General features: G+C 50.5%; 96 protein-coding genes and 5 tRNA genes (2 of these 101 cut by a window edge). 43 read left to right on the top strand and 58 right to left on the bottom strand.

Features of this window, described 5'->3' with window-relative positions:
- On the bottom strand, positions 1-739 hold the 5' portion of the coding sequence (locus JNJ77_00755) for a 2-dehydro-3-deoxyglucarate aldolase (GenBank protein MBL8821085.1). It extends 53 nt beyond the left edge of the window; the window shows 739 of its 792 coding nt (coding positions 1-739); the start codon lies at positions 737-739; its stop codon lies beyond the left edge, outside the window.
- Between the two features lie 64 nt (positions 740-803).
- On the opposite strand from JNJ77_00755, the gene JNJ77_00750 reads away from it, so the two are divergent.
- The 4 genes from JNJ77_00750 to JNJ77_00735 are packed head-to-tail and all read left to right on the top strand — an operon-like array spanning position 804 to position 5,338.
- On the top strand, positions 804-2,855 hold the full coding sequence (locus tag JNJ77_00750) for a S9 family peptidase (protein ID MBL8821084.1): 2,052 nt from the start codon (positions 804-806) through the stop codon (positions 2,853-2,855).
- Positions 2,856-2,914: 59 nt separating this feature from the next.
- Entirely contained in the window at positions 2,915-3,145 is a 231-nt protein-coding gene (locus tag JNJ77_00745; protein MBL8821083.1) for a type II toxin-antitoxin system prevent-host-death family antitoxin, read from the top strand.
- Complete coding sequence (locus tag JNJ77_00740; GenBank protein ID MBL8821082.1) at positions 3,142-3,528, top strand: type II toxin-antitoxin system VapC family toxin; 387 nt, start codon at positions 3,142-3,144, stop codon at positions 3,526-3,528. The genes JNJ77_00745 and JNJ77_00740 overlap by 4 nt, the downstream gene beginning before the upstream one ends.
- A gap of 22 nt (positions 3,529-3,550) precedes the next feature.
- Positions 3,551-5,338 (top strand): DNA mismatch repair protein MutS, encoded by a 1,788-nt coding sequence (locus JNJ77_00735; protein ID MBL8821081.1) that lies wholly within the window; start codon positions 3,551-3,553, stop codon positions 5,336-5,338.
- 1 nt (position 5,339) lies between these two features.
- Here the strand turns inward: JNJ77_00735 and mqnE are convergent, their stop codons facing one another.
- The 3 genes from mqnE to JNJ77_00720 all read right to left on the bottom strand — a co-directional run bounded on the left by mqnE (position 5,340) and on the right by JNJ77_00720 (position 9,205).
- Entirely contained in the window at positions 5,340-6,485 is a 1,146-nt protein-coding gene (gene mqnE, locus JNJ77_00730; GenBank protein ID MBL8821080.1) for an aminofutalosine synthase MqnE, read from the bottom strand.
- Positions 6,486-6,604: 119 nt separating this feature from the next.
- Positions 6,605-7,762: a DUF1559 domain-containing protein gene (locus tag JNJ77_00725; protein ID MBL8821079.1), complete on the bottom strand. Its 1,158-nt coding sequence runs from the start codon at positions 7,760-7,762 to the stop codon at positions 6,605-6,607.
- Between the two features lie 189 nt (positions 7,763-7,951).
- Positions 7,952-9,205, bottom strand: a complete 1,254-nt coding sequence (locus JNJ77_00720; protein MBL8821078.1) for a hypothetical protein — start codon at positions 9,203-9,205, stop codon at positions 7,952-7,954.
- 133 nt (positions 9,206-9,338) lie between these two features.
- On the opposite strand from JNJ77_00720, the gene JNJ77_00715 reads away from it, so the two are divergent.
- The 5 genes from JNJ77_00715 (at position 9,339) to JNJ77_00695 (ending at position 12,537) form a co-directional block, all read left to right on the top strand.
- Positions 9,339-9,896, top strand: coding sequence for a DUF2760 domain-containing protein (locus JNJ77_00715; GenBank protein MBL8821077.1), 558 nt, complete (start codon positions 9,339-9,341; stop codon positions 9,894-9,896).
- 26 nt (positions 9,897-9,922) lie between these two features.
- Positions 9,923-10,276 carry a carboxymuconolactone decarboxylase family protein gene (locus tag JNJ77_00710; protein MBL8821076.1) on the top strand — a complete coding sequence of 118 codons (354 nt, stop codon included), beginning with the start codon at positions 9,923-9,925 and terminating at the stop codon, positions 10,274-10,276.
- On the top strand, positions 10,273-10,728 hold the full coding sequence (locus JNJ77_00705) for a hypothetical protein (GenBank protein ID MBL8821075.1): 456 nt from the start codon (positions 10,273-10,275) through the stop codon (positions 10,726-10,728). Before JNJ77_00710 ends, JNJ77_00705 begins: the two co-directional genes overlap by 4 nt.
- An 85-nt stretch (positions 10,729-10,813) precedes the next feature.
- On the top strand, positions 10,814-11,086 hold the full coding sequence (gene rpsT, locus JNJ77_00700) for a 30S ribosomal protein S20 (protein ID MBL8821074.1): 273 nt from the start codon (positions 10,814-10,816) through the stop codon (positions 11,084-11,086).
- A gap of 122 nt (positions 11,087-11,208) precedes the next feature.
- The gene (locus tag JNJ77_00695) at positions 11,209-12,537 is read left to right on the top strand and encodes an MFS transporter (protein ID MBL8821073.1); all 1,329 of its coding nucleotides are present in this window, start codon (positions 11,209-11,211) and stop codon (positions 12,535-12,537) included.
- A 200-nt stretch (positions 12,538-12,737) separates the two neighbouring features.
- On the opposite strand, the gene aceE is transcribed toward JNJ77_00695, so the two are convergent.
- On the bottom strand, positions 12,738-15,482 hold the full coding sequence (gene aceE, locus JNJ77_00690) for a pyruvate dehydrogenase (acetyl-transferring), homodimeric type (GenBank protein ID MBL8821072.1): 2,745 nt from the start codon (positions 15,480-15,482) through the stop codon (positions 12,738-12,740).
- 384 nt (positions 15,483-15,866) lie between these two features.
- On the opposite strand from aceE, the gene JNJ77_00685 reads away from it, so the two are divergent.
- Together JNJ77_00685 and JNJ77_00680 are read left to right on the top strand one after the other, a co-directional pair.
- Entirely contained in the window at positions 15,867-18,485 is a 2,619-nt protein-coding gene (locus JNJ77_00685; protein ID MBL8821071.1) for a tandem-95 repeat protein, read from the top strand.
- Positions 18,485-18,973, top strand: a complete 489-nt coding sequence (locus JNJ77_00680; protein ID MBL8821070.1) for a VanZ family protein — start codon at positions 18,485-18,487, stop codon at positions 18,971-18,973. Before JNJ77_00685 ends, JNJ77_00680 begins: the two co-directional genes overlap by 1 nt.
- Here the strand turns inward: JNJ77_00680 and JNJ77_00675 are convergent.
- The 6 genes from JNJ77_00675 to JNJ77_00650 all read right to left on the bottom strand — a co-directional run bounded on the left by JNJ77_00675 (position 18,970) and on the right by JNJ77_00650 (position 23,824).
- Positions 18,970-19,182, bottom strand: coding sequence for a hypothetical protein (locus JNJ77_00675; protein MBL8821069.1), 213 nt, complete (start codon positions 19,180-19,182; stop codon positions 18,970-18,972). The genes JNJ77_00680 and JNJ77_00675 overlap by 4 nt on opposite strands.
- Before the next feature lies 1 nt (position 19,183).
- On the bottom strand, positions 19,184-19,660 hold the full coding sequence (locus tag JNJ77_00670) for a hypothetical protein (protein MBL8821068.1): 477 nt from the start codon (positions 19,658-19,660) through the stop codon (positions 19,184-19,186).
- A gap of 4 nt (positions 19,661-19,664) precedes the next feature.
- Positions 19,665-21,341, bottom strand: a complete 1,677-nt coding sequence (locus tag JNJ77_00665) for a hypothetical protein (GenBank protein MBL8821067.1) — start codon at positions 21,339-21,341, stop codon at positions 19,665-19,667.
- Between the two features lie 49 nt (positions 21,342-21,390).
- Positions 21,391-21,927, bottom strand: coding sequence for a DUF1573 domain-containing protein (locus JNJ77_00660; protein ID MBL8821066.1), 537 nt, complete (start codon positions 21,925-21,927; stop codon positions 21,391-21,393).
- A gap of 78 nt (positions 21,928-22,005) precedes the next feature.
- A complete protein-coding gene (locus JNJ77_00655; protein MBL8821065.1) occupies positions 22,006-22,908 on the bottom strand; it encodes a hypothetical protein in 903 nt (300 codons plus the stop codon).
- Positions 22,909-23,023: 115 nt separating this feature from the next.
- Positions 23,024-23,824 carry a PEP-CTERM sorting domain-containing protein gene (locus JNJ77_00650; protein MBL8821064.1) on the bottom strand — a complete coding sequence of 267 codons (801 nt, stop codon included), beginning with the start codon at positions 23,822-23,824 and terminating at the stop codon, positions 23,024-23,026.
- Between the two features lie 327 nt (positions 23,825-24,151).
- On the opposite strand from JNJ77_00650, the gene JNJ77_00645 reads away from it, so the two are divergent.
- Positions 24,152-26,023, top strand: a complete 1,872-nt coding sequence (locus JNJ77_00645; GenBank protein ID MBL8821063.1) for a TIGR03960 family B12-binding radical SAM protein — start codon at positions 24,152-24,154, stop codon at positions 26,021-26,023.
- Positions 26,024-26,078: 55 nt separating this feature from the next.
- Here the strand turns inward: JNJ77_00645 and JNJ77_00640 are convergent, their stop codons facing one another.
- The 3 genes from JNJ77_00640 to JNJ77_00630 form a co-directional block, all read right to left on the bottom strand.
- Positions 26,079-26,399 carry a type II toxin-antitoxin system RelE/ParE family toxin gene (locus JNJ77_00640; GenBank protein MBL8821062.1) on the bottom strand — a complete coding sequence of 107 codons (321 nt, stop codon included), beginning with the start codon at positions 26,397-26,399 and terminating at the stop codon, positions 26,079-26,081.
- A gap of 8 nt (positions 26,400-26,407) precedes the next feature.
- Positions 26,408-26,641: a hypothetical protein gene (locus JNJ77_00635; protein ID MBL8821061.1), complete on the bottom strand. Its 234-nt coding sequence runs from the start codon at positions 26,639-26,641 to the stop codon at positions 26,408-26,410.
- A 94-nt stretch (positions 26,642-26,735) separates the two neighbouring features.
- Complete coding sequence (locus JNJ77_00630) at positions 26,736-27,095, bottom strand: TIGR03066 family protein (GenBank protein MBL8821060.1); 360 nt, start codon at positions 27,093-27,095, stop codon at positions 26,736-26,738.
- An 84-nt stretch (positions 27,096-27,179) separates the two neighbouring features.
- Between JNJ77_00630 and JNJ77_00625 the strand changes: the two genes are divergently transcribed.
- From JNJ77_00625 to JNJ77_00615, 3 genes are all read left to right on the top strand, one after another.
- Positions 27,180-28,538 carry a hypothetical protein gene (locus JNJ77_00625; GenBank protein MBL8821059.1) on the top strand — a complete coding sequence of 453 codons (1,359 nt, stop codon included), beginning with the start codon at positions 27,180-27,182 and terminating at the stop codon, positions 28,536-28,538.
- 91 nt (positions 28,539-28,629) lie between these two features.
- A complete protein-coding gene (locus JNJ77_00620; protein ID MBL8821058.1) occupies positions 28,630-28,860 on the top strand; it encodes a DUF433 domain-containing protein in 231 nt (76 codons plus the stop codon).
- The gene (locus JNJ77_00615; GenBank protein MBL8821057.1) at positions 28,857-29,246 is read left to right on the top strand and encodes a DUF5615 family PIN-like protein; all 390 of its coding nucleotides are present in this window, start codon (positions 28,857-28,859) and stop codon (positions 29,244-29,246) included. The genes JNJ77_00620 and JNJ77_00615 overlap by 4 nt, the downstream gene beginning before the upstream one ends.
- A gap of 9 nt (positions 29,247-29,255) precedes the next feature.
- On the opposite strand, the gene JNJ77_00610 is transcribed toward JNJ77_00615, so the two are convergent.
- Positions 29,256-31,640, bottom strand: coding sequence for a DUF4159 domain-containing protein (locus JNJ77_00610; protein ID MBL8821056.1), 2,385 nt, complete (start codon positions 31,638-31,640; stop codon positions 29,256-29,258).
- 422 nt (positions 31,641-32,062) lie between these two features.
- Between JNJ77_00610 and JNJ77_00605 the strand changes: the two genes are divergently transcribed.
- Positions 32,063-35,107 (top strand): M36 family metallopeptidase, encoded by a 3,045-nt coding sequence (locus JNJ77_00605; protein ID MBL8821055.1) that lies wholly within the window; start codon positions 32,063-32,065, stop codon positions 35,105-35,107.
- Between the two features lie 68 nt (positions 35,108-35,175).
- Here JNJ77_00605 and JNJ77_00600 read toward each other — a convergent pair whose 3' ends face one another.
- Positions 35,176-35,556, bottom strand: coding sequence for a hypothetical protein (locus tag JNJ77_00600; protein MBL8821054.1), 381 nt, complete (start codon positions 35,554-35,556; stop codon positions 35,176-35,178).
- Positions 35,557-35,838: 282 nt separating this feature from the next.
- Here JNJ77_00600 and JNJ77_00595 point away from each other — a divergent pair, with 282 nt between their 5' ends.
- The 10 genes from JNJ77_00595 (at position 35,839) to JNJ77_00550 (ending at position 48,724) form a co-directional block, all read left to right on the top strand.
- Entirely contained in the window at positions 35,839-37,869 is a 2,031-nt protein-coding gene (locus tag JNJ77_00595) for an efflux RND transporter periplasmic adaptor subunit (GenBank protein ID MBL8821053.1), read from the top strand.
- Positions 37,870-37,919: 50 nt separating this feature from the next.
- On the top strand, positions 37,920-39,977 hold the full coding sequence (locus tag JNJ77_00590) for an HlyD family efflux transporter periplasmic adaptor subunit (GenBank protein ID MBL8821052.1): 2,058 nt from the start codon (positions 37,920-37,922) through the stop codon (positions 39,975-39,977).
- A gap of 18 nt (positions 39,978-39,995) precedes the next feature.
- The gene (locus tag JNJ77_00585) at positions 39,996-42,218 is read left to right on the top strand and encodes an efflux RND transporter periplasmic adaptor subunit (protein ID MBL8821051.1); all 2,223 of its coding nucleotides are present in this window, start codon (positions 39,996-39,998) and stop codon (positions 42,216-42,218) included.
- A 108-nt stretch (positions 42,219-42,326) separates the two neighbouring features.
- Positions 42,327-43,025 carry a response regulator gene (locus JNJ77_00580; protein ID MBL8821050.1) on the top strand — a complete coding sequence of 233 codons (699 nt, stop codon included), beginning with the start codon at positions 42,327-42,329 and terminating at the stop codon, positions 43,023-43,025.
- Between the two features lie 3 nt (positions 43,026-43,028).
- Complete coding sequence (locus JNJ77_00575) at positions 43,029-43,478, top strand: hypothetical protein (GenBank protein ID MBL8821049.1); 450 nt, start codon at positions 43,029-43,031, stop codon at positions 43,476-43,478.
- Positions 43,479-43,623: 145 nt separating this feature from the next.
- A complete protein-coding gene (gene smpB, locus JNJ77_00570; GenBank protein MBL8821048.1) occupies positions 43,624-44,103 on the top strand; it encodes an SsrA-binding protein SmpB in 480 nt (159 codons plus the stop codon).
- Positions 44,104-44,135: 32 nt separating this feature from the next.
- Positions 44,136-45,170 carry a glycosyltransferase family 4 protein gene (locus JNJ77_00565; protein ID MBL8821047.1) on the top strand — a complete coding sequence of 345 codons (1,035 nt, stop codon included), beginning with the start codon at positions 44,136-44,138 and terminating at the stop codon, positions 45,168-45,170.
- Positions 45,167-46,816, top strand: a complete 1,650-nt coding sequence (locus JNJ77_00560) for a hypothetical protein (protein ID MBL8821046.1) — start codon at positions 45,167-45,169, stop codon at positions 46,814-46,816. The genes JNJ77_00565 and JNJ77_00560 overlap by 4 nt, the downstream gene beginning before the upstream one ends.
- Before the next feature lie 76 nt (positions 46,817-46,892).
- Positions 46,893-48,233, top strand: coding sequence for an MFS transporter (locus JNJ77_00555; protein MBL8821045.1), 1,341 nt, complete (start codon positions 46,893-46,895; stop codon positions 48,231-48,233).
- Between the two features lie 11 nt (positions 48,234-48,244).
- Positions 48,245-48,724, top strand: coding sequence for a GNAT family N-acetyltransferase (locus tag JNJ77_00550; GenBank protein ID MBL8821044.1), 480 nt, complete (start codon positions 48,245-48,247; stop codon positions 48,722-48,724).
- 38 nt (positions 48,725-48,762) lie between these two features.
- Here the strand turns inward: JNJ77_00550 and JNJ77_00545 are convergent, their stop codons facing one another.
- Positions 48,763-50,961 carry a trypsin-like peptidase domain-containing protein gene (locus JNJ77_00545; protein ID MBL8821043.1) on the bottom strand — a complete coding sequence of 733 codons (2,199 nt, stop codon included), beginning with the start codon at positions 50,959-50,961 and terminating at the stop codon, positions 48,763-48,765.
- 353 nt (positions 50,962-51,314) lie between these two features.
- Between JNJ77_00545 and pepE the strand changes: the two genes are divergently transcribed.
- Entirely contained in the window at positions 51,315-52,037 is a 723-nt protein-coding gene (gene pepE / locus JNJ77_00540; GenBank protein MBL8821042.1) for a dipeptidase PepE, read from the top strand.
- 30 nt (positions 52,038-52,067) lie between these two features.
- Here pepE and fusA (JNJ77_00535) read toward each other — a convergent pair whose 3' ends face one another.
- The 9 genes from fusA (JNJ77_00535) to rplK all read right to left on the bottom strand — a co-directional run bounded on the left by fusA (JNJ77_00535) (position 52,068) and on the right by rplK (position 66,952).
- Positions 52,068-54,164 (bottom strand): elongation factor G, encoded by a 2,097-nt coding sequence (fusA, locus tag JNJ77_00535; protein ID MBL8821041.1) that lies wholly within the window; start codon positions 54,162-54,164, stop codon positions 52,068-52,070.
- Between the two features lie 166 nt (positions 54,165-54,330).
- Positions 54,331-54,807, bottom strand: a complete 477-nt coding sequence (gene rpsG, locus JNJ77_00530; protein MBL8821040.1) for a 30S ribosomal protein S7 — start codon at positions 54,805-54,807, stop codon at positions 54,331-54,333.
- Between the two features lie 312 nt (positions 54,808-55,119).
- Positions 55,120-55,494 (bottom strand): 30S ribosomal protein S12, encoded by a 375-nt coding sequence (locus JNJ77_00525; GenBank protein ID MBL8821039.1) that lies wholly within the window; start codon positions 55,492-55,494, stop codon positions 55,120-55,122.
- A 191-nt stretch (positions 55,495-55,685) separates the two neighbouring features.
- Positions 55,686-60,017: a DNA-directed RNA polymerase subunit beta' gene (gene rpoC, locus JNJ77_00520; GenBank protein MBL8821038.1), complete on the bottom strand. Its 4,332-nt coding sequence runs from the start codon at positions 60,015-60,017 to the stop codon at positions 55,686-55,688.
- Positions 60,018-60,113: 96 nt separating this feature from the next.
- Positions 60,114-63,830 carry a DNA-directed RNA polymerase subunit beta gene (gene rpoB / locus JNJ77_00515; protein ID MBL8821037.1) on the bottom strand — a complete coding sequence of 1,239 codons (3,717 nt, stop codon included), beginning with the start codon at positions 63,828-63,830 and terminating at the stop codon, positions 60,114-60,116.
- 480 nt (positions 63,831-64,310) lie between these two features.
- Positions 64,311-64,700 (bottom strand): 50S ribosomal protein L7/L12, encoded by a 390-nt coding sequence (gene rplL / locus JNJ77_00510; GenBank protein ID MBL8821036.1) that lies wholly within the window; start codon positions 64,698-64,700, stop codon positions 64,311-64,313.
- A gap of 214 nt (positions 64,701-64,914) precedes the next feature.
- Entirely contained in the window at positions 64,915-65,439 is a 525-nt protein-coding gene (rplJ, locus tag JNJ77_00505) for a 50S ribosomal protein L10 (GenBank protein MBL8821035.1), read from the bottom strand.
- A 56-nt stretch (positions 65,440-65,495) separates the two neighbouring features.
- Entirely contained in the window at positions 65,496-66,452 is a 957-nt protein-coding gene (locus JNJ77_00500; protein ID MBL8821034.1) for a 50S ribosomal protein L1, read from the bottom strand.
- A 44-nt stretch (positions 66,453-66,496) separates the two neighbouring features.
- Entirely contained in the window at positions 66,497-66,952 is a 456-nt protein-coding gene (rplK, locus tag JNJ77_00495; protein ID MBL8821033.1) for a 50S ribosomal protein L11, read from the bottom strand.
- A 182-nt stretch (positions 66,953-67,134) separates the two neighbouring features.
- Between rplK and JNJ77_00490 the strand changes: the two genes are divergently transcribed.
- Complete coding sequence (locus tag JNJ77_00490; protein MBL8821032.1) at positions 67,135-67,635, top strand: hypothetical protein; 501 nt, start codon at positions 67,135-67,137, stop codon at positions 67,633-67,635.
- A gap of 66 nt (positions 67,636-67,701) precedes the next feature.
- On the top strand, positions 67,702-68,280 hold the full coding sequence (locus JNJ77_00485) for a Uma2 family endonuclease (GenBank protein MBL8821031.1): 579 nt from the start codon (positions 67,702-67,704) through the stop codon (positions 68,278-68,280).
- 89 nt (positions 68,281-68,369) lie between these two features.
- Here JNJ77_00485 and nusG read toward each other — a convergent pair whose 3' ends face one another.
- From nusG to JNJ77_00430, 11 genes are all read right to left on the bottom strand, one after another.
- The gene (gene nusG / locus JNJ77_00480) at positions 68,370-68,963 is read right to left on the bottom strand and encodes a transcription termination/antitermination factor NusG (protein ID MBL8821030.1); all 594 of its coding nucleotides are present in this window, start codon (positions 68,961-68,963) and stop codon (positions 68,370-68,372) included.
- A 40-nt stretch (positions 68,964-69,003) separates the two neighbouring features.
- Positions 69,004-69,960 carry a preprotein translocase subunit SecE gene (secE, locus tag JNJ77_00475; GenBank protein ID MBL8821029.1) on the bottom strand — a complete coding sequence of 319 codons (957 nt, stop codon included), beginning with the start codon at positions 69,958-69,960 and terminating at the stop codon, positions 69,004-69,006.
- 42 nt (positions 69,961-70,002) lie between these two features.
- A tRNA-Trp gene (locus JNJ77_00470) sits at positions 70,003-70,075 on the bottom strand.
- A 186-nt stretch (positions 70,076-70,261) separates the two neighbouring features.
- Positions 70,262-71,485, bottom strand: coding sequence for an elongation factor Tu (tuf, locus tag JNJ77_00465; protein MBL8821028.1), 1,224 nt, complete (start codon positions 71,483-71,485; stop codon positions 70,262-70,264).
- A 183-nt stretch (positions 71,486-71,668) separates the two neighbouring features.
- Positions 71,669-71,740: transfer RNA gene (locus JNJ77_00460), tRNA-Thr, on the bottom strand.
- 171 nt (positions 71,741-71,911) lie between these two features.
- Positions 71,912-71,982: transfer RNA gene (locus JNJ77_00455), tRNA-Gly, on the bottom strand.
- Between the two features lie 71 nt (positions 71,983-72,053).
- A tRNA-Tyr gene (locus JNJ77_00450) sits at positions 72,054-72,136 on the bottom strand.
- A 663-nt stretch (positions 72,137-72,799) separates the two neighbouring features.
- Entirely contained in the window at positions 72,800-75,292 is a 2,493-nt protein-coding gene (locus JNJ77_00445) for a serine/threonine protein kinase (GenBank protein ID MBL8821027.1), read from the bottom strand.
- Positions 75,293-75,389: 97 nt separating this feature from the next.
- Entirely contained in the window at positions 75,390-75,932 is a 543-nt protein-coding gene (locus tag JNJ77_00440; protein MBL8821026.1) for a hypothetical protein, read from the bottom strand.
- 24 nt (positions 75,933-75,956) lie between these two features.
- A tRNA-Thr gene (locus tag JNJ77_00435) sits at positions 75,957-76,028 on the bottom strand.
- 61 nt (positions 76,029-76,089) lie between these two features.
- Positions 76,090-76,923, bottom strand: coding sequence for an SDR family oxidoreductase (locus JNJ77_00430; protein MBL8821025.1), 834 nt, complete (start codon positions 76,921-76,923; stop codon positions 76,090-76,092).
- Between the two features lie 61 nt (positions 76,924-76,984).
- Between JNJ77_00430 and JNJ77_00425 the strand changes: the two genes are divergently transcribed.
- Positions 76,985-78,268, top strand: a complete 1,284-nt coding sequence (locus JNJ77_00425; GenBank protein ID MBL8821024.1) for an acetyl-CoA hydrolase/transferase family protein — start codon at positions 76,985-76,987, stop codon at positions 78,266-78,268.
- Between the two features lie 171 nt (positions 78,269-78,439).
- On the opposite strand, the gene JNJ77_00420 is transcribed toward JNJ77_00425, so the two are convergent.
- The 4 genes from JNJ77_00420 to JNJ77_00405 all read right to left on the bottom strand — a co-directional run bounded on the left by JNJ77_00420 (position 78,440) and on the right by JNJ77_00405 (position 81,459).
- On the bottom strand, positions 78,440-79,846 hold the full coding sequence (locus tag JNJ77_00420; protein MBL8821023.1) for a fatty acid desaturase: 1,407 nt from the start codon (positions 79,844-79,846) through the stop codon (positions 78,440-78,442).
- Positions 79,847-80,018: 172 nt separating this feature from the next.
- On the bottom strand, positions 80,019-80,219 hold the full coding sequence (rpsU, locus tag JNJ77_00415) for a 30S ribosomal protein S21 (protein ID MBL8821022.1): 201 nt from the start codon (positions 80,217-80,219) through the stop codon (positions 80,019-80,021).
- Between the two features lie 192 nt (positions 80,220-80,411).
- Positions 80,412-80,963, bottom strand: a complete 552-nt coding sequence (locus JNJ77_00410) for a DUF1801 domain-containing protein (protein ID MBL8821021.1) — start codon at positions 80,961-80,963, stop codon at positions 80,412-80,414.
- A gap of 67 nt (positions 80,964-81,030) precedes the next feature.
- Complete coding sequence (locus JNJ77_00405) at positions 81,031-81,459, bottom strand: amino acid-binding ACT (protein MBL8821020.1); 429 nt, start codon at positions 81,457-81,459, stop codon at positions 81,031-81,033.
- A 284-nt stretch (positions 81,460-81,743) separates the two neighbouring features.
- Between JNJ77_00405 and JNJ77_00400 the strand changes: the two genes are divergently transcribed.
- Positions 81,744-82,622: a PEP-CTERM sorting domain-containing protein gene (locus tag JNJ77_00400; GenBank protein ID MBL8821019.1), complete on the top strand. Its 879-nt coding sequence runs from the start codon at positions 81,744-81,746 to the stop codon at positions 82,620-82,622.
- An 11-nt stretch (positions 82,623-82,633) separates the two neighbouring features.
- On the opposite strand, the gene JNJ77_00395 is transcribed toward JNJ77_00400, so the two are convergent.
- Positions 82,634-82,840, bottom strand: a complete 207-nt coding sequence (locus JNJ77_00395) for a zinc ribbon domain-containing protein (GenBank protein ID MBL8821018.1) — start codon at positions 82,838-82,840, stop codon at positions 82,634-82,636.
- A gap of 402 nt (positions 82,841-83,242) precedes the next feature.
- On the opposite strand from JNJ77_00395, the gene fusA (JNJ77_00390) reads away from it, so the two are divergent.
- The gene (gene fusA, locus JNJ77_00390; GenBank protein MBL8821017.1) at positions 83,243-85,378 is read left to right on the top strand and encodes an elongation factor G; all 2,136 of its coding nucleotides are present in this window, start codon (positions 83,243-83,245) and stop codon (positions 85,376-85,378) included.
- A gap of 154 nt (positions 85,379-85,532) precedes the next feature.
- Here fusA (JNJ77_00390) and JNJ77_00385 read toward each other — a convergent pair whose 3' ends face one another.
- The gene (locus JNJ77_00385; protein ID MBL8821016.1) at positions 85,533-86,216 is read right to left on the bottom strand and encodes a hypothetical protein; all 684 of its coding nucleotides are present in this window, start codon (positions 86,214-86,216) and stop codon (positions 85,533-85,535) included.
- A gap of 65 nt (positions 86,217-86,281) precedes the next feature.
- Entirely contained in the window at positions 86,282-87,364 is a 1,083-nt protein-coding gene (locus JNJ77_00380) for a nucleotidyltransferase domain-containing protein (protein ID MBL8821015.1), read from the bottom strand.
- Between the two features lie 195 nt (positions 87,365-87,559).
- On the opposite strand from JNJ77_00380, the gene JNJ77_00375 reads away from it, so the two are divergent.
- Complete coding sequence (locus JNJ77_00375; GenBank protein ID MBL8821014.1) at positions 87,560-88,141, top strand: hypothetical protein; 582 nt, start codon at positions 87,560-87,562, stop codon at positions 88,139-88,141.
- Between the two features lie 66 nt (positions 88,142-88,207).
- On the opposite strand, the gene JNJ77_00370 is transcribed toward JNJ77_00375, so the two are convergent.
- Complete coding sequence (locus tag JNJ77_00370; GenBank protein MBL8821013.1) at positions 88,208-89,458, bottom strand: hypothetical protein; 1,251 nt, start codon at positions 89,456-89,458, stop codon at positions 88,208-88,210.
- A gap of 293 nt (positions 89,459-89,751) precedes the next feature.
- Here JNJ77_00370 and JNJ77_00365 point away from each other — a divergent pair, with 293 nt between their 5' ends.
- Positions 89,752-91,065, top strand: a complete 1,314-nt coding sequence (locus JNJ77_00365; protein MBL8821012.1) for a neutral/alkaline non-lysosomal ceramidase N-terminal domain-containing protein — start codon at positions 89,752-89,754, stop codon at positions 91,063-91,065.
- Positions 91,066-91,335: 270 nt separating this feature from the next.
- Here the strand turns inward: JNJ77_00365 and JNJ77_00360 are convergent, their stop codons facing one another.
- The 6 genes from JNJ77_00360 to JNJ77_00335 all read right to left on the bottom strand — a co-directional run bounded on the left by JNJ77_00360 (position 91,336) and on the right by JNJ77_00335 (position 98,734).
- Positions 91,336-92,985, bottom strand: coding sequence for a LysM peptidoglycan-binding domain-containing protein (locus JNJ77_00360; GenBank protein MBL8821011.1), 1,650 nt, complete (start codon positions 92,983-92,985; stop codon positions 91,336-91,338).
- A gap of 105 nt (positions 92,986-93,090) precedes the next feature.
- Positions 93,091-93,426: a hypothetical protein gene (locus tag JNJ77_00355; GenBank protein ID MBL8821010.1), complete on the bottom strand. Its 336-nt coding sequence runs from the start codon at positions 93,424-93,426 to the stop codon at positions 93,091-93,093.
- An 82-nt stretch (positions 93,427-93,508) separates the two neighbouring features.
- Positions 93,509-95,080 (bottom strand): HAMP domain-containing histidine kinase, encoded by a 1,572-nt coding sequence (locus JNJ77_00350; GenBank protein ID MBL8821009.1) that lies wholly within the window; start codon positions 95,078-95,080, stop codon positions 93,509-93,511.
- Positions 95,081-95,195: 115 nt separating this feature from the next.
- Positions 95,196-95,780: a response regulator gene (locus tag JNJ77_00345; GenBank protein ID MBL8821008.1), complete on the bottom strand. Its 585-nt coding sequence runs from the start codon at positions 95,778-95,780 to the stop codon at positions 95,196-95,198.
- A gap of 422 nt (positions 95,781-96,202) precedes the next feature.
- Positions 96,203-96,868, bottom strand: coding sequence for a Uma2 family endonuclease (locus JNJ77_00340; GenBank protein MBL8821007.1), 666 nt, complete (start codon positions 96,866-96,868; stop codon positions 96,203-96,205).
- 93 nt (positions 96,869-96,961) lie between these two features.
- Positions 96,962-98,734 carry a proline--tRNA ligase gene (locus JNJ77_00335; GenBank protein MBL8821006.1) on the bottom strand — a complete coding sequence of 591 codons (1,773 nt, stop codon included), beginning with the start codon at positions 98,732-98,734 and terminating at the stop codon, positions 96,962-96,964.
- A gap of 280 nt (positions 98,735-99,014) precedes the next feature.
- On the opposite strand from JNJ77_00335, the gene JNJ77_00330 reads away from it, so the two are divergent.
- From JNJ77_00330 to JNJ77_00320, 3 genes are read left to right on the top strand one after another with little or no spacing between them, the layout of a single operon-like run.
- Entirely contained in the window at positions 99,015-99,950 is a 936-nt protein-coding gene (locus JNJ77_00330) for an SPFH domain-containing protein (GenBank protein ID MBL8821005.1), read from the top strand.
- Positions 99,951-99,993: 43 nt separating this feature from the next.
- Positions 99,994-100,206 (top strand): hypothetical protein, encoded by a 213-nt coding sequence (locus JNJ77_00325; GenBank protein MBL8821004.1) that lies wholly within the window; start codon positions 99,994-99,996, stop codon positions 100,204-100,206.
- Between the two features lie 22 nt (positions 100,207-100,228).
- Entirely contained in the window at positions 100,229-102,067 is a 1,839-nt protein-coding gene (locus JNJ77_00320) for a hypothetical protein (GenBank protein MBL8821003.1), read from the top strand.
- A 7-nt stretch (positions 102,068-102,074) separates the two neighbouring features.
- Here JNJ77_00320 and JNJ77_00315 read toward each other — a convergent pair whose 3' ends face one another.
- The 5 genes from JNJ77_00315 to JNJ77_00295 form a co-directional block, all read right to left on the bottom strand.
- Positions 102,075-102,890: a hypothetical protein gene (locus JNJ77_00315; GenBank protein MBL8821002.1), complete on the bottom strand. Its 816-nt coding sequence runs from the start codon at positions 102,888-102,890 to the stop codon at positions 102,075-102,077.
- Between the two features lie 52 nt (positions 102,891-102,942).
- Positions 102,943-103,830: an FAD-binding protein gene (locus JNJ77_00310; protein MBL8821001.1), complete on the bottom strand. Its 888-nt coding sequence runs from the start codon at positions 103,828-103,830 to the stop codon at positions 102,943-102,945.
- 64 nt (positions 103,831-103,894) lie between these two features.
- Positions 103,895-104,260, bottom strand: coding sequence for a response regulator (locus JNJ77_00305; GenBank protein MBL8821000.1), 366 nt, complete (start codon positions 104,258-104,260; stop codon positions 103,895-103,897).
- Positions 104,261-104,338: 78 nt separating this feature from the next.
- Positions 104,339-105,394, bottom strand: coding sequence for a serine/threonine protein kinase (locus tag JNJ77_00300; GenBank protein MBL8820999.1), 1,056 nt, complete (start codon positions 105,392-105,394; stop codon positions 104,339-104,341).
- 355 nt (positions 105,395-105,749) lie between these two features.
- Positions 105,750-106,883 carry a DUF1559 domain-containing protein gene (locus JNJ77_00295; protein MBL8820998.1) on the bottom strand — a complete coding sequence of 378 codons (1,134 nt, stop codon included), beginning with the start codon at positions 106,881-106,883 and terminating at the stop codon, positions 105,750-105,752.
- A gap of 306 nt (positions 106,884-107,189) precedes the next feature.
- Here JNJ77_00295 and rpmF point away from each other — a divergent pair, with 306 nt between their 5' ends.
- Both rpmF and plsX read left to right on the top strand, forming a co-directional pair.
- Complete coding sequence (rpmF, locus tag JNJ77_00290) at positions 107,190-107,402, top strand: 50S ribosomal protein L32 (GenBank protein ID MBL8820997.1); 213 nt, start codon at positions 107,190-107,192, stop codon at positions 107,400-107,402.
- Positions 107,403-107,405: 3 nt separating this feature from the next.
- Positions 107,406-108,440, top strand: a complete 1,035-nt coding sequence (plsX, locus tag JNJ77_00285; GenBank protein ID MBL8820996.1) for a phosphate acyltransferase PlsX — start codon at positions 107,406-107,408, stop codon at positions 108,438-108,440.
- Between the two features lie 71 nt (positions 108,441-108,511).
- Here plsX and JNJ77_00280 read toward each other — a convergent pair whose 3' ends face one another.
- Positions 108,512-110,701: a hypothetical protein gene (locus JNJ77_00280; GenBank protein ID MBL8820995.1), complete on the bottom strand. Its 2,190-nt coding sequence runs from the start codon at positions 110,699-110,701 to the stop codon at positions 108,512-108,514.
- A gap of 149 nt (positions 110,702-110,850) precedes the next feature.
- Between JNJ77_00280 and JNJ77_00275 the strand changes: the two genes are divergently transcribed.
- The 4 genes from JNJ77_00275 to JNJ77_00260 all read left to right on the top strand — a co-directional run bounded on the left by JNJ77_00275 (position 110,851) and on the right by JNJ77_00260 (position 114,938).
- Positions 110,851-111,894: an amidohydrolase gene (locus JNJ77_00275; protein MBL8820994.1), complete on the top strand. Its 1,044-nt coding sequence runs from the start codon at positions 110,851-110,853 to the stop codon at positions 111,892-111,894.
- A 276-nt stretch (positions 111,895-112,170) separates the two neighbouring features.
- Positions 112,171-113,949, top strand: a complete 1,779-nt coding sequence (locus JNJ77_00270; GenBank protein ID MBL8820993.1) for a 30S ribosomal protein S1 — start codon at positions 112,171-112,173, stop codon at positions 113,947-113,949.
- Between the two features lie 141 nt (positions 113,950-114,090).
- Positions 114,091-114,471 carry a hypothetical protein gene (locus JNJ77_00265; GenBank protein ID MBL8820992.1) on the top strand — a complete coding sequence of 127 codons (381 nt, stop codon included), beginning with the start codon at positions 114,091-114,093 and terminating at the stop codon, positions 114,469-114,471.
- 11 nt (positions 114,472-114,482) lie between these two features.
- Positions 114,483-114,938, top strand: a complete 456-nt coding sequence (locus JNJ77_00260) for a response regulator (protein MBL8820991.1) — start codon at positions 114,483-114,485, stop codon at positions 114,936-114,938.
- Here the strand turns inward: JNJ77_00260 and JNJ77_00255 are convergent.
- Positions 114,935-115,343 carry the 3' portion of an acyl-CoA thioesterase gene (locus JNJ77_00255; GenBank protein ID MBL8820990.1) on the bottom strand. The gene runs 26 nt beyond the window's last position, so only the last 409 of its 435 coding nucleotides appear in the window; its start codon lies off the right edge, out of view — the gene reads right to left on this strand; it ends in the stop codon at positions 114,935-114,937. The two genes, JNJ77_00260 and JNJ77_00255, sit on opposite strands and share 4 nt — an antisense overlap.

Genomic DNA, 115,343 nt, shown 5'->3' with positions numbered 1-115,343 from the left:
CAGCACCATCCATCATAAATCGCAATTCACTGTTGATGGCAACGAACTGCCAGCCTTCTTTGACCCGACGGGCAGCATCTTCTGGTGTGAAAGTATGAATGCCAACAGGAACACGAATTCTTTTGCCAGCCTGCAGTATCCGTTGGATCGCTACTTCCTGTTGATTCGCTGAAGGTGGTTTACCTTCTGCCGTATACTGGCTTCGAGCCAGATCATTGGGGCCAACAAACACTGCATCGATGCCGGGCACTGAGAATATTTCTTCAAAGGAATCAACCGCATCAATGTGTTCGCATTGCAACACTACCAGCAGTTCATCGTTGGCCTTGGCATAATACTCGGTCGAAGTAGTTGCAAAATTCAATGTAAATGCTCCACCACCCACGCTTCGGTTTCCTTCCGGAGGATACTTCGCTGCACGCACGGCCTTCTCCGCTTCAGCACGCGACATCACCATAGGCACTACGATGCCATAGGCCCCTGCATCCAATGCCCGCTTGATATGATCGTGATCACTGCAGGGAACCCTGACAAGTGGAACGCCACCAGCATCTGCAATGACTGCAAACAAGGTCGAAGCCTGTTCCCAATCAATGGCTCCGTGTTCCATGTCAACCGTCAGCCAATCGAACCCCGCACGGGCCATGAAACGGGTGGCCAGAACATGCCCCAGTGAAATCCAGGTGCCTACCGCTGGTTTGCCTTCATGAAGCAATTGCTTGACCGTATTTTTTCTCATGGTTGTTCCTCTTAGAGCGGCATCTTATCATGATCTGAAGCGAATGACACACCGGAGTTTTGCAATGGTTCTTTACCGTTTAACTGCAGTTCTATTCTATCTTTTTACAGTTTCCCTCTCGGCCCAGGAAGCACTACGACCCATCAAGGCCGAAGACCTCTGGAACGTCAAACGTTTGGGTTCTCCCTCCACCTCACCCGATGGACAATGGGCCGTGGTTGATGTCGGTACGGTAGATATCGCAAAAAATGATACCTCTTCCGAACTCTGGCTGCTCAGCACCGATGGTAAAACGCAAAAGCAGTTGACTCGCAGTGGCGGCAAGAACTCTTCGCCCAAGTGGTCGCCTGATGGCAAATGGATCGCATTTCTCAGTCAACGAGCCGGCGATGAGGTGACACAGATATATGTCATCGCAACCGAAGGGGGCGAAGCACGACGTGTCAGCCGCATGCCCATGGCTCCCTTTGGCATCAAATGGTCGAATGATAACAAAACGATTTATTGCACCGCCTGGACCTGGCATGATACTCCCGATGATGAGGCATTCAAAAAGCGATCACGGGAACTCAAAGACAACAAGGTGCAGGCTTACATCATCGAGGAAGGCACTTTCCGCTATTGGGATCGCTGGATTGCTGATGGCAAACGCCCCGTTGTCTGGGCTGTCGATGTTGAATCAGGCAATCACCGCAATCTGCTGGCTCACTGCAAACGGCATCTGCCTCCTTACGAAGCTTCTGAACGTGATTACTCCGTTTCCCCGGATGGCAAAACTCTCGCCTTTGTCAGCGAAAATGTCAAAGTCCTTGGCCTCGATACTAACCACGATATCTACACGCTTGATCTCACCAAGCTCGATGCTGAACCAGTCAACATCACCAAAGACAACGAAGCCAACGACACCAACCCTGTCTACAGCCCAGATGGCAAACACCTTGCATTTCTACGACAGACCACCAAGTTTTTTTATGCTGACCGTTTCCGCTTGATGCTTGCTGATACTAGCAACTATCAGGCAAAAGAACTGACCGCATCTCTGGATCGATCCTGTGGCAACCCCGTCTGGCTGCCCGATTCTCAGCGCATTGCAGTGGAAATTGAGGATTCAGGATACACGAACATCGGCTTCGTTTCACTCGATGGCAAACTCATGCGACCCAAAGAGCCGGTCAGCGAACGGGCGATTAGTTTTGCTCAGACAAAGCGAGTTGGCGTCTACAAGGTATCCTCTTTCAATAAGCCACCAACTATCTATGCTCACGGGCCAGGTAGTGCACCCATCCAGTTAGAACACTTTAACGATGATCTCGTCAAACAGTGGAAACTCGGGAAGGTCGAAAATATCACCTACCAAGGCGCTGACGAAAAAGACATCCAGATGTTTCTGGTCTATCCACCCGTTTTCGATGAAAACAGAAAATGGCCATTAGTGCAGATGGTGCATGGCGGGCCGCACAATGCCTTCACCAACGATTTCAGTTTCCGGTGGAACCCCCAGGTCTGGGCGGCGCAAGGCTGGGTCATTGCCATCGTCAATTTCCATGGGTCTAGCGGTTTTGGGCAAGACTTTACCGACAGCATCACCGGCGATATGGGCACGAAACCCATGACCGACATCATGAAAGCTACCGAATTCCTCTGCGCCAAACCCTGGATCGACAAGACTCGGGTAGCAGCAGCAGGCGCCAGTTACGGCGGCTACATGATGGCGTGGCTGAATGGACACACTGACTTTTTCAAAACGATGGTCTGCCATGCCGGAGTCTACAACTGGCATAGCATGGTCGCCAGCGATCTCGTCCGTGGCCGGGAACGATCACTCGGCGCACCACCCTGGGGCGATCTGACCAAAGTTGATAAGCAGAATGCCCAGCGCTATGCCGCCAATTTCAAAACGCCTACCCTAGTGATTCATGGCGAAAAAGACTACCGTGTGCCAGTCACTCAGGGCATGGAATACTACAACACGCTTCGACAAAAAGGGGTTCCCACCCGGTTCCTCTACTTCCCCGATGAAAACCACTGGGTACTGAAACCACAAAACTCGTTGCTCTGGCATAAGGAAGTCTTCGCCTGGATCAGCAAGTACATTGGCAACGGACCTTCGAAGTAGTGGTGACACGTTAACATAATGATGTGGAATGTGTAAAATGCACCAAGAAGGAGATTGAGATGTCTACCGTCACTATTGAAGAAGCTCAAAAAGAATTATCCTCATTGATCGACAGTTTGCAGGATGGCGAAGAAGTCCTGATAACCAGGAATACCAAACCGGTCGCACGTCTGGTTGCCGAACACAAGCCTCATCGAATGGCACGTAAAGCAGGTAACTGCCAGGGCATGGCGAAGATCATTGCTGACGACGAGGAGCACCTCGAAGATTTCAAGGAATACATGGAATGAAAGTACTCCTTGATACACACACATTCCTCTGGTTCGTCTTAAACAGCAGCCAACTTTCTCAAAATGCACGACAAGTATTAGAAGATTCCAATACGGATGTCTTCATAAGCCCAGCCAGTTATTGGGAAATGGCAATCAAAGTAAGAAAAGGGAATCTGGAACTACTCTGTAGTTACGATGAGTTCATGAAAAAAGGAATCGTTGGTAATGATTTTGAAATACTGCCCGTTTCAGTAAGTCATACAAGCCAACTAACAACCCAACCGGAACATCATCGTGATCCTTTCGATCGTTTGATTATCGCCCAGGCAATCGTTGAAAGCCTTCCCCTTGTGGGAAACGATGCAGCATTCGATGATTATGGCGTGAATCGTATTTGGTAATACTCCTCAAACAAGCTCGAACATGAATAACCTCCCGGCAGAATACTACCGAGATCGCCTGGCTCATTACACTCATGAACTGAACAACCAGCAGCAACGGGTGAATCGACTCTCCAATGCACGTCTGATTGTTTTCGGCATCGGCGTACTCCTGTCGTTACTGGCAGCGGCCTGGTCTGGATATGCCAGCCTGGTGGTCGTGGTAGTCTCACTGGTTCTTTTCAGTTGGCTGGTGGCTCGGTATCGCCAAGCATATTCCCAAGCTGAAGCCAGCAGAGCCTTGGTTCAGTTTTTTGACCGCGGTCTGCAACGCATTGAAGATCGCTGGGCAGGTTCCGGTGTCGTAACCACTACGCCTTATGAACCAGGAGTGGAACATCCGTATGCTGCTGATCTGGACCTGTTTGGAACTGGCTCGCTCTTTGAACTGCTTCGCCTGGGCTGGTCGCCCATGGGCGATCAATCACTTTCCAACTGGCTCTTGCACCCTGCTGATCGAGTCACAGCACTTGATCGTCAGGATGCTGTGAAAGAGTTGTCGCCAAGAACCGATGAGCGCGAAAAGGCAGCGGTGCTGGCCATCGGACTGTCTGATTTTCAGGACCAGCATCTGCGGGAATGGGTGAATCAACCCCCACCAGTTTGGCTTTCATGGGAACGATTCGCCACCGACATTATCGTCGTTCTAAACGCAGTCTGCCTGGCAGCCTGGCTCGGTGGCTATATCCCCGGCTACGCCCCACTGGTTTCGCTGGTTGCCATGATCTGGTGGAGTAACCGTTTAAACCCACGTACTTCGGATACTTTACGCGGCCTGGATCGCCAGTCCGAACGTCTGCAAACTCTGGCTGAGTTACTCCGTTTCTTCGAGCAACAAACGTATCAGTCCCCTTTATTACGCAAACTACTGGGAGACTTGAAATCAGGCACGCAGGCTTCAACTGCCATAGCTGAACTGGCGGGGCTGGCACAGAAACTCGATTGGCCTCGCAATGCTTTCTTCATTCCCATCGCTTTGCTGCTACTGTGGTGGACCAGGCTTGCATTCAAAGTATCAGACTGGAGAAACTTTGCCGGTGCTCATGTCAACCATTGGCTCGAAGCCCTGGGACAGCTTGAAACACTACACAGCCTGGCTGCATTTTCTTTTGAACATCCTGACTACACATTCCCTGATATCATTGCGGAAGGCCGGGTGTTTGAAGCTGAGCAGTTGGGCCACCCATTGCTGAAAGCAGAACAATGCCGCTGCAACGATGTCTCTTTCGGCCAAGAACCGCAGATGCTCCTCATCAGTGGTTCCAACATGTCAGGCAAGAGCACACTGCTGCGAACGGTTGGCATCAGTGTCGTGTTATCACTGGCCGGCGCTCCGGTGAAAGCAAAAGCACTCAGGCTGTCCGTTCTTTATCCCGGTGCAACCCTGCGTGTTCAGGATTCACTTCAATCAGGCATTAGCCGTTTTTATGCCGAGATTTTGCGGCTCAGGCAACTGCTCGACCTGGCCCAGGAAAAACCCCTGCTCTTTCTGGTCGATGAAATTCTTGCAGGCACCAACTCGGCAGAACGCCAAAAGGGCGCTGCAGGCATCCTGCAGGCACTACTCGATCGTGGTGCTATCGGTCTGGCGACCACTCACGATCTGGCACTCACCGAAATTGCCGCAGGCTGGCAACCACGTGCCCGCAACATGCACTTTGCTGACACCTGGAAAGACGAGAAAATCAGTTTCGATTACCAGTTATACCCCGGCGTAGTAAGCCACGGCAACGCTTTGGCCCTCATGCGGGCAGTCGGCCTGCAGGTTTGATTTATGCCTTCACCGTCAAAGTCGCCTGCAGCGCTTCACCCAGTTTCCAGCTATCCTGATCACGCTTCACTTCGCGATAGAGCGTATCACGTTCTATCGGAATGCGACCCGTTTCTTCGATCAACGCTCGTAGTTCCGCGACCGTCATTTCCTGGGGTACCGTCGAACCGGCATCATGATAAATCTTTTCGTGCACCACCGTGCCGTCGATATCATCTGCACCGTAATGAAGTGAAATCTGTGCCGTCTTGATACCCAGCATGACCCAGTATGCCTTGATGTGCGGGAAGTTATCGAGCATCAATCGGCTGATGGCCATCGTTTTCAAATCCATCAGAACGCTGGGCTTGGACAGGTTTCTGAGCGCTGCCAGCTTGGTGTTATCCGGATGGAATGCAAGTGGAATAAACGTCTGGAATCCGCCGGTTTCATCCTGCAGGTTCCGAAGTCTCAGCAGATGATCAATGCGATGCTCCGCCCGTTCAATGTGGCCATAGAGCATGGTGGCGTTGGATTTCAGCCCCATCTGATGTGCGGTTCGGTGTAGATTGATCCACTCTTCCGCATCAGCTTTGTGTTCACAAATCTGGTTGCGAATTTCAGGATGGAATATCTCCGCCCCGCCACCAGGCAGCGAACCCAGGCCATTCGCCTTGAACTCAGCCAGAATATCGGCCAGGCTTCGCTTGGTGAGCCGCTGAAACCAATCCCATTCGACTGCAGTGTAGGCTTTCAGGTGCAACCTGGGGTAAGCCTGGTGAATGATGCGGACCACATTGAGATACCATTCGTAAGGCATCTTGTGATGCAACCCGCCGACAATGTGCATCTCGGTGGCGCCACGCCTGTCCGCTTCGGCAGCTCGATGCAGTATTTCCTCATCACTCATGAGGTAGCCACGCGGGTCTTTCAGATCAGACCGGAAGGCACAGAAGTTACAGCGATACACGCATACATTGGTCGGATTGATATGTACGTTCACATTGTAGTAGGCATTCTTGCCATGCTTGCGTTCACGCACGATGTTGGCTAACTCACCCAAGGTGGTCAGGTCAGCGGAAGCCTCAAGAGTCAGTCCATCTTCCAGGCTGAGCCTCTCGTTTGCCAGGACTTTATCGCGAATAGGCAAGAGCTTGCTATCTAACATAAAGGGTACTCAAAGTGGAATATTGCTATTTTCAATGTTGTCTGAAAGTTGGCAACGTTGGGTTTACGAAAAAAGCCTGCGATCAAAATCACAGGCTTCGAGTGATTCACTTTTCAAGATTATTGATCTAACTCGGTCGAGTTAATGGTACTAGCATCGTTGCGTGCACATAATCGTTGAAAAAGTGTAAGAGATTGAGGTGGAGTTAACGAACCATCAGGCAATCTCAGATTGTAGTTACCTGTTGGCGCTGGATTGATAGCAAAGCTAAAGGTCTTAACTGAACCATCACACATTAGTGCATTAATTCCACCAATATGTGCCGAACCAAATCCTTGATACAAGTTATGTGGTGGTGCTGTCAGTGCTGGCAATCTAGGTGTACTTGGACTTCTAGGTCCATCTCGAAGAGGAGTGTTAGCTCCAACACGAGTAGTTTCAAATTTATCGAAACCCGCTGTAAATCCGAAACAATCACCATATTGTTGAACACCGTTGGTTGATCGATGTGCAATATCATCAGAATCGATTGCCTTTTCGCTTACAAGTATGGTATTACCAACTCCATCGGAAATATCTGATATTTTAACAGCAAATCCAGGTACGAATCCAGCAACTGCAGAATTGTACTGCATGGATGGGTTGGCAACGCCAAAATACTCGACAACAGTTGTGCCTACGAAAAAAGTAGTCCCACCTGGTCCAAAATTGACTGCATAATCACATGCACCAAGCTGTGCATTCGTTCCAGTCAATCCATCAAACAAAGACTGAGGGCTTCGGCGGCTTGGACAGAAGTAACTTGGAATCACTGTCGCTCTAATCTGTTGTTCAGCAAGTAAATTCTGTGCAGCTGTGGTACCTGACATCTTCCAAGCGTTATCGTTTTCAAGATTTGGAAGAATCTGATAGAAGAATCCCCAAGGTTGGTTATACTTGGTCATTGGCACAAAATTGTTTAACCCGTTGACACCAGAAGGAAATCCTGGGTTATTTCTGCTCATCAATGTAAGAGGAGTTCCAACAACGTCAAATGGTGTAAAAGGAATCGCACCATTTACATGTGTACCTGCTGATGGAAGCGATTTATCAGCTGCAAAAGCAATTACCGCTTGGCCAATACTCCTCAGATTATTAGTGCAACTCAGACTGTTCGCAGCTTCACGAGCCCGCTGAATGGCAGGCAACAACAAAGCAACCAGTAACACAATAATCGTGATTACCACCAGTAACTCGACCAGGGTAAATGCTCGACGGCGGATAACAAAGCGGGGCATGTGCTTTCCTTGTTTCATAATCAATTTCCCGCAGATGGTATGGATTCAATCCAACGGATTGATGTATGCAAAACCAATGCCGTGTTGGCTGGTTTTACGGAATTACTGAAGAACCTCTCACTTATACAGGCTAACCCGAACCCCTGACAGCGTCAATTGTTTAATGGCAGATTCTGCAAAGATTCACCCTTATGGTTTGATGGGTGGTGCCTGTACCGGCGAGAGCGATACGCCACACACATCCGACAGATAGGTTGCCATGGCTAAGACACACTCGGAAGTATCCTGCAGACGGATTACGCCTTCTGTCGGTGAGCTGCGAAATGCCCCTAAAACCTTGGTTTGATAGCTCTCTGCAAAGTGTTCCACACCACTTCCAGTAAACTGTTGAGCTGCTATGAACTGCACACCACCGGCAGCAGCCAATCGATATTTTTCAATTCTTGCCTGATCGCCCACCTGCCTGGCAACGCGATACGCATCGCATAGTGCACTAACACAGCGGGCAGTTTCGCCAGTTCCTGGTGAAACCATCGATCCATTTCCTTCCAAACAAAAACCTCCTGCCCAGGCGATTTTCCCCGCTTCAGCCTGTCTCTGTACGTTGCAAAGTGCATCAGCCATGTTGAATACTGCGACAGCACAGGCCTGATCCTTGGTGCGGAAATAGGTTTCCGCAAAACAGGTCATGAAATGAGGGAAACTGGTCATGGGCAACTGCTTGCGTTCCTGTTCATAGGCCTTGACTGCCTTTTGCAATACTTCTGCTTTCCAAGGTGCCGGGCTGTAATTCATGCTGATGGCTAACCCCTCCAGAGCCAGTGCCTCATGAAGCCGCATGGTGTTTTCCGGCAATTTGCTGGCACTCGCCTGAACCACCCCGGAACCAGCTTGATCCAGCAGGCCCGAAGTTGATTGCATGGTCTTCACAAACTGAGCCAGGCCATCTGCCTCCTTCAATCGTACCTCCACAGGCACCGGCATCTCATGCACAGCTCGCATGAGCAGCCCGGCACTTCCCAATCGATTTACAATCGATTCAGGAAATGCAGTGTAGCGAATCTTTCCATCTTGCGGATCAACCTTGGTACTCGCCAGCAACGTCAACATCGCCCGCTGTGAACAAGCATGGTAACGCGGGTTAGCTGTCAGTCTGCTTACCTTCGCCAAGGCAACTACTGCTTCCGCCTGATGGTAATAATGTGCAGGCTCCAAAGGCGTGTTGAACGCTACCTGATACCCCTGATGAAACAACCCATTCGGCTGCTGTGCCTGGATCAGCCATTCTGTTCCACGGCGAACAGCGAAATACAACGCGCGATGAGCTGGATGCATCGCTTCCAGCGCAGGCTGCGGTTCCTGTGGTGGCTGCGTTGCTTCAATGCTGCTCAAGCTGATGACGGCAAATAATACGACGATGACGATTCCATTCCATGTCTTCACGGCTGGCTCCTTCCAAACATTTGAACATCGGGATTATGACAACTTTCCAGCAACTCGACAAGCTCACCGTGGCTATGCTGCATGCTCTAATATAATAAGTTTTGAAGACATCATTTAAGCAAGGCATCTTTTGATGAGTTCAAACCCACTCCCCGGATTTGGTTCCCGTTTCCTTACTGCATGGAAATCGTGGCTTCGCAGTCTGACTCAGCCTGCTTTCGCACAACAGTTGAGCCAGTTATTGAACGGTCAAACAGTCGCCGTCCAAGCTGAAACGAAAGCTCTTGTGGAAGAAAAGCCACCAGCCAAACCAGTTCTCGATCCACTGCAATTGCTGGCTATTCTTCAGCGTGAAGGCCGCTTGATCGACTTCCTGATGGAAGACATTCAATCGCTACCTGATGCCCAGATTGGCGCTGCAGTTCGCGAAGTACACAGCAAATGCCGTGCAGCCTTGAACAGTCATGTTCCACTTATTCCGGTTATCGAAACCGCTGAGGATGAATCCATGACCGTAAACAGCGGTTACGATCCTTCATCGATTCGTGTGGTTGGCAACCTGGGTACTAGTCCACCCTATACAGGAACCGTTCGACATCGGGGCTGGAAAGCTACTGCTTTGAAACTGCAACCACTGCCATCCGGGCAAAACCCCATGGTGCTGGCTGCCGCAGAAATTGAAGTCATTTAGATCAATATCCTCTCTGGAGACTCATCATGGCAGGGACCAACAAAGAGATTCTCAGCCGGCTCACACAGGGCCTGGTTACGATGAAAAAGTTGAATCCAAAAGTGACAGAAACATTCTCAGCTTTGGATAAGGCAGCCTTTGAAGCCGGCGTGCTGGATGCTAAAACCAAGGAATTGATTGCAGTGGCCATCGGTGTCGCAATCCGTTGTGATGGCTGCATCGCCGTACATACCAAACATGCAGTTCGTGCCGGCGCTACCGTGGAAGAAGTTACCGAAGCGCTGGGCGTTGCTGTTGCCATGGGTGGCGGGCCATCCGTTGTCTATTCCACTCGAGCTTTGGAAGCACTTGTCGAGTTCACCGCACCACCATCATCATGAGCACTGATTTACACTCCTCCACCATGCGCGATGTACTGAAAACAGCAGGCCCGATTCTGTTGCAACGCCAGGAACACCCTACAGGCAAACTGTCACAGGAACAACGGGATGCCGTACAGGAGGCCACCCTATTAGTGGTTCGCGAACTCCGTTCAGGCCGATCACTGGATGAATTGCAGTCCGTGATGCATGAGCAGGGCTGGAAAACTGATGTGAGCCAGGGCTTCATCAATCTCATCAGCCAGTTGTTATCCAAAATGTATCTGCAGAGGATGTATATTTTCTCCGCAGTCTCCATTTTCACGAGCATGATTGCCAGCATTGCCCTGCCCCAGGCTGCAGCAGGTGAGTTTCCCTGGGTAGCAGCAGGGCTTTCGCTGGCAGTTGCCCTCATCAGTGTGGGAATCACCCTCTGGAATTGGCGATGTTATCGCAAATTCAGGCAATCCTAGCCTGTTTATCGAACAAGTTCTACTTGTCAGTCTCAGGTTGGATTGTAGAAAGATAGTCTGATTTAAGCAGAAACCGGAGCGAGAGATGCCACATACCAAAAGTGCCAAGAAAAGAATGCGCACCAGTGCCGAACGCCGTACTCGTAATCGCAAAGTTACCAAGGGTTTAAAGCTGCAACACAAGGCATTTGAAGCCGCCATTAAGAGCGGTGATGCAGGCAAGCTGGCCGACCAAAGCAAAGTCAGCATGAAGCTGATCGATCAGGCTGCCGCCAAGGGTGTCATCCACAAGAACACTGCCGCCCGCAAGAAAGCTCGCCTGGCACGCATGATGAAAAAGACCGCTACTGCCAATTAAGCGTTAAGATTCTATCATCTATCAAGCCTACGGTTCATCCGCAGGCTTTTTTTCATTGCATCCAGTAAACGAACCGCATACATTCTTTGAGGCTGATTTCCCCATCGGAGATAGTGACCGCGATGTCCAATGCACCCGCCAGTTCCTCCTTCGGACTCAAGTTCAAACTTGCCATGATGATGTTCCTCCAGTTTGTAATCTGGGGTGCATGGTTTGAAATCGCCTTTTCCTACATTCCAGGGCTGAAATTTCCCGAAAGCTGGATGAACCCGTTGTTCTTTGCAGCATTCAATATCGGCGCCCTGGCAGCGCTCTTTTTCAGCACCCAGTTTGCTGATCGCCATTTCGCTGCAGAGAAGTTCCTCGCTTTCAGCCACCTGATCGGCGGCCTCGCTATCCTCGGCTTGTTCTTCCTTCATCCCGAACCTGGTAAACAGGCTGATTTCTGGCTCTTCTTCGGACTGATGCTCGTCCATTCGCTTTTCTATGTACCCACTATCTCCATCACCAATTCCATTGCATTCAATGCGATGAAAGACCCGGAAAAGGAATTTGGACCGATTCGCGTCTGGGGAACCATTGGCTGGATCGTAGCTTCCTGGCCATTTATTTTCATCCTGGTCGATTGGACCAAAGTGCCTGCCCTGGCTGACGTAGGCTTCACCAAATGGCTGGGTGAAGCATTTTCGCACTCGCTCTCTGGCGATGCCCTGGCCAAAGGCCAAAGTTACGTCTTTCTGGTTGCTGGTATTGCCTCGCTATTACTGGCAATGTTCAGCCTCACCCTGCCTCACACACCGCCCAAACCCGCAACAGGAGAAGACAAACTCGCCTGGCTCAAAGCTATGAAATTCCTGGCTAAGCCATTTCTGCTAATACTTTTCCTCGTCACCTTCATTGATGCTGCAGTGCATCAAAGCTACTTCTTCTGGACCTATGATTACCTGAAGGATGAAGTCCATATTCCGGCCAACTGGGCCGGGCCTGTGATGAAAATTGGCCAGATTGCTGAAATCCTTACCATGCTGATCCTTGGCTATGTGCTCAAAAGACTGGGCTGGAAATCCACCTTGATTATCGGTGTTCTGGGACACGCTCTGCGCTTTGCCGTGTTCGCCTTCTTCCCTTTCAGCAAGTATGCAGTCATTGGCATTATCCTGATTCACGGCATCTGTTACGCCTTCTTCTTCGCCACGGTTTACATCTTTGTCGACAAATACTTCCCCAAGGATATTCGCAGCAGTGCCCAGGGGTTATTCAACGTGCTGATTCTGGGCATTGGCCCCATTGCTGCCAATTTCGTCTGCAGCGATTTGAAGAACATGTACTCTCTCAACAATATTATTGACTACCAGTCGGTCTTCATCTATTCGATGCTGGCAGCATTGATCGGCGCATTTCTACTGCTCTTCCTGTTCCATCCGCCTAAAGAACAGCAGAACGAATCATAACTCCAACTGAGCAAAATCGCTTGTTTTAACGTCTCTACAGATATCCCTTGGCGCATCTTGGCGGTAAAAAAATGATGAACCGCCAAGCAGCCAAGGATCGCCAAGTTAATGACTGCGAACGATGATGTTCACTGAAATACTCAAGGCCACCTGTTCTGCAACAGGTGGCCTTCTTTTATTGTTTAGCAGAGGTCGATCACTTAGGCGTACTGGGCACTGACCTTCTCCGGATTCACACCCAGTTTCTTGATGAGTTCGGCAACCTTATTAGCCGGGAACTGCCCCTTCTTGCACAACGAGTAAGCCGCGGCTATCGCTACGCATTCTGGATCAATCTCAAAATGTCGGCGAAGATCTTTGCGATCTTCTGAGCGGCCAAAACCATCGGTTCCCAGCGGATGGAACCCACCAGGCAGGAACCGGCTGATCTGGTCTGCTACCACTTTCATATTGTCACTGACCGATACCACAGGGAATGGCTCAGCAGCCAACACCTGGCTGATGTAGGGAATCCTGGCCTTTTCGGTCGGGTGCAGCATGTTCCATCGTTCGCACTCCAGTGCATCGCGGCGGAGTTCGCTGTAACTGGTGGCACTCCAGACATCGGCTTCAATGCCACATTCCTTATGGAGAATTTCCTGAGCCTTCAGTGCCTGCTGAAGAATCACACCGCTGCCAAACAGATGCACCCGCAGTTTTCCCTTGGGGTCAAATGCGGGTTTGTACTTATACAGCCCCTTCAGGATGCCTTCCTCCACACCTTCGGGCAATGGCGGCATCACGTAGTTTTCGTTGTAGAGCGTGATGTAATAGAAAATGCTTTCGTCCTTTTGATACATACGGCGAAGGCCATCCTTGATGATCACGCCCACTTCGTAAGCGAATGCCGGATCATATGCAATACAGTTGGGAACCGTGCTGGCTACCAGAATGCTGTGGCCATCTTCGTGCTGCAGTCCTTCGCCATTGAGCGTGGTTCTGCCATAGGTGGCCCCCAGCAGGAAACCCTTGCCACGGGCATCGCCGTTCGCCCAGATAAGGTCTCCAATACGCTGGAAGCCGAACATGGAGTAATAAATGTAGAACGGAATCGTGTTCGTGGCATGCGTGGAATAGGCAGTACCTGCTGCAACAAAACTCGACATGCCACCAGCTTCACTGATGCCTTCCTGGAGTATCTGTCCCTTTTCCGATTCCTTGTAGTACATCACCGAAGCGGAATCGACAGGCTCGTACAATTGGCCCTTGGAAGAGTAAATACCGGCCTGCGAGAACAGCGGATCGAGGCCGAATGTTCGCGATTCATCGGGCACAATCGGCACAATGAGCTTGCCGAATTCCTTGTCCTTGAGCATGCGGCTCAGGATCGAGACAAACGCCATGGTCGTGGAAACTTCACGCTTGCCAGTACCCTTACGGGATTCCTCGAAATTGGCTTCATCGATTTTGGCAAATGGTTTATTGCGAACAACGCGACGAGGCACCAGACCATGCAGTTCCTTTCGGCGAGCCAGCAGATACTGCACTTCCGGGCTTTCTTTCCCCGGATGATAAAAAGGCATCTCTTCGATATGGTCATCTGGAATCGGCAGATGATAGCGGTCCCGCATCTCTTTCAATGCGGTCTTTTCCACTTCCTTTTTCTGGTGAGCGGTATTGCGACCTGCAATGGTTTCACCCAGTGCGTAGCCTTTGACGGTGTGTGCCAGTACTACGGTAGGTTGCCCTGTGTGATGGGTAGCCTGATGAAACGCAGCATACACCTTGATCGGATCATGCCCGCCTCGTTTGAAGAAGAGCTTTCGCAGTTCATCATCAGTCAGCCGAGCGCCAAATTCCTGCAACTCAGGCCGATCACCAATGAAATCCTGGCGGATGTATTCACCGGTTTCCACGGTATATTTCTGGAACTGACCATCTACCACTTCCATCAGTCGCTTTGCCAAGGCGCCATCATGATCCTGGGCGAAGTGCTCATCCCAGGCGCTGCCCCAAAGCAACTTGATGACGTTCCACCCGGCACCACGGAAGATGCCTTCCAGCTCCTGGATGATTTTTCCATTGCCTCGAACCGGTCCATCCAGTCGCTGCAGATTACAGTTGATCACCCATGTCAGGTTGTCTAAATGTTCGCGAGCACCCATGGTGATGGCGCCCAGCGATTCAGGCTCATCCATTTCACCATCACCCAGGAAAGCCCATACGCGAGAATTGCTGGTATCAGCCAGGCCGCGAGCCTGCAGGTAACGGTTGAACCGTGCCTGGTAGATGCTCATCAGTGGTCCCAGGCCCATCGAAACTGTCGGGAATTCCCAGAAATCCGGCATCAACCAGGGATGCGGGTAGGACGATAATCCACCACCCTCCGCCAGTTCCCGACGGAAGTTGATCAGCTTCTGCTCAGATAAAGTTCCTTCCAGGAATGCCTGGGCATAAATGCCAGGAGAACCGTGTCCCTGGAAATAAATCTGATCTCCACCCAGACCGTCTTCCTTGCCTCGGAAGAAATGCATCATGGCTACCTGGTACAGCGTGGCCGACGACGCATAGGTTGCCAGGTGCCCACCCAGACCCTTGGAACGCTTGATTCCTCGTACTACCATCGCTACCGCATTCCAGCGATTGATGCCTTTGATGCGCCGTTCCATTTCCCGGTCACCGGGATATTCAGGCTCCGCTTCCGCCAGAATCGTGTTGACGTAGGCGGTATTCGCAGTGAATGGCGGAGCAGCGCCGAGCTTTTCGCTTTCTTCCTTCAGTGTTTCCAGCAGATATCGTCCACGATCGGCACCACTCTGTTCCACCACACTCTGGAGCGATTGTCTCCACTCCTGGGTTTCCACAGGATCGTGGTCTATCATTGCTGCATGAAATTCGCCATTAGATTCTGGATTGATTGCTTCATCACTGCTGACGGCATCGAGCTCTGTCGAGTCATAATTCATGGTCTTGGGTATCGCTGCTAAAGAGAAAAATCAGTTAGTGTTGTTGTTATACACTAGCGCAACAGTTTGACACAAGCCGGGGTGGTAGAGAGGCTTGTCCATGACTGCTGACGGTTCAACTTACCATTGAAATACAGAAAAAGAGTGCACTTGAAAAGGGAACTTCACTCGCGACCATGATACCGATTATGCTGGTTTTTCTGATAATACCGTGCGTTTGATTATTCATGGTTAATCATCAGTCTGGCATATTGAATGGAACAATTCTTCTTGTAAACCGTCAAACTTCATGAGTATGCTATCCGATGCTAATTCAAAGTATTCTGACAAAGCTTGCATCGTGTCTGAACCACACTGAGATGCCGCACCCTGGAGTTTCAACCGATGAGTAACTGCCGCCGCCGTCGTTTTGTTCCCTCGTTCGACAATCTCGAAAGTCGAACCGTACCGGCGGGCAATATCACTGCCTCGGTCACGGGTGGTACTCTCTATTTCACTGGTGATGATGAAGCCAACCACATCAGTATCACAGGCATCGGCAACGGTGGTGTGCGAATCGAATCTGGTTCCGATGCCACAACCATCAACGGCGAAGATGGCCCACTCGTCTTCTGGAATGTTACCAAAGGCATCGCAGGCTACCTGCTCGGCGGCGATGATCAGCTTACCATTTCCAATGTTGATTTGAAACGTGAGATTGGACTCAACCTCGGCGATGGCAACGATTATCTGCTACTGGATAATGTGCATGCCAAGAAGCCTTCTACTATTAAAGGTGGTGATGGTGATGACGTCATTGCCATTACCGACAGTTCCTTCCGCAAGGAATTAGCCATTTACGCTAATGACGGCGATGATCAGGTCGGTATCGTCAACACCAGAATAGGCAGGCACAGCCGCATTGATGGCGGTAGGGATAACGATACCTTCACTGCCCAAGGGAACAAATGGGGACACAACGTCAAACTCGAAAACTTCCAGTTCAAGAGCAGCGAGATTCTACCCACAGCAGGAGATGATTCAGCCACTCTACTCGAAGGCGGTCAAGTAGATATCGATGTCGCTGCCAACGATTTCAGCCTGCTTGGCCAACTCGACCTCACTTCCATTGTCATTGTCGATGAGCCAACCAACGGTGTAGTGACCGTGAACGACGATGGTACCGTAACTTATGTGCACGATGGATCCAACACCACATCGGACTCATTTACCTACACCATCAGCAACACCAATGGAAAAACTTCTCAGGAAGCCACCGTCAGCATCACGATCACGCCTGTCAACGATCCACCTGCTGCCCTGAACGACACCGCAACCGTAGCTGAAGGTGGAACTGTCAGCATCAATGTGGCTTCTAATGATTCCGACAGCGATGGCACTCTGGCTCTCAACAGCATTACGATTGTCCAGCAGCCAGCTAACGGCTCCGTGACCGTGAATAATAACGGCACGGTGTCCTATACACATAATGGCTCAGAAACGACTACGAACACTTTCACCTACACCATCAAGGATAACCTCGGGGCTACTTCCAATACTGCTACCGTTAATATCACGATTACGCCAGTAAATGATCCACCTGTTGCAGTCAATGATACAGCCACAGTCGATGAAGGTGGCAGTGTAATCATCAATGTTGCATCCAACGATACTGATCCGGAAAACAGTCTGGATTTAACCTCCATTGTCATCGTCGCACAGCCTGCCAACGGTTCCGTGACGGTCAACAACAACGGCACCGTCACTTACCTCCACAATAATTCGAACACCACGACTGACAGTTTCACTTACACCATCAAGGATACGCAGGGCACCACCTCCAATACCGCCACGGTTACCATCACCGTCACTCCTCAAGCAGATGATCCGATAGCGGTAAATGATGCAGCCAACGTCGATGAAGGTGGTAACGTAGTCATTAATCTTGCGTCGAACGATTCCGACCCTGACGGCAGTCTCGATCTCACCACCATAATCATCACGCAGCAACCTGCTCATGGCAGCATCCAGGTGAATAACGATGGCACCGTCACCTATCTCCATGATGGCTCCGAATCCACCACTGATTCCTTTCAGTACACCATTAAAGATACCGAAGGCAACACCTCCAATGCAGCTACGGTTACTGTCACCATCGCTCCTGTCAATGATGATCCAGTAGCTGTCAACGATGAGGCTACTGTTGCCGAAGGTGGCAATATCGTTATCAATCTTGCAGGTAATGACACGGATGCCGAGAACCAGCTTGATCTGACCAGCATCGTCATTGTGGATCAACCCGCCAACGGCAGCATTGTTGTTAACAACGATGGAACGGTTTCCTACACCCACAATGGTTCAGAAACCACTTCTGATTCCTTCACCTACACTATCAAAGATGCAGATGGAGCAACCTCCAATACTGCCACCGTTACCATTACCGTAACTCCACAGAATGATGCACCGGTTGCAGTCGATGACCAGGAATCCATCACTCAGGGTGGCTCGGTCGTCGTCAACGTGGCAGGCAATGATACTGATGCAGACAGTTCTCTCGATCTGAACAGCATCGTCATCACCCAACCACCCGCCAACGGCACCCTTAGCATTAACGGCGATGGCACTATCACCTACACCCATAATGGCTCAGCAACCACTTCTGATTCATTCAAATACACCATTAACGATCAGCAAGGCGCCACTTCCAACGAAGCTCAGGTGAATATCACTATCACTGCCGGTAACCAGCCTCCTGTAGCAGGAAACGATTTCTTCAGCATTCTGGTTTTCGACGTCAAGGTATTCAACCTTATTTCCAATGACACCGATGATGGATTCATCAACCCGGCGTCGATCATCATCGTGAATCAACCATCACACGGTTCGATTATCGTCAATGACAACGGCACCGTGACTTACATGCATAACGGATCAGCATCACCTACCGACAGCTTCACTTACACCATTACAGATAATCTGGGCCTTGTCTCGAATATCGCCACGGTGACCATTAACATTACTTAATGGCTCATTTGAAAGCACAGTCCCGATTCCAGTGGATCATGGTTGCCCTCATGATGGCGGTGACCATGACGCTGGGAACGGATCTCTTCTCCAGCGAAAATACGCAACCCATCATCCGGTGGATCAAGCGACTTTTCTTTGGCGAAGGACCTGACGTACCCACCATCAGTAGTGGCGAAGGCCTACTGCGTAAAACCGCACATTTCCTCGAATACGCCCTGCTCGCTTATCTCTGGCTTCGTGCCCTACGAGGCGATTCAGCTACCCGATGGAAGTGGTCATGGTTCCTGATCGCCCTTGTTGCCACCATCATCTGGGCCAGCCTGGATGAACTGCAGCAGGGCTTCATCAGCCATCAGCGAACAGGCAGCGTCTGGGATGTACTGATCGATTCATCCGGAGCGTTGACAGCCTTATTATTTGTCTATTTTGTTTCGCTGATTCGACCGGCCACAACCAATCCACATACTAACTCAGAATCATCTTAAAGCACCCGTGGCGAGTGCCCCATTTTCTTCAGTTCTTCCACGACCGTTTGTATTTTCCCTGGTCGCAGCAGCAGTACCTGTGGTGTAAGCCGGCCCAGAATCTCCTCTGCCAGCTTTTTGCGTGCCAGCAGCTCCTCTGCCAGCAAGGCATCATCCGTATAAACCAGGCTGACTCGTCGATGCACTTTGACAGGTATGCGCGATGCCATGTTATTTGACTTTCAGCCCTTCAAGAAATAAATCGGCCTGCTTGCCTGATACAAATTCCTTCGGTCCACCGACTTTGATCTCCCAGACTTCATCTTTCACTGCAAAACATCGCAATCGCAAAAGTCCCTTTCCTTCCGGCAACTCAAAGAGGAACTCACGTGCCGGTATGCCGCGATGGTTCAGCCTTTTCTCAGACTTCAACTTCGCCTCCACCCGCTGCTTGATGTTATCCCGCACCTTACTCAAAGCTGATTCAATATCTGCGGGTGAAGCACCTTCGCCACCAGGCAAAGGCGAACGAGCTACATTGTACACTCGATCTTTCTCGGAATGTTGCCAGGTTTTCCCTGTACGACTGGCCCGTTCCTGTGGTGCCTGGGGAAACCGTGCTGTGAAACTCCCGTCTTTCGGACTGTATTCAGGCCATGAAAGGACATCATCTCCACTTATCAACAAAGCCATACCCAGGATCAGCATGGTGTCATTTCTCTCGTCCGTGTTTAATCTTCTCCCATTTGGCAATATCAAAGTGCGGATCATTGTCCAGATCATGACACTTCATGCACATCTCACCGGTTTTCTTTTTATCCTCCATCGACAGGAACATTGGCTTGCGAAAAACCGGATTGCTCGGCTGACCGGCATGCAGGCTGCCCGGCCCATGACAGTTTTCGCAGCCGTTACCGAACAGGTGCGGTGTCTTTTCAGCACTTTCAAACCCACCCTTGTAGCCATAGCCAGTCACATGACATTTGACGCAATCCGGATCATACTGCCTGCCAATCATCTTCATGGTTGAATCTTTTTGAGGAACCTCTGCAATTGGTCGACCATACTTGATCAAGTTCTCCCAGGCGTGGCTATGCTGGGTAGCAGACCAGTGAGCATGCGCTTGCGGATGGCATTCACGACATTTCGCTGCACCGACAAATACTGCATCCTTGAGTTCCGGATCGAGTTGAAACGGATGCGATATCTTCGGCACATCGTTCATATAGTTATTGCGGTACACGCCCCAGACATATTCCTTCATGATTTCCCGACAAACATTTGTCTTATTGTCGGGCAATTCCAGTTCTTCCACCAATTCTTCCAGACGGTATTCTAAAGGCTTGCCTCGCCGATAAGCAGCCACACCCACGGTGCGCCCTTTGTGCCCCACCATGATGATGAGCGTGCCTGAATCATGCTTGATGGGCAGCGATGGTGCGACACCATCGCTGGCATCATTCCTGCAGAGCACCAGGTCAAATGCCTTGGGAAAACGGTTCAACAAAGTCTCAGCTTCTTCACGTTTTCCCTGAAAGAGCAAAATCCTGACCTCAGGATGTGCCGCCTGAAAGGCAGGTAGAACATTTTTCAAGGCATCGGCAGGCGCACTGAACTTCGCCTCATAGTTCTTGGCTTTGCAATCATCGATAATGCTGCCACCCACCAGTCCGAGGTAGCCAACTCGAGGTCTGCCACTGGTGACCTGAAATCCAACCGCCATCTGTACACCAGGTACTGGACAGGCCAAGAGCGAAACAACTCGTCCCACCATGCTCACATTGTCTTCCACTCTGCGTGGATCATCCATCACCCAGGGTTTGAACATATCCGGAAACTGCGTTTCGGGGTCCAACAAATTGGCAGCCAGGATGATCGGTGGCTGATAGTTCTGAGCCAGATCAAATGCAGTATCATGTCGCATAGCCAGTTCGGTTGGCCCCAGCGCCATTCCTGCATAGGACATTGCCTTGAGCGACTTGACCGCCATTTCATACTTCCAGCGGTTTTGCGGCCCTGCCTGCTCCTTGGGTGCCAGATCACCCAGATCTGCCGCCGACAGGGCATAGCCATGCCCACTCAAGCGATTCATCAGTTCCTGGCGTCGTTCCAGACCACCAGTCTGAGGACGGGAACAGCCGCAAGGCTGCAGATACCCATACATCTGTCCGGAAAGAATCAGGCAGAGATCACAGGCTCCACCAGCAAACGCCCTGCCTGGTGAAAACTTTTTGACTCCATCCAGTGCATTGGTTTGTGATGAGACTGGAGAAGAAGCTGATGTGATTGCAACCGATGACGGGTTAGTTGACTGATTACATCCCGCTGACCAGAGAACGCAGGCAATGAGACATATATCCATGCCTCGGGCTGGTTTGATCAATTGCATCTCTGCTCCTTCCTTAGAGCATCCATGATTTTGTTGTCGGTGAACTGGATCAGTTCTTAGCAGGTTTTACTGCCGTAACGATCTCAAAATGCAGGTTATCTACATAACGCTCGTCGTTATGGTAGAAGATCGCCTTCAATCGTACCTTCTCACCAGCCTTGGCAGGTGTCTGCTCCTGTTTGAGCTTGTATATGATCTTGATGACAGCCGATTTCCCCGGTGCAATCTTTGTCATGTGCGATGTTCCGCTGATACGCTGATCATCAATCAATACATCTGCACAAGTACACGACTTGGTCAGCAGTGAAAGTTCCAAGTCTGCTTCACCTTTATTGAGTGCCTTGAAACTGACTTCCTCAACCTGATCGATGGTCGATTCGGGAACAGTGATAGTAACCACATTCGCCGAGGTTTCCATCTTGTACTTGCTTTCGCTGACGGGCAGGAATTCCACCAGCGGGTGTTTGGACTTCTCTGCAGGTGCCGGGAAATCAAGAGTCTGTGCGCCTCGATGCAGCTTGAGATAGGTCAAGCCAGCAGAGATGACGATGGTGCCGAAGATTAATGCAAACCAGAATTTCCACACGTTCGATCCCTCATGCGATCTGACAACTTACTCTTCATGCTACGCTGAAGTGTGCTGGCTGGCTCGAAAATTACTGGTCTATTTTGACGGTGGCTTTGGTGAAACAGATTGCCAGACATGTATCTTGTTGATGACCAGCATGGTAGCTGGAGCAGAATTAACCGATGCCGGCAGAAGTATCGTACCCCGTGTCTGATACTGGTGTTCCGCCTGTTCCATCTTCCCAGTCTGGTTATTGAACAAGATGGTTCCTGTCCGGTTATCCATCACAAATTCCGATTGCGTACCAGGAGTGGCCAGCCCGGGTGACATGGTAAACTTACCCTGCTCTTTACAATCGATAGTTATCTTTTCTTTTCCTTTATCTGTACCGCGATAGGTATAGGTCAGGTTCGTCGTCAGCGTTCCTGCCGGTGCCAGGTTCAAGTCAGTCTTCTTCTTCCAGGTCTGGTTCAAGGTGACATCCTTGTCCGGAAGAAATCCGAACCCCTCACTGATGGCATTGCGGAGATCCGCTTCCGGCATCAGCGCCCTGATGCGATCTACTTCTGATACCGGAATCATGTTACTGAGCTTGAGCAGCCATTCGTTGTACCCTTCCAGCTTTTGTACCTGCAGGTCTGCCCCCAGTATCAGCCGGAATGTGGCGCCTTGCAGCCTGCTGTACAGCGTCGACATCTTTTCGCTGTCAGGCGTCTGATTGTTGCGATACTGCATTGACTCAATTTTTGCTTCAAGTTCAATAGAGTTGTTCTCAGTAACTTTTTTGACCAGATAACTGGTGATCGTACGCATATGCACAATATTGGCTGCAACCTGGGTATTGAACTTCTCCGACTGCTCAATCTTGGTCTGCGTGTCTACCCAGAACTTTTCTCCTTCTTTGAACTTCCATTCCAGACGTACTGCTTTCCCCGACTGGCATATGCCAGGAACATTAACCAGCAGCAGGATGAATAGAGATAGCCAGGACTGATACATGGTCTTTCCTCACGTTAACGTCCATGGTCACATAATTACCGGAACCGGTCAAGTTGTCAGCGCAGGAAAACAGCCGAGGAGAAACTCTCGGCTGTGTTAAAACTCATCATGAGCATTAAGCGATTTGCGCTTCAGCTTGTTGCTTGGCTCGCAGCTTGCGTCGACGTCGAGCCTGAACACGGTTGTAAACTGCTGCACCAACAGCTGCAAGACCCAATCCACTTAGTGCTATGGCACTGGGTTCAGGTACAGCAACGATGCTGATGTCATCAATCTGGTAGTCATTACCCAGTGCGTTGGTAAACAGATTAATCATTTCGAATGAAATGGTATCGTTATTACCAACATTGAAGACAAAGGTACGCTCGGTCCAGTTTTGACCCCAAGCTGGATAATCACCAACGGTCGGTGCCACCAGTACAGGATTAGCAGCAAGCAGACCAGTGTTGTTTCCAGTAATCTGGACATCCAACTGACCAAAGAAGCCATCCAGATTAGTCCAGGAATTCAGCCATACACTGAATCGGTATTCCTGGTTGGGAGTTACAGCGATGCCACTGCGGCCGTAAATGTTGGTAGCACCACTGGCGTTGATTGCCATATAGAGGCCTTCGGCATTGCCGAAAGTGTGATCGAAGAAATTGGGATTGCCGTCACCGGCAACGGGAATAATTTCGTGAGCGGCAATGCCACCACCCAGATCAGCAGCGATGTTATTGGAGATCATGAAGCTGCCAAGAGGTGCCAATCCATTGGGAACCGTGTTCGCAATGTGTCCATAAGTCGTGGTAAAAGGCAAAGCGCCATTTGGATTGGCGTATTGGAAGTTATCAAAGAAAACGGTCTGAGCACTTATGGATGACTGAATTCCTACCGTCACTAGCACTGCTGCCAATGCCCAACGCAATGATGACATGAATGACGTCCTCATGATGTATAATACTCCTTTGGGCAACCTGAGCCGATGGGGACAACTCAAGTCTCAGTGGTACAATCTAACGTTCAGGGAGCATGTGTCAACCAGAAAATTAGAACTTTCCGTTATTTTACTCATCTTTACACAATTTACTTCGTATGCAGGCAACGATAACATCATTAAATCAACCTGCAACGCAAATTGCCCAGTTTCACTATCATCCTAGACTTTACCAACTGATTGATTTTAATAGTTCCCTGCTGACTTTTGATGTCTCGCGTATTTGCTTACAATGGATTTGTCACTGTCCCGCATTGAAAGTCAACGATGACCAATCAGGCACTCAAACAGTCCATCCAGAAGTTACTGTTGCGTGTATTGAAACCAGCTCAGTACCTCGGCAACGAATTGAACAGTGTGCATAAAGATCATCGTTCTGTTCGTGGCACCTTATGCCTGGCATTCCCAGACACTTACTCACTGGGAATGAGTCATCACGGCATGCAGGTTCTCTACAGCCAGATGAATCGCGATCCGCAGTGGGCCTGCGAACGCTGTTTCATGCCCTGGTTCGATATGGAACACCAACTCCGGAAACACCAACTCCCACTCTATGGCCTGGAATCCTACACTCCCCTGCATCAATACGACTTGCTCGGTTTCAGCCTGCAGTATGAAATCTGTTACACCAATGTGCTGGCCATGCTCGATCTTGGCCAGATACCGCTGCATAGCGTTGATCGCACACTCGAACATCCATTGGTCATTTGTGGTGGCCCCGGTGCACAAAATCCGGAACCCCTTGCACCATTCATTGATGTCTTCGTTATCGGCGACGGCGAAGATATCCTCCCCCAACTCATGCACCGCTGGATGTCGCTGAAAGAGCAAAACCAATTTTCCGAAAACCCAGTTAGCCGTGAAGAATTGATCGCACGACTTGTCTCAGGACTCAGCAGTCAAGACTCAGCACTCACCTGCCTGTACGCTCCCCGCTTTTACGAACCCGAATACCATGCCGATGGCACCCTGGCTGCCATGCATCGCACTCGGCCTGATGTGCCTCTCGAAGTAACCGCTGCGGCCATCCAGCGTGATTTTGATGACTACCAGCTTCCATTAGCTCCGATTGTTTCATTCGTTGAAACCACCCACGACCGCATTGCCATCGAAATCATGCGGGGCTGCCCCTGGCAATGCCGGTTCTGCCAGAGCACTGTTATTAAGCGTCCGCTTCGCACGCGCAGCGTCGAATGCATCGTGCAATCAGCATTGGAAAGCTACCGGAATACGGGTTACAACGAAATCAGCTTGCTGAGTCTATCCAGCAGCGATTACCCTGAATTTGAACAACTTGTCCAGCGGATGCACGAAGTGTTCAACCCTCTAGGTGTGAACGTTTCTCTGCCTTCACTGCGGGTTAATCACCAGTTCAGAAACCTGCCCAAACTCATCAAAGGTGCCCGAAAACAAGGCCTGACGCTGGCTCCCGAAGTCGCCCGCAACGATATGCGGGAACAGATTCGTAAGCCGGTCAGTAACGAAGATTTATTCGCCGGTTGTCGCGAAGCGTTCCGACTCGGTTGGAAGCATGTCAAACTCTACTTCCTCATTGGTCTGCCAGGCGAACGCCCCGTTGATCTCGAAGGCATTGTTGAGATGGCTGAAACCATTTCACGCATCGGCAAGGAAGTTACCGGGAAGTTCGTTGAAGTGGTCGCTGCGGTTTCCAACTTTGTTCCCAAGCCCCACACGCCGTACCAGTGGAATGGCATGCAGACCCGTGAATACCTGCAATGGGCGGGCAAATACATGCGAAGCAAATGCACCCTTCGCTGGGTAAAGATCAAACAACATGGATTGGATTGCAGCATGCTCGAAGGATTGCTGACACGAGGTGATCGTCGCATTGCCCAGGTGATTCTGGAAGCCTATCGACGCGGAGCCAGGCTCGATGCCTGGAGCGAGTGTTTCCGTCCCGAACTCTGGTGGCAGGTAGTGATGGACCTGTGCATCGACTTCGATTTCTTCGTTCACCGCCAAAGGCCAACCACCGAACGCCTGGCATGGGATCATGTCAATGTCAAGAAAGGCCGAGGCTATCTGGAAAAGGAACAACAGCGAAGCGTTATTCAACTGGGCGTGATGGCTGCTGCGAAAGATGATAAGCCGACGGAGAAGTTTGTGGTACGTTCCTAAACCTCTAATCAAGCATACGGCGATAATACCAAGTTGATTTCCTAAACAATCTTGTTCAATTAAGGTCTCGAAGCAACTTGTTCACTTTTCTGGCGCCGTGAACCACTCTCATGACCATTAATCGCTTTCCATCGGTTCGATAGTAGATGACGTAGTTCGGAAACTCACGAATTGTCCAGTACCTGACATCCACCAATTGCTTGTTGCGGGTTTGATGGATAGCTCCCATTTCAGGAAACTCTGCAACGTAGCCCATAGCAGCAAAAACTGCGCTGACAAATCGCTCAGCCAATGGTGCGCTTTGCCGTTCCTCAAAATAGGCATGAAGTCCCTGAATGTCTACAACAGCACTCTGGAAAAGAAATGGGATGAGCATGCCAGACTTTATCCGGGTTGCTTCTTTTTGATTAATTCTCGCCAGTCTTGGGGCATCGGGATGAGGGGCGTGTTTACAGCCTCCAACAGTAGTTGATCCAGTTCTTCGTCGTATCCATCGCTTGCCAGATAATCACGCAGGACCGTTTCGAGCATAACTTGCATGTCGCCGTTGAAGGATTCATCTGCGCGGGCGCGAGCTAATATTTCAAGTTCAGCAGGCAACTTCAATTCGATGGTCATGATTTTCTCCTTCTTCGTCGTTTGCCTGTTAACTGAACAACTCAACTGCCCATCCATTTCCATGGATGGGCATGGAATTTCGTGAACAGGAAACCTACTTCACCTTCTTGTACTTCCGTTCTTCTTTCTTCTCATCATCGTTAGTTACCATCTCATCAGTTGTCAGCTTGGTTATCTTCCGTGTCTGATCCTGCTCATTGCCATTAACATCGACTTTCACATTGAGCTTATCGCCATCGAGTTTGTACGTACCTTCGAATTTCAGCTTCATTCCCTGGGTTTCTACCTCCACAGTGACCTTATTATCCTTGGTGTATTCCACCACCAGTTTGTCTACACCATCAGGTAATTTGGCTGGTTCCCATTTGCCCACCAGCAGCTTGCCATCAATCTTTTCGTCGGCTGCTGCCCCAGGCACCAGCATCATTAAACCAATCAGCATATGACAGAACATGTCTCTTTCTCCTGATTAAAAGCACTTAACACTTATGCTTTGTTATAGTGAACCTGCCCCGCCTGCTGCTATGATTATGCCGCTATGTTGAAACATCTTCGCCGCTGGCATTTTGATCTGGCTATCTTTGCAGGCCTGGCCCTCTTTGCCTGGGCCTACTGGTACAGCATTCCCAGACCCACCTGGCAAGTGCCGCTGATCGATACGGTCCGATATGAAATGCGATCGAGTCAACTGGTCGGCGAGGTTGCTTTGAATGATCAGTCATCCTGCTATGTCGAATGTTTCGACACGGTGACAAAAGAAGTGCATCGATACATCGAACGACGCAGTTTGACTGCTGGCGATCTACTCCAGAAGATCGAGATTGAACTGCCGGTCAATGTAAAAGGAAAACACCCACCATACAAACTCGCAGGCAGTAGCCACTCAGAATTGCTCATTTTCTCTACCCTGCAGACACCCTCAGCAGAAGGCTATATGAACTGCTTCGTTTCCCGCAATGATGGCAAACCTGTTGGCCCGGTGATTGAAGCAAAAACCAACGAATTATTGTTCGTGCTGGAGCGAGCGAAAAACCAACAAGATTATTGGGCCTTGCGAAGTTCATTCACTTTACCTGGTTCCGCAAACAAATCGCAAAACCCTTCCCCCAGTGCGATAATCAATCTTTCCACTGGCAAAGTTATCAAGGAATTCGCCGTCAATGAGATGAAGCCCCTCCACGCAGCCTTAACTCCTGATCGCCTCTATCTGCTGCTGTTTCGTGCACAAGACAAGTATCTCATTGAACTGTACAACACACGCGATTGGACCGTGCAATACACCAGCCAACCGATCCAAGGCTTCCTTTCCTACCACGTTCAGTTTCTACCGGATGATACCATCATCCTGAATAACTACATCAAATCGAATCCTGCGAATTCTACACTGCAACAGCAGTTCCGTTGTTACCGCATCGACCCCAAATCGCAGGTTCTTCAGGAACTCGACAGCCATCCGTTGCATGGACTGACATTCAAGCAGGGTACTTTCATAGTTCCTCCTCATCTCATCGAAGTAACTCATCAGGAGAACAAACCTTTTGCCTCACCATTCCTGGCAACCCTGGAAAAATTCTTCAGCATCGTTGGCATCACGCAGGATTACAGCCAGAAAAGATCCATCACCATTCGTGATCTCGACAGCCAGAAACCCCTTCGTCACATTGAAGGATTAGCAAACGAGGAGTTTCAACATTCTCCCGACTGGCACAAGCTGATCATGCTCAGCAGTGTTATGAAAGACAACAAGCTTATCAACTACTCCCTCAGCGCATATCCAATTCATACTGTGGAATGGAATACGACACTGCAGTGGACACGATACCTCGCCTGGATTCTGATCATCCCCTGGCCTCTGCGGTATCTGGTGATGAGCAGACCGAAAGGTGGGTGTCGTTGAGTCGGTCCTTGTTCTAAAACAGGCATCGTTTCGAGTAAGATAATTGTTAAAGCCTGGTTGATGGGGTACAATCATCCTGCAGGAGATACCCATGTACGATCGCATTACATCGAACCCCGGCATCCTCGGTGGCAAGCCTGTCATTGCCGGTACACGTCTCAGTGTTGAATTTGTTCTTGAATACATGGCTAGTGGTGGCACTATTCAGAAGTTTGTTGAAACCTATCCTCATGTCTCCGAAGAAGATGTGAAGCAAGCGATGTTATTCGCCGCCAACCGTGTCCGTAATGAAGTCGAATCCACCGTACGGATTCCGGCATGAAGCTCCGTGACTTTCCTCTGCTTACTGATGAGAACATCATTCCGGAAGTAATTGCATATCTACGCCAGATAGGATTTGACGTTATTGATGTCAGCGAAAGAGGCTGGGAAGGCCAATTGGACTCACACTTACTTGCTATAGCTTACAGCGAAGGTCGAGTTGTTGTGACGCATGATGCTGACTTCGGTTCATTAGCTGTTCAGCAAAACCAGCCACTGATAGGAATCTTCTACATCAGACCTGGCCATTTTGACGCATCGGTCACCATAGACACCATCAATAATGTACTTCAACACGATCCTGATCTTGAGCCTCCATTTCTGTTGGTTGCAAAACGAGGTGTAGACCGCATCACCATTCGTGTTCGATCTGTTCTGCATCCCTGACTCCACAAATTACTCCTTCATCGCATATAGCAGCACCTGCATGGCCAGTTCCAATGCACTCTCATGCTGATACCCTACGCAATCTGCTGAGGCATGGCGATCCAAAGCGCAGCCTATGTCATACTTGCTGTACATCACCACCCAGGGACTGGTGGGGTCTTTGGGATCCAGCCTTATCCCTTCCAGCGCAGGCTCCATCGGAGCATAAGCCTTGCCCGATTCCGTTCGACAATTGAGTCGTTGAATCTCTTTCCCGCTGACGCGCTTGGAATAGAGTGGATCACTGATAGGAATAGCCTCCAGTTCTCTTCCGAAAGTAGCTTTGATATTCTCGCGGAATCGCTTGTCAAAAGTCTTGTCGCCACAGCAGGCATCGCACAGCAGTGCCCCGCCATTCTCAAGATGCCCGCGAAGCCGCTTCGATTGCTCCTCCGTCCAGGTGAAATCACCCCGGCCATGCATGTACAGAAACTTGCTATTGAATAAATCTGCATCATCCAACGTCAGTGCTTTGGTCTGCAGAATAACATCCAGACCCTGCTTCGAGGCTTCCGTCATCAGCACGCGCATGGCATTAGGGGCAGGCTGCCAGTTCTTGCTGCCATAGTTGACCTGAGCAATCTGCAGGAAGTTTCGTTGGATGGCTGATTCTTCATTCTGAACCAGCGTTTTCTTGCTCAGCTTGTCTTCCGGCGGCTCCAGACCCGTAGCATATGCCACGATGTTGGCACCAAGGTGAAACGCCAATTTGGTCTTAGGGAATTCCTTGTGCAGGTTGGCTTCCCAGTGCGAAGAAATACCCTTGGGTGCATAAGCTAGGCATGTCTTGCAGCCCAGGTCAATTCCCTGCAGTGAAAAGCTGCCTGGTTCAACCGGAAATGCCGCATTCCAAATAGGATGCCCCGCTGCCAATGGTGTCAACTCACGATCAGGGAACAGCTCTTTGCAAAGCTTCCGGAATCCTTGATCAAAGTCACCACTACCACAACAGGCTTCTGCCAGAATGAAGCCACCCTGCTCGACATATCGTTTGAGCAGTGTCTTCTCTCCCTCGGAAAACTTGGGTGCTTCGCTGCCGTTGATGTAACAGATCGGGGCCTGTAACAGGTCTTGCAGGATGACATCCTGAGAAACATCGCGACCAACAGCCTGCCGGGCTGCATCAAAAATCTGCCAGGTCATCGGTACCGCTCGGTTCTCTTTCTTGAAAACCTGCTTGGAACAGAAATCGGTAAGGTTCCTGACATCATTGTGATGAATATTCCAGTTGCCAGTGTAACCACGCGGCGTGGGGCCATGTGCGATCTTTTGTACCAGAATAGGCATCTTGCCCTTGGCCAGAAACAGCAGGCTGAAACTGGTCGCCAGTACCGGATCGCCATCGATGAGTGCCCTGCTCTCCCATTTCCCTGCTTGACTTTGTACAGCCAGCAGCGTCTTAACCCCCTGACGATACCAGTCAATCATGGTGCCACCACGATTGAAAAATCGAAGACCGGAAAAACGGCCTACACGCTCGATACCATAAATGTTGTAAAAGGGAAACGAGGTGCCCTGAAAGATATTACGGCCAATATCGATGTTGAACTTGTTTCCAATCTGCCTTAATCCCCGCTCGATTGCTTTTTCGTTGTCGACATCACGCATTCCACAGTTGGCATACTCGCCATCGGCATTGGGTGGGCCTTGAATAATCGGCAAACTCATATCGCAGATGAGCAGCCCACAAACTCCAGCAGATGTCATGGTCAGCCGCTCGCTGCCATCGCCTTCGATGTTGTAACCCCAGCCTCCAGAGGCATTCTGGCTCGCCAGGTACATCTTCTTGACCTTCTGCCAGATTTCAGGCTTCACCGTGATTCCCGCTGCATGAGCCTCTCGCAATGCCAGCACGGCATATTGAGTATTGGAATGATCAGGCCGGTTTATTCCTCCCATGGGGTAACCCCAGGCAATCATAGAGCCTTGAGCCGATGCATCGGCCACCTGGATCAGCCAATCAATGATTTCCCTGATCTTAGGCCCGTATCGCTGCGGGTCAGCCTGCGAAAGGGCAATCGCCTGCAGGCTGGCCACATAGGTCTTCTTCGGAGGCAATTTCTCAAGATAATCGAGCGCCTTTTTCATGACAGGATCAGAGGGTGGCACTCCCGATTCCAGCAGTGCAATCGTGGCCAGTGCCGTAACTCCGCCTGTGTAGTCGCCTAGTTGAATCGGAGCAGCGTTAAATCTCTCCCAATTCCCGGTCTGGTTATCCTGAGTACGTTTCAGGAAATCGATGCCTTTCTGGATGGCTTCGCGAACCTGCTGCGGCGTAATTTCCGGAGCCTGAGCCAGAATCGGTTCAGGAAAAGCCAGGCAGAGTATGAGGATCGTGGAGAGTTGATACTTCATGTCGTGATCCTGCTGCAAGGAGATATGAACATTATAGTAGTGCTATCATTTCAGAAATCGGCTTGGTAAACATAAAGATATGGAACATCCAAAGTGGCGCTTGCACTTTGATTCATGCCTTGTCATAATGGGACTGCTGAACTTGGCGCATTGAATGTTGGAACTAATCGCCCCTCTTATGCGTCTAGAGACTTAAGGAAAAATCCTGAGGATGTTGCATGATTCAGAGAGTTTCTCAGAGTTACGCATGGTTTGCGGAATAGTGGAGCTTTTCGGGCCGGTAACTCAGGGTATTTCCCACATTTTAACTTGCGAGGTCGTGGCAGGCGGTTAGCTTTATCTTCGTGGCCCATCTTTTTTGTTGGTGCCTTTCCGCTTTGTCAGGATGACCAACCGCACCAGCTATTGTGGAGAGAGACGTCATGCGAGTACAGCGATCAGCCAATCTTGTGTCTCAGTTAAACCGTTATAAACCCAATATTGAGACCCTGGAAGATCGTTCGATACCGGGGAATATGATTCTCGGCCCCTCGGGAATCGAACTTCCCTTTGCCGTCTCCGGCCAGAAGTCTCCTCTGCTTACCAGCACTGCAGTTAACAACGCAGTTGCTTCCCTGAGAACCACTACTTCCACTTCAGTACAAGACAACTTCGATCTGGTACGAGCTGCAGCCAAACAGTTGGTCAACGGTATTTTTAACCGTACCAGCCAACCAAGCCAGAGCAAATCAGGGTCAGTAATCGACACTTCATTAAGTAACCAGTCTTCCGGAACCAACATGACCTTCCGGAAAGACTCCTTTGAACAGGCAGTTCAAAACCTGACTAATCTGATCAATGCCGCATCCAGTACACAAAGTAGTGGCTCAAGCTCGTTGGGATCTTTGTCTAACAGCATCAAGACGAGCATTGGCGGAGTAGGTATCCTGCCATCTACGTCAAAGACTCCCACGCCTCCAGCTAATAACACTAACAATTCCCCCAATAGTATTTATAAGTTAGCCGATGGCGACAGTGGTGGATACGACACTCGCAGTGATCTAAGACAGAACGCACCAATCTCCACTTTGAATGCCTCACAGTTGCAGGGCGAAGCTCTTCTCCGGCAGACTGCAACGGATCTCAACTATACCGTTGACTCGGTATTCGGCATACCGAGCAGCATGATAAATCTTTCGTCTCCGCTGACTGGACCACGCGTCGGCTCTGCGATCAACATCACCAAGGATTTTATCTCACAAAACGCTCAATTCCTTGGCATCTCCGCAACTGACGTCAACACCCTCCGAGATGTTGGCTCGTACAACTGGAGCACTGGTGGTGGCATCGTTCACTTACAGCAATATGTCAACAATCGTCCTGTCATCGGAACCAACTCCGGCTCTGCTGTCCGGGCAGATGGCTCACTGGTGATTCTCAACAATGGCATGATTCCGAATGTTTCAAGTACAATCAATGCCACAACTCCAGTACTGACAGCTCAACAAGCTATTCTGCGTGCAGCCCAGGATGCTGGCCTCACAGTCAGAGGTACTCTCGCCAGCACCACTCCACGAGGTGTTGAACAGGTTCCTACCTTTATCAATGCCAGCATCTCCATCGATCCAATTCCGGTGAGTCTGCAATATTTGCCCATCGGCCCCGGTGAAACCAGGCTGGTTTACAATACCCGTATCTTTATTCCCGGCTCAGCTTACATGTTTGAGTACAACATTGATGCTGTAACCGGGCAAGCCTGGAACCGGACTAACTGGGTTGCTGGCGACAGCTATCGCGTTTTCCAGGCACCTGTGTCCAATCCGGGAGATGGTTCCCGAACACTTGTGGTGAATCCTGCTGACCCCCTGGCTTCCCCATACGGCTGGCATGACATCAACGGGAGAACCGGTGCTGAGTACTTCTACACCCGTGGTAACAATACTTCTACCATCTGGGCACCTCTTGCCGATCATGAAGCTGATCCACCAATTTTAAATGGTACTCCGGCATTTGGTGTCGGTGGCAATAACTACGACTTCCCACTGAATGTAGCACTGCATCCGAATTCTTATTCCAATTCAGCTACCACACAGTTGTTCTACGCAGTCAATTACTTCCATGACGTAACTTATCGGGCTGGTTTCAACGAAGTTGCGGGGAATTTCCAGCAGAATAATTACGGCAGAGGCCCCACTACCTCACAGAATGATCCAATTCGGGCATTTGCCCAGTCGGGGTCACAAATCGGCTACTCCAACAATGCATTCTTTGCACCAACCCCAGACGGTATTGCACCAAGAACACACTTCTTCATCTGGGCCGGTTCTGCAGGTGTACGTGACACCGACCTTGACAACGATATCATTTTCCACGAACTGGGACATGGTCTCTCCACACGTCTGGTAGGAGGTCCTCAATACGCAGGTTCGTTATCACAAACTTTTGAAGGTCGAGGTTTGGGCGAAGGCTGGGCCGACTATATGGCTCTTGTTCTCGGTCAGAAGCAAACTGACAACAAAACAACTCGACAAACAGTTGGAAACTGGGTCCAGGGTCAGAATGCTGCTGGCAATGGCATCCGCAATTACCCCTATAGCTATAACCAGGTTATCAGCCCCTATACCTACTCCGATTTTGATCAACAACAATCGTCCCATGGCGATGGCAACGGATTCTACTCCTATTACACCATGGGCGAAATCTGGGCGAATGCTCTGAATGACTTCACTCTGAACATGACGGAAAACTACGGCTACAATGCAGACATGCTGAATGGCGATGCTGGTAATAATCGTGCATTCAAGCTGGTTGTAGCCGCTATGGCATTGACGCCTTTTGCTCCGAGCTCTATCGAAGCACGTAATGCCTTGGTAGCAGCTGACCAGTTCCAGTACGGTGGCGCCTATCAGCGGGAAATATGGGATGCCATGGCACGGCGTGGCCTGGGTGTGCGTGCTATTGCTGCTACACCCGATCCTGATGATCCTGCTGAAAATCCTCCTGTACCCTGGACTCTGCAGGAAGATTTTACACAACCTGACTTCACCAATGTGCCTCCACCTCCACCACCTCCTGGTGGCAATGGCAGCAACGATAACTTCTATGAGCCGAATGAAACTTCCAATCGGGCTTTCGATCTCGGAACTCTTCCCACTGGTGCAACGAGTGTGGACGACCTGCAGATCAAACAGCCTCAGGCTGGCCGTGCCCAGGACCGCGATTGGTTCAAGTTCACTGCTACCAGCGCTGGAATTTTGACCATCAATGTAGACGTTGCGACTAGTGCCGGTGATATTGACCTCTATGTTTACCGCTCCAAAAACGGGTCACCGACCGCTCTCACCAAGATTGGTCAGGGTGTCACCCGTACCAGAGGTGCCAGTGAAACAGTCAATATCGCAGTAGGAGCAGGTATCACCTACTACTTCGCCGTTGCGGGCTATAACAATGGCTGGGGCAACTACAACATCAACATCACTGCTCCATAAGCAGTTGCACTCATGCACAAAGAGCCCACCAGTTTCTGGTGGGCTCTTTATTTATCTACTCGTAACTGTTACTGGCCGCAACTGGTACACGAACCACTGCTACCAAACATTTCATCATACATGCGTTGGGCTGCGTTGCGTTCCCTGGTAACCTGTTTTCGTGTCGGTGGAGTGCGACAGGGTTCCACAAAGAACTCGCAACTGCTGCCCCACAGAAAAACGCTGGTGCCCCGAAAGCCCGGAACCCCCATTTCATTGTGGGATTTGCCGTAACCACAGCAGGGAAAGCGGTCGAACTTATCATGAATTTTGTCGCAAATGCGATGTGCCTTCGGACACTCTTCCTGCCGGCCAATAGTTGCAAAGGTAGAAGTATACTCCTGAGACCAGGCTGCACTGCTCGCTAACAGCCCACATGCCAAGGCTAGGAGGTTTCGATTCAACATCATGGTTTCGCTCTCCGGCACAACTTGCCAATTACTCTCTTTGCATCGGAATGAACTATGCGCTTGCTCTTTCCGTCAAAAGAATTAAGTGCGAAAATGAGACTTAATGGTGATAATGTTTCTATCTGGAACATGATTGACCAGATTACGCAAATTACCAAACAGGTGGTTTGTTCCGGATTTAACGACGAAGGCTGTGCTTGGCGCAGCTTCTCACAACCCGTATAGTCACTTTCGGCAGATTAGGCATGCGTTTTCGCATGTTCGCGATCCGGAGGAAAGCCAGTGAGTGCGAACCCCATCGATCCGGTTGAAGAGAAAAGGCAGCAGATCAATCAACTGATTGAGGAAATCGCCCGCCTTGCCGAATCGACCATGAGTCCTCCTGAGTTTGGTCAGGAGTTTCTCCAGCGTATCCTGCTCGCATTGGCCACCAATGTTGGCGCCATCTGGCTGCGCACGCCCCAGGGCAATCTGCAACAGCAGTACCAGATTGGCATTGCAGATCTCAATCTCGATAACATTGAGGGCGCTCGCGCCAGCCACGATCAGGTGCTCCGTGCTGTCATCGAGCAGGGTAAACCCATTTCCATGCCTCCCAAGAGCGGGCCTGGCTTGATGGAAGGCGCCCCTGCCCCGGCTAACCTCACCAATATGATCCTGCTCCTCGCTCCCATTGTCATTGAACGACAGGTGCAGGGCATCCTGGAAGTTGCCCTGGAGCCGAACCGCAACCCGGCGGCTATCCGCGGCTTCCTGCAGTTCATGACAGACATGTGCTCCTACGCAGGCAACTATTTCCGCAATCAGCAGTTCCGCACTGTCCTTGGTCAGCAGCAGGTCTGGACACAACTCGAAGCTTTCACCAAGCAGATTCACAGTACGCTGAACCTTCGCGAAGCCACTTTCGTGATGGTCAACGAAAGCCGACGGCTTCTCGCGGTTGATCGAATCAGTGTAGCCAGCCGTCTGGGTGGCAACACGCAGATCGAAGCGGTCAGTGGGGCTGATGTCGTCGAAAAGCGCAGCAGTCTGATTCAGTGCATGAAACAGTTATGCGATGCCGTCCTGGTCTGGAACGACAGACTGGTCTACAACGGTGAACGGGATGAAACACTGCCCCCCAAGGTTCTGACAGCACTCGATAAATACCTGGCGGAAAGCAACAGCAAGATGCTGATTGTCGCTCCGCTCCGTGATGACCGCGAAGACAAGGAACGACCCTGCCGATCCGCCATGGTCATCGAGTGTTTCGAACCAAATCTGACTGCAGAAGCATTGCTGGCACGCATCGATGTGCTGATCAAGCACTCGGCCCCAGCGATGTACAACGTATTGGAGCATCACCGGGTCCCCTTCCGATGGGCCTTGCTACCTATTGCCAACATCCGCGATTCCTTACGTGGCAAACGTGGCACCTGGGCCATGGTGATTGCAGCTGCTGCAGCACTGCTTGTTGCTGCCCTGGTACTCATCCCCTGGCCACTGCGCCTTTTTGCCAAGGGTAACCTGGTGCCCAAAGACAGGCATACGATCACGGCCATGTTTGAAGGCAAAGCCGAACCCATGGTCCGCCATGGCGACCGCGTCAGTGTCGGACAGGAACTGCTGCGAATCGATTCCAAAGACCTCCGTGCCAAAATGATCGAGCTTCGCAGCGATTACGATACCAACAGCAAAATGCGGGCACGGGCGGCGGCAGCACTCAATCAACCTGGCTTATCTCTTGAACAGCAGGATCAATACCGGGGCATGTTGATTGAAAGCGAATCCAACATGCGCAAGGCCAAGGAATCCCTTGAAACCTTCACCAAGTATACTGGCGGCGATCTCTTCTCCGTACGTTCACCGATTGATGGCGTCGTCACCACGTTCGACGTTACCGATCTGAAAGGCAAGACCGTCAAGCCGGGTGAAAAGCTGCTCGAAGTCGCCAAGATCGATGGTGCCTGGGAAGTACAGCTCAATATTCCTGAAGCCCACATTGGCAAAATCCGTGAAGCACTGAATCAGTCAGAAAAACGGCAACTCGATGTCAGACTCTGGATCAGCACCGAACCCAATACCTACTACCAGGGCACGCTTAATGAAAATGGCATGGGTGGCATGGTGAGTCATATCACCGAAAGCGAAGTGGTGCTCAAATGCCGCGTGGAAATCGGCGACGATCTGCGTGCCAAGATCGAACAGCTCAAAGGTGATGGCATGCCGGTCGAAGTCATGGTGCAGGCCAAGGTCAATTGTGGCCAGCGTTCCATCGGCTATGTCTGGTTTTATCAACTCTGGGAGTTTTTCTTCGAACACATTGTCTTTTAATGTGGATTCGAAACACTCTTCCCCAACACACAGATATCGACAGGTGACTTATGTGGCGTTTTGTTGGCTTCGTACTTCTGGTGCTCGCAGGATTGGCAGCGGTCTTTTATTACAAAGGCCAGGCTGAGGATAACAAACTGATTCAGACCATGCAGAAGGAAGCTGCGAAACAGGTCGTTGCTACCCCGCTTGATGCGGCCAAATCGCCTGTCGTCAATGTCACCACCACCAGCGAAATGATCAGCAGCATCAAAACTGGTGGCGCCATTGTCATTCCTGCCGAACTCAAACCCAAAGAGGAAATGGATCTCACCTTTGAAGTCGAAAATGCCAATGCCTCGATTCTTGAAATTCCTAAAGGCATTGGCAGTGAAGTAAAGCCCGGCGATACTCTGGTAATCCTCGAAGACATTCTCGCCAAAGCTCGACTTGATGCGCAGCGCATCCAGGCTGGTGAAATCAGTGAATCCAAGATCAAGGCAGCTGAAAATGCTCTGGAGGTCTATGTCAAGGAAGTCGCTCGCCAGGAACAGATGATCAAAACCGGCGCCACCAGTCAGTCTGAACTTGATCTGGCACTTGCCCGCCGCAATCAGGCTCAGCATGACATTGTCAAAGCCAAAAGTGAACAGAAATTTGAACAAGCCCGGCTTATCGAAGTCGAACGGCAGCATGCGCTGTTCCAGATCAAATCGCGTATCCCTGGAAAAGTCATCAAAGTCTATAAGAAGGTGGGCAACAGCGTTCGCAATGGCGAATCCATCCTGCAGGTAATCAACGACAAATCCCTGATTGTGGAAGGTGCTTTTGAATCAGGCTTCTCGGAAAGTCTTCGTGAAGGCATGACCGTCATCCTGGAACCCGATAACGATCGCGAAGCCAAGTTTGTTTACAACGGCCACACCGGACCTGTCACCGGCTTGGCTCTGGCGCCTCTTTCACGCTTCCTGGCATCCTCCAGCGACGATGGTTCTGTCATTTTGTGGGATATGCATGCCGTCTCCTCGCTGCCCTGGGTTCGACTGGAACGAGGCGATCAGCGTCGAGTCGCCTGTAAATGCGTGGCAGTATCACCTGCTGTCAATAACGACAGTTACCAGATCCTGGCAGGTTTTGCCGATGGCTCCGTCATTCAATGGACTGTCAAAATCACCGGCACTACCCCACCCAAGGTGGAAGCCAAGACGCTTGATAAAGTGCACGATCAATCAGTAAATACCATCGCTTTCCGCAGTGACGGCAAATATGCAGCCTCAGGCAGTGACGATCGCCGTGTTGCCATCTGGAATGTGAATGATGGCAAGAAACTCTATTGGGTGCAGGCCGATGTCGCAGGACACGCCAGCACGCATTTCGGCGGCATTACCTCAGTTATCTTCAGCAAGGATGGCCAGTATCTGCTGACCTCGGGAACTGATAATGCCATCCGTCGCTGGAAACTTGGCCCCAACAACAGTGAACTGGTCAAGATGGTGATGGGCCGTACCGGCGATGTGCGCCACATCAACCTGGCTGACAATGGCCGTTATCTTTTCTCGGAACATGGCGATGAACTTCGTCTGCTCGATTCACAGACACTGGAACCTGTCAGCGTGCTCAGCAGTCGCCGTCAGGGCCGCTTTGTGCAGTTCGCGGAACTCTCACCCAATGGTGAGTGGGCCGTCGCTGCAACCGATCAGGGCCGCAATCTGCTGATTCGTCTGCCACATCTAGGCAAAGAAACTGATGCATCGGGTGAGATACCTGTTGGTGTACCGGGCAAAACACAGACTTCCACCGAATACTGGCTCAAGGATGCATCCATCGGTGCACACTTCATGTTGCCGGAAGCAGTGCGATCCAATTGTGCACTCTTCCTGCCTTCCGCCAAGCAGACATATGTTTTCATGGGCAGTACCGACAACAAAATCCGTGTCTGGCAGATGCCACCTGCTACTGAATTGACATCACCCATTCTCGCCAAGCTGATTTTCAAAAGTTCGCAGGTCGAAAGTGGCACAGGCCTCATTCGCATTCAAGCGGAATACGACAATTCCGGCAAAACCAGACTGGAGACAGGCAAGCGTGTATCCATGATTGTTTATCCCGATGCTGTGGATTCGAAGTAACTTCAGGAAACGGAATAGATGAATCCGACGCTGAACCTGGGAGAAATCTCCGAGCTCGAACGCCGCAAGAAGGTGCGGGTACGACTGCGTCCGGATCTGCACATCGGCAAGCATAAATACGAAGGCAAAACCTTTTACGTCGTCAAAGATCCTGTTTCACTGCGCTACTATCGCTTCAAGGAACATGAACGGTTTCTGCTCGACTATATGGACGGGGCACGTACTCTCGACGACGCGCAGAAAGCCTTCGAACTGCAATTTCGCCCCGAACGCCTGACGCTGGAAGATCTGGAAGCCTTTACCAGCCAGTTGTTACAAGCGGGGCTGGCACAAAACGAAAATGCCGGTGCAGGCAAACAGTTATTCACACGTTACAAGAAACGACGCAATCGCAAGATCATGCAGTCGTTCATGAACATCTTCTACATCAAGATTCCCCTGTTTGATCCTGATCGCGTTCTGGAGAAGATGGTCCCCCTGTTCGGGTTCATTTTTACCAGATTCTTCCTGTTTCTCTCGATCATGGTCATGCTGGGCGCCGTCATGCTGGTGGCCACCCATTGGAACACTTTTGTTTCCAAGATGCCCGCCTATCACGAGTTCTTTACGCTGAAAACCATGGCCTACCTGTGGGTAGCCCTCGGTGCTGTCAAAGTGATACATGAATTCGGGCATGGGCTTTCATGTAAAACCTTTGGCGGTGAAGTGCATGAGATGGGCCTGCTCTTTCTCGTCTTCTCGCCGTGCATGTACTGTAATGTTTCCGATGCCTGGACCCTGCCCAGCAAATGGCAGCGCATCGTCATCAGCGCCGCGGGCATCTACGTGGAACTGCTGATTGCAGCTCTGGCTACCTTTGTCTGGTGGTCTACCGACAATGGCACATTTGTGAACAACATGTGCATGAGCCTGATGGTCGTCTGCAGCATCAGCACCTTTGTTTTCAATGCCAATCCGTTAATGCGTTTTGACGGCTATTATGTGCTGGCCGACTGGCTTGAAATTCCCAACCTCCGTGAAAAAGCCAACAAATATCTGGGCGAAGTAGTTCAGGAATACTGCCTGGGCATCGAAGTGCCTCCGCAACCCTACATGACTCTGAACCGGAAAATACTGTTTGTCACCTTTGCCATTGTGAGCTGGCTTTATCGCTGGCTCATCACATTCAGCATTCTCGGCTTCATGTACACCTTCCTGGAGCCGTATAAGCTTGGCTCGATCAGTTACCTGCTAGGCACCATTTCCCTTGCTGCCATGCTTGGCATGCCATTGTACAAACTCGGAAAGTCCATACACCGACGTGGGAGAATACCAGATATGAAACCGGCACGTGTTATCATCAGTTCGGTGGTGCTGGTCACCGTGCTTACCACACTCATGCTGATCCCTTTCCCCATGCGGGTGAAAGCCACCACGCTGGTTCAGCCTGACCCCATGTATCAGCGATCAGTCGTAGTCGAAGATGAAGGCAATTTCCTGGCTGAACTGTATGTCAAGGACGGTGAAACGGTCAAAGCAGGTCAGCCTCTCGCCCGCTTCCAGAATCTTGATCTCAGCATTAATTATGAACTGACACTGAATCAGATTCCCCTGGTGAAGAAACAGATTCAATCTCTCATTCAACAGCAGCAATCCAGTGGCAGCCGGGCTGGCCCTATCAGCAATCAGCTGGTCAAAGCTCAGGGTGAACTCGACAAGATGGAGCATAATCAGCAACTGCTCCGCAAGCAGCAGGAACGTCTTGTGCTGCGTGCACCACAGGATGGCACCGTCATGAAGCTCATCCCCAAGGAACAACTGGGCAACCATGTTCCACGAGGCACTGAGCTATGTATCGTGGGCGATGTCACTAAACTGCGAGCCATTTTTCTGGTTGAACCTTCTGATAAAGACCTGATCCAGGAAAATGATGAAGCCCTGCTACGTATCCATGGCTTGGGGTACAACTACTGGAAAGGCCATATCACCAGCATCGCCAATAAGGAAACGGCGGAAATCCCTTATCAGCTTTCTTCCAAGTACGGCGGCGATGTTGCTACCGAAACCAAGGCACTTGAATCAGAACAACGTCAGGTGGAACGTCCGCAAAGCCAGCATTTCATGGTGACGATCAATCTGGATGAACTTTCTCCAGCCATTCACCCAGGCGTTATGGGCAAAGTGAAAGTAATGGTACCGCCGCGTACTCTCGCTTGGCGATTTTATCGTTATCTTAATAGTACCTTAAATTGGAGATTATAAATCGACTTGATAACATTAACTTCTTGTCAAAGCTGAATTGCAACTATATGATTAATTATGGATGTTCACTTGCTATGAATATTCTCAAAAAATTTCGTGAGGTTGCCCATGTTCGATCTTTGGTCCAAACGCGCAAAATTCAATTCTGATAATGGAACTGTCACCGAAGCTGTAGGCGAATCTACCCATCAACTGTTCTACTGTCCAGCTGATGTGCGCATTTTAGTCATTGATGATGAAGCAGCTATTTGCCAAGTCATCGAACGAGCTTTGGCACAACCTCATTTTGCCATTGATACTGTCAATCAACGCGATCAGATTGATGCTGCCCTGCGGAATGGCAACTATAACCTGATCATTATGGATTATGTCCTGCCGGGCATTGATCCGAACTCTCTGTTCGATCAGGTTAAGCTGAATCAACCCGATGCCAGCGTCATTGTCATGACTGGTTATCCGTCCGTTGATAGTGCACTTAGCAGCTTGCGTGCCCGAGCCTACGATTACATCACCAAGCCGTTCGATATCAACAAACTCCGTGAAACGGTTCATCATTGCCTGGAATCAAAAGGCATTCTGAGAATGTCCGAAGATGCCTTGCGTGAGAACCTGGGCAAAGTACTTCGTGAACGTCGTAAAGGCATGGATTTGACGCTGGCTCAACTTTCTGATCGTACCAAGGTTTCACTGGGCTACCTGTCACAGATTGAGCTGGGTAAAAACTCAGCATCTATCGAAACACTCTACAAAATCTGCCTCGGATTAGGCATCAAAATGTCAGAGTTGTTCATTGCCATCAGGGCATAACGCATGATTCAGCTTCAAGGCGAAAAGAGAATAGCAGTTCCAAGTGAACAGCTTTATTCTGAGTTGGCAGATTTACAGAATCTCGTCAAAACTCTGCCTGACATAAAAACTGTTAAGGAAGTGAAAGAAGACCATGCAGTCGTGGTCGTTGCTCCGAACTTGAGTTTCGTAAAGGGTGAGTTGGAAACCACCATCGACCGAACGGTTGCTACACCACCCACGCATGCAACGCTACAAGTAATCTCCAAAGGCATTGGCACTTCCATGAAAGTCAGTGCCTCGTTCAACCTGTCTCAAGTCGAAAATGAAACGTTACTGCAATGGCAGGCCCAGGTACTGGAGTTAGGCGGCTTGCTAAAGCTGGTGCCATCAGGCTTGTTAAAAGGCGCTGCCAATAAAGTGATCGAAGGCTGGCTGACCTCACTGGAACAGCGCCTCAGTAATACTGCATAAGCATTCGGGTCGGGTGACACGGTTTGCGTGTACTCACGCTAACCGTGCCCATCCACTTCATAGTTACTTTGGCGTGATTACCTGGCCTAGACTGCCCTTCCCTCACCCTTCACTTCTCTGCTACACTGCCCACCGGGAGAAGCGTATGGCCGGTAAAGCCGCAGCAGTTAAATCGAACATCAAAGTGATTTGCCGCAACCGTCGCGCTACTCATGAATATGAGCTGATCGAAAAAGTGGAGGCGGGACTGGTTCTTACCGGCACCGAAGTGAAGAGCCTGCGTGAAGGCAAAGCCATGCTGGAAGACGCCTACGCCCGCCTCGATGACAACGAACTATGGCTCATTGGCTGCGAAATCCCCGAATACAAAGAGGGCACCTACAACAACCATAAACCCAAACGGCCTCGCAAGCTCCTGCTGCATCGACGTGAAGTCAACAAGCTCGGTGAAAAGACCCAGCAGAAAGGTTTCACCCTCATCCCTTTGCAGATGTATTTCAAGGATGGCAAAGTGAAACTCGAGCTTGCTGTAGGCAGGGGAAAACAACTGCACGACAAACGGCAAACACTCAAGCAAAAGGATGCTAAACGCGACATCGAGCGTGCCCTGTCACGCCGTCGCTGATTACACCGTTTCATGAAGCATGGATGCGACTCATGAATCTCATTACACTCGGCAAAGAACTGCATCACGCCTGCCTCCGATACCGTATCGAACCGGTACGGGCTGCTCTGCGTATGGAAGGGCACTGGTTCAGCGTACAGACCATGCCCAAGACTCCCTGGGGCCGTTGGTCGCTGTACCATGAATTGAAACGGGTCAGCACGGTGATCGTGCAGCGCAGACTTCTGTCCCCCTGGGAAGTACCATTACTCCGTCGTGCCAGTAAACAGCTCATTTTTGATTTTGACGATGCCTTCTTTCAGCGAAATTCTCTCCATCATCAACCTGAATCGCCGCGCCGTCAGGCTCGCTTCAAAGCCATGGTACAGGCTGCTGACCAGGTATTCGCAGGCAACGCCTGGCTGGCCGAATATGCGAGCCAGTTCACCAGCCATTCCAAAATCAAAATCATGCCCACCTGTGTCGATGTCAGCCGTTATCCACTGGCACAACACGAGCGCAATGGTCTCGGTATCCGTCTGGCATGGATCGGCTCCTCCAGCACATTGAAAGTCTTTGCCCAGCAGCGATCTCTGTGGGCTGCCATTCAACAGGCATTTCCAAGCCTGGAATTTCATCTGATATGTGACCGCTTCCCAAAATGGCCTGAAGTAAAAATCATACCGCACTCCTGGTCCATGGAGACCGAAGCATCGCTGCTGGCATCCTGCGATATTGGCATTGCCTGGATGCCTGACGACTCATGGAATCGCGGTAAATGCGGCTTGAAAGTACTCCAGTACCAGGCTGCTGGTTTGCCAGTCATCACCACTCCCGTCGGCGTTCATCGCTCCATGGTCGAGCCGGAACAGCATGGCTACTGGGCTACGACAGCGGAAGAGTGGATCGCGGCCATTGAAAAGTTAACGCACCAGCCTCGACTCAGACAGCTGATGGGCCAGCGAGGCAGACAGCAGGTGGAACAGCAATACAGCACCACGCAACTCATCAATCGCTGGAAGGTCGCGTTACAGCTTGAAAAACCTGAGACGCTTCAGAATAACTCCACCAACAGGAATGCTGCATGAGTTCCACGTCCTGGAAACAGATTGACTGCGGCACAGAGCGTTGGGTGGTCGATCCCGATTGGCAGCAGCATTTGCTCGGCGAAGAAGGGCTGCGTCTGGAGGAATGGACCCGGGCCGGGAATGTCGAAATCATCAAAGATTCCGAACACCGTACCATTTATCGTGTGGGGTTGCCCGATAAATCGATCTTTGTGAAATACTACCCTGAACAGGATTTCCTCTCGCGTATCAGGCAATGGATCCGTTCCGCCAAGGCATGGATTGAATGGCAGCGCACCCTCGTGCTCCGTGAACGTTCTGTCCCCACCGTGAAACCGGTCGCCGTTGGCAAACACCCCGTGCATGGCAGCTACATTATCACCGAAGAAATTCCACACGCTCAACCATTGCAACAATATTTTCAGCTACACTGGACAGCATGGAAACAAGCGGGACAACATCGCGAATGCCGTCTGCTTATGACGGAAATGGCACGGTTCATCGCCCAGATCATCCAGGGAGGGATCAACCATCACGATCTACATCCCGGTAATATCCTCCTGCACCGCAATGATTTGGGCCAGAGGATCTGGTACCTGATCGATCCCTACAGTGTTGGGACCTTACCGCCCTGTGATCGCAAGTCCTTCCTGAATGCCCTGGTGCTTTTAAGCCATACGTTCTGGTATGAAGTAACCGCACACGATCGCCTGCGTGCCTGGGTCGAATTGCGGCGTGCCAGCGGCTTTCATTTCGAGCGGAAAGAAGAACGCGTATTCCTTGCCGAACTGCATCAGAAAGTGCACCAACAGATTTATTACATCTGGAATGATCGGGCCAATCGCAACACCAAGGCCAACCGTGATTTTTATGAACAGAGTGTCCGGCGTTTCCATGCCTGGGCCAGCCGCAAACTTCCTGCCGATTGGCTTAATGAATTCCTCTTCGATCCAGCCCTGCAAATCCACCATCCCAGGTCCACTATCCTCAAAGTGTCCCGCCATGGGATGGTTGCAGTCCTGCCTGCCGGGAAACAGTCTGTGGTGGTCAAGCAGTTCAAGCCTCGACATGCCGCCGACCGCTGGCTGAGCCGTTATCGACGATCTCCCGCCTACCATTGTTACCGTATGGCGTATCGCCTGGAAACCGCTCAGATTCCCACGGCCCGCCCGCTCGCTGTTGTTGAAAAACGAAGGCACGGCAGGCTGGAAATGAGCTATGTCATCATGGAGCATCTGCAGCAGACTGTTTCCCTGGGCGACTACTGGAGCCAGGCCAGTGATCAACAACGTCAGTCATGCCTGGTCAAACTTGCCGATTTAGTTCAAAGGCTCCACATGTTTCGCATGTCGCATCGCGATTTGAAAGTCATCAATATCCTGGTCCGACAAGCTGAAGAGGCTTCGCCCGATTTATACCTGATCGACCTGCGCGGCGTCTCTCATTCACGCTGGCTGAGCAACAGCAGAAAAAAGAAAGACCTGGCCCGGCTGGCATTGAGTGCCTTGACATCACTCTCAGCCAGCAGAACCGATCTGTTGAGATTCCTCAAACTTTACCTGAAGCCAGAAGAGCAAGCCCATTGGCGAAACTGGTGGAAACCAATTGCTGCGTTGATGAGTATGAAGATAGTTCAGAACCAGAAAAGAAACCGAATTGTCAGTTGACGCTATTACTTGGTTGACAAACACGCCTCCAGAGTTGATAACCAGACAATCAACTTAGTCCACATGAAGGCAGATTATGACATCGCCTGCTGCAGCAGCCTCTCAAAGCAATCCAGTCAAGGGCGCTTACCTGACTCTGGCACTACTGTTTATCATCAACATGCTGAACTATGTTGATCGCTACACTCTCGCAGCGGTCGGGCCTGTAGTTCAGACAGAACTGTTAGCCCATGAAGACTTTCCCAAGACGAAACTGGGGATACTGTTCGGCGTGTTCATGGTCACCTACATGCTGTTCGCTCCGCTCTTTGGCTGGCTGAGTGATCGCTATTCTCGCTGGCGAATCATCGTATTGGGCATCCTACTGTGGAGTGTTGCCACATGGGCCAGTGGGTACGCAACAGGTTTCTGGTCCATGCTGTTCTTTCGCTGCCTGGTCGGGGTTGGTGAGGCAGCCTATGGTCCGGCGGCACCGGCCATCCTGGCTGACATGTTTCCACTGCGGCTTCGAGGCAAAGTCATTGCGATTTTCTACATCGCCATTCCCGTTGGCTCTGCCCTCAGCTTCCTGGTGGCTGGTTATATTCTCGAACACTGGGGCTGGCGGAATGCCTTCCATTTCATGTTGTGGCCCGGTCTGGTGCTGGCGCTTCTCTGCCTGTTCATGCGTGAACCCAAACGGGGAGAAGTGGATGGAGGAGTCGTTGAAAAGCCACTCCCACCCACCTGGGCTGATTACAAGCTCATCCTGCAAACCCGCTCGTTTGTCTACTGCGTACTCGGCATGACTGCCATGACCTTCGTCATGGGTGGAATCATCAACTGGATGCCCGATTACATGCTCGGACGCGAAGTAGACGAAGGAGCTGTTGCCGGCATCAACCTTCAGGATGATGCACAGAAAGAAAAGGCGCTGGCTCCCATCAATCAAAAGATGGGGATCGTGATTATACTTTCTGGGTTGCTGTCCACGATGTTCGGTGCCTGGCTGGCTGATCGCTTGCAGAAGAAGTACAGCGGCGCCTATTTCCTGGTCTCTGCCGTCGGTATGTTCCTGGGCTTCCTCTTTTTCCTGGCTGTTCTCTACCTGCCCTTACAGTATGCCTGGTACGCCATCTTCCTGGCCATCTGTTGTTTGTTTCTCAACACCGGGCCTACCAATACCATCCTTGCCAATGTGGTACATCCCTCCATGCGACAGATGGCGGTGGCCATCTGCATTCTGGTCATCCACACTTTCGGCGATGTAATCTCCCCTTCCATCATCGGCTTCCTTGCAGAAACCACTGGTAGCCTGAAGAACGCATTCCTCATCATCTCAGGCCTCATCGTCGTCAGTGGATTACTCTGGTGGATGGGAGTCAGATACCTGCAGAAAGATACCGAACTTGCACCAACAAGAATTACGACGAAATAAACGAGAAAGCCATGATCCGACAAGCCACCCCCGACGATTTACCCCTCATCGCTCAACTTATTCGCGACCTGGCTGAATACGAAAAACTCAGCCAGGATGTCGTCTTCTCAGAAGCAAAACTGAACGAGCATCTCTTCGGCCCACGACCGTATGCAGAAGTGATCATCGCTGAACAGGATGGCGTCGGAGTCGGGTTTGCACTCTTCTTCCATAACTTCTCCACATTTCTGGGCCAGCCCGGCATCTATCTGGAAGATCTGTTCGTGAAACCTGAATGCCGGGGCCAGGGGCATGGCAAAGAGTTGCTGGCAACACTCGCCAAACTCGCAATGGAGCGTGGCTGTGGCCGACTCGAATGGGCCGTCCTCGACTGGAATAAACCCGCCATCGGATTCTACGAATCACTGGGTGCCCGGCCGAATGATGAATGGACCGTCTATCGGCTCACAGGAGAATCGTTGATAAATTTATCTCAAAGCAAAACAGGCTAGCCCATGCCAGCCTGTTGCTTCAGTTCATCAGTTGTTTCTCAGTCTTTCTTCTTGTCCCCCTCCTTCAACTTTTCAATAAGAGGCTGAAGGGTCTTGTAGGTTATTGCATAGGAACAGGTGCGATCGAACCGGGCGATATTGAGGCCTATAGCCTGCCCTGCCAGGTTCAACAGCGGGCCACCCATCTGCTGTGAACGAAGCGCTGCATCGTGAGTCAAAGCTTCCGGGAAATCATCCTTACGCTTGCTCACGCCGGCAGCACGCTCAAACAGGGCGGTCTGGAAATCGCTACCACGTCCTAGAGCCTGGTTAGCAAAGATTTCACTGCGTGAACCGAGCTTGACCTCGATTTTCAGCGTCTCTTCTTTCTCCTCCTTAGGATTCTTGCGTTTGATTTCCAGAGTTACTTTGTCGCCTGGATTCATCTTACTCAGCATCTGTTGCACTTTTTCACGGCTGTTAACTTCCTTGCCGTTCACTGAAACAATCACGTCGCCTAACTTGATGCCAGCTTTATCGGCCGGACCATTCTTGGTGATTGAACTCAGTTGTGGCTGTTCGGATATATTGTCAAACGTTACTCCCAGAACAGCTCGATTAGCTGGAATGCTGCTGCCAATTTCGCGGGTCGTATTGCTGACGATACTCAGAGCTACCTGCTTTTCAGCCTTCGTATCCAGCGTCGGGCTGATGAGAAGGGCGCCAGGAGTAGGATCGGACTGTGATGCCCAGGTTATGGGTACCAGATCCTTCGCATCAATCTTCAGCAACGCCAGATCGTATTCGTCACTCTTGCCCACCAGCTTGGCATCATATTCCTTGCCATTGATGGTGCAGTAGTATTCTTTCTTCAATTCGCTGGCCTTGGTAAGAATGTAACCATCCTTACTGATGATAGTACCCAGAATACTCGGCTTGTCTTCAAAGGCTCCATCCACTCCGTTGTAAATATTCACCAGGCTCTTGGTGATAGGCTTGGTGATCGAAGAAAGTGCTTCTACCAGCTTGGGAGAGTTCTTGGCATCCTCCTTATCCAATTGCAACTCGCCACCACTTTGAAACGCTTTCCTGCGGCGTTCTACTGCCTTGGCCATAATGGCATTGTATTCCTCTTCCGTTTCCGGAGTTTTTTCGTACTCCCAAACTCCGTCAGGCCTCTGGTAGCCATGCTTTTTCAGGAATGCTTCCAGTTCTTCCGAGGGGTTCTCGAATGTACGTGGGCCTTCCTGCATCTTGGCAGTGATTTCCTTCTCTTCTCCATCTCGCAGGACCAGCAACCGTACTTCATTGCCGGATCGTTTACGACGGAGTCGATTGTAAACATCATCTGCCTTATTGATGTCATTACCATCAATGTTAACAATGATATCGCCAACCTGAAGACCTGCCTTGGCTGCCCCGCTGTTCTTCGAAACTTCGGCAATGCGCACCTTGCCATCCTTATCTTCAGGCTTGATGCCCAGTTGCGATCTGCTGCCCGCACCATTGCTGAACATGCGACCGGAAACCTTACTGGCCATCATCGCATCCCAGCGCTTGGTGAAGTCGTCCACAGCTACATGACGGTTTTCAGTGGTATCAGGGCTGATGTTACTGTGAATGCCAATCACTTCGCCATCCATATTGAACAGCGGGCCACCCGAATCGCCGGGGGCTACCGTGGCATCGGTCCGAATCCACAAAGCCCCGGCATCGCGGTGAGGCAGGCTCAAAATCCGGCCTAATCGAATCGGCGGCTTGCGATCAGGTCGATAACCACCGGGGTTGCCAATAGCCATCACCCAGTCGCCTTTTTTCAGGTTGGCTGATTTCCCCATCTTCACGAATGGGTACTTGCCCTTTTCGGTAATCTGTGCCAGGCCTGCATCAACCTGCTTATCTGCCCCCAGGGCCTTGGCGCGAACGCGCTTGCCATCACTAAAATGAACAATCATTTCTTCGCCTGGAGCGGGTACGACGTGACCTGCCGTTAGAATCAAGCCATCTTCGCTGACAATGACACCACTGCCAGCCCCCATGCCCCGAACGATGCTCAGGCCGACGGTAGCCTGAACCAGGGGGGGGGCCAATGAGATGGTTTTCTGTTCCAGATTGCGAATAGACTCAATCTTGGGATTGTTTTCCCGTGCTTCATTACCTGGTGTGCCAGCGGTGGTGCAGGTGATCAAACCCAGGCAGAACAACGATAATAACATGATGCGTTGGTAATTGGATTGAGGTACAAAACGATTGGTCATAGGGTCGTTTCTCCCAGCAGATTGGTCTGCATAAGCCTACCATACAGAAAGGCTGGCTGTGCTATCCTGCACTATTATTCGGCGCATCCAGACTGTCAGTGTCAGTTTTCCTGAGCGTTGGCGGTAAAACTGTCAGTAACGTCAGTCCTTAACAGCCTATTTTCTTGTCGTTTCAATTGCAACAAGAACCTTGCAACATCTGGTAAGAAGTTGAAGAATGAATAATTTTTCACCTGCATGACCTGTTGTTTTGCACTCAGTTATCCCAGTGCTCCCAGAAAATAGCCACCAAAACCATTGCACCATCGGTCGCTCTATGGCAAGCTGATACTCTCCATCTGGCAGGAACATCCATGCGCGTACTCCTTGGCAGCGGGGGCTTTCGGACTCCAGAGCGTATTGCTCTTCTCTCGCAAACCATGAAATCTCATTTCGGAACAATTCGCAAGCTGCTCTTTGTACCCTATGCCCTCAAAGACCATGATCAGTACGTGCAAACGCTGTTACAACGAGGACTCGACGCAGGCTATGAGATTCAGCCTCTGCACCTGCAGCCCGATCCGGTCAAAGCTGTCTGGAACGCAGAGGGCATTTTCGTCGGCGGAGGCAACACTTTCCGACTGCTTAAAACGCTTTATGACCTGCAACTGATCGATGTCATTCGCACCAAGGTCAAAGGCGGTTTACCATACTTGGGAGTGAGCGCCGGTTGTAACATCGCCTGCCCCAGCATCAAAACGACCAACGATATGCCTATTGTGGAACCACCCACATTGCAGGCATTAGGGTTAGTGCCTTTCCAGGTGAATCCGCATTATGTGCAAGGTGCCATGAGCTATCAGGATACGGCAGGCAACTATCACGCTCACTTCGGCGAAACCCGCGATGATCGCTTACGTGAGTTTCACGAAGAAAATGCCACCCCAGTCATCGGCCTCTGGGAAGGCGGCATCCTCGATTGCGACGGTAGACATGTGAAGCTGATTGGCACCCCGGCCAGGGTCTTCAAACGAGGCGAGGCGCCGGTTGATGTGGCGGCTGGTGAAGAATTAAGCAGCTATCTTTCAGGTTTGTAGTCATCACGATCGAGCGGGATGACAACAACACTATTCATCCAATCCCAGCAGTTTCCGCCTCACCTCCAGCGGCGCTTCCTGGAACCCTGAAGGTTCCAGACTGTAGTTGGCACGACCCTGCGAGACACTCCGAACCGCATCACAATAATCAAACACCTTCGCTAACGACACCTGGGCGGTGACCGTTACCATATTACCCTTGAACGTCGTATCCGTAATCAATGCCCGTCGCACATTCAAATCGGTCTGCACCGGCCCCAGATAAGTATCGGGTACCGTTACTTCCAGCTTCATCACAGGTTCCAACAGAATGGAATTATCCCGTACGGCCTGGTTGACAGCATGGCTGGCCGCACCCTGGAATGCCACATCGGTCGATTCCACTTCTTTCATCTCGGCATCCAGCAGATTCACTTCCACGTTGATGACTGGATAGCCGACTTCGCCAGAGGTAAGCGCATCCTTGATCCCCTGCTCCACTGCAGCAACGAACAACGGCGGCAACTTATCGGCAGGCAGTTTGTTATTAAAGCGGTAGCCACTGTCGATGGGTTTGACTTCCAGTTCCACCCGTGCAAAAATCGGCGTGCCTGTCGTGCGAATCAGTTCACCCCAGATGCGGCGAGGCTGTTTCAGGGTTTCACGGTAACTGACACGAGGCTTGCCTACCCGTAGCTTCAATCGGAAGTCGTTACGCAACCTATTGCACTTCACTTCCAGATGCAACACGCCCATGCCGCTGATGAGCGTCTGCCCGGTTTCCGTATCCAACCCCCAGCGGAAAGTCGGGTCTTCCTTCGCCAGCAGAGCCAGCGTCTGCTCCAGCTTGGCTTTGTCCGCGGAACTCTCTGGCTCGATGGACATGCTGACCACGGTTTCGGCAAACTTAATCCGTTCCAGGAGAATGGGATGGTTCGGATCACACAGCGTATCACCCGTGATTGATTCCTTCGGTCCGGTGACGGCGATGATGTCGCCAGCAAACGCCATCTCCAGCGTTTCGATCTTGTCTCCCGGATCAGCTTTCACGTGATAGAGTTTGGTCATGAACTCCTTGGCATCTCGCCCGGGGTTGAGCATGCGGCTATTCGACTTCGCCTGGCCGGAATAGATGCGGAGATAATAGAGTTCGCCATGTGCATCAGCTTGAATTTTAAAGACAAGAGCAGCAAAGGGTTCATCGAAACTGGTCTTGCGTTTCTCTTCTACTTTTTTCTTCGGATTAAAACCGGTGATAGGTGGTTTTTCCAGCGGATTGGGCAGGTAACGTATCACCGCATCAAGCAAAATCTGAATGCCGATATGCTCACGGCCTGAACCGCACAGCGTGGGTTGAATATCTCCAGCCAGCGTACGCTGCTTGATCAGAGTGATGATATCGTTCAAGTCAGGCTGCTGACCTTCCAGAATCTTGCTGGTGATGAGATCCTTTTCGTCTTTTTCGGTAAGAACATCAAAGAGCCTCTCACGTGCCGCATGGGCATCTGCCTTCAGTTCATCTGGTATGGGACTGCGTTTGACCGTCTTGCCATCAGGCCGACCTGCCGTACTGGGAAGAAACTCGCAATATTCCATCGTGAGCAAATCGATCACAGCTTTAAAGGGATTGGGACTATCCTTGATCGACCCCTGCCCCACAGGCCAGGTGATGGGTATTGGCCTGCAGTGCAATCGTTCCTTCACCTGGTTCACCGCAGCATCAAAATCAGCGCCGACGACATCCATCTTGTTGACAAAAATCATGCGTGGCACGTTGTAGCGATCAGCCTGCCGCCAGACGGTTTCAGATTGTGCTTCGACACCCTTTTGAGCATCAATTACCAGGACAGCGCCGTCCAATACCCGCAGCGAACGTTCCACTTCGGCTGTAAAATCCACATGCCCCGGCGTATCAATCAGGTTGATGGTATGCCCGGCCCAGGTGAGAGGCACACAGGCACTTTGAATGGTGATGCCACGTTCTCGTTCTTCTTCAAGCCAATCGGTCGTGGTCGTACCTTCATCGACGCCACCCAGCCGATGAATCGCCCCACTGTAATAGAGCAGGTGCTCGGTGGTCGTCGTCTTGCCAGCATCAATATGGGCGATGATGCCAAGGTTTCGGAATTTCGTCAGATCAGGTTTCATAGGAGCTATCAGCTTTCAGCGGTCAGCTATCAGCACAATGCTGTTAGCAATAATTTCAAAAATGTGCGAATCATTATCTTAGAAAACTGCTCTTAATGTGAAAGCAAAAGCCCACAAGTAAGAGACTTGTGGGCTGTCATCATCATAATTTTTGACCGCTGATCGCTTACCACGCAAAGTGGCTGAATGCCTTATTGGCTTCGGCCATCTTGATGGTGGTTTCGCGTTTGGCCATGGCTTCGCCTTCACGGCGATAAGCGGCCATGAATTCGTCAGCGAGTTTCTGATACATAGGCTTGCCCTTCTTGCCGCGAGAGGCAGCAATCAGCCAGCGGATTGCCAGACTCTGCTGACGTTCGCGCTTCACGGGCATGGGCACCTGGTAATTGGCGCCGCCGACTCGCTTGGAGCGAACTTCAAGCGTCGGCTTCACGTTTTCGACGGCAACTTCAAAGATTTCAAATTCCTTGCCGTCGCCAGCGCGTTTCTTGATCTGATCCATGGCGTCGTAGAACATTTTCTGCGCGATGGACTTTTTCCCCTGCCACATCAGACAGTTGATGAATTTGGTGACAAGAAGCGAATCATAGATGGGATCAGGGGCCAGCATAGCGTGGCCGGCGGTACGTTTCTTGGAGGCCATGGTTCCGTTCGAGTTTAATTGCGAGAAGGTACGGTGGCTCGTGGTACAAAGTCCTCAACGGGACTGACATCGGCCACTTGCCCGGATCCGATGCAGAATACTATCTTATTAGCCGTACCGCAATGTGGACAGCGGATATGGGCTGCAGCATGGCTGCGAGGCCAATCCTTCATCCCCTTGCCGCTACAGTGGACTGTAGCGCCGGTGGCTTCATTACATTCCGAACATGCAAAGCAGAGTTCAACGATGCACTCGCGCATGATAAGCTGCCCTGGCGACTAATAGGAAATCCAAACCGATGTCAGGAGGGCGTTACTTCTTGGCCTTCTTGGCCCCATACTTGGACCGGGCCTGTTTCCGGTCCGCGACGCCCTGGGTATCCAGGACTCCTCGGACAATGTGATAACGCACACCCGGCAGATCACGCACTCGACCGCCTCGGACGAGGACTATCGAGTGCTCCTGCAGGTTGTGGCCTTCACCAGGAATGTAGGCCGTAACTTCGATGCCATTGGAAAGGCGAACACGTGCCACCTTGCGGAGAGCGGAGTTCGGCTTCTTCGGGGTCATCGTTTTGACTTGCAGGCACACACCGCGTTTGGCGGGATTGCCCTGCATCGCTGGGTGCTTCGGTTTGCTCCGTTGCACACTGCGTGGCTTCTTGATGAGTTGATTAATCGTCGGCATGCTGTTTTTATCGCTTCATGTTTTCTAAGGACAGAATGGGATGTTAGCGAGTATCTGTGCTGCGTCAAGTAAGTTTCATGAAGTATCAGGCAAAAGTTATTTTTGCTCTAGCATTTCATGAATGAGGTTGTTCTCTCACTTGAGCAACTGGGGGAAACACAACCGAAATGGTGTTTCCCCTATTGTGATGTTTATTCCACGGCAGCCACCGGTTCGGTGGTCTGCACAGGTCGCACCTTGGGCGGTGGTGCAAAGCTGGCCTGCGAAATTCCCAGCGCTGGATTCACTTTCACTTCAGCTTCCTGATGAACCTTGAATCCAGTGCCTGCAGGAATCAGGTGGCCGAGAATCACGTTCTCCTTCAACCCCACCAGTCGATCCTGCTTGCCAGCCAGAGCAGCTTCAGTCAGAACCTTCGTGGTTTCCTGGAAGCTGGCTGCCGAGATAAAACTCTCCGACTGCACTGCAGCCTTAGTAATGCCCAGCAATTGAGTGGAACTGGATGCAGGCAATGGTGTGGTGGATGTAGGTACTTTTCCACCCTCTTCTTCCACACGTGCCTTTTCCTGCTGGAAGGTATCCTTATCCACCACTTCATTTTCCTTGAAGTTGGAATCGCCAGGATTCTTCACCTTCACACACTTCTTGAGGCGTTCGTTCACTTCACGGAAGATGAACTTGTCGATGACAGCGCCTGGCAGCAGACGAGTATCACCTACCGATTCCACCTTCACCTTGCGAAGCATCTGGGCCAGCGTAATTTCGATGTGCTTGTCATCGATTTCCACGCGCTGACTGCGATACACGCTCTGGATTTCCCGGAGCAGATAATTCTGCAGAGCTTCGGTCCCACTGACACGCAGAATATCGTGTGGCACCAGCGGACCATCGCAAAGCGGCTCACCTTCACGAACGAAGTCGCCACCATGCACACGCATCGGCTTGCCCTGAGGCACCAGGTGTTCCACCGGGTCGCCAATAGGTTTACCCTTTTCATCCATGGGGGTAACCAGCACTTTTCGCTTGCCACGGGTCCGCTCGACCGCAATCTCCACCTTGCCAGAGACTTCTGCGATAATCGCAGGGTCCTTCGGACGGCGGGCTTCAAACAGTTCAGTTACTCGAGGCAGACCACCGGTGATATCCTGCGTTCCACCACCTTCTCGCGGGGTCTTGGCCAGCACCGTGGCTGCAGAAATCTGCTGACCATTGGTCACTTCCACGTGAGCCTTTTCAGGCAGGAAGTAAACGTCGAGGATTGCACCCTGGTTGTCTTCGACCACAATACTGGGATGCAGATCACCCTTGTGTTCCATGATGATCAGACGGCGAGAACCACCTGCATCGGTTTCTTCGCGTGCGGTATCGCCGATCTTGATATCCTCGTAGCGTATCTTACCACCCTTTTCTGAGAGAATGGGTGTCACGTGTGGATCCCACTTGCAGAGAATGGTTCCGGCATTGACCGTTTCACCATCCTTGACTCGCAGTTCCGCACCGTTAGGCACCGGGAACTTCTCGACTTCACGGCCCTTGGCATCAATGATCGCAATTTCACCATTACGCGCCAGGGCAATCGAAATGCCTTGATCATTAGTGACTGCGTTGATGCGTGAGAACTTGAGTGTACCGCTCTTCTTGCACTTATGCTGCGATTCGCCCAGATCTTTCGTGATCGCCACACCACCGATGTGGAAAGTACGCATGGTAAGCTGCGTGCCCGGTTCACCAATCGACTGTGCGGAGATGACGCCGACAGCCATGCCCTCTTCGACAAGAGCACCAGTGGCCAAGTCCATGCCGTAACAAAGTCGGCAAATACCCAGCGATGTCTGACAGGTCATCGGGCTGCGAACCTGAATCTTGTCGATACCCAGCGATTCAATCTTGCGGGCCTTGTCTGTCGTGATCATTTCATTCTCGTGAACGAGAACGACATCGCTCACCGGATCGCGAATGTCGTGGCGGCAGATGCGTCCGCGAATGATTTCACTCAGCGCACGCTCCACTTCCTCGCCCTTGTAGCTCACACCCTTGGTAATGCCCTGTGTGGTTCCGCAATCATGGGTGGTGATAACGACATTCTGAGCGACATCACAAAGCTTACGGGTCAGGTATCCCGAGTCAGCAGTCTTGAGGGCCGTATCAGCCAACCCCTTACGGGCACCGTGGGTCGAACTGAAATACTCGAGTACTGAGAGACCTTCGCGGAAATTGGCCTTGATCGGAGTTTCAAGAATTTCACCGGAGGGCTTGGCCATCAGGCCACGCATACCAGCCAACTGCCTGATCTGCTCCACACCACCTCGAGCACCCGAGTGAGCCATCAGATAGATTGGATTCAGGTACTGCTGACCGCCTCGATGGTCATCCTTCAGTTCCTTCATCATCTGCTGGGTCAGTTCTTCGCGCACGCGAGTCCACTGTTCGATGATCTTGTTGTAACGCTCAACCTCAGTGAGCAACCCGCGCTGGTAACTTTTATTGATCTTCTCCACTTCCTTTTCCGCATTCCTGATCAGGTTTTCCTTGTTATCGGGAGTACGCAGATCATCGGTGGCGAACGAGAGACCGGAAACCGTAGATTCGCGGAAGCCGGTCTCCTTCATGCGATCGAGCAGATCAATGGTTTCACGACGCCCCATCAACTGATAGCAGTCAGCAATAATGCGGGCTAATGCCTTGCTTGACAATGCAAGATCATAAAAGGCCATGTGCGGATTGAGAATATCGTTAAACAACACTCGACCTACCGTAGTCTGCACCAGGCCGCTGTGGGAACGAGTTGCCAGTTCCAGCTTGCCGTTCACATCGGTCAGAACCTTCTTTTCGATGGGCAGACGCACACTGATCTTCGCATGCAGCCCCACTTTATGTTGTGCATAAGCAAGACTGACTTCACCGGGACTACTGAACACCTTGCCCTGCCCCAGTTCCCCTTCACGGGCTGCTGTCATGAAGTAGCAACCCATGACGATATCCTGCGAAGGTGAAATAATCGGCTGACCATTGGCCGGGCTGAAGATGTTGTTCGTTGCCATCATCAGCACATGGGCTTCGACCTGGGCTTCGATCGATAGTGGCAGGTGAACCGCCATCTGGTCGCCATCGAAATCGGCGTTGAATCCTTTGCAGACCAGCGGGTGAATACGGATTGCATTACCTTCAATCAGCGTCGGTTCAAACGCCTGGATACCCATACGGTGCAGCGTAGGCGCACGGTTCAGGAGAACCGGGTGATTTTTGATCACCTCTTCCAGAATATCCCAAACTTCATCTGCCTTGCGTTCCAGCATGCGCTTGGCTGACTTGATCGTATCCGCATAACCCAGTTCCTTCAGCCTGCGGATGATGAAAGGCTGATACAGTTCCAATGCAATTTTCTTCGGCAAACCGCACTGGTGCAGCTTGAGTTCCGGACCAACCACAATAACTGATCGTGCCGAGTAATCAACGCGTTTGCCCAGCAGATTCTCGCGGAAGCGACCCTGCTTGCCCTTGATCATATCGGTCAGGGACTTCAGCGGGCGATTGGAGGAGCCGAGCACTGGTCGCTTGCAGCGGCCATTATCAAACAATGCATCGACCGATTGCTGCAGCATGCGCTTTTCATTGCGGATGATCACTTCCGGCGCGTTCAGATCAACCAGCTTTTTCAATCGGTTGTTTCGATTGATGATGCGGCGATAGAGATCATTCAGATCGCTCGTGGCAAAGTTGCCTGAATCGAGCAGCACTAGCGGACGCAGATCTGGCGGAATGACCGGAATGCATTCCAGCACCATCCATTCCGATTTGTTCTCGCTGTCGCGCAGTGATTCAACCACTTTCAGTCGTTTGGTCAAATCCTTCTGCTTCTGCTTACTGCCCTTGTTGCCATCCTTGAGCATCTCTTCACGAAGATGGCTCGAGAGAGTTACAAGATCCAGGCGTTCGAGCAGCCGTTTGACGGCCTCTGCGCCCATCTCTGCGTCAAATGTTCCGCCGTACTGCTCACGGGCCTTGCGGTATTCTTCCTCGGTCAACAGTGTCTTTTCCTTGAGTGGCGTGCCACCGGAATCGACAACGACGTATTCCTGGTAATAGATGATCTTCTCGAGATTCACCGTTTTCATGTCGAGCAGATTGCCCAGGCGGCTTGGCATCGACTTGAAGAACCAGATGTGAACCACCGGGCTGGCCAGTTCAATATGCCCCATGCGCTTGCGGCGTACCCGGCTATGAGTCACCTTCACGCCGCAACGGTCGCAGATCATGCCCTTGTATTTCATACCGCGATATTTGCCGCAGGTACATTCCCAGTCCTTTTCAGGGCCGAAGATGCGTTCGCAGAACAAGCCATCCTTCTCAGGGCGGTAGGTTCGATAGTTGATGGTCTCAGGCTTCTTCACTTCGCCAAAGGACCAGCTGCGAATATCAGCGGGGCTGGCAAGCGTGATCTTGACTGCGGAATAGTCATTAATGCGATCATAGCTGGTATCTGCTGAAACAGGCGCCGGCGGTGGCGTCAGGGCTGCTGTCATGTGCTGTCCTCCCCCAGGGTCGGAAGGTAAAAGTTGTCTTGTCGTTCCGGTTAATCTTTCCTGCCTGATGATCCAGGCAGGGCAGCGTCATCGCTATTACAATCTCTTCTTGATCAGTTGCATGTTCAGACCAAGGCCACGAATTTCGTTGGTCAACACGTCGAAGCTGGCAGGGGTGCCTGCTTCCAGGGTGTTTTCTCCCTTGACCATCGATTCGTAAATCTTGGTGCGCCCTTCAACATCGTCAGATTTTACAGTGAGCAGTTCCTGCAGGATGTAGGCAGCGCCGTAAGCTTCCAGCGCCCACACTTCCATTTCACCGAAACGCTGTCCGCCGAATCGGGCTTTACCGCCCAGAGGCTGTTGCGTGATCAGTGAGTAAGGCCCAGTGGCTCGTGCGTGTACCTTGTCATCAACGAGGTGATGAAGTTTCATCATGTAGATGTAACCAACCGTGGATGCCTGCTCGAAAGCTTCGCCAGTTCGGCCATCATAGAGCTTGGACTTGCCCGTTACTGACAGGCCAGCTTCCTTGAGGCATTCCTTGATTTCCTCTTCGGTGGCGCCATCAAAAACTGGCGTCACTGCCTTAAAGCCGAGCTTGTGTGCTGCCAGCCCGAGGTGTGTCTCCAGAATCTGGCCTACGTTCATACGGCTTGGCACGCCCAGTGGATTGAGAAGGATGTCCACCGGGGTTCCATCCGCCAGGAATGGCATATCTTCTTCGGGCAGAATCTTGGAAATCACACCCTTGTTGCCATGGCGACCGGCCATCTTATCACCCACCGAGATGACTCGCTTGGTGGCAACGTACACCTTCACCATCTGCTGTACGCCGGAAGGCAGTTCATCGCCTCGCTTGAGGCTGTTGAGCTTGCGCTCCTTTTCATCGTTCAGAGACACCAGGCGTTCCAGGTGATGGTCGAACTTGTCTTCCACCGCACTCTTTTTCTCTGCGCTGCGGATATCGAGGTCATCAAACTTCAGACCTTCCGGCTTGCGGAATATCGAATTGATGGCCTGCTCCACTACCACCTTGTCATCCTTATCAACGCCGAATGGCTTGTGATGAACAGGATCTTTCAGTTCCTTCTTGTCGAGGATTTCCAGCACTTCGCTGACGAAAGTACGGAACTGGTTGGCAATCAGGGCATCGTATTTCTTGTGGATTTCCTTTTCCTGCTTGTCCACTGCCTTGCGCTCTTCATCCGTCATGGATGAACGGCGGCTGAAGCGTTCGGTGTAGATGACAATGCCTTCAATACCGGAAGGCACTTCCAGCGAATCGTTTTTGACATCTTCACCGGCACGACCGAAGATGGCATGAAGCAGTTTCTCTTCGGGAGTCAGTTCACTTTTGCTCTTGGGCGAAACCTTGCCAACGAGGATGTCGCCTGGCTTGACAAAAGTCCCGAGTTGCACGATGCCATTGTCATCGAGATTGCCCAGCATCTTGGGAGATACATTGGGAATATCTCGAGTGAACTCTTCCTTGCCGAGCTTGGTCTCGCGGATTTCAATTTCGAATTCCTCGATATGAATCGAGGTGAATGTGTCTTCCTTCACCAGTTTTTCGCTGATGATGATCGCATCTTCAAAGTTGTACCCGTCCCAGGAAACAAACGCAGCCAGCACATTGCGACCCAGCGCAAGTTCACCGTTGCGGGTAGCTGCTGAGTCAGCAATAATCTGACCTTTTTTGACTTTTTGCCCAATCTTCACGATTGGACGCTGATTGAGGCAGGTTCGTTCGTTCAGGCCATAAAACTTCCGCAGCGGATAGTCTTTGTCATCAATGCGGATGTTCTCAGCATCCACGTAGGTGACATGACCGCTCTTTTCCGCACGAAGCACCATGCCTGAATAGCGAGGCACTTCGGTTTCCATACCCGTTGCTACAATTGGTGCTTCCGTCACCAGCAACGGCACAGCCTGCCTCTGCATGTTCGAACCCATCAGGGCACGATTCGCATCATCATGCTCGAGGAACGGGATAAGCCCGGCCGATACGCCCACCATCTGGCGAGGCGAAACATCGACGTATTCCACTTCTTCCGAGTTCATGACGCGGAACTCACCCCCCTGTCGAGCAGTGACTTTCTCCACCAGCTTATCCCCTTCGGAAGGTGCATCAGCCGGTGCGAGAATCGCCTTCGATTCCTCATCAGCACGCAGCCAGAGGACATCTTCGGTGATCTTGGTCTTCTTCACCTTGCGGTACGGCGTGATCAGGAAGCCATAGTCATCCACCTTGGAATAGATGCTCAAGCTGGAGATCAAACCGATATTGGTGCCTTCAGGCGTTTCAATCGGGCAGATGCGGCCATAGTGCGAAATATGCACGTCGCGCACTTCGAACCCGGCACGCTTGCGATTTAAGCCGCCTGGTCCCAGAGCTGACAACCGGCGTTCGTGGGTCAACTGCGACAGCGGATTGGTCTGATCCACCACCTGGCTCAGTTCACCACGACCAAAGAAGTATTCAATCGCAGCGGAAACGCTCTTGGGATTGATCAGGGAGCGAGGAGTCATGTCCTGCTGATCCTTGATCGACATGCGTTCCTGCACCGTGCGTCGCAGTTTCAAGAAACCCTTGCGGAGTTCATCAGCTGCCAGTTCGTCAATCGTTCGCAACCGGCGATTGCCGAGATGATCGATATCGTCAATGATGCCTTCTTTGTTTCGCAGCTTGAGCAGATAGCGAATCGAATTCAACAGATCAATCGGTCGCAGGCACATTTCCGATTCAGGCACATTCTGTTCGAACTTGCGATTGATGCGGAAACGACCAACTCGCCCGAGTCGATAACGGCTGGGGTCAAGAAACTTTTCCTTGAAAAGTTCCTTGGCCTTCTCCAGTTGTGGAGGGTTACCCGGACGAAGTCGTTGATAGATTTTCAACAAAGCTTCTTCGTGGGAACTGGTAGGATCTTCATGCAGCGTTCGCAGGATGACGTTATCCTTGACAGCGCCCAGCACTTCAATGTGATGAATCTTGGACGCCAGCAGAATATCCACCTGTCGTTCTGTCAGTTCACTGCGGCTGTCTACCAGAATTTCGCCTGTCTGGTTGTCAACTACGTCGCCTACTACGGTTTTGCCCACCAGAGCTTTGGCCGAGTCTGCATTCACTTTGACTTTTTCTACTGGGTAGAATGCCTTGATGATATCGGCTTCAGAACCATAGGCTGGGTCCATTGCTCGCAGCAGCGTGGTTGCAGGGAACTTGCCCGACTGATCGATGCGAACGTGGAATGCTTCCTTCTTGGTCACATTGATCTCAATCCAACTGCCTCGCTCAGGGATAATGCGGCAGGCATGCATGCGCCGATCACCAGTGTCTTCGTCAATGGTGAAATCGACGCCGGGGCTGCGATGCAACTGGCTAACTACCACACGCTCGGCCCCATTGATGATGAATTCGCCACCACCAATCATGATGGGCATATCGCCCAGATAGACTTCTTCTTCAACAGGCTGCTCCTTCACCAGACGCAGCCAGACTCGGAATGGCCGACCATAGGTCAGGCGTAGCTTGCGACATTCGTCCGGATCATAGCGTGGCTTGCCCAGTTCATAGCGGAGGAATTCCAGCCGAATGGACTTGTCGTAACTTTCGATGGGAAAGATTTCCTGGAGCACTCCCTCCAGTCCGATGCTTTCGCGTTTTTCAGGAGACTTATCCACCTGAAGAAAACGATCATACGACTTTAACTGAACATCGCTCAACGGGGGTACATCAATGGCATCGCCACGTCGACCAAAGTTGCGAACCGAGGTTGGGATGAAATAGCGTTGTGAAGTAACAGGCATCTGTTCGGCTCCTGATTTGGGAGGCAGGGAGTCGAGGCCAAATAGGCCGAGACCATCAATCCATCAAAACAACCAGGCTGCCTGCCTGATTGCTCTTTCCTGTTGCTGCAACATCTGGTAATAAGAGGTGCTTGCTCAGGAGCAAATAATCCAAGTGAATATTACAGCCGGAGTATCAAGATGTTCTGGGAGAGGTGACTCTCTCCCGTCGAGAATGTTGCGCCGGTAAAGTACGCGGTAAAATCGCGCGTACCGATAGTGGGCGCGGGACGAAGGCGACCTGCACGCTGAGCATGATATGCTTCAAGGTTGGAACATCCTGCAAGAAAACGACACCCGTTTTGATGAATGTTGCGCATCACATTCACACGGATTGTCAAGGCCATAATTCAATTATAAACAGAAAAGTCGGCCTGGACACCCCCATGAAGGGAATTCCAGGCCGTTTCTTGATTTCCCATCTGCTTACCAGATTCCAGCCTATTTCAGCGAAACCTTGGCGCCAGCAGCTTCGAGTTTCTTTTTGTAATCTTCTGCCTGATCCTTGGCAATGTTCTCTTTGACGGGCTTGGGAGCGCCGTCAACCAGATCTTTGGCTTCCTTCAGACCCAGGCCCGTGATTTCGCGAATCACCTTGATGACCTGAATCTTCTGAGCACCGGCGTCATCCAGACTGACAGTGAATTCAGTCTTTTCGGCGGCCTTGGCTTCTCCACCACCAGCAGCTGCGCCAGCGCCAGCTACCATGACAGCACCACCAGCAGCTGGTTCAATGCCATGGGATTCCTTCAGAATCTTGGTCAATTCTACAGCCTGGGCCAGTGTCAGGTCGGCAATCTGTTTTGCCATTGCGGCTAAATCTACGGACATAGTTCTTTTCCTTTCGCGCTCGGTTTTGTCTTAAAGTGCTGAGTGCTGAGTCCTGAGTGCTGAGAACACGATCAGAATATCACCTCTGCCTGTCGGGTTACTTACCAAGCAATGTCACGTGAATAGAAGCCTTCACCCAACATCACTTGCCTGCCTGCCAAACGCTGAATCGAATTACTCAGGACTCAGCACTCAGCACTCAGGACTTTTTGTCTTATGCTTTGCCTTTTTCTTCCAGGCTCTTGATAGCACCACCAAGCTTGCGGCCGGGGCCTACCATCGCAGCAGCCAGTTGCTTTCCTGGTCCGAGGATGGCCGATGCCACCGTAGACAATGCCTCCGCACGGGTTGGCATGCTTCGGGCAGTGGCAAAATCAACCAGCGAACCTTCGGCAACAGCAATCTTGGCTGAGATCTGCTTGCTGAATTTCTTGATGAAGGCTTCCAGTTCCTTGGCTACTTCAGAAACCCCGCCACCCGTTTGCTGGATGGGATGTGCAATTACCGTGGGGCCATTGAGGTAGTTATCCAGGCCACTGAAGCCCTTGTCCTTGAGCACGCGTCGTGCCAGGGCATTCTTTACCAGTTGCAAACGGACATTCTTCTTGCGAAGCGCCAGTCGCATGGCATTTTCGTCTTTGGCAGGGACGCCACTCATGTTGAGCAGAACCATATCGCGGGTTTCCCCAATCGACTGGCTCAACGCATCCATCTGCATCTGCTTGATAAGCTTACTCATATCCTTCGCCTTCACAGCAAGGCGATCAGGAACCCTGATCGCTTACAGCTCATGTATTAAACAACTGCGATGCCGATACCAGGACTCATGGTAGCGGACAACGTCAGCGATTTGATGAAATGCCCCTTGGAGGATGCAGGCTTGGCTGCCTTCACACTCTCCACAAAAGCGGTAATATTCTCCACGAGCTTGGTTTCATCGAAGCTCAGCTTGCCGACAGCAGCATGAACATTGCCACCTGCATCGGCCCGAAATTCAACCTTGCCTGCCTTGAATTCCTTCACGGCAGCAGCAATATCGCCAGTCACCACGGTACCAGCCTTGGGTGAAGGCATCAGGCCACGTGGCCCAAGCACCTTACCAAGGCGACCAACCACACCCATCATGTCGGGAGTAGCCAGGGCAACATCGAAATCAGTGAAACCTTCTGAGGTAATTTTCTTGGCCAAGTCATCCGCACCAACAAAGTCAGCACCGGCTGCCTTGGCTTTGGTTGCGTTCTCACCCTGGGTGAAAACCAGCACCTTCTTGCTGCGACCCAGACCATGAGGCAGTGGTACAGCGCCGCGGACCATTTGATCACTTTGCTTGGGATCAATACCGAGTGCCATGTGCACTTCAACAGTTTCATCAAACTTCACGCGTTTGTGAGTCTTCAAAAAGCTGACAGCTTTCTTGAAATCTACCAGTCCGAGCTTCGATGCTTCATTGGCAATCGTGCCCATCTTCGCACGCAGCTTTTTGCCTCGGCGAGGAGGCACGCCAGGACGACCGCGCTTTTTGGTGGGTTCCGCAGAAACTCCTTCTGCAGCAGCAGTTGCTGGTGATTCTGCTGCTGGCGCAGCAGCTTTATCAGCAGGGACTTCATCAGACTTGGCTGCTTTGGCCTTGGGAGCCTTGGCAGGCTTCTCAGCTTTAGGCGCTTTGCCCTTTTCGGCTTTGGCTTCTTCAGCAGCAGGCGCTGCAGCAGCTTCCGTTGCTGGTGCTTCTGTATCGGTTTTCTTCTTCGCCATGGCTTATTTCTTCTTGTTCTAGCTTTGCTCTGTTGCTGGTTCGGTTAGACAACTTTCAGGCCCATACTCCGGGCGGTGCCTTCAATAATGCGGCAGGCATGATCGACATCGCGTGCATTCAGATCAGCCAGTTTCTTGGTGGCAATTTCACGCACCTGGGCCTTGGTGACCTGCGAGGCTTTGTACTTGCCACCCTTCTTCTCAGCAGCAGGGATCAGTTCTGCTCCCTTTTTCTTCTCGTGCGGAATGCCGGCAGCCACCTTCAGCAGGATCGCAGCGGGTGGGCTCTTCACAACAAAGTCGAAACTGCGATCGTTATAAACGGTAATGACAATGGGAACTGTCATTCCCTTGAGATCTTTGGTAGCATCATTGAACTGCTTGACGAACATACCAATGTTCACGCCATGCTGACCGAGAGCCGGACCAACGGGTGGTGCTGGTGTAGCAGCGCCACCTGGGCATTGCAGTTTAATTTGACCGGTAACAACCTTTGCCATGATTCCTGTCCGCCAATACCTGCCCGCCAACGAACCTTCGTTGGTGGGCAAGTTTTTTTAGGAACAGGCTCGGCAGTGGCTAGGGAAAAACGTAAAAATGGTGTGAAATAAGCTAACTATGCCACAAAACAGCCTGTTTTTCGGCTTGACTGCTTCCCGCCACCCGTTATCTCTCATTTTTCATGAAAATTAGATTACTGATAGTGGTTCTGGCCTCACTTCAGCCTGGCTGTTCGATGCTAATTAACGAGACAGGCTTCGACCTCGCATCGATTCCTGCCCGTGAAGATGTCCGCATCTGTTTCGGAAACCCGGTCCAAAGCGGCACTTTGACTGATGAAGATGGCAAAACGAAAGCATTCGACGACTACATCATTCAGCAGAAAATAGCTCATGGCGAATATGGTATGTATAGCATGGCGATAGCCATTACATTTGGAACCTGTGAGTTGTTCATGTTTCCGTGGGAAGTGATGAAGGCCAGCCAGAACATCATCCTCGGCAGCAGAATCAGGTTCGTTTACTCAAGCGACGGAAAAGTCGAACGCATCCTGGAAAATGATAAAGACTATTATGCCCCCTTTTTACCTTCCAACCTGGCCCGCCGCTTCAAGATCGCCAGCAATCAATACCAGGGCATTTCCCCACAAGAACAAGCTGTGAATGACAGCAGAAACAAGTAGCACCAATTCGACCTCGCACCCTCAATCATCCTCGTAATTACAAATTAGTCATGGTAAGCTGATGTCATGTCAAGTGGCACAACATTAGAACTGACGCCCGAAGGCTACCTGCACATGGAACGAGGAGCAGCGTTCCGAAGTGAATACGTGCGCGGCGAAACCTTTGCCATGGCCGGCTCAAATCGCAATCATCATCGGATTGCTGGCAATATTTTCAACTACCTTTCGAGCGTTCTGAAGAACACGCCTTGCGAAGTTTTTATTCATGACATGCGAGTCAGCCCCACCAACGATAATTACTATTATCCTGACGTCTTTGTAGCTTGCGAGAAAATCCAGTACCTCGACAGCATGCAGGATACTATTCTGATTCCTGTCATCATTTTCGAAGTGCTTTCAAAATCGACAGAAGATTATGATCGCGGCGGCAAATTTACCGACTATCGCAAAGCCAGCAGCTTGAAAGATTACGTGCTCGTCAACCAGTTTGGGGTATTGGTAGAACATCACGCCAGACAAGCCGACAACCGCTGGCTCATGACGGAATACAAATCACTCAGCGACGAAGTTAAACTCTCCGCCCTTCCCATCTCGATTCCACTCTCTGTGATTTACGAATCAATTAAATGGGAAAATGCTGACTAAACGGCACGACATTGACCAGGTAATCTTGATCAATGTCGGTGTAGCCAATTGTGATGCTGTTACTGCAAGGACTGCTTGCTACTTACCAATTATGCATGCTCAATCTGCCAGTATTCCAGTTCCACCGGCACGTCGCGGCCGAAAATCTTGAGCATGACGCGTACCAGCCCCTTGGCTTCCAGAATTTCGCTGACTTCCCCTTCCATACCAGCAAACATTCCATCCTTGACCTTGATGTGCTCGCCCTTGTGGAAGTCAATCTTGGGAGCGACGGGCGTTTCTGCAACTACTTCCTTCTTCTGGTTCAGAATCTTGTCTACTTCAGATTGCGGCATGGGCAGTGGAATCTTGATGCCACCACCGCCAACGAAATCACCTACACCCGAAGTTTCGCGGAAGAGATACAACACCCGATCATTGAACTCGACCTCAGCCATGATGTAGCCGGGGTAGAGTTTCTTGGTGCGAGTTACTTTCTTCCCCTTGACCAGTTCAACCGTACGTTCCACGGGAACAATAATCTGGCCGAAGAATTGCTCCATGCCTGGTTCAATTTTGATCTTGCGTTCGATAGCATCCTTGATCGTGTCTTCACGGCCTGACTGTACCTTGATGACGTACCACCGCTTGTTGCCAGTGGGTTCAGGCAGAGGCGCTTCCTGAATGGACATTGCTTCCGACATGGACAGTTTTCCTTATCGTTGCCAGTAGAGGCAAACGTCTTTAACGCTGCAACACCCCTAATGCGGTGAGCACCAGCACCCAGATAATATCAAGCAAATAGAGAAAGACAGCAAAGAACAATACGGTTAGAAGAACCACGCCGGTATCGCGAATCAATCGCTTGCGGCTGGTCCACGTTACTTTAGCCAGTTCCGCTTCGGTATTGATCAGGAACTCAGCCATCGGCGGATGATTCACCAGGCGGTAGGCAAACCAGATGGCACCTGCCAGCAGGATGAACGGGATCATCAAACCGGCAGCACGGAACAGGATCAGTGAAGCATCGCTGACGAAGGGAATATCCCAGACGTAGGGAGAACCCGTTACGCTGAGAGTATTGCGTGACCAGATGTAGGCATACACACCAAGACCAACCGTCGCGATGATCACCAGCATGGTGATGCGCCGGATTTTCATACCTTGAACCTTCTTATAAGGTTCTGCGGTGAACCAGCCACCATCTTCCAACTTCTGCATCCGCTTGGGGAAGTTGGGAGCGTTGAAGCTTTTGATAATGAATCGATTGATCCACCACGCAGCGAGTGCACCCATGAATGCCATTCCTAGCCAGAAACGAATACCCAGGTTTTCTAGCCAGGTGCCAAAGATACCATCAACAATGTATCCCAGCAGGAAGATTACTATGAAGCCCAGGATGATATTTCCCACCCCTACTGCAACAGCAGCGCGCAGTCCATATTGAGCCGGGAACAGTTTAAGCCAGAGAAAAATGGCAAGCGCAACAGCAAGGCAGATAGCAGCCAGCAACCCGGCACCCGCAGCCAGACCTGTCGAGGTCACAACCTGTGAGTAGCCCCAGGGAACCAGATGCGTGATGGCGAGGTATGCCAGCACGACATACAGGGTCCCCACGATGCCGTTCCAGCTTAAGCTGGCCGGATCCGCTTTTCGCGGAGAACTGCTTGCCGAGGGCGCGTCTTGAACGGCCAGGGCCATAATGTTTCCTTACATCCAAAAGAGGAAAATCTGTCTATTCAGCATGGGCGGCAGGAATCGAACCTGCAACCTGCGGTTTTGGAGACCGCTGCTCTGCCAGTTGAGCTACGCCCATTCGAGCTGTCAGCTCACAGCAAGAGCCGTCAGCTTTAAGTAGCAATTAGCGACACCCTGCATAGAGTGCCGCTAATTGGCTGTTTTTCATTGTAGGGCACGCTGAGCGTGCCTCACATTGTTTTTCATTTTTTGCATGGTTCTTATTGTCGCATGGAAGTCGCGCCAGCGTGCAAGTTGCACCTGTTTATGCCAGAATCTTCGTTACAACGCCTGAACCAACCGTTCTGCCACCTTCTCGGATAGCAAAGCGAAGACCTTCATCCATAGCGATGGGCTGCTCAGGGAGCAGTTCAATCGTTACTTCCACATTGTCGCCGGGCATACACATTTCAGCCTTGCCACCACCTGGAGAACGCAGTTCCTTCACAGTACCAGTCACATCGGTGGTGCGGAAGTAGAACTGTGGCTTATAGTTGGCGAAGAATGGAGTGTGACGACCGCCTTCTTCCTTGGTCAGCACGTAGACCTTGGCTTCAAAGGTGGTGTGTGGCTTGATCGAACCGGGCTTGGCAAGCACCTGGCCTCGTTCCAGATCGTTACGTTCCAGACCTCGCAGCAGCACGCCGACGTTATCGCCAGCAATACCCTTATCGAGTGTCTTCTGGAACATTTCGACACCGGTGACAACCGTCTTGCGAAGTTCCTTGGACAAGCCAACGATTTCAACTTCGTCGCCTACCTTACACACACCGCGTTCAATACGGCCAGTACCTACCGTACCACGACCCTTGATGGAGAAGACGTCTTCGATGGACATCAGGAAGGGCTTATCTTCTTCACGCTTGGGATCGGGGATATAGCTGTCCAGTGCATTCATGAGGTCATCAATGCACTTGCCTGCAGCATCGTCTTTGGGATCCTGCATTACTGCCAGTGAGTTGCCACGGACGACAGGAACATCGTCGCCTGGGAAATCATACTTTTTCAGCAGTTCGCGGACTTCCAGTTCGACGAGGTCGAGCAGTTCAGGATCATCGACGGTATCTACCTTGTTCATGTAGATGACGATGTAAGGAACATTCACCTGACGTGCGAGCAGAAGGTGTTCGCGAGTCTGAGGCATGGGGCCGTCGTTAGCAGCCACTACCAGAATCGCGCCGTCCATCTGGGCAGCGCCGGTGATCATGTTCTTGATGTAATCAGCGTGGCCGGGGCAATCGATGTGGGCATAGTGACGCTTATCGGTTTCGTATTCCACGTGGGCCACGGCAATGGTGACCGTCTTCAAATCGTCACGTTCCGTACCACCCTTGGCGATATCCTTATAGCTCTTGAAAGCGGCAACTTTATTCTTCCAAGCCTGTCGTGCCACGATGGCTGCCGTGGTCGTTGTTTTGCCGTGATCGATGTGGCCGATGGTGCCAACGTTCACGTGCGGCTTGCTGCGTTGAAAGACTTCTTTAGCCATTGCTGCTCCTCTGCGGGTGTTTCCAGATCATGCCAGACGAGCATGATGAAACGGCGCCGAAAAATGTTACAAACTGTAAACCCTTGTTCTATGACCAATAACCGGTTTAGCCTAGTCTCTCGGCAGGCTTCCTGGAAATGGCGTGCATGAGCGGGTTTTATGCCCATGTTCATATCGAAACAAAGCTGCTGGTGGGGCTTGAACCCACGACCTCGTCCTTACCAAGGACGCGCTCTACCGCTGAGCTACAGCAGCAAAAGCTGTCAGCTATCAGCTGCCAGCTATCAGCCAACATCTGACGGCTCACTGCCTTCAGTTATCAGCGTACTGAGTGATCGTGCATCAGCAAGCAAACTACTCTTGGAAACAGCCGCATTTTCTTAGTTTCTTGCTGACGGCTGCAAGCTGATAGCTGACGACCTTAAGAGCGGGCGATGGGAATCGAACCCACAAGACCAGCTTGGAAGGCTGGAGTTATACCATTTAACTACACCCGCAGACCAACATGCTTAGTCCTCAGTAATCAGAAATGAAAGCTCTGAACTCAGGACTCAGCACTTGAATAAAGTGGGTAGTGAGGGATTCGAACCCCCGTAGGCGTTAACCAACAGATTTACAGTCTGTCCCCTTTAGCCACTCGGGCAACTACCCCTGAGATTTTGTATTATGAGGAAACGATGTTACGCTGGCAACATCGTTTTACTTAGTGCTTAAAGTAAGGACTCCTGGAACCGGCTACTTGTTCACCCGCCTGCACTGATGGATGCCTGCTGAATCGATTCTCATGGTTGGAGTGGATACCGGCCTTCCAGGCAAAACCAGGCAGGCCGACATAGCAGTTGTCGGCCTGCGCAGCTGCACGCTCTGAATTAGGTGAGTGAATCAGTCACTGGAAGATTGAGGGACGTAAAGGCCGGGAATTCAGGCGGAGTATATGCAGGCCAGGATATCTGCTCGTAATAAGTATAGTTTCTTCGGTAACTGAGATTCGAAGTATAGGTCACGTAAACTGGTGAAGCATCAGTACTATTGAAGCTGCCAAGCAGTAAATTGAACCATGTATTAAAGCTGGCATGGTCTGTATCAAAATAACCTCCTGTCAGGGAACTGGAACCTGACGGAGTGCCTGCGAATAACAACCTGTTCGCGCTTCCATCCTTGACAATTCTGATCCAACGGATTTTGATCGATGTCCCGCTGCTGGTCGAAGATTTCACTTCCATTTCAGCGCTCGGTGAGGGCTTGTTTTTTTCAGCCACGGCTAGCTCCTTTACTGCATGAACAGGCGTTCACAAGATTCTTCACTGCCGACAATCAGCGGGTTGCTGATTTTCGAAGAACAGTTAATTGATCTCGATATTCTTTCAGTTTTTCCTGATTACCGGAACTCTCAAAAAGAGTGACCAGATTTTCGAGAATCAGAATGGTTTTGTCATTGTTATCACCGAGGGTTCCTTTGCAGCCTGCATAAGCATCCATCAGGAGTTTCTCTGCTTCTTCAAATTTTCCTTGTGTTGTCAGACATGCACCGTAACCCTGAATGGCGGCCAGTGTTTCATACGACACGGGGCCATTGATTCTCTTCATGATCGGAATGATCTGAACGAAAATCTGAATTGCTTCGTCGTATTGCTTCAGATTGAAGTACACACTCGCCAATTGTGTCTTGAACTTCAGAGTATTGGGGTTTTCTGCTCCCTGAGTTTTGTTGGAAATGGCTACCACATCCTTCATGATGCTGGCAGCTTCATCCAGTCTCTTCATGGATTGAAGGGCATACGCATAATTATTCTGTGTTGTCAGTACCTGAGGATTTTCCTTGCCAATTAAACCGGGAAGATAATCAAGCACTTCCTTTAACATGTTCAAAGCAGTTTCATTCTGACCGACATCCACCATCAGGCTGGCCAGTTCACGCTGAGTATAAAGCGTATCCACATGGTTCAGGCTGAGCTTCTCCTTCTGTAACGCGAAAACTTCCTTCAATAATTGTTCAGCCTGCAGATATCTGTTCGTATAGGCATAGGTATTTGCCAATAAAGTCTTAGTCTGTAACGACAGCGGATCATATTTACTTCTGGTTGCTGAACACAACGTCAGAACATCGGTTAGTATTCTTTCGCCCTGGGTAAATTCACTCAACAGAATGGCCACATGCCCCAGTTCAAAAAGTGCGGTCAGCCTCTGTTCATCCTGCGTGCCATTTAACTGGAGAAACAGCTTTTCAGCTCTCTCAAAATGCAGACGTGCTTTCTTGAATTCACCAAGCCCCTGGTACGTCTTGCCGATGGTTAAATGTATTTCCGCTTGAAGTTCCGGGTTGTTTGCAAACTGCTTGCTGACTTTTACTGCTGCATTATCCAGTGCCTGCAACACGGTAATGTTGCTGACGAAATTCTGTTCCGGCTTGATCTGAATATGCGGATCCGCCTCACTCAGCACTTCTTTCAGGAAGAAGTGATTCACGGCCTGCTTCCTGTCCACTGCCAGGTCAGCACGCTGCTTTTCCCGGTAAGCCCGATACCAGCCGACGCTGGAAACGATCGATCCGATCAGCACGGTTGCAAGGAACAGAGAGGCAATAAGTACCTTGCCGCGATGCTTGTGGAGCAGCTTGTAGACCCGATAACTCATGGAAGGCGGGCCAGCTGAAATCGGCTCATCTTTCAAAAAGCAAACAACATCTTTGCCCAGTTCATTTGCCGTTCCATATCGGCGATTACGATCCTTCTCCAGCGCCTTCATTACGATCCAGTCGAGTTCACCGCGCACCATACGTTCCAGCTTCAATGGCTCCACGCGCCGCAGGGCAGCAATACTGGGCAACTGATCACTCGAATGAATTTTGGTGCTGGGCTTGGGCGGTTCTTCTTCCCGGATGATGCGCATCACTTCGTTGTACGCTGCATGCTTTAACTTGGCGCGCTCAATGGGTGTTTGCCCGGTCAACAGTTCATACAGTATCACACCCAGAGAATAGATGTCGGCACGCGTATCCACATCCAGGTTGTTGACCTGGGCCTGCTCGGGGGCTGTGTACTGCCAGGTACCAACGATCGTACCGAGTCGGGTATGAAACGATTCATCCAGCAACGGCTGATGCAACGCCTTCGCCAGTCCGAAATCAATGATCTTCGGGATCGGCTTATCATCATACATCCCGACGAGTATGTTGTTCGGCTTCAAATCACGATGCACGATACCCTTCTGATGAGCATGCTGCACACCCGAACAGATTTTTTCAAATAATGACAGCCGTTCCTGCACTGAGAGCTTGTGGTCGTCGCAGAATTTTGTGAGAGATGATCCCTTGACCAGTTCCATCACAAAGTAAGGCAAGCCTGTAACCGTCGTGCCTGCGTCATAAACCTTGGCAATGTTTTCGTGAGCCATCAGTGCCAGAGCCTGTCGTTCCAGGTTGAAACGGCTGAGTATCTGCCGGGAATCCATACCAGGCTTAATAATCTTGAGTGCTACTTCCATCCGAAGTTCGGTAATTCGGTTGGCACGATACACGCTGCCCATGCCACCTTCTGCGATCAGTTCAATAATTTTGTACTTCTGATCTATAATGGTGCCCGCTGGGTATGCGGTCTGTTGGCTATGAGTTACTGGTTCAAATTTTGTGGTGCCATCTGGCACCGGAGTGGCATATCGTTCATGAGCATCAAGCATGCCCTTAATGTAATCCAATGATTCCTTATCGTTTTCACATGCCTGCTCAACGAATTGATACCGTTCCTGAGCTGTGGGCTTTGCCAATGCTTCCAGAAAGATATCTTTGATTTTGATGACATCCAAAGCCATAGCATGACCTCTTCAAGCCTGCTACTTACATAAGCGTAATTTCTGACTGAGATGTCAAAAGAAATCCAGAAAAATACCAAATTATTGTATTTGCAGCTTAATCTAAAGATTTTAAAAGCCAGGCTCGTCCGAAATTCCAGAGATCCTTTGTGAAAGAACGAGTCAGTTGCATCAAATCTGCTATCTCGTCAATGCTGTATCCCTGACAACGCTTCTCTACTACCAGCGCTGCTTGATTGTCAACGGCTGCTAATCTCTCGAGTTCTTCTCGGACAATAAGTACTTCCAGAAAGAATTGTTCCTGACGTGCATAGTTATCCACCAGAGGAATCTTGTTGAATTGCCCTCCAGCCTTGATGGTTGACTTATGTCTAGCTCGATCTATCAGGACATGCTGCATGATATTAACAGCAGTTCTTAGAAAATGCTCTGCATCTTTGAAAGGCTGAGGCTTCTCCGGTTGCAGTAATCGGCATACTGCTTCATTGATCAAACCTGAAACATCCAGACTCTGTCCTGGATTTTCATGAGAAATCTGCCGGGCTGCTGCTTCATGTAACTGGTCGTAATGTTCCAGAACCCATCGTTTTATCTGATGATGATCAGTGGGGGATGGGGAAGACGGCTCTGGGGAGTTCATACGCTTCCATAACAGACCTTCGAAAGCTAGTGGAGGGATTTGAACCCACAACCTACGGTTTACAAAACCGTTGCTCTACCGTTGAGCTACACTAGCAAGTCATCATAGTTTAGCAGCAAAACCCCATTCGCACAGGGTACCTTTGCATCCACCGAAATCACTTTCCTGGCGACCTGCCCGCTTCCATATTCCAAGTCAGTTCCATCGGTTCTGAACCAGGCACACAGGCATATCCGGAAAAGTCCGTCACTCCTGCATGACGTAGCACCGTTTCATCAATCAATGCCTCGCCCTGATAACGCGAAGGTTGTTCCTTCACAATCTCATACACTGCATCAGCCATGATATCTGCCTTCCGCCACAGGCTTGGATCGCCCAGTCCGAAATTGATGCTCGCCTGGCTTTCGATGATCGTCTTAGGCCAGAGCGAATTAACTGATATCCCGTATGGTTTTACCTCCTCTGCCAGCCCTTTCGACAGCATGGTCATGCCAAACTTGGAAATCATGTACGCCACCCGGTTCGCCAGCACGCTGTAATCAATCGGTGGTGACATATTGATGATGTGCCCCGATTTCTGCTGCATCATCGCTGGCAAGACCAGTTGTGAGAGCACGAATGATGCCCGCACGTTCACTTCCATGACCAGATCGAATTTTTTCGACGGTGTTTTCTCGACCGGATACCACCACAACGCCCCGGCATTATTCACCAGAATATCGATCCTTCCAAAGGTATCCATTGTCTGTTTTGCCAGGCTTTCCAGGTCTGCAGTATCTCGCACGTTGGTTCGCACCGGTAAAGCCTTTCTGCCCAGCTTTTCAATCTCTGCTGCCACTTCCTGCAATGTCCCCGGCAACTTGGGATCGGGTGTTACCGTTTTGGCGGCCAGCACCACATGCACCCCTTCGCGGGCCAACTTCAATGCCACAGCACGACCAATGCCCCGACTTGCCCCGGTTACTATCGCCACCTGATCACGAACTGACATGGTTCTCTCCAGTATTTCCATTTAATGTATCATGTCGAGCGCATTCCTTCAGGACAAAACTATGGCATCAACACTGACCGATGCTGTCACACCTGCCGAAGCAATAGAAGTCTTGCGAAGCGGCATGAATCTCTTCATTCACGGCACTTCCGCCACGCCCACTCCGCTACTTGAAGTATTGTGCCAGCGAACCGATCTGCATGACATCACTATTTACCATCTGCATCTTTGTGGCCCGGTACCTTTTGCTGATCCAGAAATGCAGAATCGCATGCGATCGGTTTCTCTTTTCACCGGTCCGGGGCTGCGACAGGCTGTCGAAGAAGGACGCGCCGACTACATCCCTATTTTTCTTTCGGACATTCCTCATCTGGTCCGCTCCGGAAAAATCCGTATCGATGCCATGCTGTTGCAACTTTCTCCACCCGACCAGCATGGCCACTGCACGCTGGGAACTGCGGTAGAAGTGGCCCGTGCCGCTGCTGATGTCGCTCCCATCCTCATCGCTGAAATCAACGATCAGATGCCTCGCACGCATGGCAACACGGTTCTGCCACTGAGTCGACTTACACGGTTCACACACACCAATCGACCGATGCATGAAACACATGGTGAACCGGAATCCAGCGTTGAGGCCCGCATTGGCGAACACATTGCTGAACTGGTGGAAGATCGCAGTTGCCTGCAGATGGGGATCGGCGGCATTCCCAACGCCGTACTGACCCGGCTGAAAAACAAACAGGACCTGGGCATTCATACCGAAATGTTTTCCGATATGCTGCTTGACCTGTTCAACGCGGGATGCATCACCAACCGCTACAAAGCCGTTTACCCACACCGCATTATCACCAGTTTTGTCATCGGCACCCGCAGATTGTTCGACTTCGTTCACGACAATGCCATGATCGAATTTCATCCCTGCGATCATACCAACGACACATCGCTGATTCGGAAAATTGACCGACTGGTGGCTATCAATTCAGCTCTGGAAATCGATCTCACAGGCCAGGTCTGCTCTGATTCGATTGGCCATCGCATTTATTCAGGCATTGGCGGACAGGTTGATTTCATTCGCGGTGCAGCCTTCAGCAAGGGAGGCAAACCCATCATCGCACTGCCCTCAACCGCGAAAAAAGGTGCCATTTCCCGCATTGTTCCAGAATTAAAACCGGGTGCAGGAGTTGTTACCTCACGAGGTCACGTTCACTGGATTGTTACCGAACATGGCGCAGTCAATCTGCACGGCTTGACGTTGCGACAGCGAGGCGAAGCACTGATTTCGATTGCTGAACCTGATTTTCGTAGTGAGTTAAGGAATACCTTGAAAGCCATTAGGCATTTTTAATTGTGGAATAGGATTCTAATCCTGTTCGCGGTTACAATGCACAGCTTTCGCTCGACGAAGTCAAGATTGGAATCTTGACCCACAAAAATGTGAGATACGTTTTAACGTGTAATCGGCAATAATACGCCAACACATCGCTCGGCGCTGTCACGATACAATCGTGACCCACGCTTAACTCACCACTTCCACTGCTATTGCCTTCGACTTCAGCGATTGAACTGCCTGCGAAAGTTTCTCGACAGCCTGGGTCCATGCTTCGGATGCAGCCAATGCCGCCTGGTGGATTCTCTGCTGTGCCGAATCTGCGGCGTATGATGCAAATTCCCCACTGGCCTGAATGGCAACTGCTGCTGAATGAGAAGCCTGTCTGGCCAGTGATGCAGCACTTTCCAATGCGTGAAACAGGGTTTCCGCTGCAGTATGTGCAACCTGGCTGGCAGAATCTTTCAGTGACGCAGACGACTGTGATGCGATTTCCGCTGCATGGATTAATGCCTGATGTGCCTGTTTCGCCTGGGCTGCGGCCGATTCAGCCATATGCGAAAGCGAGGTTCCTGCACCAGCAGCCAACTGTCGAGCTGATGTTGCCGCCTGCGATGCAACTTCCGCTGCATGGTTCAGCGAAGAAAGCACCGAATGTGCTGCGGTCTGCAGAGAAACCATTGCCGGTACAGGCACTGGTGCTGCTTCAATAACTGGTGGTGGCTTGACAGGCTCAACCAATGCTTCCGGCTTGGGGTTCTTCTTGGTTTCTGGCACGCCACGAAGATCCCACACCAGCCCACACCACGACAGCGTTTTCAGCAGGTAATAGCTGATATCAAACTCCCACCAGAAGAATCCCTGATTGGCTGAGCTCTGGTAGTAGTGATGATTGTTATGCCAGCCTTCACCCAGGGTAATGAGGGCCATCAACGCGCTGTTTTTGCTCTTGTCGGTAGTCTTGTATCGAACGTTGCCGATGATGTGGCAGAACGAGTTGATGCAGAACGTTGCATGGTAGGTGATCACCGTGCTGACAAAGAATCCCCAGACCAGGCCACTCAAGCCGCCAACCAGGTAGCTGATGATAGCCAATGTTAAACCAGGTACCCAGTGGTTGCGGTCAAGCCATTGCAGTTCAGGATACTTGGAAAAGTCACGAATCGCATTCCAGTCGGTGTGAACGTAATCATCAGAAAGCACCCAGCCGATGTGTGACCACCAGAGTGTATCCACATGTGGCGAATGTACATCTTCTTCATGATCTGAATGCAGGTGATGATGCCGATGATGACTGGCCCACCACAGAGGCCCCTTCTGCATGGCGGAACAGCCCAGCCAGGCCATCACAAACTGGAACCAGCGGCTGGTCTTGTAAGCACGGTGCGAAAAGTATCGATGGTAACCTGCAGTAATGCCAAACATGCGGAGCACATAGAAGCCGATACACAGGCCGATGGCTGTCGGCGTAGCATGCACATCAGGCAGAAATACCAGAAGACATGCCAGGTGCATCAGAATGAACGGGATGTTCTTGAGCCACGTGGGCCAACCAAAGATGGCTGTGTGTGACGTATCACTTGTCGCTGAACTCATATGGCAGATACCTGGCGATTCAATGCAGAAAAAAGGCGGGATAACACATCATACCATAAACCAATTCCAACTTCGGGAAATGGCTCTGGCAAATCATACTTTTACTGCAGCAATTTTTCAATTATAAAATCACATGCCCCTGTGATGAAATGCACAAGGGCTTCAGCTCTATCTAGTTGCCTGCCAGTTGACGTGCTTTACGAATCGCGGAACGCTTGCGGAGTTGAGCACGGCGACGAAGTTCGCAAGGCTTTTCGTAATGTTTGCGCTTACGCAGTTCTTTGAAGATACCACTACGTTCCAACAGCTTTTTGAATCGACGCAAGGCAAGCCCGATTGGCTCCTTGTCATTCACTCGCATCCGCAAAGGCATATACACTCCGGTACAAATACCAAGTCCACCTGACCTCTCAGGAACAGTGCATCATAGTATAAATCACGTTTTTTGACAGTCATCCAGTACAAGATTTCTGATTTCATTTGAGAAAAACTACACCGACGTGCTTTTCCAGTTCAACAAAATTGCCGTAAATACTTACGATTACGTCATTTAACGACGTCATGTCTATGATTTCGCTACCCTTTTCTTCACCGCTTTTACTTTAGTTTTTGTCTTCAAAGTTGACCGTGGTTTTACCGTTTTTCCGGAGGTAGCTTTCTTGTTTTTTGTTTTAATCGCTGATTCGTAATACTCAATGTATTTCGATGCTGTCACTCGCCTGAAGGCTTCACCTACCACTTCCAGTGGCACATCTTCCACCTTGGCAAACCTGATACAGCATTTCCCCATGTTGAGTTTCTTGCCGGCTTTGGTCCACGCTTGCTTCAGCCACTTTTCTTCCGGACCATTTTCATAGCAGCACATCATGTAAAGTGAAATGTAATTCTTCTGCGAAGCCAATCCTGCAAAAGGCAATGGCTGTTTCGGATCGCAGTGATAGCCATCGGGGAATATACGATGTGGCACATAGTAGCCAATCATTCCGTACTGCATTCCCTCCTCGAACTCGTTGTCGAGATTCGCCAGGATGACTTTTCGCAAAGTCTCCAGCGCCTCTCGACGATCTTCAGGCAGAGAGGCCAGATATTCCTTCACTGAACTAGCTTTGGATTGCATTGTTTATACCAGGAATGAGAGTGATCCTGCGTCTATCATTCCGCAGGATCACTTATCATGAACACTTTTAGAGCTTCAGTGCCGCCAGGGCATTGACAGCCTTGGCAGTATCATCAGGAGAATCGCAGGCCACATAGGCAACAAATTTGCCCCCAAATGCGGTCATTGTCAGACTTCTCAGATTAATGCCGGCGTTCGCCAGACAGGATGCAAGGCTATGTGCCAGACCTGGTTTGTCTGAGCCGTAAATTTTGAGCAGAATCATGTCATTGGCTTTGTGCAACTGAACTGCTTGAGCAGCTTTGGTCTGAGCCGGGCCAGTGATGGGCGCTACGAACAGTTCACCCTTGCCAATTTTGTTAGACAGTCGTCGCGAAAGGATAAATTCCAGGTGTGCACCAGCCTGAGAAAGGGGTTCCAGAATGCCTGCTGCTCCACCCGGCTGATCAGGTATTTCACAAGACCAGACCTGTACGCGATCCAACTGAAAGTCCATGACGCTGTCTCCTGAACAAGGCGGGAAATCATCCCGCACAGTTGATTTCTTCAGTCGCCCTCATTGTTACATTCGACTGACGATTTTGCAATGGTTGAATAAAGAGTTCATGTTGATATCAGCCTTCTTGAAAGGAGCGGGAAGCTGAAAAATCAGCCCGCAACTTTTTAACCTTTTTTCCAGAAATTGCTTGCACTGCTGTTCCTATCCATTAACCTGATCAGTGCTATGTTCGTCGTCTGGTCTTACACACTTCTACAGGGAAGTCAGAAGCTATGAAATACATGATGGTTCGAGCAACGTTATTCAGTTTGCTTCTATGCCCGGTTATCTCATTTGCTCAAACAGGTGGCTCTCAGACAGATGGCAATGCCAACTTTTTCCGTGGCAATGCCCCATCGTTTGAAACTGCAACAGGCCCCACTGTCGATTTTCGACCTGAGGGAGGGGCAACTACCGATCATATGTTCGGCGGGTGGTGGTACTACCGCGTCAGCGGCGATACACGCGAACGGCCATTCGGCATCTACACCAACAGTGCAGGCGGCGCATTAGCCGGCTCCAGCACCTACACTGGCAACACCGCTACTTACAACTGGTCGGAAACTGACTCTGCAGCAGTAGTCCGTTTCAATGCCGTTTACACTTCGGTACTGACTGATGGCCCCACACCAGGCTCTGCAACGCTCGCCAATACATTTTCCATCACCAATCCAGGCAGCGTTCCTCTGGTCATCTCTTTGTTCAACTATGCAGACTTTGATGTCAATGCTTCGTCAGGCGGAGATTCGGCGACAGGAAACATCAACAGCATGACCATTACGGAAGGATCAACTTCCATCGTTTTCAGTGCAGCCAATGCCAGTGCGTTTCAGGTAGCTGCCTTTGCCGCCATCCGTGATCTTCTGCTCAATGCCAATGCAGATAATCTCAATAACTCTGGTTTGCCTTTCGGCCCCGGCGACTTCACCGGCGCCTACCAGTGGAACCTGACAATTCAGCCCGGCGCTACGGTTGATGTACAATCAACCTGGGCCATTTCCGTAGCTGTACCAGAGCCTGCAATGCTGGCAAGTTTTGGTGCAGGAATTTTTGCCGCCGGATTTGGTTATCGCCGTTGGCGATCAAAACAGAAACGTCGCGTGGTACGCAGCCGAAGTTAAATACTTTGGCTCTATAGCCTGCAACATCTCGGCGAACAGGGTGGACCTTCAGTGGAACACCCTGTTGCCGTTTTCACCTGTGGAGCTGCAGGAAGGCTGATATGCCGGTTCACTTCTTCCCCATCACACTGTGGGCAGTTGACCTTTTCCTCCAGCGAGGAAACCAACATCTCAAAGTCGCTTTCACAGGATCGGCAAGTGTATTCATACAGTGGCATGATCTTGTCTCCTTTTGAAAGTTTATAGCTGTACCACGAAAATGGCAGAATAGGATTCATTATAACCTGTTTTTCCGACGAGTTGTACCCATTGCTTCATGCACTCTTCATGTAAACTACTGAACCTCCTCCACTTCACTTTTCAGGTCTCGCTCTTATACTTATTTCATCTGGTGAACCGTCGGCCCCACTTGCATTGGCGAGCGTTAGTATTCTCACCCATGTTGCACATCAAGTCACCAGAAGCAGTCTGCTTCGTCTATTTCAGATGATGTGCAGGCCGCACAATGACTAACCTGACTTCACGATGGCTGCGGGGAACGACAGCCAGGCGGGAGTTTATTATTTGGCTCGGTCCGTATTTCATCGGGTGATGTCAGCCCGTGAGAGCGGACAAGGAAGATGAAGCACATGTCGATTAATCAGTTACGTAACATTGGAATCATCGCTCACGTGGATGCTGGTAAAACCACCACTTCAGAACGCATTCTTTATTATGCTGGCGCCAAACACAAAATGGGTGATGTGGATTCAGGAGATACCACCACTGATTTCGACCCTGAAGAAGCAGCTCGTGGCATTACCATTTACTCCGCTGCAGTGACCGTCTCCTGGCGAGATCATCAGATCAACATCATCGATACTCCAGGCCACGTCGATTTCACTGCAGAAGTCGAACGCTCCCTCCGCGTACTCGATGGCGGCGTGGTTGTCTTCTGCGCAGTGGGTGGCGTTGAAGTACAGTCCGAAACCGTCTGGTTCCAGGCCAACAAATACAACGTTCCCCGCATTGCCTACGTCAACAAACTCGATCGCATCGGTGCCGACTTCTACAACGCTGTCAAGGAAATGGAGGAAAAGCTGCAGGCCAATGTGGCTCTCTGCACCATTCCTGCCGGCCAGGGGCCTGCCAATTTTGAAGGCGTTATCGATGTCATTCGCATGAAGATGATCTGGAAAGATCCGGCTGATCCCAAGCACTGGAAGCTGGAACTTCGCGACATTCCCGAACAATATCAGCAGGAAGCTCATGATGCTCGCGAAAAACTTCTCAATGCAGTCTCGCTGCATGATGATCACATCGCGGAAATGCTGCTCGAAGGCAAACCCATTCCAGAAGCTGATCTGCGCAAAGCCATTCGCAAAGCCACGCTTGATATGAAGCTGAACCCGGTTATTTGCGGTTCCTCGTTCAAATATCAAGGTGTGCAGAACCTGCTCGATTGTGTCATCGACTTCATGCCCAGCCCCGCAGAACGTGGCTCGGTCATGGCTCAGGTTCCCGGCAAAAAGGAGCAGGTGGAACGCAAGCCTCTGGAAACCGAACCCCTTTCTGCACTCGCCTTCAAAACGGTTGCTGAACCGACAGGCGATGTGGTTTATACCCGCGTGTACAGTGGCAAGCTCATTCCCGGCACCACCTACATGAATACCACCAAGAACCGTACGGAACGCATCAGCCACGTATACCGCATGTTCGGCAAGGAACGCGAACGACTTGAATATGCCGGCCCCGGGGAAATCGTCGGACTGGTCGGGCTCAAGGAAACCCAGACTGGAAACACCCTGGCAGATGAAAAGAACCCGGTCATCCTTGAAGAAATCCGCTTCCCTGAACCGGTGATCAGCCAGGCTCTGGAACCCGGCAAGAACACTGATGAAGGCAAGCTCTCTGAAGCCATCGCCAAGATGGTGCGTGATGATCCTACGCTCCGCTGCGTGACAGATCATGAAACCAATCAGATCATCATCTCCGGCATGGGTGAACTCCACCTCGAAATCGCTGTTCACAAACTCAAACGCGATTTCAAGGTCGATGTCAATATCGGCAAACCTATGGTGAGTTATCGGCAGACCCTGGCCAAGGCTATTGAGCAGGAATACAAGCACGTCAAGCAGACAGGTGGTCGTGGTCAGTTTGCCCGCATCGTGTGCCGGTTTGAACCACTGAGCAAGGAAGAACGCGAAGCCATTGAAGCTGAACTGATTGAGAACGGCGAAAAGCCCGATCCCAATGGTCTCTATTTTGTCGATGAAATCGTCGGTGGCGTCGTCCCCGGCCAGTACATCCCTTCTGTGGAAAAAGGCTTCCGCGAAGCATGTCGCAAGGGCACCAAGTACAAGTTCCAGGTGGTGAATGTGAAGTGCACGCTATTCGATGGCAAGCACCACGATGTCGATTCATCGCAAATCGCCTTCCAGGTAGCTGCGGAACAGTGCCTGCAGGAAGCTGCACGGAATGCCGGTATTGTGCTGCTCGAACCGATCATGGAAGTCAACGTGCAGTCACCCGGCCAGTACATCGGTGACCTCACTGGCGATACCAGCCGGCGACGAGGCGAAATCCTCAACTCTGGTCTCGAAAAAGGTCGTGCTCAACTGCATGCCTATATCCCACTGGCTTCGCTGTTCGGTTACAGTTCCGATCTGCGAAACTTCACTTCCGGAACCGCCAGCTTCAGCATGGAGCCTAGCCATTATGCTCCGGTGAAGGAAGAACTGGCAGACATCCGCCCCGACATGAAGAAAGCCGGATAAGCTTCTTTACGGAAAAACCACACCAGGCCCTCAGTGAAATCTGAGGGCATTTTATTTGTGGAACATGATTCCAATACTGTTCGCAGAGATAACACGGTGCTTCCGCTCGACGTTGTCAGAACTGGAATCCTGACCCACATAAATCCAATCAGTATCAGCACCACTCTCGAACCAACTGCAACTGACCAATCATCTCTGCATTACCCACGGGCGTTTCCAGAATGATGGGCACATCAGGAAACCTCTTGAGCCACGGGGCAAACACTTTGATGCTGGCGACCTGCAAAGGTTCATGGCTGAACTGATCATTGACCGTACTGACATGAAACTCGCAAAGCCTGTCCGCAAACGCCAGCAGCAGTTCCTGAGTCAATGTCATCGTCGGATCGATCTGCCAGGCGTGGCCTGTGTCAAAACAGAACCGTGCCTCGGGCAGTCTTTCAAACACCGGCAACAACTCTTCCACTGTCCTTCCGTCAGGCTTTCTGCCATCCATGTTTTCAATCACTGCAAGTGGACCAAGCTCTCGCCAGATGCCCCAATCGCTGATCGCATCGGGATGCAGAATGATCGGGAATTGTTTCTCCACCACCAGGCTAAGAGCCTCTCTGATTTCCTTCTCATGCAGTCCATGAAACTTGCTCGGAGCATGAAAGGAAACATACTGGAATCGAGTCAGATCTATTTCATCCAATGCCTGCAACGCTTCACGCAATTCTGACACACGCAGCGCGGAAATCTCTACCGCCTGCACATTCACAGTGCGCAGTATCTCCAGCGCCTGCCCGCAATGCCCAGGTGCCAGGGAACCAGTGGAAAACCCGACGGCTCGATTCAAAACTGCTCCCTATTCTCCCCTCTCCTTTAGAGAGAGAAGGGTTGGGGGGAAGGGGGTTAGACTCTCTAAAACAATCCATAATGCATGGACAAATCGCCCAGCCGTACATGGTCATGAAAGAACAGGTTGACCAGCCCCTGGTGGAACTGTTTTCCCAATGCCCGTGCTTTTTGAAAACCCGCATCAGTTTCCGCCTTCTCAGGATCCAACTGACTGAGTTTGGTTCGCTGATCGGGATCACGCAGGATGCCGAGAAACTCGTTGTAGGCATCAAAGAGCATGCGGTTGGTCGCTGGCCTGCCAAACTGCCGACATGCTTCTGCCAGGGTATCAAGTGGCCCCTGAGTACTACGCAATCGCAGATACTCCACCAGTTCCTTGACCGGCGCCTGCTCAGTTTCTTCCGTTGAAAACAGATCACGGAAACGTAAACGCAGTTCAGGGTGAAGCTGAACATCGCAACTGAAACAGAGCAATAGTCCGGCCGTAAAGATCAGCTTGCGGGAAAAACGCAGTTTCAGATGTCGGAGTGCCCAGCCTTCACCAGTCCGATCACGATATTTGTTGGCATAATCAACACACATGGTTCGCCAGTACCGCACCACATCATTACAGAGAAACCGGGGTACACGCAAAGGCACATTGCGGGTAGTCGTCATCCGCGGATCGTTTGTCAAGTAACGCTGCAACACGCCATCCACCACTCTGCGATGCGTATCATCGCGATCTACCGCACGCGATTCGAGCAGCAACAGCAGACGCTGGGTCAGATTGCGATTCGAATCCTCCTGTCCGCCAATCTCATGCACCAGGTTATGGCTGATGGCGAGCTTGCCAAAAAGCGCTGTAGGCCCAGGCTGCTTGAAGCCATGCTCTGCCACCTTACGCGCCAGCCGATTCGCCTCTGCAGCATGCTTCGTATCCACCGGCCCATCAATCAGCAGAGTCCAGTCGAGGTCGCTTTGGCTGGTCCACTCCCGCCGGGCCAGCGATCCGAAGATCACCACACTGATATCCCGTGATTCCGTATTCTCGGAATGCACCAGTTCACGAAACTTCTGCAACTTCTGGTGGGATTCCTGTATGGAGTTGAACAGGTGCTCCCAGCGTGCTCCACATTGTTTCTGCAAGTCTTCCAGGGGCGACATTTCTGTTCATTTCTCCTTGGTAGTTATCAACATGGAAAAACACCCCGTCAGCATCAAGTGAACAGAAGATTTTGTACACCAAACGTCCTCGAAACAGGATTCTGGAAAAATTCTTTTTACATCTGTCACAACAATAGCAGTCAGCGGTACAGGATGCAGACGAAGCCAATCACCCCACAAACCAAGGAGTTTAACATGTTCATGCTTCGATTACTGTCTCTGTGTGTTCTCTCTACTGGCATGCTCGCAGGCAACAGTGTTGCTGACGAGGGCAAGGCCAGCAACAAGCCAGTCGTGACCAAGCCTGCATTGAAAGATGCGGCATCTAAACCGGTAGCGGCTGAAGACGAATCACCAAAACTGGAAAAAATGGTTAAGGAAATGGGTGTGACTTATGAAAAGAAGAAAGATACCAAAACCGGAGCTACCTATTTCCTCATCAAGGAATATGGCCAGGATAATTACTTCTTTGAAATTGAAGAAAGTAAAAGCAAAAACTACACCTGGGTTGTTCTGCCCTGCACGAAAGCACCTGAATCAGGTATCCCTGGCGAAGTGATGGAAAAGCTACTCGTCGAAAACACCCGCATGGGCACCGGCTTCTTTGTCTACTACCCCACCAACCGCATGATCATGTTGAAGATGCCTCTGGCTACCGCTTCGCTCGACGCCAAAAGCCTGAAGCACAATATCAACTGGATGCTCAAGGATGCCAGCCGAACCCGACAGCTCTGGGATTCCACCGAATGGAACAAGAGCACCAGCAGCAAAGAATAAGACTTCCTATAAGATGAACAGAGTCGCCAGGCCCCCAGGCGACTCTGTTCTTTTTGCTTGGCGCTCTCATTCCCAGTACAACTTGACCACAAGGTCATCACCTGCTGGATCATCCGTTGTCGTTCGACCTCCGTCATCTTTTCCATTTGGCCCAACGCTGTAGAAGCGATATCCCATGTCACTTTTGCTGTAAAGGAGAAGCTGGCGGCTGAAGAGATCGGCGGGGGCGGCTTTTAGATAGGTCGGAGACAACTTCGCCAACGAATCGGGGTAGCTTCCGTGATCGGCACGGTAGAGTTCCAGGGCAAGAGCAACAAACACATTTCGTTGACGTTGTTGCTGTATCTCAACAGCGTTGTTCACCTTGAGCACTGCGGGTAGCAAGAATGCGAAAAGAGTGTCAGCCTGATTGTCGAGCGATTGTTGATCGATTACTTTTGCATCCAGTGGTTGGCCGCTTGCTCGCTTTATTACACCGTTTTTCGCTTCAATTTCCATCAGCAATTGAAGTCGTTTTTGTCTATCAGGTTCACTCAATGCAGCAACCAGTCGATCCCAGTTGGCATTGATCTTTTTAAGAGGCAAATCCCAGTTAATCTTACTCAGCGCTTTGGATGCCTCGGGGGATTCAGCGGGTTGTCGTCGCGCCAGGAGAAACGTATCCAACAGATAGCATCTTTCACCGAGATCATACTTTGAAGATAATGATGGAAGCGGCGGCAATTTCTCAAGATCATCGAGACACTTCTTCAGTTGCTCTTTGGAGAGTTTCGCTAACTGAACAAACGTGATGGCAGCTTCACCAGCAAGATTATTCACAGCGATCACGGCAAGAAAATCGATAGTTGTTGGCGCCTGGGCAAATAACCGGCACAATCGCATCACTGTAAGTATGTCTGCCCACGCTGCTGCGGTATTGTTCTCTCCCGTGTTCAACATCGCCCTGGTAAGTAACAGATCACAGATAGCTCGATTCTGGGCGAGACTGGGGAACCCCGCTGTCATCAGGCTGGGAGGCAGATTAAATTTTGCCATCTCAGGGTCTGCAACATAGGGACGGTAATAGTGTTGTCTCTTCGATGCTTCCTCAATTATCCCTATAGGTGACTTGTTGACTTTCAGCCATTGGACTACAGAAGGATAATCAATCTTAGACCAGGGAATACGGGTATGGTCAGCAGAAAAGTCATTCACCAGATTATTCTTCTTGATAAAGTCGGGGTAACTGATGATGTAAGGATCATCAGCAGCAGATGGAAACGCTGTAAAGACGGTTATTACAAGCGCCGTACAAGCAGGGAGAACTTTTAGTTGCATGATGATCTCAATATTGCAAGGTTTTTAACGTAGGATTTATTTTACGTTGATATTGAAACGTTCACACTATGATTCGTTACCCGTGAATAGAGATTTCATCAGGTAATGTTGGAATACCCTTCTCGGAGATTTACTTTAGAGCATTTAGCTAAGTGATCTTCGTTTTCTACCCTGGAGGGCGAGGGGGTACTTTTTGTTAGACGCAGCAAGACTTCCCATAAGATGAACAGAGTCGCCAGGCCTTCTGGAGACTCTGTTCTTGTTTCCACGTCTCCCCGATTGGAAATGCAGTCATGTTCTTTCGATTTGCTGGCGCTGTTGCAATTTTAGCCATGTCTTTCGTCATCCCTGTTTCACTCCATGCACAATCAAAAACTCTGGAAGCTGGAATCGCCCGTGTTGATCTGACGCCACCCCTTTCCATGAAAGCATCGCTCGGGGGCTACGGGGCCCGCATGAGCAAACCAGCGGAAGGCATCCACGACCGTGTGTGGCTCAAGTGCATTGTCCTGCAGCAGGATGGAAAACGACTGGCGCTGGTTACTGCTGATTCGCTTTGCTTCCCCCCACCGGTTCGACAGGCGGTGATGGCTAAACTGAAAGAAAAGCAGGTCAATGTAGATGAGGTCATGATCCTGCCCAGCCACACGCACAACAGCTTCGATCTATTTGCACTGCATCCCAAGAACATTTTCCGCATTCCGCAGATTGGCATCTTTCAGCAGGCTGCGTTTGACCATGTGGTTGCCAGGCTGGTTGATGTAGTAGTGCAGGCTAACAACAAATTTCAACCCGTTAAGACGGGCACAGGCCGCATCGATTTGACAGGCTGGAACCGCAACCGTCGCAAGGCCAATATCTCCGATCCTGATTTCACCATCACCCGTATTGATAATCAGGAAGGCAAACCGATTGCTGCCCTGGTCTTCTGGTCAGCACATCCCACGTTTCTCTCTGCAAGGGAAATGCAGTTCTCCGGCGACTGGCCTGGCCAACTGCAACGCACTCTCGAAAGCCTGATCGGCCCCGGTGCAACGGTTATGTTTGTCAACGGCGCCCAGGGCGACCAATCCCCTACCCCACGATACTACTCTGGTGAATCCAACTGGGAGAAAGCGGAAGATTATGGTCGGGATATCGCCATCCAAGGCTACAACCTCTGGCAGAAGATCACTCCGACGGAGAATTCACCTCTTGCCTGGAAGCGGCAAGTTTTTGCATTGCCTAAGCGCAGCGTGCACAAGGATTTTCTCAAATCAGGCGGACTGGAGTATGGCTTTGTCGATAAAGCACTCGACCCCATCCTGATGTCGCTTTACCCCACGGAATCACAAACGCTTTCCGTCAGGCTGGGCGACCTGCAGATCGTCGGTGTGCCCGGCGAAATGATTGCACAACTCGGCATGCAGGTGAAGAAAGAGGTGCAACAGGCTACCGGAGCCAAGTATGTTGTCATCGGCGGCCTGGCTGATGAATGGATCAGCTACATCCTTACCAGCGCAGAGTACAACAAAGGCGGCTACGAAGCCACCATCAGTTTCTACGGCGAAACGCTTGGTGAAACTATTGTCGATGCGGTGATTAAGAATGCATCTGAGTTGAAATAGAATGGTGACACAATAATTCGGCCCACAGTATAAATATACAGATTTTCACTATTTAATGAAATCCTGTTCATATTCTGGCCATGGGCAAGATTCCAATCTTGACTGCCCTTAAGAAAGAACGGGGCGTGGTACTCAGAAACCCCATGAAAACAGGCGCGCGCACGAGGTGCTGCAGGTGGCCGATTCTGACCGTGGGTTAAGATTCCAATCTTGACTGCGGAGAACAACGTGTTGATGATGCGAACAGGATTGGAATCCCGTTCCACACTCTTACTTTTTCGCATCTGCTGGCAATTTCAGAATCATATCAGGACGCAATTCCGTACTTTCCCGAAACTGATCTTTATTCAGCGAATAGATTTCCGACCAGCGGTAGCCATCTCCCAGCGTTTTCTTGGCTACCTCAAACAGTTGCTCACCTTTGCCTACGCGGTAAGTAGGCAAATTAGCGTCCTTGGCTGTTTTTTCCGCTGGTTGTGCTTGAGCCATCGTAGCAGCATTTCGCTGGTTGAATGTACTTGGCGTCAGTCGTCGGATCAGCTGAGGATATCTTTGATCAAGGATTTCGCGATTGGGTTTTGCCACCCATTCGTTTGGCTCAGGCTGATCCATTTTGACGAAGCCTTCTTCCTTGTTGTAAGCAGCCAAGGCAACAGCATAATTAGTATCGCCATACAATCGCTGACTCAGCGAAGAGAAGGTTTCACCTTTCAGTGCCCGTTCGGTAGGGATATAAGTATCCCGCACGACTCGTCGTTCACCCAGTGTGTTAGCTGGAGCAGTGACAGTGCTGCCACGTCCATCAGCAGAAAGCGGAATGATGGGTGCCGGGGCTCCAGCACTATCCGCCCATCGCTTTTCTTTGAGAGATGCTTCGCTTTCCGTCATGGGCTTACCCAGCGTTGCTCGTGGAGCCTGTCCTCGCAATGCATCATTTTCGGGTGTTGCAGCAGGCTTGATGACAGTTTCAGGAATATCTTTGTTGGTCAGAGGCATTGCAGGAGCAGAAGTCGCCGCAGGCGATGGTACATTCAGCGATAGAGATGGTGCTGGATTTGACTTTGCATCAGGTGCATTAGCTGCGGTCGATGCTCCTACTGCAGGCACTTCAGGTGGCTTGGGCAGTTCCTGGCTCTTGCTTAATTCTGATTCCTTCGGCTTTGCAGCATCCGACATAGCAAGAGAAGGTGCGCCGGTCGGTGCTGGCGGCAACTTCAAATCAGGCGCTGATGATGCAGCTGGAGCAGAAACATCCGATTTTACGGTGAGATCGACAGGTTTTTTCTCGTCCACTTTCACTTCCGGCGGCTTGCCTGCTGCTGGTGCTGGTGGTTTATCATTCTTGTTAGCCAGATCGAGTGCAATGACAGGCGCTGCCGCCAGTGCTGCAGCAGCAGGCAACTTGCTACCCGGAGTATCAACTGGAAGTGAGGATCTCGATGCTGTTGCACCTGCAGTTTCCAGCGGCTTGTTGTCAACTGGTGGAGTCGGCGGCTTGTTGTCAGTCGGCTTCTTATCGAGTGCTGTAAAATCGAGTGTAGGCATTGCCGGTGCAGTATTCACCGGCGGTGGTGAAACTCCGGCTGGTGGCGTTCCATTGGCGCCTGTCAGCATCAGGTTGGGCGAGGAATTGGCTCCAGGCACATTGGTTGCAGTGGTCGATCCAGCATCCATGCTTAAGCTTGGTGCAGTGCTGGCAGTTGATGGTGCTGGGGGTAATGGTTTATTGCCCGAGTTGGCAGTCGATACATCTGCCTGTGTTTTGGAATCTCCAGCAGGCGACGTCGATTGTGCCTGTTGCTCGCCGTTCAGATATTGCTCTAATTCATCGGGATGTTCGATCCGATAATAGAGTACACCACCCACCAGGGCTAGAAAGCCTACTGCCAGCAACATCCCTATCTGCATATCGCGTGACATGACACGCCTCCATGCGAGCCTGATGCGTGAGAATATCCCACTGCAAACAGCCTAGGAAATAGCATGTCATGCCAATTTGGGAAAGATCAATCTGCTACTTCGACGTTATCGGCTCTGCACTTCCCGCTTCGTCGTTTCCGCAATCGTCTTCAATTCTTCCAGTACATAGCCGCAGAGCATCATCGCTTCAGTACCCGATTGTTCCAGCTTGGCCAGCATATTCTGTAGTGCCAACCTGGTGGGAAACGCACTGCGTTTGCGGACAGGCCTGCTGAGATCACGAAATTCACCTGTAGTGGGCAGCAGATTCTCTTTGAAATGCTCCGCCAGATCGCGGGCACATTTCTCGACATGCGTCAGGTGTTCCCGCAATGTCATTCGCTTGGTAGGCTTTTCTATCTTCATAGCATCACCGTGAGAAGAGAGTATGCGATCCATCACGGAATAATCTGCCTCATATTCACTAGGCTACAAATTACTTCCTTTATCAAGCAAATAATTCTCATTTTTCTGGAATCAATAATTATGCTGATCGTTTTTGCTGTTTGTGTATACCACGAACCGGCTTCATGGGAATTTCGAACAGAAAACAGGTCGGCTTCCCGGGATGATTTATTAATTTGATCTCACCACCATGCAGTTGGGCAATACGCCAGACTTTGGATAATCCAAGCCCCACTCCTCTTCCTGCATTTCTTCCAGAGTAAAAGGGGTCAAAGATATTATCCTGCAGCGGTGCAGGCACTCCAGGGCCGTTGTCTTCCACCTGAACCTGACATCGGCCGTGCTGTACCTGAGTTGTCACACGAACCCAGCCACCGGAAGGTGCTGCTTCGATAGCATTGTATACCAGACATTTTACTGCCATGCTCGCCAGCGAAATATCACATACCATACTGTTTTTGGCAGGGATCGGTTTCAACTCCAGCTTAACCCCTCTACCGATAGCATGCTCCTGCATGCTTTGAATCAATGGCTTGATCCATTTATGGATGGCTATGGACTTGTACACCGGTTCAGGCGGACGAGCATATAACATCAAGTCCCGCAGCAAAGTGTGAATGCGCATAGTCTGTCCGATGATGCGTTCCAGAGCCTTGGCACGATTCAGATCTTCTTCGCCTTTGAGCAGGTATTGCGCCTGCCCACTGATCACAGCCAGCGGATTATTAATTTCATGCCCTGCTCCGGCTGCCAGTTCGGCAACAGCGGTCAGTTTCTGTTCACGCAGCCTATCGCCATCCAGTTGTTGAACACGAGCTAACCTGCTGTGCAAGTCTTCTACTTCCAGTTCCAATTGCTTCACTGTAAACGAGAGAGTGGCAGCAGGTTGGTGCTTGACCATCCGAAGTGTCCGAATGAGCATTTTGGCTGCATCGGATGACATCGTGGAACTAGAGGGAGTTGCATGCTGAAATGCCTGCAGGGCGAATTCCTGCTCCAATTCCCAGGAAAGTGTGAGTTTCTGGCAAGCTGCCTTCCCAAGATTCTGCAGTTGCGGAGTTTTGCTGGCTAACCCAATGGCAGTTTGCAGCAACAGCGCCCAGCGTTCTGTTTCATGACCTTTGGTTACATCCACTGGTAAATCGAGTCTTAACAGCAGTTCTCTAAGCCAGTGCGGACAGGTAGCCCGACGAACCAGTTTCCTGGTCAACACATTACCATCTTCATGATGAATCTTTTTTTCCTGCTGGCTGTAAATTAAAGCCCCAAGCTGTGTCAGTTGTCCCAGACAATGTGCCATCTGCACATCCATGCGCAACTGTTCAGCTATATGCTCTGATAATGTGCCAAGATATTGGCTTTGGCGATACGCTTTCTGAGCAGAGTTTTTAGACCAGTCAGCAAAGCCTGCGAGAGCTGGATCAAGAACTGTGTCAAGAAACAATGAAATATCGATGCCTTGTTTTAAATGGAACAGGGATCGATCAATATTTAGATCATGATGATGAGTAAAGAAAAACCAACCTAAAGATGGATCACTGCGCAATAATTGTGGCCAAGGCAGAGAATCTCCCCTGGCCTGACCTTCCGCCAAGGCTACTACGGTCTCCGCCAGCGGAGGAATCCAGCACTGTGGCGTGGTCGCATCCATGCGGACCTTTTTTGAGAATCAAGTAGCTGGTTGCCAGAAGCTAGTAGACGGGATGGGTTAACGCACAACGCGCTAACCCATTGGTTGATAACCGAAGACCATATTTCAGCATGCATTAAGCCGATGCTGACAGTGCTTCAATTTCGAGCTGCACACACATGCGATCAATGAGTTCTTCCACTTCGAATGGCTTGTGCAGGAAGTCATTGGCGCCACTGGCCTTCAGGTCGGTAATCTTGTCTTCTTCGATCATGCCGCTGATGCAGATGATGCGGACATCATCCAGCGATTCATCGGAACGAACGCGTTGACAGACTTCCTTACCGTTGATGTCAGGCAGCATGACATCCAGAATGATGAGATCTGGACGGTATTCCTTGACCATCATGCCTGCATCAAAACCATTGTTGGCCGTGCGAACTTCGAAGCGTCCATCGTCTTCGAGCACTTTCTGAATCATCTCGACCAAATCGGGATCATCATCGACCAGAAGCACTTTCCGCTTGCCTGATTCCAAGGCATCAGTCGGAATGCCGTTGTCTCGCATGAAGCGATATAGGGCATCACGGGGGATTCGGCGAAATCGGGAACCTGGGACGCGAAATCCCTTGAGTTGGCCATTATCAAAGCAGCGAATGATAGTCTGCTGGCTTACCTTGCAGATTTTCGCAGCTTCGCCAGTCGTGAACACAGTCTTCATAACACACCACCCTTTTCCAAACGCAAGAGTCTGGTAGGACTCGCTTCAACACCTGGCGCCATTGCCTGTTACGGCAAGTGCACCAGCCTCGTCCGTGAACACGGCCCTTGCAGTGCTGCAAGTGCCAGAGTTAAAGCACCGGCATCTACCTTGATGCCAGTTGACAGCCGGGCTGTCGTGACCCCGAGAGGTCGGTGTCGTGGCGTGAAGTCGATCCCAGTAAGGAAACATAGCTCAGGATTCTTCATCCTGTCGGCTTTACCGTCCTTACCACCGGCGGCGATTGTAACCATGTTGCGGATTGTGTCAACACGAGTTGTAACCCGTGGATTACCCAGTCGATAGGGGTTTCGTTGGCTTGCCTAGATTGTGTTGTGTTGCCGCACCACACTGAGGTAATTTCAATTTCCAATTAAGTATTTTCAGGAATGCTGGAGTTTAACACTTCGACGGTCTCTCGTTTCCTGTTCGATAAGAAGTCGGAAAGAAGTGCCGAAGACTACCGATTTTACCCAAGCTTTTACTGGTTTAACCTGCACGTAGCCCTTCAAGGTATGACGATAAATAAGCAGAGTGGGCGAAGCCAATCGACTATCGACCAACCAGTATTCCTTGATACCTGCCAAGTGATAAAAATGTTTTTTTATTTTCTGATCTTTCAGCGTACTGGATTTGCTGATTACTTCCAGCACCATATCAGGACTACCCAGAAGCACCAGACTGTTGTCGTTCTGTTGTAACTTAACCCGGCCTGTCTTCCAATTAAGTTTTGAAACAAAGATGCCATCAGGTTGACTGGAGAATTCGAGATCGGGACGACTCATCAACATGCCATCGGTGAAGTAATCCCCCAACCCCATTTGTTTCACCCAGGGGCCAAGGATGAAAGCTATTTCGGACTTGATCGTATTGTGAAACAAGGTTTCCATGGAAGCATCTATCCAGAGATGATCGCCGAGATATGCATACTTTCCCTTTTCGGGAGCATCCTTGGAAGTGGCCCAGCGCAAGAATGAAGCGTTGTCCGTGATCCCGCGAGGGATACGAATTTCAGCATCATCAAAACTGGCAGCAAAAAGCGTTGACATCTGGTCAATTGTAACCCATGCAATGGGTGGTGCACAAGGAGAGAACTTCAAATGCAGCGTGTCTCCCAACGAAGTTTGGCAAAGAGCGTGATCTTACTTCCACTTTGGCGACTTATCCGCCTCTGCTTTCAATGCTGCATGTAATTTGGAAATTTCCGCCTTCAATGCCGAAATGATCTCAGCCAAGGGCACCAGCGTAAAGTCCTTTCCTGCCTTGCGATGCTTGAGTTCCACGCCGCCTTTTTCCAGCGACTTGTCTGAAATGGTGACACGCAAGGGAATTCCTCGCAAATCAGCGTCGGTGAATTTCACGCCTGCTGCAGCATCACGATCATCAAACAACACTTCGATACCTGCTGCCTGCAGATCTGCATAGAGTTGCTCAGCTTGCTTCCTGGTCTCTTCCTTCTTGGCAAGCAGTACCAGATTCACTTCAAACGGTGCTACACTGATGGGCAGCGCCAAGCCATACTGATCACGATGTTCTTCTGCTACGCAAGCCAGCAAACGACCTACCCCAATGCCATAACTGCCCATGACGATGGGCTGCAGCTTGCCTGATTCATCGGAAAAATTGCAGTTCAGTGGAATGCTGTAACGCACTCCCAGTTGGAAGATATTACCTACTTCTACCCCACGCACAAGTTTGAGTGGCTTGCCACTTTCAACACTTAGGAACCCATCCTGAGCCAGTGCAATGTTACCGACAACATCATGAGTAAAGTCTCTACCTACATTGACATTTTTGTAATGAAACCCTGCTTCGTTGGCGCCACTGACCAGATTCGTGCTCTTTTCGAGAAGATCGTCAAGAACAACTACTGCTTTTCCTTTCGCAATCCCGATCGGCGAAGCATATCCAGGAACCATACCAACAGCCTGTATTTCTTCTGGATGTGCCGGACGGGTTGAAAGTGCCTTGACTTTATTAGTCACCTGCGTCTGATTGACTTCCATATCACCCCGGACGGCAGCAGCTACCAGCTTTTCAACTTTTCGGTCCCCCTCCTGGAAAGTGCCAACAAAAAAGACCATCTTCATCGTTTGTTTTGCATCAACCTTCAGGAATTTGGCTAAATCTTCTATCGTTGGGCAGTTTGGGGTAAGCACCTTCTCCATACTGGCTGGAGAACCACCATCATGTGGTGTCTTGACGAATTGTGCCACTTCCTGATTGGCAGCATAACCTGCTTCGTCAATAACTAAAGTGTCTTCGCCTATAGGGGTGACATACATGAATTCATGAGCGACTTTGCCACCCATCATGCCCGTGTCTGATCCAACAGCAATCACAGGTAAGCCTGCTCTTGCATACATGCGGAAATAGGCATGGTAGTGTTCCGCATACTGTTTCTTCAGTCCAGCTTCATCTTTATCGATTGAATAGGAATCCTTCATGGTGAATTCGCGGACACGAATAAGCCCGCCACGAGGACGTGCTTCATCACGAAACTTGGTCTGAATCTGGTAAACGAGCATGGGAAGCTGTCGCCAGGATTTGACTTCACTAGCACAGAGCACACCCACAATTTCTTCGTGGGTCATTCCGAGGACCATATCGCGATCCTTGCGATCTTTGAAACGTGCCAACGACTCATCAATTACCTGCCAACGACCTGTCTGCTGCCAAGGCTCTGCAGGGTGCACCACGGGCATGGTCATCTCCTGACCGCCGATGGCATTCATTTCTTCACGAAGTATCTGCTCAATTTTTCTCATACTGCGATGAGCCAAAGGCAAATAGGAGAAAATTCCTGCAGCCAATTGCCGAACGTAACCGGCACGTAAAAGCAACTGATGACTGACGATATCCACATCAGCTGGTGCTTCACGGAGTGTTTCGCCAAACAGATGTGATACGCGCATGGATAATCCTTTTCGTTCGTAATTCTGGTCTTCATTGATCAGAGATTAATGCTTCTTCTTAGCCAGCAATGATTCCAAAACAAGTTATCATGGTGATGTGATCCGGTCAATTTGCAACAGGATCAATTATTGTTCATTTGAAATTGGTTGCCACATCTCCTTTAATCACTTGTATTTACAGCATTGATTCTAAAAACAATCCGCAAACAAGGCCAGCACTCCTTGAATTGAAATCATATTGATAGTAAAATGATATCACTTTGAAATCAAGGAGTTTAACATGAACGATCGAGCATTTAGATTAGCTTCCGGATGGTCAGCATTGATCGCCCTCTTGGGTGGATTACTGGCAATTATTCTGATCGGTGTACTTCTGGGATTTACACCTATTCCTGAACTGGCCTGGCTGGTGGTCATACCATCCATCTTCTGGTTCATCTGCTTATTTGGTTTCGTTGTTGTTAATCCGAATCAGGCCTGTGTCGTTCAACTCTTTGGAGAGTACTTGGGCACCATCAAGGACGTTGGCTTCTACTACGGCAATCCGTTCTACTGGCGAACCAGAGTCAGCTTGCGGATTAGAACTTTTGAAACGGGAGTCACTGAATCTGATGAAGTGAAAGATGCAGCAGGCAAAGTAGTGAAACAGGCTTCCCAATCACGTCGACCCCTGAAAGTGAACGACAAGGATGGCACTCCCATTGAAATTGCTGCAGTGGTCGTCTGGAAAGTAATTGATGCAGCACAGGCAGTTTTCCAGGTTGATGATTACGAAGGGTATGTACATACGCAGGCTGATGCAGCACTCCGAAACCTGGCGAGTCATTATCGCTATGATGCACCGGAAGATGATGTATCATCCCTTCGCGGACATATCGAGGATGTTGCAGAAAAACTGAAACACGAACTGCAGGAACGGATGCAGCAGGCAGGTGTCATCATTCAGGAAGCTCGAATCAGTTACCTTGCATACGCACCTGAGATTGCTGCAGCTATGCTTCAGCGTCAGCAGGCTTCAGCCACGATTGCTGCAAGGAAGCTGATCGTTGATGCAGCAGTTGGCATGGTGGAACATGCACTGGATGAGTTGAATCAACGGAAAGTTGTCGAACTTGACCCTGAGCGGCGTGCCTCCATGGTCAGCAATCTTCTGGTGGTGTTATGTGGGCACCAGAGCGTACAGCCCGTTGTGAACACTGGAACTCTTTACTCATAAAAGATGCGAACTACTCAGCAAGCTTGTTCATGGAGTAAACGAGATGACTCGAAAGTCGTTCTTACTGCGGTTGGATCCTGCATTGCTGGCGGCGTTGCAGCGGTGGGCAGAGCAGGACCTCCGCAGCTTGAACGGGCAGATTGAGTATCTGCTGCGACAGGCGGTGGTGAAGCAGGGGATCAAGATTCAAGAAGTGGTTGAATCACAGAGTCAGGGAGATGTGGGTGTGGAGCCTAAGGAGGATGTGGTAGGATAATGGGCGACATCGGGAGACTATCATGCTTTGCTACCGGCACATTCAGCTTTTCATCATCATCGGATTCTTTCCTGCGGTCAGTCTGCATGCTGAGGAGATCATCGCCTTTGCCGGGGTGGTGATTGCAGAAGGGAAGCCCGTTCCAGGAGCGACGGTGTGGTTGATTGAGGGCTCATCGGAACGGCCTGGAATGGATACTGGTAACGCCATCTTGGCGCAGGTGAAGACAGATGACCGTGGCCAGTTCCGATTGCCATACTGCAAAGACAAGAGCCTGGCAGGTATTCTGGTGCGGGCAGTTGACGGACGGATGAGCGAAATCAAAAAGTTTGCTGTTGTGGATGATCCACTTCATCTGACTTGTGAGTTGCCGGCAGGCAAGGAGTATCGTGGGAGACTAGTCGATCAAACGGGCAAGCCGTGGGCAGGTGCTATCGTTCAGCCGGTAAGAGTGTTAGGCGGTGTACGCAAGCGCACCGAACTGGGGCAAGCGGTCTTCACTTCGATCGAGCAGCATGTCGAACTACCACCTCCGCTACAGCAGCAGTTCCAGGTCACAACTGGCGACGATGGCAACTTCGTATTGCCAGGTATTCCGCATCCCGGTTTGCTGCATCTTAAAGTCAATTTGCGAACGGGGTATGAAGTGAGAACACGCTTTGATGTTGAGCGCGAGAAGGAAATCGTTATTGCTCAACCTGGGAAGTTACATGTCAAATTTACTGGGGTAGATGATCCCACGGCGCTTCGTGACAGTGTGTGGGGAGCCATGAGTTCGAATGATGATAGTGCTCGCGAGTTCGGTTTGAGTTGCTATCGTCGAGAAAAAAATCGTGGCACTGTTGAACTTTCGATTGACGGATTACATCCCGGTCACGGCTGGATTCAAGCAGACTACCAGAGTAATGTGCCATTTGTCTATTCATCGGTTCACAGTCCTCAGTTCAGCATTAAGTCAGGCGAAACGACGAAATTGAACATCCCGATGGTGCGAGCGATCAAGGTTACAGGAAGAGTTGTTGACCAGAAAACAAAGCAAGGGATCAATGGAGTTACGGTCGGGGTTTCTTCTACTCAACTTTATTCAGCACTTGCGGTAATACCACTACCAACTGTGACGCAGGCTGATGGCACGTTTACCCGCTATGTTCGTCCGGGATTGATCAATTGCACAATGTATTATGCCCCACCAAAGACATGGTTAGTAGGCAACGAGTTCTTACGAAATGACCGTCAGCGGCCAGTTGAAGTTACACAGGGGGAAATAGTGTGGCCGGATATCGAGTTGATTCCCTCGGCAACGTTGCGAGGTCGGGTTCTCGATAAGCAGGGCAAGCCCGTAGTGGGAGCGTGGATTCATACTACACAGAACTACTATCACAGCCTGGCCAACACGCCGATGACAGATCATGATGGCCGGTTTCAACTCAACAACCTGCGGCCGGAATTGTTGGAAATTTATGTCCGTAGCAACCAGGGGGTTAGTCCGGAACTGGTAAAGGTCAATCTCGACAAGCCGCTCGTTGAAGTGGTGCTGCAAGTTGATCCGAAGGCGGCAGTTTATCTCGAAGGACAACTGATAGACACACTGGGCAAGCCGCTGCCCCGCTTGTCCTTGGAACTGGATGTCCCGTTGCGAGATGTGCCTGAATCGTATGCAAGCCGAGGTCTTCGGTTTTGGTTACAATCCACCGATGCACAAGGTCGTTTCCGAGCAGGCCCGTTCTGGCCTGGGCAGAAGTATCAACTCTCAAGTTGGATCGTGGAACAGCAAGCTCGTTTTCGATCTCCGTTGCTGCTGAGTGTTCCTGGGGAAACTCTGCAATTTGGAAAGATGGTGTACACAGGATATAAGCCATAGAAGTTCATTACTGCACGGGCTTTCGCTGCAATCCTTCCTTCACTCGCACATCGAGCACGTAGCCTGCAGGAACGTCCAGTGTTCCATACCGTTCAAGATAAATCCTGATTCGACTCTTCTTCTCCTCAAAAGTTGGCTCTTCTACATTCGATCCTTTCAACGTTTGCCAAATGATACTGGTACCACCCTTAGTCTTCAGTCGAAGTTCTGAAACGTCCAGAGCTGGATAATTCGCTATTTGAATACTGCTAAGATTCCACTGAGATACATCATTTTCTAGCTGCTGTGCTGTTTTGGCCGCTTGCACCAGCCATTGACTTGATTCTTCCTGACGATCGTTCCATCCGACAATTGAAATCAGATTCCATTTCCATTTTTGAGCAACCGGCAACAACAACTTTCCATGTTGATCAACCCAGTGAACTTGTGATCCATTTTCAATCTTGGCCACCGGTTTTCTGAATGTCAGATCAACTTGCAATTGCCTTGGTGATACCAGTGCTACCCTTTGAACTGATTCAACCCATTCATGTCGTTGAATGGTTTCCCGGAGACGCTCAAGCAGTTCAGTTTCATGGAGGTTCAGTTCTTCCTGAAATTGACCAGCGGCCCGTACCTCATTCAGGAAGTCTTTTACAGGCATCGGGGGAACAGCTGACAACCTAAGATCGTCCCAGCGCAATCGGAATTGGGATTCGAGAGGCTTTTGGTGTAACAGCAACCCAAGCAGTAATATCGGAATCACTATACACACCAGGCACGCCAGGCGTCTGCTCCATTCCTCTAGTGAACTATCAGGAGGTGGAGTTGCCAGACGAGCCATCCAGAAATCCCGTTAACCAGAATAAGTTCAATTACAGTTTATTTCCTAACGTTTACCAGATAACCAGACTTGGTTGAAGTGTTTCGCCGAGTCTTTCTTCAACATGGGTTTGAACCAGTTCCATCAATTGAAGCACATCGTTTACTTTGGCGTCGCCTGTCACCACAACATAGTTGGCATCACGTTCACTAAGTGAAGCACTGCCAACTTTGCTTAATTGAACGCTTGCCTTGACGATTAACTGATTAGCTGTTCCGCCAGGTGGATCACGAAACAATCTGGCGAATCTTTCATGCCGTAAGGGCTGATTCGTTGTGGTATGTATCCAGTGCTTGCGAATTCGTTTAATGATGGATTCCTTCTGGTCGTGATGCAGTGTAAATTCCGCCCCTAGGATAATTGCGCCATCAGGAGTAGAAAGTAACTGATCGATGGGAATTTCATCTCGGGCATGCCAGGCTACTTTACCATGCGAATCTAGTAATTGAACGCGACTGACATATTGACTGAGTGGGCCTGTTTTCACTTTCAGATCATTCTTGAGCGCCCCACCGACAGTACCAGGGAAACCTACCAGGCTTTCCAGACCGCCGAGTTGCCTCCTCGCAGCAGTCGAAAGCAAGTGTCCAAGGGTGACGCCTGTTTTGGCAGATACTTTGTTATCCTCGACTTCAATTGTCTGAAAGCAGGGAGCAGTAAATTGAATGACTAGGCCTTGAAACCCTGTATCCTGAACGAGAATATTTGTTCCACTACCCAGGAATCTGACACCCACCTGATTCCTAGCTGCCTGTGTGAGCATCTCATAAAGTACTTCGATGCTGTCTGGAGTGACCAATGCTGAAGCTGGCCCACCCATGCGTAGTGAAGTTAAAGGTGCAAGCGGAGCCTGCTTCTGCACGCTTCCTGGCCATTTGTCTAAAAAGGACAGCGAGGACATAGAAATCCTTATCAGTGACTACTCTTTCAGCCTACTGCGAAGAACACTGGAGGCAATACTTCAATCAGTTCAGATACTGCATCATCAATTCAACAAACTCCGGTTGACCAATACTTGACTTACCAAACCCCTGCACTGCTCCTGCAGCCATTGCTTGCTGCTGATACTCATCAAAATTGCTAACCAACATAACAGGGATTTTTGATTCATTTTTCTTCAACTGCTTAATGAACTCAACACCAGATTCATTATTGGAGTCAAATACCCTGTTTATGAGCACAATCTTATAATCATTTTCGTTAATCATTTTTCTAGCACTTACCGCATCATCAGCCGAATCAATTTCAACACGAAAGTGCTGTTTCAACACACGTTGCAGGTTGCTTTGATCATATGCACAATTTCCCACTGACAGCACACGTTGAGACATTATGATCCCCGAATTCGATTCGCCTCAGTTTCATTTAATTACATATTACGATCTGATCAACACAGCGTTATCTAGTGTTCATCGACCTTTTCCAATTTCACGTAGTTTCTCTGCAACCAGTTGTGCAGATGAAGGTCTACGAGCTGGGTCTTTTGCCAACAACTGACTAAGAAGTTGAGCGAGTTCCATCGGCACAGTCGGAACAAAGTCCAAAATCTCAGGTGGGGGAGAATGGCGTTGATGAGCAATCTTTTCTCTGGCTGACATTTTGCTGTCAATGTTAAACGGTGGCTTGCCTGTGAGAGTATAAAACAACGTACACCCTAGTGCATAAAGATCAGAGGCCGGAAGAGGCAATTTATCAGGATATGTTTGCTCAGGCGCCATGTAAGAAATAGTTCCAGCGATGTTACCTTTTCCGCTGAGGCTGGCACGTTCAGGAGGTCGCGCTAAGTCGATTGCTAATCCAAAATCCAGAACCTTACATCTTGTTCCCTGATGCAGATGCCTTACTTCACGGGGCAACATTATTACATTTGCAGGTTTAATATCGGCATGAACAATTCCCTGTCGATGTGCATGACTGAGTGCAACTGCCAAATCTGCAATCAATCTAACCGCGGTTCCGATCGGCATCACGCCAAACTGCTGGACCTGACGGTAAATATCCATGCCAGGAACATATTCGAGTGCCAGACATAGCACTCCTCTGATATATCGCAGAAACTGCACTTTAGTGATGCCCGGATGATTCAGGCGCTTGCCGATGAGTGCTTCGCGATGAAATCGATCCACCAGATGTGGGGCCTTTTGAGCCTTGTTTGGCGGTAATAATTTTATTGCGAGCAATTCCTGCGTTTGCCGGTCGTTAGCAAGAAAAACATGAGCCATGCCACCTTTCCCTAAAGGTGCCAGCAATTCCATGTTACCCATGACCAGGCCTTTGCATCGCCCTTTTAAAAGAGTATCTGCCTGGTACTTGCTGAGTTTGCCATGACGGACCAGTTCCAGTGCCAACTCCTGCGGTGTAACCGGTGGGTCTATCTTTGTTGTATTTCGATAATGGTTCATCTCCTCGGCTGACAATAGCCGGGTATGCTCAAGATCATTCAGGAATTCTGCCAGGTCGGGCATGACACCAGCTGCAATCGCTTGCAAAGACATCATTTGTTACGAAGTTTAGATAGTTTTAACCGTATATGCATCATATCACGAAACACAAGGTCCGGAGTTGATTGGGCATGAAGAAAATGTGAGGAAATAATTTAATTTTTCGGAATAACAGGTGCTGGTGATTTAGAAGCCTTATTTTTGCTGAATACCTTGGTGGAAGCAATCGACATCTTTCCCTCTGTTACTGGTGCCCCTGGGTTACATCCCGACAACACGAGAACCAGGAACACCAGCAGTAATACATTACGATACATAATTACGTCCTAATTCAGCTTGGAAGTGAAATTGTTCCTTCCTTTAATTCAGCTCAGCCAAATCACTCCAGGATGGCTGATGTATCGTTCTGGTACCCATCACGTCGGCCTGCCAGTTGTTGGAGAAGCGCCCAATCGCTGGTAATAGATATCGATGGCTGTGTTGTGTTTCCATACCTTACCAGGCGGACTGAACCATCACCAAAACAGAATTGAACACCGGCAGCGTGACGGCTGCTGAATCTGAACCAATGCGCACCGTCCTGTCCTGCTGGCGGTGTATCCCCGAGTGCAGGTGGATCATCATCATCGCAAGGGATATTGGCTTTGCCTAAGCCATAACCCGTTGACATGCTGCCTACTCCCATCCATGACCATACGTGGATGCGAGTGCCAACTCCATTGCCACCAAGGCCTTCACCAAACATGAGCGTATTGCTGGTGCCATCCTGTACCGCGAGTTGCCCAAGGGTCAATTGCGAGCGATTGCACATGATACCTTCCCACCGGCTATAGAAGTTGTTGATTTCACCATTTCCTGCTGCACCTGCAACTCCTGTGTAACTGGTTCGTCCAAGTGCATCTGCATATGCTTCGCTTCCTACATCCTCAGGATGTAATCCCATCACAAAACCATTTGCTACATGAGTTGTCAGAAGAGCCCCTTCTACAGTTGCTTCGTCGACCGTATCTGATGGACATTTCAGTATCTTCAATTTCACTTGCCCCGTTGCAGGCTGAATATTTCCCAGTGCAGTCCACCATCCGAAATGCTCTTGCTGTAAACCGAGTTGCAGGGGTGGACCGGATGGAACTGGGCCAACCATCGGGAAATTCTGTTGTGTGGCCCACAACTGCTTATAGAGATTATCCTGCTCCATGTAAGGCAGCAGAACAACTAGGCAACCAATCCAGGGGCCACGCTCCGGTGCGACATCGGGCGAAACATTGGTGGTTCCATTATTCAGTAGTGGACCGTAATAACCTGGCGGTAGTTTCTGATAGTCTCCATGATAATTGTGTGCAGCTATTCCGATTTGCCTTAAATTACTGGCACAGAGCATCTTGTTTGCTGCTTCCCTGACTTTCTGAATAGCAGGAAGCAACAACGCCATCAATAAGGCAATAATGGCGATAACCACCAGCAATTCAATCAGAGTAAAGCCATGTCGTTTGGATAAGCGATGTACCTTCATGTTTCACCTCAATACAACAAAGTATAACGACGTAACCACTATAGATCACATACGCACGAAGTACAACATTGTTTTACCAAATATTCCAAAATTATACGCTTTTTGAAACCCGACTCGTATCTGACATTTCCCTTCTGTCGACATGCTAGACAAGTACCCTTGCTTCCATATAAAATCAGCCCTGAACTGTACAACTTCAGGCATCTTAACATTGACAGGCCAACGCTTGTTTTCCCTAAGGAAATTAACAACCAAGCCAGTTATCTGTCTGATTATTGATGACTGACAAAGAAGGATAATTGTTCCATGGCAGTACCCAAAAGACGCACCTCTAAAGCAGCTAAGGGTAAGCGTCGTAGCCACATCAGTACCGCAAAAGCACCGCGATACCAGTATTGTTCGCAGTGCGGTGAACCTGTACTTCCTCACCGTGTTTGTTCCCAATGCGGTTTCTATGCTTCGAAAGGGCAAGCAGAATCTCGTCATCCGTTAAAGGAAAACGAGAAAGAGGAGAAGTAATCCATGCGAATCGCCCTGGATGTGATGGGAGGCGATCACGGACCAGCCCCAGTTGTGGCCGGTGCTCTCGAAGCTGTTCAAACCAATCCCAATATCATCCTGACACTGGTTGGTGATCGTGGTCAGATTGAGCCCTTGATCCAGAACCTGCCTGAAGAAATCAGCTCACGTGTAGGCACTCACCATGCAAGCCAGGTGCTTACCATGGAAGATCACCCATTACTGGGGCTTCGCAAGAAACCTGATTGCTCTATCCTCCGAACCTGGCAACTGATGGCGGAACGCAAGGTCGAAGCGATTGTTTCGCCTGGTAATACAGGCGCCGTTGTTGCTGCCGGCCTGCGTTTGAAAAAGTTTTTGAAATATGTACGTCGACCAGGCATCGCTACCGTCATGCCAACCATGAAAGGCCCTTGCGTCATGATTGATGTGGGCGCCAATGCTGCCCCCAAAGCAACGCATCTCTTTCAGTATGGGGTAATGGGCTCCATTTACGCACGAAAGATCTGCAATAAAGAGCACCCAACGATCGGTTTGATGAACATAGGATCAGAATCTGCCAAGGGACATGACTTGGCCAAAGAAACCTACGAATTATTTAAAGCCAGCCATCTTTCTGACCGCTTTGTTGGCAACATCGAAGGCCGGGACATTCACCGCGGCGCCACCGATGTAGTCGTTTGCGATGGCTTCGTTGGCAACGTCATTCTGAAAGTATGCGAAGGACTTTTTGAATTCGTACTAACGATGACGGGGCAAGCATTGAATTCTGCACTAGATGTCGAGAAGCTTAAAGGGCTAGGCGCACTCAAGCAGTTATCTGAAAAGTACGACTACGCAGCAGTTGGCGGCGCTCCCCTGTTAGGAATTGACGGCATTTGCATTATCTGCCACGGCTCGAGCAAGGAAAGAGCTATCAAGAACGCATTATTACTTGCAGCCAAGGAAATTGATGCTGGACTGAATCAGCACATCGTTAAGGAATTGGAAGCTGACCCGGCACTTGCTGCTGCTGCTGCTAATGAATCAGATGATTAATAAATCCATCAGGAATGGATAAAGCGGAACTCAAAAGAGTTCCGCTTTATTTGTTATAAATCCACTGTCTGTTATGGTGGAAGTGTTTCATTCCCACCTTTTAGTTGTGCAGGCAACCTGCTTCTGATGATCTGAATAGCTTTATTTCGCTGATCTTCGGGACCAACAGGATCGAAGATGTTTGGCCTTTCAGGTACATAAACCGACAACACACGATGAGCTTGTTCGCGAATTGCTACTGAAGGATGTGCCATGGCTTCCAGAACAGTGTGTATTGATTTTGGTGTTGCCTGTTCGATTCCTCGGTAAAGTGCCAGGAGTAACAAGGCATCTTCATCACGATAACCTTGTGCTTTCAGAATCTCCTTGAGTTGAGTTGCATGTGCAGGGTCTTGATTTAACCACAGTTGAACAACGTCATGACTGTACTTGCGTCTTCCGTTGGCAAGCGGATCGTTTTGAAGCTTAACCAGTGGAGCAATTCGGTTCACAGCAGACATACCCAACAAACCAGCTTGCCGATCGATGAGTTTACCTTCTTCGATGGCTTCATCACATGCCAGAGCAAACCATTTGTGATCATTGCCATCCTGCTGCAACCTGGCATGAACGCGGCTTCGTAGTGAAACCAGGCTGTCAACCGCTTCACGCGGTGCGGTTTGATATTTCGACAGCCAGGCTGGCAACTCAGCCAACTCACTGACAGCTCCACTTTTGCCTTCCTGCATTCTTGAATCCCAATGCAGCTTTTGCTTTGGCTTCAACGTAAACTGCTGCTGGTCTTGCTTAACAACAATGTTCCCCTTCGTTACGGTAAGATCGAGCAAGTCCTCCAACTTCCATGGTCCTTCGCCAGCAATCACTCGTCCGCCAGCCTGTATTCCCAGCTCCCCCCCTGATGGAATGGTAATTTCCCACGTGAGGCCGGAATACCGAAGATAGATCAATGAATTACCCAGATCATGATTGCGTCCTTGCACAATCACACAGCCTCTGATCAGTGTGATATCTGCTACTGCATCCATGGTGGGGTGCAGGAAAATCCTGGATTCAGCAACCGGATGACTTGCCAGGTTTGTCGAAAACTGCCCCATCAATATGATTTTCAAGCCGTTACTTAACGCAATGTTTGCAGTGTAGCCAGGCAACGCAATCAGCATTTCATTAGAGATGACAGATGCCTGCGGCTTGACGAGACTGTATCCACCGTCCGATCGTTGTTGCAGAAACATGCCTAGCGATTCTGCACCATTGACACCAAGTGGAATATGTGCTGTGCGTTCAGGAACAGCAATACGCGGCTGAGCGTTCGCTATTGCAGGAAGTGTAACTACTGGCTCGTTGGGTTGACTTTCCTGTCCAAGACTCATCATCCAATTCATGGGGATACCGGGACGAGATGCCACCATGCCTGCCAAAAGCGACCAGGTATCAACGGTGGTTTGCCAGTTCGGCTGCCCTTCAATGCTGATGACTGGAACAGGCCATACGTTTACATTTTTGATGACTGGCATTGCAGCAGGCAGATTCTGTTTGTTCTCTTTGATGACTTCTGGCTTATTCTCAACATCTGGAGCTGGTATTTCCAGATTTTCTGGTTCTCGTACCACAATTGCATTTTCGTGGGTTAAGCGGTTCCAGGGGATGCTCCAGACAACCACAGTGAACAACAGCATCAGCATTAGTGCGCCTGTTACGAAAAGCCCCTGCTTCCAGCGTGAATCTACCAGACCATGGTACAGGGGTTCCAGGATGGCCTGGTTCTCTTCGTCTTCACGAGGTGGCAATGTCTCCTTAACCTCCCAAAGTGGTGGTTTGGAAGGTCGTGATTCCCGAGGCACGATTCGTAATGGCTGAGCTTCGGGGCCTTCCACTAATCCATACATGCGCTGTCGGGCCAAAGGAGGCACTTTGACTGCCTGCATCCCTAAGGTCATGATCTGATGACAGGCAGCCACTTCCGCCAGATAGACATCGGTATCAATGCAAATCTGTTCAAAATCTGCTTCCTGCTCCTGACTCATTTGTCCATCGAGGAACGCTGCTACTTCGTTGGGGTCATCCTGATGATGTGGTGGCAAATCCTGCCTCTCAGCAACATCAGGCGTACTTAACCTGCGACGACGAACCACCCGCTTGATGCGATCGGTTAATTGGCGTACTTTGTCGTTTTCCTGAACATGTTCGCTGATCTGTGAAGCTGTGCTATGTGCCAGGCGGTCATCCAGATAAGCCAGTAATCCTCGTAAAGTCAGTCGCATGACAACCTCTATTCTCATTTTCCAAATACTTACTCTCACACCTTATTAGTGGCATCCTGATGACTGTTTCGTTCACAGAGTACACTTTTTAATATTCAGGGTTGCAACAAACCATTAACCTTGAGGGTCAGATCATGCAGGAGGTTTAGATGACATATATGAATCGTCGTGAATGGCTTGCGATGGCTTTAAGCACCGCAACCGTGCAGACTGATACATTTGCAAAAGATGACAAACCCAAGCTCGATATCCATGTGCATCTGTTCGGCACGGGAGATTCCGGCAGTGGCTGCAGGCTGAGTGAGTCCATTCAGAATGGCATTCAATTCCGTGTTCTCACTCTTGCACTCAATCTGAAAACACAGGGCAAGACCCTTGACGAAGCCTATGTCAACGTGCTCATTCAGCACATCAAGCAATCAGGACTTACCAAAGTTGCCGTTTTGAGCCAGGATGCTATCTACGATTCTCATGGCGAAGCAGACTGGAATCGTACCAGCTTCTATGTTCCCAATAACTACCTATTCAAGATAACAGCCCAGCATCAGGACCTGATGATCCCCTGCCCTGGCATAAACCCACAACGTAAAGATGCACTCGAGGAGCTGGAACGTATTCACACTCAGGGAGCCAGGCTTTTCAAAATTCATCCACCCACCCAAGGGGTGAATGTTGCGGACAGAAAATACACGAAGTTCTACCAGCGATGTGCAGAATTGAAACTCGTCATCATGGTACACACCGGCCACGAACATAGTGCCCCTGTCATTGACAAAGACCTCGCCAACCCTGCCCGGCTTGAACTCATGCTCGATCAAGGTCCCACGGTGGTAGCGTGCCATGCAGGTACTGGCTGGCCCAGCGACTATCCTGATCAGCTTCCTGCATTCACTCATTTGCTTAAGCGCTACCCTAATCTTTGGGGTGACACTGCCGTGCTGGGAACTGCGGGGCGTGTTCGCGACTTCTCTCGACTGTTGGAGAACACCGCCATCTGTGATCGTCTCCTGCACGGGTCTGACTTTCCATTTCCCATCAGTCCCAGCAGTTACGCTGCTCGCATCGGCAGTGAAACGGTCAAGAATATCAACAAGGAAAAGAGTTGGATTGCAAAGGACTACTTACTGAAAGAGGCACTCGGAATTGGCAAAGCCAGTGCTGAACGTGCCTGGAAGGTATTGCTGGGTAAATAATCGACTCTATTGTTTGTAAAAGGGTGAACTACAGAAGTTTTCCCTGAAAAGTAGCTTATCCGGATCCATGAATAATGGGCAAATTCCAGTTCATGTATGCCCATAATTGGTTCTGCTCATTTGATTCCACCTCCTGTATTCCTGCTACTAGCTACTGACTTCTCTCTTCCTATACTATCCTGTCCCCCGATGATGGGTTGCCACGCATAGTTGCGTGGCTGCGTCGGGTCGTTGGCACTCTGTGATGGCTTGTCGCCATCCAACCAAGAGAGATTCATGGTTAACCGTAACCTCATTCGTGATTTTGAAATTGAAGAGCAGGATATCGAGCAGGCATTTGCCGGCTTTGGCATGTCTGCTGAAGAAGCACTCCCCAGTATCTATGTCGATCAACAGCAGGAATTTGACCCCAACAAAGTGGTCGTCGGCAAGATTCGTGAAATCCACGATAACGATGTCGTGGTAGATGTAGGCTATAAGAGCGAAGGCATCATTCCCCTCAACGAATGGTGGGATGAAGGCACTAATAAGGTCAGCCCTCCCCAGGTGGGTGATGAAGTTCGAGTGTTACTCGAAGATATCGATGATGCCAATGGCCTGTTGATGCTCAGCTATCGTAAGGCCAAACGACAGGAAGAATGGGAACGAGTAATCCGCCAGCACAAAGAAGGCGATGTTGTTCAAGGCGCTGTCACCAAAAAGATCAAGGGTGGATTGCTGGTTAACATCGGCGTGAACGTATTTTTGCCTGCCAGCCAGGTAGATATCCGTCGGCCTTCCGATATCGGCGATTACATCGGTAAGGATGTTCGCTGTAAGATTCTTAAGATCGATGAAGCTCGACGCAATATCGTCGTCAGCCGTCGCAAGCTCATCGAAGATGAACGCACCGAGAAAAAGAAGAAGCTTCTGGAAGAGATTGCTCCCGGCCAGCTTCGCAAGGGTATTGTCAAAAACATTGCAGACTTCGGAGCGTTTGTTGACCTCGGCGGCATTGATGGCCTGTTGCACATCACCGATATGTCGTGGGGTCGCGTACAGCACCCGAGCGACATGGTGCACATCGAGCAGGAACTCGAAGTCTACATCATCAATGTTGATCGCGACAAGGAACGGATCGCAGTCGGACTGAAACAGAAGCAGGCCTCACCATGGGATGGTGTTGAAGCCAAGTACCCAGTCAACAGCCGACATACAGGCGAAGTGGTCAATGTAATGACCTATGGTGCCTTCGTGAAACTCGAACCCGGCATCGAAGGCCTCGTCCACATCTCGGAAATGAGTTGGACGAAACGCATCAATCATCCGAACGAAATGGTACACATCGGTGACAAGATAGAAGTCGAAGTGCTCAATATCAATAAGGATAAGCAGGAAATTTCGCTTGGCATGAAACAGTGCCACACGAATCCCTGGGATAAAGTCGCGGAGAAATATCCGACCGGCACCCAGGTTTCCGGCGTGGTCCGCAACCTCACCAACTATGGTGCTTTCATCGAAATCGAAGAAGGCATCGATGGCTTGCTGCATGTCAGCGACATCAGTTGGGTACGCAAAGTATCTCACCCCAACGAAGTGCTACAGAAAGGTCAGACCGTCAACTGCGTGGTTCTTGCAGTCGATCAGGAACGCAAGCGTGTGGCACTGGGAATGAAGCAACTTTCGAGCGATCCCTGGGAAACCGACATACCAGAACGATACAAGCAGAATCAGGTTGTTCAGGGCAAGGTTACCAAGATCACCAACTTTGGTGTCTTCATTGAACTTGAACCTGGGCTCGAAGGCCTGCTGCATGTTTCCGAACTGGCTGATGACAAAGTCGACAGTCCGGAAAACGTCGTCAAGGTTGGCGACACCATCGATGTCAAAGTTCTAAAGATTGATCGCGAAGAACGCAAGATCGGCTTGTCCCGCAAACGTGCCGGTCAGGACGATGATGAGGTCATTGAAGAAGTAGAAACCAGTGAAGAGAAAGCAGCCCGTGAGCCACTCAAGGGTGGAATGGGTAGCGGTGGCGGGCAACTATTCACCTTGCCAGGTGCTAAGGAAGAATAACAAACCCAATATGTCATAATCAAGACGCCCCTGATCGCAATGATCAGGGGCTTTTTGTTTGTGAATACGCACGGGATCGACCAGCCTTGCATTGCTTGTTTCAGGGATTATTATTGCCTTGCTTCCCTGAAAAGACGATTCATGTTTGGAAAAGCCAAAAAGCCAATCGACCGCATGCCTTATCCGCGCTCTGTTTCGAGCAAGGCAATTGATATTGGCATTCCTCCAGGTCGATATGCCTATGCGGTTGATATCAAAGAAACCATACATGTCGTTCCCGATGGGTTGCATGTGCATCCAAAGATACTAGGCAACGCCAGAGAAGCGTTATACGCTGGGGAACTAGCAATTGACACTCGTGGTATTGTTTCCGAAATCAACAACCTGAGCGGCACTTTCCGGTTTAGGAGTCAGCGATCACTTTGCGGTGTAGCTGAACGCTTGCGCATGCTTGGATTTTCCGTCAAATTGGTCATGTGGTATTGCCCTTTCGGAACACGCATACGACAATTGAATTGCTAAGGCAAACAACCATGAAAAGAACCATTCTGATACTCGAGGACAATGCTGAACGAGCCGAAGCGATGAAAGCCTGGCTTTCTGATCGACTCTATATGTTCGCCATTGAAGTTTTTGATCATCCCAAACCATTGATCGAACGTCTGCAAGCTTCGATTGAGGAAGTTACTGCCCTTTCGCTAGATCATGATCTGAACGACACAGATTTCACAAAGTACCCAGGCGGTGATGCAACCGGCATGGATGTTGTTCGATATCTGCAAACCATCGAACCTGTATTTCCAGTCATCGTACATTCAACAAACAGCTATGAAGCGGCCACAATGGTCAGTAAGCTCAAAAAAAATCGTTGGGCGGTCGAACGCATCGTTCCATTTAATGGCATATCATGGATTGGCAACGACTGGCTGCCGACGTTGAAGCGACTTCTTGAAAATAGTATTGCGGAACGATTGTCGACAGCTGGCTAACTCTCCGCCGAGAACATTCGTCTCACATCTGAATTTACTTTCTTCGGGCGCTGAGTGACAGGATCCACCGGGCACCACACGGTACGCGCTATAGCCAGCGGCTTTCGAACCATCGACAGTATTTCCGTATGCCTGTCAAAGCGTAAGCCTTCTGCTATTCCAATCCAGGTTCGCAGAATAATCTCATCGTTCAATCGTGCTGCAGCCTTGTAATCAATTTCATGTCGCAACACCATCCAAACCATTTCCTGCTGCTGTTCCGGAGTCGCTATGAGTTGCCAATGGGCAATCGCAATATCCTGCACCCAGCGAAGATAAACCGTGTTATTGACATGGCCCAACTCATCGATATCAGTTTCACGCACTACCACTACCTGTTCATGGGGAATCCGGAAATCCAACGGA

The organism is Planctomycetia bacterium, assembly GCA_016795155.1.
In the GTDB taxonomy this organism is placed as follows: Bacteria; Planctomycetota; Planctomycetia; order Gemmatales; family HRBIN36; genus JAEUIE01.
This window is presented reverse-complemented; position numbering and strand designations above follow the sequence as displayed.

Bases quoted from the DNA above. Each gene is read 5' to 3' on its own strand.
- JNJ77_00750 (MBL8821084.1), top strand. From the start codon at position 804: ATGGTTCTTTACCGTTTAACTGCAGTTCTATTCTATCTTTTTACAGTT.
- JNJ77_00745 (MBL8821083.1), top strand. From the start codon at position 2,915: ATGTCTACCGTCACTATTGAAGAAGCTCAAAAAGAATTATCCTCATTG.
- JNJ77_00740 (MBL8821082.1), top strand. From the start codon at position 3,142: ATGAAAGTACTCCTTGATACACACACATTCCTCTGGTTCGTCTTAAAC.
- JNJ77_00735 (MBL8821081.1), top strand. From the start codon at position 3,551: ATGAATAACCTCCCGGCAGAATACTACCGAGATCGCCTGGCTCATTAC.
- mqnE (MBL8821080.1), bottom strand. From the start codon at position 6,485: ATGTTAGATAGCAAGCTCTTGCCTATTCGCGATAAAGTCCTGGCAAAC.
- JNJ77_00725 (MBL8821079.1), bottom strand. From the start codon at position 7,762: ATGCCCCGCTTTGTTATCCGCCGTCGAGCATTTACCCTGGTCGAGTTA.
- JNJ77_00715 (MBL8821077.1), top strand. From the start codon at position 9,339: ATGAGTTCAAACCCACTCCCCGGATTTGGTTCCCGTTTCCTTACTGCA.
- JNJ77_00710 (MBL8821076.1), top strand. From the start codon at position 9,923: ATGGCAGGGACCAACAAAGAGATTCTCAGCCGGCTCACACAGGGCCTG.
- JNJ77_00705 (MBL8821075.1), top strand. From the start codon at position 10,273: ATGAGCACTGATTTACACTCCTCCACCATGCGCGATGTACTGAAAACA.
- rpsT (MBL8821074.1), top strand. From the start codon at position 10,814: ATGCCACATACCAAAAGTGCCAAGAAAAGAATGCGCACCAGTGCCGAA.
- JNJ77_00695 (MBL8821073.1), top strand. From the start codon at position 11,209: ATGTCCAATGCACCCGCCAGTTCCTCCTTCGGACTCAAGTTCAAACTT.
- aceE (MBL8821072.1), bottom strand. From the start codon at position 15,482: ATGAATTATGACTCGACAGAGCTCGATGCCGTCAGCAGTGATGAAGCA.
- JNJ77_00685 (MBL8821071.1), top strand. From the start codon at position 15,867: ATGAGTAACTGCCGCCGCCGTCGTTTTGTTCCCTCGTTCGACAATCTC.
- JNJ77_00680 (MBL8821070.1), top strand. From the start codon at position 18,485: ATGGCTCATTTGAAAGCACAGTCCCGATTCCAGTGGATCATGGTTGCC.
- JNJ77_00675 (MBL8821069.1), bottom strand. From the start codon at position 19,182: ATGGCATCGCGCATACCTGTCAAAGTGCATCGACGAGTCAGCCTGGTT.
- JNJ77_00670 (MBL8821068.1), bottom strand. From the start codon at position 19,660: ATGCTGATCCTGGGTATGGCTTTGTTGATAAGTGGAGATGATGTCCTT.
- JNJ77_00665 (MBL8821067.1), bottom strand. From the start codon at position 21,341: ATGCAATTGATCAAACCAGCCCGAGGCATGGATATATGTCTCATTGCC.
- JNJ77_00655 (MBL8821065.1), bottom strand. From the start codon at position 22,908: ATGTATCAGTCCTGGCTATCTCTATTCATCCTGCTGCTGGTTAATGTT.
- JNJ77_00650 (MBL8821064.1), bottom strand. From the start codon at position 23,824: ATGTCATCATTGCGTTGGGCATTGGCAGCAGTGCTAGTGACGGTAGGA.
- JNJ77_00645 (MBL8821063.1), top strand. From the start codon at position 24,152: ATGACCAATCAGGCACTCAAACAGTCCATCCAGAAGTTACTGTTGCGT.
- JNJ77_00640 (MBL8821062.1), bottom strand. From the start codon at position 26,399: ATGCTCATCCCATTTCTTTTCCAGAGTGCTGTTGTAGACATTCAGGGA.
- JNJ77_00635 (MBL8821061.1), bottom strand. From the start codon at position 26,641: ATGACCATCGAATTGAAGTTGCCTGCTGAACTTGAAATATTAGCTCGC.
- JNJ77_00630 (MBL8821060.1), bottom strand. From the start codon at position 27,095: ATGTTCTGTCATATGCTGATTGGTTTAATGATGCTGGTGCCTGGGGCA.
- JNJ77_00625 (MBL8821059.1), top strand. From the start codon at position 27,180: ATGTTGAAACATCTTCGCCGCTGGCATTTTGATCTGGCTATCTTTGCA.
- JNJ77_00620 (MBL8821058.1), top strand. From the start codon at position 28,630: ATGTACGATCGCATTACATCGAACCCCGGCATCCTCGGTGGCAAGCCT.
- JNJ77_00615 (MBL8821057.1), top strand. From the start codon at position 28,857: ATGAAGCTCCGTGACTTTCCTCTGCTTACTGATGAGAACATCATTCCG.
- JNJ77_00610 (MBL8821056.1), bottom strand. From the start codon at position 31,640: ATGAAGTATCAACTCTCCACGATCCTCATACTCTGCCTGGCTTTTCCT.
- JNJ77_00605 (MBL8821055.1), top strand. From the start codon at position 32,063: ATGCGAGTACAGCGATCAGCCAATCTTGTGTCTCAGTTAAACCGTTAT.
- JNJ77_00600 (MBL8821054.1), bottom strand. From the start codon at position 35,556: ATGATGTTGAATCGAAACCTCCTAGCCTTGGCATGTGGGCTGTTAGCG.
- JNJ77_00590 (MBL8821052.1), top strand. From the start codon at position 37,920: ATGTGGCGTTTTGTTGGCTTCGTACTTCTGGTGCTCGCAGGATTGGCA.
- JNJ77_00585 (MBL8821051.1), top strand. From the start codon at position 39,996: ATGAATCCGACGCTGAACCTGGGAGAAATCTCCGAGCTCGAACGCCGC.
- JNJ77_00580 (MBL8821050.1), top strand. From the start codon at position 42,327: ATGTTCGATCTTTGGTCCAAACGCGCAAAATTCAATTCTGATAATGGA.
- JNJ77_00575 (MBL8821049.1), top strand. From the start codon at position 43,029: ATGATTCAGCTTCAAGGCGAAAAGAGAATAGCAGTTCCAAGTGAACAG.
- smpB (MBL8821048.1), top strand. From the start codon at position 43,624: ATGGCCGGTAAAGCCGCAGCAGTTAAATCGAACATCAAAGTGATTTGC.
- JNJ77_00565 (MBL8821047.1), top strand. From the start codon at position 44,136: ATGAATCTCATTACACTCGGCAAAGAACTGCATCACGCCTGCCTCCGA.
- JNJ77_00560 (MBL8821046.1), top strand. From the start codon at position 45,167: ATGAGTTCCACGTCCTGGAAACAGATTGACTGCGGCACAGAGCGTTGG.
- JNJ77_00555 (MBL8821045.1), top strand. From the start codon at position 46,893: ATGACATCGCCTGCTGCAGCAGCCTCTCAAAGCAATCCAGTCAAGGGC.
- JNJ77_00550 (MBL8821044.1), top strand. From the start codon at position 48,245: ATGATCCGACAAGCCACCCCCGACGATTTACCCCTCATCGCTCAACTT.
- JNJ77_00545 (MBL8821043.1), bottom strand. From the start codon at position 50,961: ATGACCAATCGTTTTGTACCTCAATCCAATTACCAACGCATCATGTTA.
- pepE (MBL8821042.1), top strand. From the start codon at position 51,315: ATGCGCGTACTCCTTGGCAGCGGGGGCTTTCGGACTCCAGAGCGTATT.
- fusA (MBL8821041.1), bottom strand. From the start codon at position 54,164: ATGAAACCTGATCTGACGAAATTCCGAAACCTTGGCATCATCGCCCAT.
- rpsG (MBL8821040.1), bottom strand. From the start codon at position 54,807: ATGGCCTCCAAGAAACGTACCGCCGGCCACGCTATGCTGGCCCCTGAT.
- JNJ77_00525 (MBL8821039.1), bottom strand. From the start codon at position 55,494: ATGCCGACGATTAATCAACTCATCAAGAAGCCACGCAGTGTGCAACGG.
- rpoC (MBL8821038.1), bottom strand. From the start codon at position 60,017: ATGACAGCAGCCCTGACGCCACCGCCGGCGCCTGTTTCAGCAGATACC.
- rpoB (MBL8821037.1), bottom strand. From the start codon at position 63,830: ATGCCTGTTACTTCACAACGCTATTTCATCCCAACCTCGGTTCGCAAC.
- rplL (MBL8821036.1), bottom strand. From the start codon at position 64,700: ATGTCCGTAGATTTAGCCGCAATGGCAAAACAGATTGCCGACCTGACA.
- rplJ (MBL8821035.1), bottom strand. From the start codon at position 65,439: ATGAGTAAGCTTATCAAGCAGATGCAGATGGATGCGTTGAGCCAGTCG.
- JNJ77_00500 (MBL8821034.1), bottom strand. From the start codon at position 66,452: ATGGCGAAGAAGAAAACCGATACAGAAGCACCAGCAACGGAAGCTGCT.
- rplK (MBL8821033.1), bottom strand. From the start codon at position 66,952: ATGGCAAAGGTTGTTACCGGTCAAATTAAACTGCAATGCCCAGGTGGC.
- JNJ77_00490 (MBL8821032.1), top strand. From the start codon at position 67,135: ATGAAAATTAGATTACTGATAGTGGTTCTGGCCTCACTTCAGCCTGGC.
- JNJ77_00485 (MBL8821031.1), top strand. From the start codon at position 67,702: ATGTCAAGTGGCACAACATTAGAACTGACGCCCGAAGGCTACCTGCAC.
- nusG (MBL8821030.1), bottom strand. From the start codon at position 68,963: ATGTCGGAAGCAATGTCCATTCAGGAAGCGCCTCTGCCTGAACCCACT.
- secE (MBL8821029.1), bottom strand. From the start codon at position 69,960: ATGGCCCTGGCCGTTCAAGACGCGCCCTCGGCAAGCAGTTCTCCGCGA.
- tuf (MBL8821028.1), bottom strand. From the start codon at position 71,485: ATGGCTAAAGAAGTCTTTCAACGCAGCAAGCCGCACGTGAACGTTGGC.
- JNJ77_00445 (MBL8821027.1), bottom strand. From the start codon at position 75,292: ATGGCTTTGGATGTCATCAAAATCAAAGATATCTTTCTGGAAGCATTG.
- JNJ77_00440 (MBL8821026.1), bottom strand. From the start codon at position 75,932: ATGAACTCCCCAGAGCCGTCTTCCCCATCCCCCACTGATCATCATCAG.
- JNJ77_00430 (MBL8821025.1), bottom strand. From the start codon at position 76,923: ATGTCAGTTCGTGATCAGGTGGCGATAGTAACCGGGGCAAGTCGGGGC.
- JNJ77_00425 (MBL8821024.1), top strand. From the start codon at position 76,985: ATGGCATCAACACTGACCGATGCTGTCACACCTGCCGAAGCAATAGAA.
- JNJ77_00420 (MBL8821023.1), bottom strand. From the start codon at position 79,846: ATGAGTTCAGCGACAAGTGATACGTCACACACAGCCATCTTTGGTTGG.
- rpsU (MBL8821022.1), bottom strand. From the start codon at position 80,219: ATGCCTTTGCGGATGCGAGTGAATGACAAGGAGCCAATCGGGCTTGCC.
- JNJ77_00410 (MBL8821021.1), bottom strand. From the start codon at position 80,963: ATGCAATCCAAAGCTAGTTCAGTGAAGGAATATCTGGCCTCTCTGCCT.
- JNJ77_00405 (MBL8821020.1), bottom strand. From the start codon at position 81,459: ATGGACTTTCAGTTGGATCGCGTACAGGTCTGGTCTTGTGAAATACCT.
- JNJ77_00400 (MBL8821019.1), top strand. From the start codon at position 81,744: ATGATGGTTCGAGCAACGTTATTCAGTTTGCTTCTATGCCCGGTTATC.
- JNJ77_00395 (MBL8821018.1), bottom strand. From the start codon at position 82,840: ATGCCACTGTATGAATACACTTGCCGATCCTGTGAAAGCGACTTTGAG.
- fusA (MBL8821017.1), top strand. From the start codon at position 83,243: ATGAAGCACATGTCGATTAATCAGTTACGTAACATTGGAATCATCGCT.
- JNJ77_00380 (MBL8821015.1), bottom strand. From the start codon at position 87,364: ATGTCGCCCCTGGAAGACTTGCAGAAACAATGTGGAGCACGCTGGGAG.
- JNJ77_00375 (MBL8821014.1), top strand. From the start codon at position 87,560: ATGTTCATGCTTCGATTACTGTCTCTGTGTGTTCTCTCTACTGGCATG.
- JNJ77_00370 (MBL8821013.1), bottom strand. From the start codon at position 89,458: ATGCAACTAAAAGTTCTCCCTGCTTGTACGGCGCTTGTAATAACCGTC.
- JNJ77_00365 (MBL8821012.1), top strand. From the start codon at position 89,752: ATGTTCTTTCGATTTGCTGGCGCTGTTGCAATTTTAGCCATGTCTTTC.
- JNJ77_00360 (MBL8821011.1), bottom strand. From the start codon at position 92,985: ATGTCACGCGATATGCAGATAGGGATGTTGCTGGCAGTAGGCTTTCTA.
- JNJ77_00350 (MBL8821009.1), bottom strand. From the start codon at position 95,080: ATGGATGCGACCACGCCACAGTGCTGGATTCCTCCGCTGGCGGAGACC.
- JNJ77_00345 (MBL8821008.1), bottom strand. From the start codon at position 95,780: ATGAAGACTGTGTTCACGACTGGCGAAGCTGCGAAAATCTGCAAGGTA.
- JNJ77_00340 (MBL8821007.1), bottom strand. From the start codon at position 96,868: ATGTCAACGCTTTTTGCTGCCAGTTTTGATGATGCTGAAATTCGTATC.
- JNJ77_00335 (MBL8821006.1), bottom strand. From the start codon at position 98,734: ATGCGCGTATCACATCTGTTTGGCGAAACACTCCGTGAAGCACCAGCT.
- JNJ77_00330 (MBL8821005.1), top strand. From the start codon at position 99,015: ATGAACGATCGAGCATTTAGATTAGCTTCCGGATGGTCAGCATTGATC.
- JNJ77_00325 (MBL8821004.1), top strand. From the start codon at position 99,994: ATGACTCGAAAGTCGTTCTTACTGCGGTTGGATCCTGCATTGCTGGCG.
- JNJ77_00320 (MBL8821003.1), top strand. From the start codon at position 100,229: ATGCTTTGCTACCGGCACATTCAGCTTTTCATCATCATCGGATTCTTT.
- JNJ77_00315 (MBL8821002.1), bottom strand. From the start codon at position 102,890: ATGGCTCGTCTGGCAACTCCACCTCCTGATAGTTCACTAGAGGAATGG.
- JNJ77_00310 (MBL8821001.1), bottom strand. From the start codon at position 103,830: ATGTCCTCGCTGTCCTTTTTAGACAAATGGCCAGGAAGCGTGCAGAAG.
- JNJ77_00305 (MBL8821000.1), bottom strand. From the start codon at position 104,260: ATGTCTCAACGTGTGCTGTCAGTGGGAAATTGTGCATATGATCAAAGC.
- JNJ77_00300 (MBL8820999.1), bottom strand. From the start codon at position 105,394: ATGCCCGACCTGGCAGAATTCCTGAATGATCTTGAGCATACCCGGCTA.
- JNJ77_00295 (MBL8820998.1), bottom strand. From the start codon at position 106,883: ATGAAGGTACATCGCTTATCCAAACGACATGGCTTTACTCTGATTGAA.
- rpmF (MBL8820997.1), top strand. From the start codon at position 107,190: ATGGCAGTACCCAAAAGACGCACCTCTAAAGCAGCTAAGGGTAAGCGT.
- plsX (MBL8820996.1), top strand. From the start codon at position 107,406: ATGCGAATCGCCCTGGATGTGATGGGAGGCGATCACGGACCAGCCCCA.
- JNJ77_00280 (MBL8820995.1), bottom strand. From the start codon at position 110,701: ATGCGACTGACTTTACGAGGATTACTGGCTTATCTGGATGACCGCCTG.
- JNJ77_00275 (MBL8820994.1), top strand. From the start codon at position 110,851: ATGACATATATGAATCGTCGTGAATGGCTTGCGATGGCTTTAAGCACC.
- JNJ77_00270 (MBL8820993.1), top strand. From the start codon at position 112,171: ATGGTTAACCGTAACCTCATTCGTGATTTTGAAATTGAAGAGCAGGAT.
- JNJ77_00265 (MBL8820992.1), top strand. From the start codon at position 114,091: ATGTTTGGAAAAGCCAAAAAGCCAATCGACCGCATGCCTTATCCGCGC.
- JNJ77_00260 (MBL8820991.1), top strand. From the start codon at position 114,483: ATGAAAAGAACCATTCTGATACTCGAGGACAATGCTGAACGAGCCGAA.